The following is a 113916-nucleotide window of genomic DNA, read 5'->3' as shown; positions in this document are numbered from 1 at the left end:
TGTTTTTCACCTGCTCCCAGACCGGTACGCCAAGCGCGACACCGCTGAAATCGAGGCTGAAAACATCAAGACGAAACGCGATAAACGCCAGCACGATAAACAGGCCCAGTGGAACCAGCTTAGCCAGCGTCGCCACCAGGTTAATGCTCGCCGCCGTCTGCACGCCGCGCAGCACCAGCCAGTGAACTAACCACAGCAGCACTGACGCTCCGACGATCGATTGCCAGGTATTGCCGTCGCCGAAGAAGCGCAGTTCAGGCGTATCGGTAAAGAAACTGAGGGCCGAGAAGACGATCACCAGATAGGAGACGTTGGCGATCACCGCGCAGAGCCAGTAGCCCCAGGCCGAGCAGAAGCCGATCAGCTCGCCGAACCCTTCGCGGGCGTAGGTGAATATTCCGCCGTCCAGATCCGGGCGGATGCGCGTGAGCAATAACATGGCAAAGGCCAGCAGCAGGATCCCGACGCCGGTGATCCCCCAGCCGATGAGCAACGCCGCGGGGCTGGCGACTTCCGCCATATTCTGCGGCAAACTGAATACGCCTGCACCCAGCATGGAGCTTAAAACGAGCGCAGTTAAAGCGCTCAGGCCAAGTTTCTTTTCCATTGGCTTCCTGTTATGAAAGGTCCAAATCCAGAATAATTATTTCGCACAAGCGCATAAAAATGGTGGATCACACTAAGGCGCGGGATTTTACGGAGTGTCTTGCAGGCATGCAATGATGTGAGGCAGAAATTAGAGAAAAGTTACAAAAAAGGCGGCATTGCGCCGCCTTTTCACACCTGCTGATTTACTTGTACAGGTCTGCGCTGATGGTCACGTTGTTACCACGTTCCTGCCACTGGCGGGTGATGTGGTAATACTTCGCACCTTTCTTCGCTGCACGCTTCGCCACCTGGTAGGAGACTTCGGTCATGTTGCCGTAGTTACCGGTGAATTTGACGCTGTCGAAAGGCACCATCTGCGCGGCAGTGGCCTTGTTCAGCTCTTCAATTTTTGTGCCGTCCGGCAGGGTGACGGTGTAACGGCCGCCCTTAGTGGTCTGAGTTTCAAAGAAACGACCGACGTCAGCACTTGGAGTCGCGGTGGTTGCCACGCCCGGGATTTCCACTTTCTTCGCTTCTTCGCCGCCTTTCGCCAGCGCTGCGCGACCGGCTTCAGAATCCGCCGGGATCACATCCGGGCTTTGCAGAACGCGTTTTTTGGCATCGGCTTTGTACAGGAAAGCGGTAATACGCTGGTTGCCGCCCTGGTTAGCGTCAATCTGGCGCACGATATAGAAAGAGGCAGCCCCTTTCGCCTTCGCGGCTTTGGTGATGGCATCGTTCACTTCAGGCTGGCTGCGGTAGAAGCCCTGGACGGTCACGGTGTCATACGGCTCAAGCGCAATCGCCTGATCCTTTGGCAACTCCATCACGCCATTAATGACGCGGTTTTTCGGCGCATCCGCTTTTTTCGCATCTTGCTTGTAGAGATCGACCACGACGCGCAGGTTGCCGCCGCTACCGTAATCAGATGTATCAACGACATAAAAAGAGGCGGCACCCTCTTTATCAGCGCGAAGTGACGCTGCTCGCACTGCATCGCTAATGGCGTTAAAACGACCGGTAACCGTCACACGATCGTAAGGTTTCAACGCTGCCGCTTGCTCCGGCGTTAACTCTGTCGCGGCGTTAGCGGACAGGGCGATCGCAGAAAGGAGTGCGGACGCCAGGAGAGTGTTCTTAAGCTTCATAAAAATAATCCTTCGCCTTGCGCAAACCAGGTACTGGTGTTGTTGTTAATTTGAATTCGTCGCCGATTATGGCATTTAAAACCCGTCGCTGTCTGCGCGATTTTTCACTCCCTGTGCTCACGACAGGATCAAATTCGATAACATTTACTGATATGTCGAGTAAACAAGCGTTTGAGCAGTAAAACTGATTAAGCATATGACTTTTACAAGTTAATTTAATGTTAATGGGTTGTTCTAATACGGCGCTATATCATGTTTTACCGCTTCGCTTGAGCTATTTATCGGCCCTGGCGATGAAAATAAGGTAAATATCGCTGTCAGAGACCGCGATCACTTATTTTTCACAGATAAAGTCAGAAATAGTGTTTTCTTGCTGTAGATCACAAGCGGTATTTTCAGTAGGTTATAGAAAGTTTGTTACTGTTTTATTTTCCGTGGTTATTTACCCGTCAGGGCTCTCCCTGACGACGCTTATGCAAATCGCGGTCATTTATCGACAAACCATCATCAAGAACCGATGGAAGGGAAAACTATGCGTATTGGGGTACCAAAAGAACGGTTAGCCAATGAAACCCGCGTTGCTGCCACGCCGAAAACGGTCGAGCAGCTGCTTAAACTGGGTTTTACCGTCGCGGTTGAAAGCGGCGCGGGCAAGCTGGCGAGCTTCGATGACGAGGCATTTATTCAGGCGGGCGCTGAGGTGGTGAGCGGGTCTGAGATCTGGCAGGCACCGGTAATCCTGAAGGTGAATGCGCCAACCGAGAGCGAAATCGCCCTGTTAAATCCGGGCACCACGCTTGTGAGCTTCGTCTGGCCTGCGCAAAATCCGGAGCTGATGGAGAAACTGGCCGCGCGTGGCGTCACCGTCATGGCGATGGATTCCGTGCCGCGTATCTCCCGCGCACAGTCGCTGGATGCGTTGAGTTCCATGGCGAATATCGCCGGCTACCGTGCCATCGTTGAGGCTGCCCATGAATTTGGTCGCTTCTTTACCGGTCAAATCACGGCGGCAGGGAAAGTCCCACCGGCAAAAGTAATGGTGATTGGTGCGGGTGTCGCGGGTCTTGCGGCGATCGGTGCGGCGAACAGCCTCGGTGCGATCGTACGTGCCTTTGATACGCGCCCTGAAGTGAAAGAGCAGGTGCAGAGTATGGGCGCCGAGTTCCTTGAGCTGGACTTCAAGGAAGAGGCGGGCAGCGGAGATGGCTACGCTAAGGTGATGTCCGAAGCGTTCATCAAAGCGGAAATGGAACTCTTCGCGGCGCAGGCAAAAGAGGTCGATATCATCGTCACCACGGCGCTGATCCCTGGCAAACCGGCGCCGAAGCTGATCACCCGTGAAATGGTCGATTCCATGAAAGCCGGGAGCGTGATTGTCGATCTGGCCTCGCAGAACGGCGGTAACTGTGAATACACCGTACCGAACGAAGTGATGACCACTGCCAACGGCGTGAAAATTATCGGTTACACCGATCTGCCAGGCCGCCTGCCAACGCAGTCTTCCCAGCTGTACGGCACGAACCTTGTGAACCTGCTAAAGCTGCTGTGTAAAGAGAAAGATGGCAACGTGGTCGTTGATTTTGACGATGTGGTAGTGCGCGGCGTGACGGTGATTCGTGACGGCGAAATCACCTGGCCGGCTCCGCCAATTCAGGTTTCCGCGCAGCCTCAGGCGGCGCAGAAAGCCGCACCGGCACCCAAAGAGCCGCCGAAGCCGGTCTCTCCATGGCGTAAATACGCGCTGATGGCGCTGGTGATTATTCTGTTCGGCTGGCTCGCTGACGTGGCACCGAAAGAGTTCCTCGGCCACTTCACCGTGTTCGCGCTCTCCTGCGTTGTCGGTTACTACGTGGTGTGGAACGTCTCTCACGCACTGCACACGCCTTTAATGTCGGTAACGAACGCCATTTCAGGGATCATCGTGGTGGGGGCGTTACTGCAGATTGGTCACGGCGGCTGGATCAGCTTCCTGAGCTTCATCGCGGTGCTTATCGCCAGTATCAATATTTTCGGTGGTTTCACCGTGACTCAGCGCATGCTGAAAATGTTTCGTAAAGGCTAAGGGGTAGCATATGTCTGGAGGATTAGTAACAGCTGCATACATTGTTGCCGCAATCCTGTTTATTTGCAGTCTGGCGGGGCTTTCCAAGCACGAAACGTCGCAGCGCGGGAACCACTTCGGTATCGCGGGGATGGCGATTGCGCTGATTGCCACCATCTTCGGGCCAGATACCGGCAACGTCGCGTGGATCCTGGTGGCGATGATTATCGGTGGGGCGATTGGTATTCGCCTCGCAAAACGCGTCGAAATGACCGAAATGCCAGAGCTGGTGGCGATTCTGCACAGCTTTGTCGGTCTGGCGGCGGTGCTGGTCGGCTTTAACAGCTATCTGTACCACGAACCGGGCATGGAACCGATTCTGGTCAATATCCATCTGACCGAAGTGTTCCTCGGGATCTTCATCGGTGCGGTGACCTTTACCGGCTCAATCGTGGCCTTTGGCAAACTGCGCGGCAAAATCTCGTCTAAGCCACTGATGCTGCCAAACCGTCACAAAATGAACCTCGCGGCGCTGCTGGTCTCTTTCCTGCTGCTGGTGGTGTTCGTGCGTACCGAAAGTACCGGCATGCAGGTGCTCGCGCTGCTGGTGATGACTGTTATCGCGCTTGCGTTTGGCTGGCATCTGGTGGCCTCTATCGGCGGTGCGGATATGCCTGTCGTGGTGTCGATGCTGAACTCCTACTCCGGTTGGGCAGCGGCGGCAGCGGGCTTTATGCTCAGCAACGACCTGCTGATCGTTACCGGCGCACTGGTGGGCTCGTCGGGTGCGATTCTGTCTTACATTATGTGTAAGGCGATGAACCGTTCGTTCTTCAGCGTCATTGCCGGTGGTTTTGGTACGGACGGCGCGTCATCCAGCGGTGACGAAGAAGTGGGTGAGCACCGTGAAATCACGGCGGAAGACACCGCGGATATGCTGAAAAACTCCCATTCAGTGATCATCACCCCAGGCTACGGCATGGCGGTAGCGCAGGCGCAGTATCCGGTGGCAGAAATCACCGAGAAGCTGCGTGCGCGTGGGATCAAAGTGCGTTTCGGTATTCACCCGGTGGCAGGGCGCTTGCCTGGTCACATGAACGTGCTGCTGGCGGAAGCCAAGGTGCCATATGACGTGGTGCTGGAAATGGACGAGATCAACGATGATTTCGCCGACACCGACACGGTACTGGTGATTGGCGCCAACGATACGGTGAACCCGGCGGCGCAGGATGATCCAGGCAGCCCAATCGCCGGTATGCCGGTTCTGGAAGTGTGGAAGGCGCAGAATGTTATCGTCTTTAAACGCTCGATGAACACCGGTTACGCTGGCGTGCAAAACCCGCTGTTCTTCAAAGAGAACACCCACATGCTGTTTGGCGATGCGAAAGCCAGCGTGGATGCGATTCTGAAAGCGCTGTAGTCGCGCTATTGCCCGGCGGCGCTAGCTGCCGGGCCTTTGACGAACCTCAGTGCCGGACAAACCGGCATAAAAAAGCCGCCTAAGTTGGCGGCTTTTTCTATTTAACAATTCTCAATCGTCTTCTTCGTCATCCAGTTCCACCGGGGTTTGATACTGATCCGGTTTGATGACCAACAGATCGCAGCGCAGATGGTCGATCACCTGTTCCGCCGTATTACCGAGGAACGCTGCGGAAATACCGGTGCGCCCAACGGTGCCGAGCACCACAATCCCCGCCTGCAAATGCTCCGACAGATCCGGGATCACCTCTTCAGGCAGCCCTTTTTCTACGTGCGTCATTTTCTCGTCGATACTGAATTTCTGGCGCAGGGATTTCATGGCCAGCAGGTGCTGACCACGAATAGCGTCGTTATAGACGCTCGGGTCAAATTCAGGCAGTTCGATGGCGATATTGATAGGGGTAACCGGATACGCACCGACCAGATGGACTTCCGTATGGTTAACCTGTTCGGCAAGCTGGATTGTCTCTTTAACCAGTTTTTCGTTCAGCGCGTTGTGATAATTCTCTTCGCTGGCAAGGTTTACGGCCACCAGCGCTTTACCGCCTTCTGGCCACGGCTGGTCTTTCACCATCCACACCGGGCAAGGGCATTTACGCAGCAAGTGCCAGTCGGTTGGGGTAAAAATCACCGCTTCCAGCTTGTCGTGCTGGTGCGCCATCTTCAGCAGCAGGTCGTGTTTTTCGCTGATCACTTCCTGGATAATGGCTTCGAAAGGACGGTTATGCCACACGACTTTGATGTCGATGGGGATCCCCGCATCAATGTAATATTTAGCCTGCTCGCGGATCCACGCGGTCCGCTGGCTGATCACTCCCTGACGCATAGCAGTGCGCTCGTCAGGCGACAGAAGGGTGGTCATCTCATATGAGAAGTCATAGATCGGCAAAAACGCTTTGATTTTGCCGCCAATCCGTTGATGTAAATAGACAGCTCGCCGTAACGCCGGTTGATCGTCCTGATTAGGATCGATGGCCACCAGCATGTTTTGATACTTTGCCATACAGGTCTCCTTACTACTGTCACCACAGTCTGTAATTAAAAGAGTAACCTATATATGTTGAATGAAACAGGGGATAAGGTTTTGCCAGATCAATAAATCACGAAAATTTATCGATCCGGCAGAAGAGAAGCGAGGCTTAAGCGACGTTGCGGGAGTGACCGGCGAGAACCGCCAGTGCTTCACCGTTTTCGATGGTGATATATTTGCCTTTCACCGCCAGCATGCCACTTTTCTGGAAACGACCCAGCAGGCGGCTGATGGTTTCAACGGTCAGGCCCAGGTAGTTACCGATGTCGCCACGGGTCATGGTGAGACGGAATTCACGCGGGGAGAAACCACGCTCAGCAAAGCGACGTGACAGATTATAGATAAAGGCTGCCAGACGCTCTTCCGCATTCTTTTTGGAAAGCAGCAGGATCATGTCCTGATCGCCTTTGATCTCACCGCTCATCAGACGCATCATCTGCTGACGCAGGTTAGGCATTTTGCCTGACAGATCGTCCAGCGTTTCAAACGGGATTTCGCAAACCATCGAGGTTTCCAGCGCCTGAGCGAAGCTCGGGTGATGGCCGGTGCCGATAGCGTCAAAGCCCACTAAATCGCCCGCTAGATGGAAGCCTGTGATCTGCTCATCACCTTGCTCGGTGATGGTGTAGCTCTTAATGGTGCCAGAGCGGATCGCATAGAGCGATTTCAGTTCGTCTCCCGCTTTAAACAGCGTTTGCCCTTTCTGAATAGGCTTTTTGCGCTCGATGATATTATCAAGCTGATCGAGTTCATGCTCATTCAGGGTAAACGGGATACAGAGCTGGCTAATGCTGCAATCCTGGCAATGGATAGCACAACCGCCAGACTGAATGCGTCGTATAATTCGCTTTTCCGGGATCATAGGTCTGCTCAAGCCTTAATTGATATTGGTCAATTTTAACATCTTTTTGGAGTGTGCGTAAGCCTGGGAAACCATCAATAGCGGCAAGTGGCGACATTGTGTCGCCATCTTCTTGAAATTCCACAGCTTGATTGTGGAATAATGACCTAAATCATAGAAAATTAAGCACTAAAAGCCTGGATTTCTACAACAGCAAATAGCCTTCGTGGCGCAATAACCACTCTTTACGCTGCACACCACCGGCATAGCCGGTCATGGTGCCGTTACGGCCAATCACGCGATGGCAGGGCACCACAATGCTGACCGGGTTTGAGCCGTTGGCGGCACCGACGGCACGCGCGGCACCCGCGCGGCCTAACTGCTCGGCGAGCTGACCGTAATGCATAATCTGTCCGCAGGGAATGGTGCGCAACACCTGCCACACTTCGCGCTGGAAAGGCGTGCCTGCCGTGGCGGTCGGTAAGGTATCAATGATGCCGAGATCGCCCTCGAAGTAGTCCGCCATTTTCGCGCTCAACCCGCCGGGGTTCGTCGCGCTGATGCGCTCATAGCCGCCGCGATAGTGGATATTGAGCAGTTCCACCATCCGGTCGCTGTGCTCTTCCCACTCCACCGCGCGCAGGTTGAACTGCTCATCGGCAATGATCCACAGCGGGCCAAGCGGCGTGGCAATCTTATCTTCGAGTAATCTCAGCATCCTTTGTCCCTTAATTAAGCCGTGGGTAAATCCCCGGTCCAATTGGCAGCCCCACAAGATACCATGCGATTAACATCACCAGCCATACCCCTAAAAAGATAAGCGGATACGGCAACACCAGCGAATAGTAGGTACCCAGTTTCGCTTCGGGCTTATAGCGTTGCAGGAAGCCTAAGAACAGTGGCACAAACGGCGACACCGGTGCGAGAGGGATCACCGATGAATCGGCCACGCGGAACAGGATCTGGGCGAACGCCGGATGAAAGCCGAGCAGCATAAACATCGGCACAAAGATCGGCGCCAGAATCGACCAGATGGCAGATCCGCTGGCGATAAACATACACAGCAGAGACGACAGCAGCGCCAGCCCGACAAACGCCGGTACGCCGCTCAGTCCGGCGGACTCCAGGGCATCGGTCAGGCCAACGGCCATAAATTTTCCCATGTTGCTCCAGTTAAACATCGCCACAAACTGCGCCAGCGGGAACACCATCACGATAAAACCCGCCATCTCTTTCATCGGCTCGATCATCAGCTGGGGCAGATCGCCCTGACGGCGAATTTTGCCGGTGGCGATGCCGTAAGCGAGAGAAACGATAAAGAAGAACAGAATAATCAGCGGCACAATGCCCTGAATAAACGGCGACGGCAGGACCGTGTGTTTTACCGGATCGCGCAGGACACCGTTTTCAGGCACCACCATCAGCGCAATCGCCGCGATAAACAGCAGCGAGACGACGCCGGCGACGCGAAGGCCGTGGCGCTGTTCCTTACTCAGTGTCTCCAGCTTTTCATCACGGCTGCCTTCCCATTGACCCAGACGCGGTTCGACGATCTTATCGGTGATCAGGCCGCCCACAATCGTCAGCACAATCACTGAGCTTGCCATAAAGTACCAGTTGTCGATCACGCTGACGTGCATGGCGGTATCAATGGTTTTCGCCGCTTCGGTGCTGATCCCCGAGAGCAACACATCGGTGGTGACGATCAGCAGATTGGCGGTAAAGCCGCACCCGACGCCCGCGATGGCCGCGAGCAAACCTGCCACCGGATGACGGCCCACGGCGAGGAAAATCAGTGCACCCATCGGCGGCATAATCACCAGCGCCGCGTCAGAGGAGATGTGGCTGAAAAAGGCGATAAACAGCACCATATAGCTGGCGTAACGTGCGTTCACCACCGACGCCATTTTGACCATCAGCGCCGGTAACAGCCCCACGCGTTCAGCCAGACCCGCGCCCAGCACCAGCGCCAGAATCGCCCCCAGCGGCGCAAAACCGCTGAAGTTTTTAATCACATTCGGCAAAAACCAGTGCAGCCCTTCGACGCTGAGCAGGTTTTTCACCGCCACCATGCTGCCATCCGCCGGGCTGCGCACGCTAACGTCAAAAGCCGACAGCACGGCGGTGGCGATCATCAGAATCACAATCAAATAGATAAAAAGCAGGAAAGGGTGCGGCACTTTATTGCCGATCCTTTCAACCCAGCCATAGACCTTACCGGATGGGGAATGCGAAGGTATGGAAGACATACTCATGGGCGTTCCTCGGGACTGTTGTGTTGTTGTTTGCGTGTTTTATTATTTTAAAGGTGACGGTGTCACGTTATGTGGGATCGGACACTCGTACGGTCGTTCTTTTATCTGTTGTTCAAACTCATTCCGGCAGGATTGCAGAAGCGTCGCGTCCTGCAGCAGATTCAGCGCCGTCGCGCCCATCACTTTTCCCGCCAGCAGCATACCTTTGTGGGCAATAGAGGTGCGACCCTGCGCCACCAACTGCCAGGTGTGCAGTGGCGTGCCGACGGTAAAGCAGGGGCTGAAGCATTGCGCCACCGGCATTTTCCAGCTCACGTCGCCCACGTCAGTGGAACCCGCCAGCACATTATCGGTGATGGCGTAGGGCGCGACCTCATCCACCAGCAGCGTCTCATGATGTCGACGGGCAAAGGCTTTACCCTCGTCTGCGCCCGTAGCGGCGATATTTTTCAGGCTGTTTTGCAGATCGTTTGGCGTGAGGGTTTTACGAATTTCAGCGGCAAATTCGCGCTCTTCTTCCGTCCACGCAGGCGTGCCGTAATGCTGTAACGCGCTGTACATCGCGGCTTCAAGGGTGCGGTTCGGCAGATAACTGGAGCAGGCTTTATCAAAGCGGCGTTCGACGGTGGTTTCTGTCATCAGCGCTGCGCCCTGCGCGATCTTTTCAATACGCTCGTAGATCTGCTGGGCGTCAGCCATCTCCGGGGCGCGGATCAGATACAGCACCTCGGCCTGAGCCTGCACCACGTTTGGCGAAATCCCGCCGGTGTTAGTGATGGCGTAATGCACGCGGGCTTTTTCGATGATGTGCTCATTGAGGAAGTTCGTGCCGGTGGTCATCAGGGTAACGGCATCCAGCGCGCTGCGCCCGAGATGGGGCGAATTCGCGGCATGCGCGGCGATCCCCTGAAAGCGCCACGAGGCCTGGATATTCGCCAGCGTGCTGACGTTAAACATCCCGGCAAAGGCTTCCGGATGCCAGGTCACGGCGGCATCCACATCGTCAAACAGCCCCTCGCGCACCATAAAGGTTTTGCCGGAGCCGCCTTCCTCACCCGGGCAGCCATAAAAACGCACCGTGCCGCTGCCACCGTGTTTTTCCAGCCAGCTTTTCACGGCTACCGCGCCCGCCAGCGCCGCTGTTCCCAGCAGATTATGACCACAGCCGTGGCCGTTCTCGCCGGGTGTGTCTGATTGCGGCGTGGCGCAGTGCGCGGTCTGGCTTAAACCCGCCAGCGCGTCAAATTCGCCTAACAGGGCCACCACAGGTTTGCCGCTGCCAAAGCTGGCGATAAAGGCATTCGGAATGCCGCCCGCTTCGCGCGTCAGGGCAAAACCTTCGGCTTCGAGTGCGCTCGCCAGACGTTCGGCGGACCAGAACTCTTCAAAGCGCGTTTCCGGGTGATCCCAGATTTCATCCGCGATATCGGTGAAGGTCTGACATCGGGTTTCAATCGCATCGTCAATAAAACGGTAGATCTCCTGCATCACACACCTCGCGTCCACGGAAAATTGAGCGCAGTCCGGGCCAGCGTTTCAATCGCCACCGCCATGACCTGCTCGTCAAAATCAAACTTTTCATTGTGATGACCGGCGCTCAGATCGGTGCCAAACACCATATAAGAGGCCATCCCGCCATTCTGCTGCACCCGCGCCATCATCAGCGTGGCATCCTCTGATCCCGCCGGGGCCTTCACTTTGTCGATGGCCTGGCGCACGCCCGGCACCTGGCTTGCCTGTTCACGCAGATAGTCAACCCACGCCGGTGAAGGGGCGCTGGAGGTTGCGGCGCCCATCAGGCGCATTTCAGCTTTTACGCCGTAGAGCGCAGCCGCACCGTCGATCACAGCCTGAGCACGTTCAAACACGTACTGATTAATGGCCTCGTTTTCGCCGCGCGTTTCCACTTTTAACAGCGCGCTGGCGGGAACGACATTACGCCCGCTGCCCGCCTGCATGACGCCGACGTTCACGCGTGACGCGCCTTCGCTATGGGGCGCGATGCTGTGCAGGGCCAGTGCGGCCTGAGCGGCGGCGAGCAGGGCGTTGCGGCCATCTTCCGGTTTACCGCCCGCGTGGGCAGCCACACCCGTGAAACGCACGTCAAATTTGGTGGTCGCCATAAAATTATCGCTCCCACAGATAACGGTTCCGGTCGGGACACCGGTGCCGATGTGGATCGCGGTAAAATAATCGACGCCATCCAGCGCACCGGCGGCCACCATGGCGCGCGCGCCGCGCGTGCCTTCCTCAGCGGGCTGGAAGATCAGTTTAAGGGTGCCGTTCAGCCGGGATTCGTTCTGCTTCAGCAGATGCGCCAGCCCAAGGCCGATGGTGGTATGACCGTCGTGGCCGCAGGCGTGCATCATCCCTGGGTTGCAGGAGGCAAAACCGTCGCGGAACGGGCGATGGCTGTCGTCGAGGGCTTCGCTGAGATCGAGCGCATCCATATCCACCCGAAACGCGAGAGTCGGCCCAGGACGACCGGTGTTCAGCGTGGCGACAATGCCGGTGAAACCGCCTTCAAAGGCGCTGAGCCATTTCTCTGGCGCGCCCTGCTGGCGGGCGCGGGCAAATTCCGCTGCCAGCGTGTCCGCGTCGGGCAGTCCCATTCGGCTGTCGGCATCGACCACATCGCGGCCCATCGCCAGCGCATAGCCCAGGTTATCGAGGATCTCCGCGACTTTTGCGGCGGTGCGAAACTCCACCCAGCCGGATTCGGCATACTGGTGAAAATCACGACGCCATGTTGTCAGCTGAGGCATTAATTTTTGAAGGGATTGTGTCAATGAATCCATCTCTCTTCCTGTCATCATGAAAATATGTGAACTGCTTCACGCTGTGATAGTTTTTACTTATCACTAACCAATTTTTCACAGTTTTAACCGTTCAGGAATTACCCTCGCACATCCATTTCCATTAAAGTAGATGACAATTTCTTTACTCTGATAAACAACGGTTATCGGTCGGGCTATGTCATTTCAGGTCAAATTTCATCAGATCCGCGCGTTCGTCGAAGTGGCGCGTCAGGGCAGTATTCGTGGTGCCAGCCGGGCGATGAATCTGTCGCAACCGGCGTTAACCAAATCCATCAAAGAGCTGGAAGAGGGGATGGCGGCACAGCTGTTTGTGCGGCGCAGTAAAGGCGTGGCGCTGACGGAATGCGGCGAGAGTTTCTATCAGCACGCCAACCTGATCCTCGAAGAACTGCGCGCCGCGCAGGATGATATTCGCCAGCGTCAGGGGTTGCAGGGCGGGCAGATCAATATCGGGATGGGAGCCAGCGTGGCCCGGACGTTAATGCCTGCGGTGATCACCCGTTTTCACGAGCAGCATCCGCAGGTGAAAGTGCGAATTATGGAAGGGCAACTGGTGTCGATGATCAATGAATTACGCCAGGGAGAGCTGGATTTCACCATCAATACCTATTATCAGGGACCTTACGATCACGAATTTACCTTTGAAAAACTGTTCGAAAAACCCTTCGCCATATTTTGTCGGCAAGGTCATCCGGCGATTGGCGCAAAATCCATTAGTGAGCTTATGAATTATAACTGGACGATGCCCACGCCGCGTGGAAGTTATTACAAACAACTTGAAGACATATTCCGCCATCGCTCACAAATACCGCAAATTGGCGTGGTGTGCGAAACTTTCTCGTCCTGTATTAGCCTGGTGGCGCAAAGCGATTTTTTGAGCATTTTGCCGCAGGAGCTGGGCTGCGACCCTCTGCTGGCGCACCGTCTGGTGATGTTGCCGGTTGAAGAAATATTACCCAAAGCCGCTTATTATTTAATCCAAAGACGTGATTCCCGACAAACACCGTTGACGGCGTCATTAATAACGCAGTTCAGAAGACACGCCCGTGGAATAATGTTCAACGAAGGGAAATAAAAAAATAGAGCCTGCCGACATCGGACAGACCCTACAGTACACACAGCAGTGCATCCTTGTGCAAGTCCCGCTTATTATCCGTGTTGCAGGTTTATTTAGTTATAACAGCTTTCCTCTAAAAATAAAGTGATCGGAGTGCATGATTTAACTTATTTTTAACTTAAACTGTACACTTAATCACCTGTTAAATTTATTTTAAGGCGGCTTCACGATTATCTATTAGCTTTTTTAATACTTATCTGCGCGTTATTATTTTTTCAGGGCGCTCGGCTGATATTGAGACGCTCGCCGGGCGCAGGTATAGTACGCCTTCAGATGTAGCGGGAGGAGCACCATGAAACCTGACGACAAATCGCTTTTTCTTGACGCCATGGATGATGTCCAGCCGCTGAAGCGCAGCACCGATATTAACTGGCAACCGAGCCGCAATCCGCGTGTCCGCCAGCGTATCGACACTACCCAACTCGATAACTTCCTCACCCTCGGCTTCCTCGATGTGCTGCCGCTTTCCGAACCGCTGATGTTTCAGCGCGAAGGCGTTCAGCGAGGGGTCATTGATAAGCTACGCACCGGTAAATACCCGCGTCAGGCCAGCCTGAACTTATTACGCCAGCCGGTGGAGCAGTGCCGTCAGATGCTGTTTGCATTTATTCAGCAGGCGCAGCAGGACAGTTTACGTAATCTGATTATCATCCACGGCAAGGGCCGGGAAGAGGGCTCGCATGCCAATATCGTGCGCAGCTACCTGGCGCGCTGGCTGGCGGAATTCGACGCCGTGCAGGCCGTTTGCGTTGCGCTGCCCCATCATGGCGGCAGCGGTGCGTGCTATGTAGCCTTACAAAAATCGGACGACGCTAAGCTGGAGAACCGGGAGCGGCACGCGAAGCGCAGCCGCTAAGTGCATCAAAAAGTTTCCCAGTTGCCATCTCCGGCGGAGGCTGCTGCCGGGCGCAATACCTGCGGTGTTTTCAGGTTTGCCGCGCGCGGGGAGATCGTCTGCGTTTGCACGTTCAGACGAAATGCGGCGACGGCCTGGCGCAACTGTTCCGCCTGATCCTCCAGCGCCGCTGCCGCCGTAGCGGACTCCTGCACCAGCGCGGCGTTTTGCTGCGTCACGCTATCCATCTGCGAAACCGCCAGACTCACCTGCTCAATACCGCGACTCTGTTCATCGGACGCCGACGCGATTTCACCCATAATATCGGTTACGCGGGTGACGGCTGCGACGATCTCTTTCATGGTTTCCCCGGCTTCACTCACCTGGCCGGAGCCGGTATTCACCCGGCTGACGGAATTTTCGATCAGCGCTTTGATCTCCTTCGCCGCCTGTGCGCTGCGGCTCGCCAGGGTGCGAACTTCCCCGGCGACCACGGCAAATCCGCGCCCTTGTTCACCGGCTCGCGCCGCTTCCACCGCGGCGTTCAGCGCCAGAATATTCGTCTGGAAGGCGATGCTGTCGATCACGCTGGTAATGTGCGCAATTTGCTGGGAGCTGTCGGCAATTTCGGTCATCGTGCGAATTACGTTATCCACCACACGCCCGCCGCGATCCGCCGTTTCCGATGCGTTTTTCGCGAGCAGCGTTGCCTGCCGCGCGTTGTCTGAGTTCTGTTTTACCGTGGCCGTCAGCTCTTCCATGCTGGCCGCCGTCTCTTCCAGCGAAGAGGCCTGCTGCTCGGTACGGGCCGAGAGATCATTGCTGCCCGCGGCGATTTCGCCCGCGCCGGTGTAGATAGAATCGGTACTGCCGCGCACCGCGCTGACGGTCGTAACCAGCGACGTCTGCATCTCATGCAGCCCGGCCGCCAGCTGGCCCATCTCGTTACGGCTGTCGATGGAAATAGCTTGTGTTAAATCGCCGCTGGCGATGGTGCGAATATGATTCATCACGCTGCGCAGAGGTTTCAGCAGCAGGTGCTGTAATCCCTGCCAGAACACAATCAGTACCGCTACCACCACCAGGAAAATGGTGCCCAGCGTCCACTGCATATGGGTAAAGCTGTTCTGGTTCTCTTTGGCCGCCGCTTTCAGCAGAGTATTGTTTTCCGCCCGCCATTGGGTGTAGACGGCTTCCATCCCATCCTGCGCCTGCTGCGCGTCGAGATCGCCATACGCCTGATAGTTATCCGCGCGAAGATACTCAATCGACAGGCGCATCACCTCATGCATTTGGGTGTAGGCTTTTTGCATTTCAGCCGTGAGTTCCGGGCGCTGGCCCTTCACCGGAGGCATGGCCTGCCAGGCGCTGTAGTAGTTTTCCGCTTTAGTCAGGGAATCGCTGGCGTTACCGAGCAGCTTATTGATCGCCGCCAGAGAGGCCGGGTCGCGCTGATTTTTGAGGTAACGAATGGCGACGCGCGTGACCGTGACGCGGGTTTTGACCAGCGTGTTGACGCTGTCGCTCAGGCTCTCCTGCTGTGCATTCAGGTTGCCTGAGTTCTGGAAGTTATGACGGTCATTGCTGACAGCGGAATAAAACAATCCCCCCGTGACGACTTGCAACAGGCAGAATATAGTGAGAGCAAAGACAATCCCGGTAATAACGTGCAGATTTTTCAGCATGACGGAAGCCCATTTGATGTGCAGAAGTTGCATCATTGTTATCGACGTAGTAGGGCTAAACTTTAATTTTACTACTGCTTAATTGGCAGTCAGACAGGTAGACGCATATGACCCGTATTGAGAAAAGTGGCAGTTATACGTTAGGGACTCGCGCGGTTAACCGACTCGGCTATGGCGCGATGCAGCTTGCTGGTCCCGGTGTATTTGGTCCGCCAAAAGACAAAGCGGCTGCGCTGGCAGTGCTGCGCGAAGCGGTGGCGGCAGGGGTGAATCATATTGATACCAGTGATTTCTACGGCCCGCATGTGACCAATCAGCTGATTCGGGAAGCACTGCATCCGTACCGTGACGATCTGACGCTGGTAACGAAAATTGGCGCCCGTCGCGGAACTGACGCCTCCTGGCTGCCGGCCTTTTCGGCGCAGGAGCTGACGCAGGCGGTGCACGATAACCTGCGAAACCTGCAGCTGGACGTGCTGGATGTGGTGAATTTACGCATTATGTTTAGCGCTCACGGCCCTGCAGAGGGATCGATCGAAGAACCTTTAACTACGCTGGTGGAATTACAGCGTCAGGGGCTGGTACGACACATTGGCCTGAGCAATGTTACTGCCACGCAAATTGCGCAGGCGCAGAGCATCACGCCGATTGTCTGCGTGCAGAATCTCTACAACATCGTTAATCGTAGCGACGATGCGCTGATCGATGAGCTGGCGGAGCAGGGGATTGCCTATGTGCCGTTCTTCCCGCTGGGGGGATTCACGCCGCTGCAATCGTCCGGCCTTCAGGTGGTTGCCGATTCACTGGGTGCCACGCCAATGCAGGTTGCACTGGCATGGCTGCTGAAACGCTCGCCGAATATCCTGCTGATCCCTGGCACTTCGTCAGTGGCGCATCTGCGCGAAAACCTGGCGGCTGGCGATCTGGTGCTGCCGGATGACGCTCTGGCTGCCCTGAACGCGCTGGCGGAATAACCCGTCTGTCCAGGTAATCTGGCGGCCACACCTTTATTCCGTGGCCGCTTCCGTCATTCGGCTTCTTCTGTGCAGCTCTAGCGCCTCAGCGATAATTTCCTGCTTACTCAGCCGCGTTTCATACGCCGTGGCTCTGACATATTCGACCAGCGTGGATTCAATCCTCGCGCTCAACATTTTTAAGTTAGCATCCTTTGCTGTACCGCGTGCTACACGCTTGTCCGGGTAATCTCGGCTTGGCATTGCTCAAGTCCTCCAAACGTTGTCTTGTTAATTCGTGCTGTGAAATATGCGTGGAGAGTGATTACAAGTCAACTTTCTGAAACTGCGGTTTAATTTGTATTAAATCCGTTAAAAACGCGCCTGGTTTTTGTGCCGATTTTCATTTGAAAGGGGAAAGGCTTGAGTATGGAAAGTGGGCAAAACAGCGGAAAATAATCATCCGGTTTTGCATAGTGTGTAAACGCTTCCATTCTCGGGGTGAGGTCCTGCGTGAGAGCTTCTGGCTTAATCATAAATCTGCTCAATGAATTACAGGGATGTAAACAATTAAACATCACCTCAACGTGGGATCTTTACCTATGCAATAAAATGCTTTTTTATGCACTTAAAAATCGGAAAGTCCCATTTTTCGCCGATAGTGCGCCAGAGAGAGGGCGCGAAAGATGTAACATTTCTGCAAAGAACGGTTGCAAGAGCGGGCGTAAAAACAGCATAAAATTCTGAAAAAGTTTTATTTTAGTGAGTTTGTAGTGTCTATTTTTTATGTGAAGTGATTATTTTTATTTCTGTTAGTGTGCTATGTTTTTTATTGTAGTGTGAGTGAAGTGTATGTTGTGTCTGCAAAGGGATACTGGCAATTAACAACCCCATTATTAATCTGTGTTATCCTTTGCGGATTGGCGCTATCAGGAAGTCATCGGCATGTATCACCTTTTCTTGGAATTCGATAATCTTGAACCCGGCGTGAAGTCTGTCGAAGATCTGAAGTATGTCATCCGTGATGATAAGCACACCGCCTTTGTGATGAGTGCGGTGGTAGCCAGATTTATCAAAGATGCGTTGATCATGAACCACACTATCATCAGTCTGAAGAACTGCCGTTTCGCCTTTGCGAACGGGGCAGAGTTCGTCGAATTTGACAGCAAAGGTCGGTCAAGGCGCTTCACCGACACACCGGACTGGTTCATTACACCTGGCGCGTTTGCGCGCTCCCAGTGGCTGGTGAACCATGAGCTTCACGATCTGGTGACGCCGCAGTTTATCTCTACCTTTCTGGAAATGTTCTCCGATGTGAAAAAACGTCGGGAGCACTGCAATCTGCTGTTTGATTTGCAGCTCGAAGAAAGCCCTCAACGCGGGAGAAGCGGTGCGAAAGCGGCCAGCAAAACCCGTGGCTCCACGAAACAGAAGATTTCTGATTTAAGCTCATTTGAATTATTCAGCCAGTTCTTTAACCGGCTCAAAAAAGCGGTCGAGGCCAACCAGTTTCCCACGGTGCAGGTGCTGACGGGCATCGACGACGTCGCCAAAGTGCCCGCCACGCTGAAGAGCGCCGTGCGCACCTGGTTTAAAGCGATTTCGTCCGAGCTGCCGCCCAACAGCAAAAGAGTGGGGGCCGGTAATGCCGAGCTGTTTTGCGCACCGGTTCGCGCCCAAATCCAGCACATCGAAGCCTACGGCGTTGAGCGTTATTACAAGAAGCTGTCGAAGGCGATTGCCGAAGGCGGCGAGCGGTATATCGCTGATTTCACGTTTAAACTGTAGGGCTGAAACTGCCCATCAGAATAAAGGTTGGCGCTTTTCGCTGGTGCTGGTTAATCATCGGCACCAGCCGTCTGAAGTGTTCGCTCGCGCAATGTGCATCCAGCGCGGCGCGATCCGGCCACTCTTCGATAAAAACGAAATGCCCGGCATCTTTCTCGTCCACATATAAATCGTAGGCAATGCACAGCGGCTCCCGTTTGGTGGCCTCCACCAGCGCGCGGTAGAGCGGGAGTACGGTCTCAATGGCTTCCGGTTTAATAAAATCTTCCGCGATGACTTTCAGCATGATCTCTCCTTTTTAAATTCCGTGTGACTTCAACGGCTTCATTTTCGCGGGCCAGAATCGACTTGATCTGATCGCTAAATGCATAATACTGTATTTATATACAGTTATTATCGGGTTGGCTATCATGAATCCTGTTTTTTCATGTGAACATAAAGAAATCATCGAATTACCGCTTTTTCTGGAGCGCGTCCCGTGCGGGTTTCCCAGTCCGGCGCAGGATTATGTCGAAGATCGTCTCGACCTGAACAAACTGCTCATCGCACACCCCAGTGCGACCTATTTTGTGAAAGTGAGCGGGGATTCCATGATCGGCGCAGGGATTGGCGACGGGGATCTGCTGGTGATCGACCGATCGTTAACGGCGGAACATGGCGATATTGTGGTGGCGGCGATTGCGGGGGAGTTCACCGTGAAAGAGCTGCGCACCCGCCCGTACCTCCATCTGCTGCCGCACAACAAGCACTATTCTCCCATCGTTTTCCAGTCAGAGGACGAACTGCAGCTCTTTGGCGTGGTAACGCACACCGTGAAATCGCACAAACATGTTCGCGCTCGTTGACGTCAACAGCTTCTACACCTCCTGTGAGACGGTGTTTCGCCCCGATCTGCAGGGCAAACCGGTGGTGGTGGTGTCCAACAACGATGGATGCATAATTTCCCGCTCGGCAGAAGCCAAAAAGCTCGGCATCAAGATGGGTGCGCCTTACTTCAAGATCAAAGACGAACTGCGGCGGCAAAAAGTGGCGGTGTTTAGCTCCAACTACGCCCTGTATGCAGACCTGAGCCATCGCGTGATGACGATCCTGGCGGAGATGGCGCCTGCGATTGAAGTGTATTCCATCGATGAGGCCTTTATTAATGTCTCCGGCGTGGCAAACTGCATCGCGCTTGAGACATTTGGTCGTCAGATCCGCGAGCAGATCCTGAAAAATACCGGGCTGACCGTTGGCGTCGGTATCGCGCCGACCAAAACCCTCGCCAAGCTGGCCAACTTTGCGGCCAAAACCTGGCGTAAGACCGATGGCGTGGTGGATCTGTCCGATCCGGATCGTCAGAAAAAGCTGCTCGCGCTGGTGCCGGTGGGCGAAGTGTGGGGCGTGGGGCGGCGCATCGGCAAAAAACTCAATCAGATGGGCATTGAAAACGCGCTGCAGCTGGCGGAGTGCTCAACCTGGGTGATCCGTAAACATTTCAATGTGGTACTGGAGCGCACGGTGCGTGAGTTGCGCGGCGAGCCTTGTCTGGAAATCGATGAATTTGCGCCAGCGAAACAGCAGATCATCTGTAGCCGCTCCTTTGGGCACCGCATTACGGAGTACCGCGAGATGCAGCAGGCGGTGTGCGCTTACGCGGAACGTGCCGCCGAGAAGCTGCGGGCAGAAAAGCAGTTCTGCTGCGTGATCAGCGTGTTTATGCGCACCAGCCCGCACGCGGAAAATGAAGTGTTTTATGGCCCTCAGGCCAGCGGTCGTCTGGCGATCCCGTCGAACGACACGCGCGATATCATCCGCGTCGCCAGCCATGCGCTGGAGCGGATCTGGCAGGACGGTTTTCGCTATATGAAAGCGGGGGTGATGCTGAGCGATTTTTTCAGCCAGGGGGTCGCGCAGCTGAATTTGTTTGATGAATACCAGCCGCGAAACAACAGCCAGGCGCTGATGCAGACTATCGATCGGCTCAATCTCTCCGGGCGCGGAACGGTCTGGTTTGCCGGTCAGGGCAGCCAGAAAAGCTGGGCGATGAAACGCGAAATGCTGTCGCCGGGGTATACGACACGCTACGCCGATTTGCCTGTGGCAAAATAGTCGTTTCCCTCGTCGCGCGAGACAGTAAACTCGTGCGGTTTAACTCTGCTCGGGGCCGCTGATGAACAACGTTGCGCTAATGTATCGCCGTTTTGGTGAGCCGGAATCGGTGCTGCACCTGGAATCCTCCGTCTGCGGGCCGCTGACTCCCGGCCTGCTGCGGGTGCAGATGCTGTTCGCGCCGGTCAACGCCTCAGATCTGATCCCCATCACCGGGGCTTATCGCCATCGCACGCCACTGCCTGCCATTGCGGGTTATGAGGGGGTTGGGGTGGTGATTGACGGGCCGCCCGACTGGACCGGTAAACGGGTGCTGCCGCTGCGCGGACAGGGAACCTGGCAGCAGATAGTGGATTGTCCGGCGGATCTGGCGGTTCTTGTGCCCGACTTTATCGATTCCGTGCTTGCCGCGCGCGCGTACATCAACCCGCTGGCCGCGCAGCTGATGTTGAAACACTCTCCGCCACAGGGAAAGCGCGTGCTGCTGACGGCCGCCGGATCGGACTGTGCGCTCCTGCTAGGACAGTGGGCGCTTCAGGTGGGGGCCGAATCCGTGTACGGCATTCATCGTTCAGCGGTTCACGCCGACCGGCTGGTGGCGCGGGGGATCACGCCAATATCACACCACGACACGGCGGCGATCCACTCCATCGCCAAAGACGCGGATATTGTCTACGACGCCACGGGTGGCGAGGTGGCCGAGCAGATCCTGAATACGCTGCCTGCGGCAGGCGTGTTTGTCAGCTACGGTTTGCTGTCCGGGAAGCTGTTCCGGCAACAGCCGCAGGTGCGCTGGTTTCATATCCGTAATTACCTGGCGGGAATGAGCGTGGCCGAGTGGCAGGGGGAGTTTCGTGAAATCTGGCCGAAACTGCAGGCCAGCCACGGCGGCGACGCCACGCTGTTTTCCCTTACAGCGTGGCGTCCGGCGCTGGCGTATTACCGCGAGGCGGGCAGGATCGCGAAGCCGGTGTTTGCGATCAGCGATGGCTGACGTCGCTCAGCAAAACGGCAATACTCTGGCCACCCACCGTCTGCTCGAGGGCAATCTTCACGATAATGGTCAGCGGCACGGAGAGCAGCATCCCGACCGGGCCGAGCAGCCAGCCCCAGAAGATCAACGATAAAAAGACCACCAGCGTGGACAGCCCCAGCCCACGCCCCATCATGCGCGGTTCGAGAATATTGCCGAACACCAGATTTATCACCAGGTATCCCGCCAGCACGATCAGGGCATCGTACAGTCCGCTAAACACCAGCACCTGAGCGATAGGGGGGATGGCGGCCAGCACCGAGCCAATGTTGGGAATATAGTTGAGTGCAAAGGCCAGCAGCCCCCAGACAAACGCGAAGCGCACGTCCAGCGCGGCAAGCATGGCCCACGCCACCAGACCGGTCACAATACTGATGGCCGTTTTCAGCACCAGGTAGCGAGAAACACTGTCCAGCGCCCGCTGAATCGCCTCCATCCCCTCAACCGGGCGGGACATCATCTGCTGCAACTTCACGGGCAGCTGCGGCACTTCAATCAGCATAAACACTACCGTCAGCAGCAGCAGGAAAATCGAGGTCATCGCGCTCGAAAGCTGTGACAGCAGCGCCGTCACCAGCGTCATGGCGGCATTGGGGTCAATGTACTTCAGCAACTCTTCCACGGAGACTTCAATCCCGGCGCGCTGCAGCCAGGGTTCGAGATGCTGTAACGGCACGACCAGCGAGGAGCGGTACTGCGGCAGGGTGCGCGCCAGCTCGTTCAGGGAGGTGCCCAGATACGCCACCAGCAGCACCATGGCCAGAATAATCACCGTGATAAGCAACGTAATCGCCAGCACCCGCGGGACGCGCAGGCGCACCATACGCTGCACCAGCGGGTTGAGGATCACGGCGATAAACAGCGCCAGAATAAAGGGCACAATGATGTCGGCGGCAAAACGTACCCCCGCAAGAATGATCACCAGCATGCCGAGCATGATGACAATTTTCAGTCCGTTCAGTGTAATGATGGGCTTAGCCATGTGAGTTCCCGCGTGACGCTTTTTATTTATAATAATGATAATAACGGCAACGCGCATTTTATATGCGAACGAAAATAAAACGGGCAGGGTAAAGAATTGAAAATGTTTTGAGTAAATCCTTAGCTTATGGTACAAATCAGACGTGTTTAACTACCGAGGACAATTTTCATCCGCAATGACGAGAAGCAATACCGCGGATAATTGTAATATTATGGACAATCTGTTCAGGACGTACTTTTCAAATAACACCGCTGTATTTTCCACCTCCCTCTGCCTGCTGTCCGGTGAGCAACACTGGCGCAACGCGCTATAGTCCCGACTTCTGCCTGAGCTGACGCCATGCGTCTGGCTAACTGATTTATATCATATTTTTGGGTTTGTCGTTTTCGACAAGCTGCAGTGATTTATATTCTCATGCAGGAGAAGTACCATGTTTTACTGGATATTGTTAGCCCTGGCCATTATCGCTGAAATTACCGGAACCTTGTCGATGAAATGGGCAAGCGTCAGCGATGGCAACACCGGATTTATTTTAATGCTGGTGATGATTTCCCTTTCGTATATTTTTCTGTCGTTCGCGGTTAAAAAGATCGCCCTCGGCGTGGCGTATGCGTTGTGGGAGGGGATCGGTATTCTGTTAATCACGCTGTTCAGCGTGATGTTATTTGATGAAACCCTGTCAACGATGAAAATTGCCGGTCTGACCACCCTGGTCGCGGGCATTGTGCTGATCAAATCGGGCACCCGCAAAGGCAAAAAACAGCCACAGGAGCCAACTCATGCAACAGTTTGAGTGGGTACATGGGGCGTGGCTGGCACTGGCGATTGTGCTGGAAATTGCCGCCAACGTATTCCTGAAATTCTCTGATGGCTTCCGCCGTAAAGTCTACGGCCTGATGTCAATCGCCGCAGTGCTGGGAGCGTTCAGCGCGCTGTCCCAGGCGGTGAAAGGGATCGATCTTTCCGTGGCCTACGCCCTGTGGGGCGGTTTCGGTATCGCCGCAACGCTGGCGGCGGGCTGGATTTTGTTCGGCCAACGTCTGAACCGTAAAGGCTGGATTGGCCTGGCCCTGCTGCTCGCCGGCATGATCATGATAAAACTGGCCTGATGTGATCGCTGCCTGTATTTACGGGCAGCGAAATTCGCTACCTGTATTACTCTTAGAAAGAAGTGCTTTTGAGAGGGCGGCGAATGTATAACCCATTAAGCTGGCGCAATATTCCCACCGCGAAAACCCTGTTTGTCATGATTTTTATGGCCGGGATCGGCCTGATCGTTTCCATTATCGCGCTGCTTTACCTTTCCCTGCACCTCATCAGCAGTAAAACCAACGAAATAGATGAACACCGTTCGGCGCTCTCCGTACAAGGGGCGATCCAGACGTCGGCCAACCGCGTCTGGTCGCTGGTGATTGATAATGCCGTCTGGGATGATGCCGTTCGTGAGGTGTATCCCCCGGTGCTGAACACCCAGTGGCTGTACAATACCTGGGGGGCAGGCTTTAAAATCAATAATTTGTACGACGGCACCTTCGTGCTGGACGAGCATTTCAACGTGCTGTGGGGGTCGTTTCAGAGCAAAGCCTTCCACGAGAAAAACCTCGATTTTTTTGGCAATGGCCTGAAGGCGCTGATTCGCGATAACGCCGACGCGCTGCGCGCTGAGAAAAATATCTACGCCGGGATCACCCGCACGCGCCAGGGGGTAGCGTTTGTCGGCATTGGGCTAATCCGCCCGATGATTGGCCGCCTGCAGGTGCACAACGATGTGCGCCGTTACCTGGTGATCACCCGCCACCTGAATCCGCAAATTCTGAGCGATCTGGGCAATACCTTTCAGATTGAAGATCTCAATTTCACCGTCGATCACACCAGCATCGCCAGCGTTCCGCTGAAAAGCTCGGCGGGCGAGCTGCTGGGCTATCTCAACTGGCAGCCGCGACTGCCCGGTGCGCAGGCGGCCAGCGCCGCGTCGAACGACATCACGCAAATTGTTACCCTGGCGGCGGGACTGATCCTGCTGTTTATTCTGCTGAGCAGCGTCGGGCTGTACAAACTGGCGCGCGGAGAAAATCAGGCCCGGTGGGTGGCGCGGACGGACTGGCTGAGCCATCTGCCCAATCGGCGCGCCCTGATTGAGGAGCTGGAGCGGGTAAGTTTGCGCGGCGATATTGATGTCAAAAGCGTGGTCTTTATCGATCTCGATGGTTTTAAAGATGTGAATGATATTTACGGTCACGACGTGGGCGACGACCTGATCATCATGATGGCCGGCGCCCTGCGTGAACGGGTGCCGGAAGGGGGCATGCTGGCCCGCATGGGAGGCGATGAATTTGCGATGTTGATTGGCGGCGACCATTCACAGGCGCAGGCGGCGGCGTTTGCCGATAACGTGCTCGAATTCCTGAGTGCGCCCCTGCGCCTCGGTGAGCGCACCATTCACATCAGCGCCAGCATCGGAATTGCCAGCGGCACGCTGATCGAATGCACCAGCTCGGAGCTGTTCCGCCGGGCCGATATCGCCATGTATCACTCGAAAATTACCGGCAAGGGCCGCGTCACTCAGTATGACGCTGAACTGAACAGCGTGCGCGAGCAGCAGCTGGCGATTGAAAATGAGATCCGCAGCGGCATGGAACGCGACGAGTTCGACATCTGGTACCAGCCGATTATCGATGCGCGTAGCCAGAAAATGACCAGCGTCGAGGCGCTGCTGCGCTGGCCACGGCGTCCGGCGGGGGAGCTGGGGCCGGATGTGTTTATCAGTATCGCCGAGACCAGCGGCCTGATTTATGGTTTAGGGCAGTTTGTCCTGCGCCGTGCCTGTCAGGATCTGGAGCCTTTTGGTGATTTGAAGCTGTCGGTAAATATCTCTCCGGCGCAGTTTCGCGATCCCGAATTTGAGGACAAAGTGGCGCAGGTCATTGAAATGACGCGTTTCCCGGCTACGCGTCTGCAGCTGGAAGTGACGGAAACCTACGTGCTGGAAAACCCGGAGCGCGCCAGGGCCGCGATTTCGAATCTTAAAGCGCTGGGCATCGCCGTCGCGCTGGATGATTTCGGCACGGGGTACTCCAGCATCGGTTATTTGCGCCGTTTTAATTTTGACACCATCAAGATCGACAAATCGCTGGCCGGGCTGGTGGATAACGACGAACAGGCGGCGGCGCTGGTGAGCGGCACCGTGCGGATTGCCAGTGCACTGGGGATGGCGGTGGTGGCCGAAGGCGTGGAAAACGAAAAGCAGATGAAACTGCTGCGCCTCGCGGGCTGCGACCAGTTGCAAGGGTTCTGGTTCAGCCAGCCGATGCCCATCGAGGCGATTATGGAATTACGTGAAATCAAATATGGCTGAGCTATTCCTGCGCCAGCGCTTCAAGTTTTTCCCGAAAACCGGTCACGGATAACGCCCGGTTATCGGCGCGCCAGCGGTCTTTGGCGGCAGGCGCTGAACTTTGTACGCCAATCAACTGCCAGCCGCCGTCGGTTTTCAGCATCAGCGGAGAGCCGCTATCGCCCGGCAGCGTATCGCACTGGTGGGATAAGACGCTGTTTTGCGCCCAGCCGGTGACGATGCAGTCCGTGTGGGTGTAGAGCGAATCCAGGTGATCGACGGGATAACCCGACTGCGTGACTTTACGGTCGGCGGCTTTTAAGGCTGCCGTCAGCGCCGCTTTGTCGCCATCAAACAGCGGCAGAGGAGTGATCCCCGAGGGCGGATAGCGCAGAACAATCAGACCAAAATCCCACTCGGCTGCCGCCGGCGGCACAATCCAGCCGTCGCCGTCCGGCTTTAAGCGTTTGCCTAACGACGGGTCGACACGACCTTCGATGCCGTGGATCTCATAGCGCCAGAGACCTTTTTGGGAGATAAAACGCAGCGCAACGGCTTTGTCCGGCTTGCCTTTCGGTGGGATCAGTAAACAGTGCCCGGCGGTCAGGGCCAGATGAGGTGAGATCAGGGTTGCGGTGCACAGGTTGCCGCTGGCGGTTTCCAGCTGCCCGATGGCATCCCAGGGCGCCCCGGTCGGATCGGTGACACGCGTGCGGTCATCATGACCAAAGAACAGCGTTTTGATCTCTTTGGCAGCCATGGCGCTATCATCGCCATCGTCTGCATGTGCCAGGCCTGAAAAGAGACAGAACGTTCCCAGTAACAACACAACAGTTTTCCGCATATCACACTCTGGTGGGGTAATTATGATTATAAAAAGTTGAACCCTATGAAAATACTATAGACGGGACGGCGTTAAAGTGGGAGTAAAATCAGCGTGCTACAATCAGGAAAGATAAAACATGCTGGCGATAATCGCGCATAAAATAAGCGTGATAAGAATGAACTCAAACCGATAGCGCCGCAGCATACGCCCTCCGGATAAAAAAACGGCGCCGATAAATACAGCTCAGCGCCGGTTTAGCAACGTGCCCGCGAGGGGCACGGTTTAGCGAGTGCGATTACGCAGCAGGCTGTGCAGCTGGTTTAGCCGCTTCGTGTTTTACTGCTTTTTTGTGATGCTTTTTAGCAGCCTGAGCTTTCTGCTCTACAGCAGGTTTAGCAGCGGCTTTCTTGTGGTGTTTTTTCGCAGCCTGGGCTTTCTGCTCAGTTGGCGCAGCCGTAGTGGTGGTGGCGGCTGGTTTGGTTGCTGCTTTTTTGTGGTGCTTTTTAGCGGCCTGAGCTTTCTGCTCTACAGCGGCTTTCTTGTGTTTTTTGTGGTGTACAGTTTTTGCTGGCGCCGCTTTCGTGGTCGCAGCAGCAGCCGGAGCTGGGGTAGCAGACGTTGCAGCATCAGCAGCAAACGCAGCAGAAGACAGACCCATAGCAGCGGCAACAACCAGAGCTAATACTTTTTTCATTCTCATACCCTCGAATTTGGTTTCTCATTTAACCCCACTGCGGGGCCGTTGAAATAACTATATCCTTATGAATTCGAGGCTTCCGTGAGTCATTGGTATCGGCGTGTAACGGAATGTACAGCGCCGGGTACACGCCCCGGCGCCGGGGATTACAGATAGCGGGAGGTGAGGTGGTCACGGAAGTAGCGGCTGTTAAGATCTTCCCCCGTGGCCTGGGTAATCAGTTGCGAAGTGGTGAAGCGGCTGCCGTGCTGCCAGATGTTCTGGTTCAGCCAGTCAAACAGCGCCGAGAAATCACCCTCCGCAACAGAAGACTCCAGCCCCGGCAGCGCCGTTTTCGCCGCGCTGAACAGCTGTGCGGCATACATCGCCCCCAGCGTATATGACGGGAAGTAGCCAAAGCCGCCGTCGGTCCAGTGGATATCCTGCATACAGCCGTTGCGGTAGTTATCTTTTGTCGACAACCCAAGCCACGCCTGCATTTTCTCGTCCCACAGGGCCGGGATGTCGTCCACTTCGATTTCACCGTTGATCAGCGCGCGTTCAATTTCGTAACGCAATACCACGTGCGCCGGATAGCTCACTTCATCCGCATCAACACGGATATAGCCCGGTTTCACGCGCTGGTTCCAGGCGATGAAGTTCTCTTCACTAAACGCCGCCTGACTGCCAAAGCGGGCATGTACCGCCGGGAGCAAATGTTTCAGGAACGCATTGCTGCGGCCCAGCTGCATCTCGAAGAACAGGCTTTGGGATTCGTGGATGGCGGTGGAGCGCGCCAGAGCGACGGGCTGGCCGAGCCAGTTGCGCGGCAGATTTTGCTCATAGCGCGCATGGCCGGTTTCGTGCACCACGCCAAACAGGGCGCTCAGCAGCTCGTCTTCATCGTAACGCGTGGTGATGCGCACATCTTCCGGCACGCCGCCGCAGAACGGATGGGCGCTGACGTCGAGACGCCCGGCGTTAAAATCGAAGCCCAGCATTTTCATCGCTTCCAGCCCCAGCTCACGCTGAACGGCGGTCGGGAAAGGGCCTTGTGGCGGAACGAACGATTTTTGTGACTGCTTCTCTACCACTTGTGACAGCAGATCGGGCAGCCAGGATTTCAGATCGCCAAACAGCACGTCGAGGCGGGCGCTGGTCATGTCTGGCTCGAAGATATCAAGCAGAGCGTCGTATGGGGTGCAGCCCTTGGCTTCGGCACGCAGACGCGCCTCTTCACGGCTGAACTTCACCACCTCTTTCAGGTTGGCTGAAAAACCCTGCCAGTCATTAGCCGGACGCTGGGTGCGCCAGGCGTGTTCACATTTGCTCCCGGCGAGAGACTTGGCTTCCACCAGCGATTCCGGCAGCAGGGAGGCCTGCTGGAAATGGCGCGTCATTTCGCGCAGGTTGGCGCGTTCAACGTCATTAAGATCTTCACTTTCGGCAGCGGCCAGCCAGTCGCCCACTTTTTTATCCGTCAGAATTTGATGCTGTAACACGCTCATTTCCGCCAGTGCTTCCCCACGCGCCTGGCTCCCGCCCGGCGGCATCATGGCGAACATGTCCCAGCTGGCGATGGAGGAGAGATGGGAGAAACGGGAGAGACGCTGGAACGTGCGGGTGAGTTGTTGGTAGTTGTTGTTATTCATGAGGTCCTCGTGTCGGAATCGGGCGATGGTTCTGGCAATGTAACAGATATGCGCGTTTCTGACACGACGGTGAGGTAATCAACTATGAATATTCATCTCAGGGCGTATTCATGAATTTCAGTGCTGAATTTTGAAATATATATCCTGACGGGGGCGGAGCTTTTCGTGACCTGTAATAGGACTAAAACTCACCGCATTTTTCAGACTCAGTGCGGCGTAATAAAAAAAGGATGAGTATAAATGCCCATCCTCTCTCTTCGTGCGAGAAATTACTGCATTGCAGGATAATCCGTATATCCTTCGGCACCACCGCCATAGAACGTTGCCGGATCGGCATTGTTCAGCGGTGCCCCTGTTTTAATACGACGGGTAAAGTCTGGATTAGCCAAAATCATCTGGCCATAGGATTCCAGTTCAGCAAATCCGGACTCGACATCATCGCCGATGGCATCTCTGCTTTTGCCCGGGCGATTCAGTATCAACGATTGCGACCACAATGCCCGCAGCTCGCTAAGCAATTCCTCATTGCCCATATGCATAATATGCAGGTAGCTCAGTCCGAGTTTATTTAGCTCAGCCACCAGATAACGATAAAGCGCCGGGCCTTCTTCACCTTCATCAATACCCCAGATCTTGCTGCCCGGCGACAGACGGATTGCCGTTTTATCTGCACCAATCTCATCGGCGATGGCTGCAGTCACTTCCAGCGCAAATCGGGCTCGGTTCTCAATGGAACCGCCATATTCATCTGTGCGCTGGTTAGCGCTCGGTGCCAAAAATTGATGTATCAAATAGGCATTAGCACCGTGGATTTCCACGCCGTCTGCGCCAGCTTCCATCGCGCGTCTGGCTGCGTAACGAAAATCAGCCACGGTGCTGGCGATTTCTTCCGTTGTCAGTTCTCGTGGCACCGGAATATCCTGCATCCCGGTTGCTGTAAACATCTGTACACCGGGAGCAATGGCGGACGGCGCAACGCCCTGACGATGATGCGGGGTGTTGTCTGGATGATTCATGCGCCCGACATGCATAAGCTGAATGAACATATGTCCACCCTGATGGTGAACGGCTGAAGTGATAGTTTTCCAGCCGGCCACGTGCGCGTCGGTGTAAATACCCGGCGTCATCAAATATCCCTGTCCGTCATCGCTGGGCTGTGTCCCTTCTGCAATGATAAGACCCACACCGGCGCGCTGTGCGTAATATTCAACCGCAAGAGCACCCGGCGTGCCATCATATTCAGCACGGCTGCGAGTCATGGGGGCCATGACCAGGCGGTTGTTGAGCGTTAATTTCCCGAGTGTGAATGGGGTAAATATTTTATTCATTTTTCTTTTCCTATAGGCTGAAAAATAAAGGCGGTAAATTCCCTGAGATAATAAAAATAAACTAATTCAGCAGCTCGGCATGCTGAAGGAAAACGTAAAGGTAATAACGCTCAACGGATAAAGGGTGAGCAACAAAAAATATAAAAGTATCACGGCGCTTTCTGTGGGGATGATATACGCTGACGTATATTTCCACTGTTCATTTCACCACAGAAAGATTTTGTTGCTGGGTCAGTGGCCAACAGCGCAGTGTTTACTGGAAAGATTCCATTAATACCTGAACCAGTTTTTCACCCTGCGGTGTCGCCCAGCTTCCTGCCAGCTCAGCAATCAGCTGGTTCGTTGTGGTAAGCGTGATGCCATTCTTATCCATACGGCGCAGGGCGATGTCGTCGGCCATTTTGGTTGGAGAAGCACCGGCGTCCGCAACAACCTGCACGTCAAACCCGGCTGCAACCAGCGACAGCGCCGGGTATACCGTACAGACGTCGTTAGTTACGCCCGCAATAATCAGTTTTTTTCTGCCGGTTGCGTGAACGGCGGCGGCAAAGTTCTCATCGTCCATGGCATTCACAATGCCCATGCGTTTGATTCGTGCTTCAAATTCTTCTGGCAGAATGGATTTCAGTTCTTCAAGCAGCGGCCCCTGCGCATATTCTTCCATGCTGGAGGTAAGCACCACCGGCATATCCAGAATGGCGGCAGATTTAGCCAGCATCAGTGCATTGCGTTTAAGTTCGTCAAACGCCATCGATTTAGCCCAGCCCATCGTACCGACCTGATGGTCAATCATCAGCATGGCGGCATTGTCAGCGGTGAATTTTTCAAAGCTCATAAAGATAATCCTCTTTTGTGGTTAACTGACTGAGATAGCTAGTATTTATCAGAGTTTGTGCAGGTATCTCCTGCGAATGACTAAAGTATAGTACTGTTAATTTTTGGGATAAATAGCTAAAATCAGAATTAAATATTCCATCAATGGCACAATGAATATGGAACTTCTTAACCACATGTCCTACTTTGTCGAGGTCGTCAAAGCGCGCAGTTTTCGTGGCGCAGCTCAGGCTCTCGGCATGCCGAACTCCACGTTGTCCCGCAAAATAAATGAGCTTGAAAAGTTTATTGGCCTCAGGCTGTTACACCGGACGACGCGCAAGATTGAGCTGACTGAAGCGGGGCAGATCTATTACGAACGAAGCCGACGCATCATTGATGAAGCACGTCTGGCACATGAGCAGCTCGGTTCTCTCCTGGCTCAGCCACAGGGCATGCTGCGGGTCTCTTTGCCTGCCGATTTTGCGGTAGTTATTCTCGCACCGCTCATCAAAGCGTTTTCGGACTGCCATCCGGGGGTAAGCTTCGATTTTGATTTAACGCCAAGAAATGTCGATTTGGTTTCGGAACCCTATGATCTGGCGATTCGCATGGGTAGTTTGCCTGATTCCGGTCTTATTGCGCGAAAGCTCGGCTCGCTCCCTCGAAGCCTCTATGCCTCCCCGGCGTATTTACGTCGCAACGGCACGCCCGACAATCCTGATGAACTGACACATCATGAATGTATTGCTATGCGCCAGGATAAGCCCGGCCACTGGTTATTACAGCGTAAAGAAGACGAAATCAGCATCACGCCGACCGGGCGTTTTCAGATGAACAGCATTGGTATGATGCGTCGTTTTGCCGAGATGGGCGCTGGCATTGCAATCCTGCCGGACAAAATTGTCGAGGAAGAGGTTATCGATAATAAACTGACACGGGTTTTGCCTGACTGGCAGGCAGAAGAGGTCACCATTTATGCGCTGACTGAGACGCGTTTGTTACCTGCAAAAACTCAGGTATTCATTGAATTTCTGCGCGAGAAATTAAGCGAAAAAACGGACTGACAGAGAACAGTCTTCTTTTTTGCTTAATCTGAACCGAATGGCACAAACGGGAAGACGTCTCGCTGTACTAACCTGCACTATATTCGTCAACGTTTCATGGATCGCCAATACAGGAGCAGGTTGAATGTTGCGAGGTAAAAGAGCGGTTGTCACCGGAGGTGGCAGTGGGTTTGGTCAGGCATTGGTTGTCTGGCTGGCTCGCGAAGGGGTTGACGTGGAATTTTGCGCGCGGCGGCCAGAAGATATTCAGACAACCTGCGGTATCGTCTCAGCAGAAGGCGGGAAGGCAAGGGGCTATGTCTGTGATTTAACCCATGTGGCATCCATAGAAGAGTTCGCAGGGCTAATAACAAATTCAGATGCACCGGTCGATATCCTTATTCTCAACGCCGCACAATGGTTGTCCGGGGAATTAGAGGATCAACCCGCATCAGAATGCATTACTACCATTAGCTCTGGTCTTACAGGCTCGATTTTACTCACTCAGGCTTTACTTCCCTGCTTAAGACGTTCCAGCTCGGCAGATATTATTTCCATCATCTCAGCATGTGGTATTCCTGGCTTTACAGATTCAATTGCACATCCGGCATTTTTTGCGAGTAAGCATGGTCTGAGCGGTTTTACGCAGACGCTGTCACACCAGCTTGCGAAGGAGAATATTCGCGTCACCGGTCTGTATCCACCCGATTTTGAAATGACCGATTTAAATGAACTGCCGAATGGCACGGTTAAAATGGGTGAGGCGTTGTTGAACGGGCGTTCAATCTGGGAAGCGGTACGTTTTGTATTGATGCAGCCCCGAAGCTGCCATGTGAGTACCCTCTATTTTCAGGGACCTACGCGGGAGAATGTAGTACGCCGAAACGGATAATCCCAGGTTGTCATCTGTCTCTGCTTTTCATTCATCACTGCATGCATTTTACTTTTCACAGACCTGGCTGCGGGTGCCAGGCGCGGATATCAGCGTCATTTTGCAGCAGTAAACACAGCTGAACCTTCAAGTATTTCAATGATCAAATCGGCTGGAAAGATGATTTCAGTGGTCTGTCTCAGCTCTTCGATTGTCCACCAGTGGTGCTCGCGAATGACCTTCTTTTCATTGCTGCTCCATTCTGAGCGGTCGATATCTGATTGATCTGCATGAATAATAAAAAAACGCTCTTCGGCGAGAACAGTCTCCCCACTCGGCAGCATCATTTCGAAGGTTCTGGAGGCTATCTGCGGACCTGCTGAGTCTCTTGTCAGGCCCGTCTCTTCACGTAATTCGCGCAACGCAGCCTGCTCGAAAGATTCATTGTGCTCAAGCCCTCCGCCAGGCGTTGCCCAGTAGGTCTTTCCACGCAGAGCGTCATCGTTATGGCAGAAGCAAAAGAGCAAAACGCGATTCTCAGGCGAAAGAACGATTAACCGGGATGACGGGCGAGTGCGCACAAAGCCTCCTGAAATAACGTGTTAATCCCAACAACTCATAAAATATAGTAGCTATACATATACACTGAGTTACCAGGTAATACAGGTGGGACACTTTACAGGATAATCATTATGCACTCACATCCGTTACGTCAGATTATTGAATCTTGTGACAGAGCGATTTCCGCTAAAGACTTTGATTCTCTGATGGAGAATTACGCTGAAGATGCTGCTCTGGTGGTGAAGCCGGGATTAACCGTCACAGGTAAAGAGAATATCCGTAAAGCGTTTATTGCCATCTCTGATTATTTTCAGGATCAACTTATTGTTGAGCAGGGAGAGATGCAGGTGATCGAAGGGGGCGGCAATGCGCTCGTTATTATGGAAACCGTACTTCGCTTCCCTGATGGCAAGGGGGGAACGGTCGAAACCACACGTCGTGCGACCTATGTTTTCAGGCAGGAAACGGATGAGCGTTGGCTGTGTACAATCGATAATTCCTATGGCACCTCTCTGTTAGATCCTGAGACGGCCTGAAGAGAGGAGGGCAAAGTGAAGGGAACTCAACCCTCTCGCCCTGGCAGGTCTGCTATGAACGCCACCCGTCTGCAAAATGCGTACAGCGCGACGAATCAGAAAACCCTCGCGCTCTGGCGGGAAAACCCCGCTATCGGGGAAATCAGGAAAGAGCGTTACTACGATCCTGACAAACTGGCGCTTGCAACGGGCATACAGCCGGTATTGCCCGAGCCTGTGGTATGCCTCATTCGCGAACTGGAGCAACGCACGGAGGGCGATCGACTAGCCGATGTTCTTCCTGTCAGTAGCGTCCATTTTACTTTTCTGCCTCTGACTCTGCCGCTGTATGAGGAAAAGGAGTCGCTGCCGGAAAAAACAGGGCAGTTGACCGATATCTGGCGTGAATATCAGGGAAAGCACATTGTGATCCGGCAGCTAAGGCTGGTGGCACTGCCCAGTCAATTGCTGCTGGCTGGTATCCCCGATGATCCCGCCATTGCCCTGCGCCAGTCATTCTGCGAGAGCGTTTTAAATTCCCAATGGAAAGATGAACTGCTGCTGCGCCATACGGGCAGCCTTTTGCCCGCACCGTTCTGGCACAGCACACTGTTGCGATATAGCGCAGCGTTTTTACCCGCGGAACTGCGCGAGTTTTTTGTGCGACATCAGGCGGTTGATTTCGGTGACGTTTCGGGAGCGTTGGTATTAGCGAGAGTTAACTATAACTGGACTAAGCGCTTAATAAATAAGTTCGAATAATGTCAGTGGTTGAAAAATGTTTAACAACGAGCACTAGCAGATTGCTGATATCAGGTTATCGCATTCGTTATCTCTGGCAGCTTTAATACCAGGTGACAGGAATTTCAATGAGGATGAACGCCATGCTTCTGGAAAAACTGAAAGCACTTGAATGCACTCTTCATGGGATCAAACGGAACGACCTTGAATGGCTTGAGCACATACTTCATCCTGAGTTCAAGGAAATTACACGCTCGGGCGTCCTGGTGACTCGTGAGGAGACGATAGCGTCTCTGATGGGTGAAGAATGTGTCCCGGCCATTCTCAGCAACGACTTTCGGCTCATCAGCATTCGCGAGGATTTCGCCATCTTGCATTACAGGACGTTTCATCCGGATGGTAGTCGCGTTTCCCTTCGTTCATCGTGCTGGGCGCGTTCTGATAATGGGCAATGGAAGTTAGTTTTTCATCAGGGAACCCCGGAGCCGAAGAAAGTTTAGACGCGGAACAGTAAAGTCTGCTCTGTGCTAAGAGCAGCACTCAGGATGCTTTTTCATTTACTGTCATGATGAATGTGAGTGAACTTTCCCCCCGGTTCTCATAGAAATGTGGGACGTCGGTTCTGGCCGTTGCTGAACAGCCGGTATTCACCGAATACAGGTGCTCCTGTACGCCAAGCGTAAGCGTCCCCTGTTGTACATAAAACAGTTCAAGCGTTCCCTGCGGGTGACCGGGTGAAGCAAATTTTTCCCCCGGCTGCATTTCCCACATCCATAGCTCGGTCATATCGGGGCCGCCAGAACCTGCGAGCAGTCGTGCTCTTCCCCCTTTTTCGCCTTTCCAAAGCTCAGGGATCTCATCTTCAGCGATGAGATGCACGGTCGGTTTGGAACTGACATCAACAAAATCCGCTACTGAAACGCCCATCGCAGCAGCCAGGCGGCATAGCAGGGCGATGCTGGGATTTGCCCTGCACCCCTCAATCTCAACCAGAGCCCCCTTACTGACGCCCGCCCGGCGGGACAGCTCATCGAGTGATATTTTCTTTTGCTTACGGTAAAGCTTAATCCGCTGCGATACGGCTTCGTTAACGGTATTCACAATCGCATTTGGATCGGTCATTAAATTGACTTTTTTGGTCATTGGTCATTATCATGGAATAAATTGGTCATTACAGGATTATCACGTGTTCATTGTCTCTCCGTCAATTGCCCCAGAGGTTTATGGTATCGCCCCCGGTTTCCGGGCCCTGAGTATCTGTGTACAGGCCGCCCCGGTACGTAACCCGCGCGTTGGTGAAACCGCTCTGAAAGAAGCCTGCGAAGCCGTTCTGGCTGGAACCCCTGCCTGGGCTGAAGCACATTTGGCCGCGTGGGCAGAAGTGTTTCAGGGATTTGGTGCCAGGCCAAAACGCACGCCGTGCTCAGCTGATGCGCTGCGTAAACGCGTTCTTCGCGACGGCGCAATGCCCGCTCTTGATCCGGTCGTGGATCTCTATAACGCCGTCAGCCTGAAGTATGCCGTTCCGGTTGGGGGAGAAAATATCGCTGCCTATCAGGGGGCGCCACGGCTGGTTGTGGCAAAAGGTACAGAACCTTTTGATACCGTCAAAGAGGGTGAACCCACAGTTGAATATCCTTCTCACGGAGAAGTTATCTGGTGCGATGATGCCGGAGTGACCTGCCGCCGCTGGAACTGGCGACAGGGGATCAGAACTCGCCTGAGTGCGGACGCGCAGCAAATGTGGTTCATCCTGGAGAGTCTGCCGCAGATGCCCCTGGAGAAGCTTCATGAAGCCGGGAAGATGCTGACAGACGGTCTTGAAGAAATGATGCCGGGTGTAAGGATTGACGTGGCTTTTATAGAAGATGCTAAACAGCCCGCTCCAGGTTTATGACATCTGTTTCGCCCTGACAGCGCGACCCCGTATAATGCCGCACAACTTACCGTTATAACGACAGTGACCGCGCCTATGAATCTCAATCGCTTCTGCTACTTGCTCCTCATCGTTTCCGCGATCGGAAGCTCGTTTACCGCCCATCCTATTGTCAGCTGGCTCTTGCTCGCCAATGTGCTTACGCTGGTGATCTATGGCGTGGATAAAACGGCGGCGCGCAAGGGCTGGCGCAGAGTGCCGGAATCTACATTGCTGGTGTTTGGCCTTGTGGGAGGATGGCCCGGCGCGATGGCGGGCCAACAACTCTTCCGCCATAAAACGCAAAAGCAGCCATTCAAAACCAGGTTCATCGTCAGTGTGATTGTGAATGTCTCAGCGCTGGTGGCGGTATATCAGCTTTCCCATTTGTCGCTCGTTTGAAGCATAACCGTCAGTGCAGACGTTTATGCAGGCTCGTACCCACCAGCAGCGCGGCGCACAGCATCAACGCAATAAATCCTCCGACACCATTCCAGCCATAGTTGTGCCAGAACAGGCCGCCGAGAGTCCCGGCGATGCTTGAGCCCAGGTAGTAGCTAAACAGATACAGGGATGACGCCTGGCCTTTGGCGCGACGGGCGCGCGGGCCGATCCAGCTGCTGGCGACAGAGTGCGCGGCGAAGAAACCAGCGGAGAAGAGCAGCATTCCGGCGAAAATGACCCACAGGGAAGAGAGCAGTGTCAGCAGCAGGCCCGCGAGCATTACCCCTGTCGAGACCAGCATCACCGGCCCTCGACCGAAGCGTGCGGTCATTGCGCCTGCTTTCGGCGAGCTCCAGGTGCCGGTGAGATAGGCCACGGAGAGCAGGCCGACAAAGGCCTGGCTAAGATGCCATGGCGAGAGCATCAGGCGATAGCCAATATAGTTAAACAGGGTGACGAACGACCCCATCAGCAGGAAGCCCATCAGGAACAGACGCGGCAGACCCTGGTCGCGCCAGTGCAGGCGAAAGTTGATAAACAGCGTTTTTGGCCGCAGGGAAGTAGGGCGAAAATGGCGTGAGGCCGGCAGGATACGCCAGAACATCAGCGCTGATGCCAGGGCAAAGCAGCCAATCACCGCAAGCGCGATGCGCCAGTTAAACAGATCCGTGAACACCCCGCTCAGCAGACGTCCGCTCATGCCGCCAATCGAGTTCCCGCTGATGTACAACCCCATCGAGAAGGCGACAAAACTCGGGTGGATCTCTTCGCTGAGATAGGTCATTCCGACCGCCGCCACGCCGCTCAGGGACAGCCCAATCAGAGCGCGCATCACCAGAATCCCGTGCCAGCTGGTCATCATTGTCGAAAGCAGGGTACACACTGACGCGAGCAGCAGCGCGGTCACCATCACCGGTTTGCGTCCGATGGCGTCGGAGAGCGGGCCGGTAAACAGCAACCCGACCGCCAGCATCCCGGTTGAGATCGACAGGGAAATACTGCTGCTGGCGGGAGAGACGCCAAACTCATGAGAGAGAACCGGCAGGATCGGCTGCACGCAGTACAGCAGGGCGAAAGTCGCGAGACCGGCGGAAAACAGCGCCAGCGTGACGCGCATAAATTGGGAAGTACCACGTTTGATAAACTGGTTCGGCGCGGGTGCTGCGGGTAAATCATCAATGTCGCTTGCCGGGGCGATATCAACGGTAGATGTACGACTCACACTCATTCCTTGCTTAAACATCCCCGTGATTTCTGGTGACGGGTATGACCACAAGATCAGAGTAGGAAATTGTAAATATTCTGTCTAATATATTAATAATCTCAAATGATACGTTAAACATATGAATATCGAGCTGCGCCATTTACGCTACTTTATCGCTGTTGCTGAAGAACTCCATTTTGGCCGGGCGGCCGCGCGGCTGAACATCTCCCAGCCGCCCCTGAGCCAGCAGATCCAAATCCTTGAGCAGCAGGTTGGCGCACGTTTGCTGGCCCGCACCAACCGCAGCGTCAGCCTGACGGAGGCGGGAAGACAGTTTCTGGCCGACAGCCGACAAATACTGAGCCTGGTCGATGACGCCGCCGCGCGCGCCGAACGTCTGCATCTGGGCGAAACGGGCGAACTGCGCATCGGATTTACCTCGTCGGCGCCGTTTATCAGCGCGGTGTCGGATACCCTGTCGTCGTTTCGCCGCCATTACCCCGATGTGCACATTCAGACGCGCGAGATCAATACGCGGGAGCAGATTGTCCCGTTGAATGAAGGTTCGCTGGATCTGGGGCTGATGCGCAACACCCATCTGCCAGATACCCTGGCCTGGGAAGTGATTCTGCGCGAGCCGCTGCTGGCGATGATTCCTCGCTATCACCCGCTGGCCGAACTGGACTCGGTAACGCTTGCCCAGCTGGCGCAGGAACCCTTTGTCTTCTTCGACCCTCATGTCGGGACCGGGTTGTACGACGACATTCTGGGCCTGATGCGCCGCTACGGGCAGGCGCCGGTGATCACCCAGGAGGTGGGCGAGGCGATGACGATAATCGGTTTAGTTGCGGCGGGGCTGGGGGTATCGATTCTTCCGGCGTCATTTAAACGCGTGCAGCTTAGCGAAATGCGCTGGGTGGCGATTGCCGAAGAGGATGCCGTCTCTGAGATGTGGCTGGTATGGCCAAAACACCATGAACAGAGCCATGCGGCACAGCGTTTCAAAAACCAGCTGATTGCAGCCTCAAAGCGGCCAATAATGGCCTGAAAAAGGGCGAAAAATGTGCGGCAAATCACATGGCTAAGTTTAAATTTGACGATTGCCTGCGAAGTGCTTCACCATAGCCCAAAGTTTATTTCGAAGCGCGAAAATAAGGATGTAAGAGGTGGTTGCTGATAGTCAGCCAGGACATATTGATCAAATTAAGCAGACCAATGCGGGTGCGGTGTATCGCCTGATTGATCAGCTTGGCCCGGTCTCGCGTATCGATCTTTCCCGACTGGCGCAGTTGGCGCCAGCCAGTATTACCAAAATAGTGCGTGAAATGCTGGAAGCGCATCTGGTTCAGGAGACGGAAATCCAGGAGCCGGGCAGCCGTGGCCGTCCGGCGGTGGGGCTGGTGGTGGAAACCGAAGCCTGGCACTACCTGTCGATTCGTATCAGCCGCGCGGAAGTGATTCTCGCCCTGCGCGATCTGAGCAGCAAGCTGGTGGTGGAGGACCGTCTCGAACTGCCGCTCCAGTCAGAGCAAACCCTGCTTGAACGCATCATTGCTCATATCGATCAATTTTTTATTCGCCACCAGCAAAAGCTGGAGCGGTTGACGTCCATTGCGATCACCCTGCCGGGAATTATTGATACGGAAAATGGAATCGTCCACCGCATGCCGTTTTATGACGACGTCAAAGACATGCCGCTGGGTGAAGTGCTGGAGAATCACACCGGCGTACCGGTCTATATTCAGCATGACATCAGCGCCTGGACGATGGCCGAGGCGCTGTTTGGTGCCTCTCGCGGCGCGCGTGACGTGATTCAGGTGGTGATTGACCACAACGTCGGGGCAGGCGTGATTACCGATGGCCGCCTGTTACACGCCGGGAGCAGTAGCCTGGTGGAAATTGGTCATACGCAGGTCGATCCCTACGGCAAGCGTTGCTACTGCGGCAACCACGGCTGTCTCGAAACCATCGCCAGCGTCGAAAGCGTAATGGAGCTGGCGCAGCTGCGTCTTAGCCAGTCGATGAGCTCGTCGTTGCACGGCCAGCCGCTGACCGTCGAGTCTTTGTGCGGCGCGGCGCGGCAGGGCGATCTGCTGGCGAAGGACATCATTACCGGTGTGGGCAATAACGTCGGGCGTATTCTGGCGATTATGGTGAATCTCTTTAATCCGCAAAAAATCCTGATTGGCTCGCCCCTGAATCAGGCCGCCGAGATCCTGTTCCCGGCGATTTCTGACTGCATTCGTCAGCAATCCCTTCCGGCCTACAGTAAAAATATGGTGGTCGAGAGCACGCAGTTTTCCAATCAAGGCACCATGGCCGGTGCCGCGCTGGTGAAAGATGCCATGTATAACGGTTCGCTATTGATCCGCCTGCTGCAGGGATAACTCTTTTTCGCTGATCTCATAAAAATTGCGCTATCTCAATCTGGACCGACGGCGCATACCTTAGACTCACTCCACTGAATTATTTACTTAGTTTATATTTTCAAAGCATATGCCCAAAAGGTGGAGTGAGTGATGCTTAAGCGTTTCTTTGTAACGGGTACTGATACTTCTGTCGGTAAGACGGTGGTGTCCCGCGCTTTGCTGCAGGCCCTGGCGGCAGGCGGTAAGAGTGTGGCAGGGTATAAACCGGTCGCGAAAGGAAGTAAAGAGACGCCAGAAGGACTACGCAATAAAGATGCGCTGGTGCTGCAAAGTGTCTCAAGCCTTGAGCTGCCTTATCAGGCCATCAACCCAATCGCGCTGAGTGAAGATGAAAGTAGCGTCGCACACAGCGGTCTTATCAATTATTCCCTGTTGTCCAACGGGCTGGCGAACCTCAGTGATAGCGTCGATCACGTGGTGATCGAAGGCACCGGCGGCTGGCGCAGTCTGATGAACGATCTGCGTCCGTTATCGGAGTGGGTGGTGCAGGAACAATTGCCGGTGCTGATGGTTGTCGGTATTCAGGAAGGGTGCATTAACCACGCGTTGCTGACCGCGCAGGCCATTGCTAACGATGGTTTGCCGCTGATTGGCTGGGTCGCTAACCGCATCAACCCGGGTCTTGCCCATTACGCCGAAATCATCGACGTGTTGAGCAAAAAACTGCAGGGACCGCTGGTGGGTGAACTGCCGTATCTGCCGCGCGCTGAGCAGCGCGATCTGGCGCGTTACATCGATCTGTCGATGCTGGACAGCACCTTCTCCGTTGAGAAGGTCGTCGCGTAACGTCGAAACCGGGCAGCAGTCCTGACTGCCCGGCTATTATCCGCAGTATTTTACGTGTCGCTGTGAATATTCAGTGCACGACGGGTTCGCCCTGAACTCAGATACTCCGCAATATAATCCTGCGAAATCTCACCGTTATAACGCCCCTCTTCATCTACGATCGGCATCCAGCTGGTGTTGCTCTCATACAGACGCGACAGAACAACGCGCAGGTTGTCTTCCGCTTTGCCCGTCATTCGGAACGGATGCAGCATGTCTGCGCAAGAGCCAGTGGCGTGACGCGCTTCGCGGCGCTTCACAAAGCCCAGCGGTTTGCCGTTGCCATCCACCACGGTGATGGCGCGGATGTCGTTGTCATCCATGGTAGCAAACGCCTCCGGCAGGGGGGTGGATTCGCGCACGGTGATCGTCGGCTGTTGATCCGTAACGTCACCCGCCGATACCAGCAGCAGGCGTTTCAGGGTGCGGTCCTGGCCGACGAAAGAGCCAACAAATTCATTCGCCGGTTTTGCCAGCAGTTCATCGGGGCTGGCGCACTGCACGATACGGCCCTGACGGAACACGGCGATACGGTCACCGAGCTTCAGCGCTTCGTCAATATCGTGGCTGACCAGCATCACCGTCTTTTTCAGTTTGCGCTGCATCTCCAGGAACTGGTTCTGGATCACCTCACGGTTGATCGGGTCTACCGCACCGAAAGGTTCATCCATCAGCAGTACCGGAGGATCCGCCGCCAGGGCGCGAATCACGCCGATACGCTGCTGCTGGCCGCCGGACATTTCGCGCGGGTAGCGGTTGAGGAATTTATGCGGGTCCATCGCCACCATATCCATCAGCTCTTCAGCACGCGCTTTGCTGCGTGCCTTATCCCAGCCCAGCATGCGCGGCACCACGGTGATGTTCTCTTCGATGGTCATGTTCGGGAACAGACCAATCTGCTGGATCACGTAACCGATATTGCGGCGCAGGGTGACGGTATCCATCTCATTGGTATTTTCGCCGTTAATCAGAATAGTGCCGCTGCTCGGGGTAATCAGGCGGTTAATCATCTTCAGCGTGGTGGTTTTACCACATCCTGACGGCCCCAGCAGGACACACATTTCCCCTTCAGGAACGTTCAGGTTAACGTTGTCGACGGCCTTAAAGGTCTGGCCATTTTTCTGTGAAAATTGTTTGGTGAGGTTTTCCAGTTTTATCATTATCGAATCCCCTTCGGAGTCAGCACGACCTGCAGGCGATGGAGCAGCCAGTCGAGCACAATAGCTAAAAGACAAATCATTAAGGCACCGGCAATCAACATGCGAATGTCGCTTCCGCCGATACCGTTCAGCAACAGCAGCCCCAGACCGCCCGCGCCAATCACGGCGGCGATAGCCATGACGCCGATATTCATCACCACGGCAGTACGAATGCCGCCGAAAATCACCGGCAGGGCCATTGGGATCTCCACCCAGCGCAGGCGCTGCCAGAAGGTCATGCCGATTCCGCGTCCGGCTTCACGCAGACCAGGCGGCAGGCTGTCGAGCGCGGTGTGGGTGTTACGCACAATCGGCAGCAGCGAGTAAAGGAATACAGCGGTAACGGCGGGCAGGGCGCCAATACCCTGACCGATCAGCGAAAAGAGCGGAATCATCAGGCCGAAAAGGGCAATCGACGGAATGGTCAGAACGATGGTCGCGATGCCCAGCACCGGCGTCGCCAGCCATTTATGGCGCACGATCAAAATGCCCAGCGGCACGCCGGTCACAATCGCCAGTCCGACGGCTAATGCCACCAGCCACAGGTGCTGAAAGGTGAGGGTTAATAAATAATCCCAGTTATCAATAATGTAGTGAATGGTCTCCATAGCGCCTCCTTACAGCAGCTGCTTGCTACGCAGGAAATCACGGGCGACCTGCTGCGGTGACTGATGGTCGATATCAACCTTTTTATTCAGCTCGGTGATAACGTCGTTATTGAGCTGGCCGGAGAGGGTATTGAGCGCCTCTTCCAGACCAGGGTTGGCCGCAAGGGTGTCTTTGCGCACCACCGGCGTGACCGCATAGCTCGGGAAGAAGCCTTTATCATCTTCCAGCACTTTCAAATCGAAGCCTTTTACGCGCCCGTCGGTGGTGTAGATTAGGCCCGCATCGACAAAACCGTCGCGCACGGCGTTATACACCAGACCAGGGTCCATCTGGCGGATTTGCGGACGGTCCAGTTCCATCTGATAGGCTTCCTGCAGCGGCTTCATGCCATCGCTGCGCCCGGCGAATTCCAGGTCTAAGCCCAGTAGCCAATTGTTGTCCGGATCGGTTTTGCGGATCTGCTCAATTTTGGCCACCATCTCGGACATCGTGTTGATGTGCTCGGCTTCGGCGCGTTTACGTTGCATGGCGAACGCGTAGGTGTTGTTCATATCCGCCGGTTTAAGCCACACCAGACCGTGTTTCGCGTCCAGGCGTTTCACCGTGTCGTAGGACTCCTGCGGCGACATGCGTTTGTTGATGTGGTTAAAGATAATCAGCGACGTCCCGGTGTACTCCCACGTCATATCAATCTGCTTGTTGATCATCGCATTCCGGGAAATGACCGTCGCGATATTGGTTTGCGGCTGAACCTGAAACCCTTTCTTTTGCAGATACTGTACGGTCATGGCAGATAAAATATGCTGCTCGGTAAAGCTCTTGGTCGCCAGAATCAGCGGTGCGGCCTGGGCCTGGCTGACCAACAGCGCGGCGGTAAACAGGGCCGCCAGGCGTGAAGACAGTCTCATACTTGCTCCTTGTTATTGTTATCGTGCGATATGTGGGCTCATCAGACGGCCCAGTGCAGCCAAAAGCGTATCCAGAATCAGCGCGAAGAGCGCCGTGGCCGCCGCACCCAGAATCAGGGTCGGGAAATCGTTCAGATAGATGCCGGGGAAAATCAGCTCGCCGTAGCTGCTGGCACCGATCAGGAAGGCCAGCGGTGCGGTACCGACGTTAATCGCCGTGGCGATGCGGATGCCGGAGAGCATCACCGGCCAGGCGTTTGGGATCTCCACCTGACGAAGGCGCTGCCATTTGGTCATCCCGATACCGTTAGCGGCTTCGAGCAGTGAGGCGGGAACCGAGCACAATCCGGCATAGGTGTTACGCACAATCGGCAGCAGCGACGCCAGGAACAGGGCGATAATCGCCGGTTTGTCACCGATGCCGAGTACCACCATCGCCAGGGCCAGAACCGCCAGCGGTGGCAGGGTGTTGCCGACGTTAAAGATTTGCATCACGTATTCGGCGGTGCCACGCGCGGCCGGGCGGCTCAGTAATATTCCGCTCGGGATCCCGACTAACAGGGCAAAGAACATGGAAGAGAAAACTAAAATCAGGTGCTGCTGACCGAGATACAGCAGGTCAACCTGGCGCGCTTTGATCGTATCCAGCCCAATTCCCCAGGCGAGGAGAGCGAGAACTGCAATAATCGCGCCGATGAAAAGCAGCGTTCGTGTCAGTAATGATGAGTGCATTGCGGTGTGTCTCCCTGTGCGCATGCGTTATAGCAACCCATTGATTGCCTGTTGTTATGCCATGTTTCGGCAGGGGTACATGACCTATAGCAAGCGATTGGGAAGGGTTCCAGCGGCAGAGAAAATCAGTTCGGGGAAGATGGCAATGTAAACAGGGTGTTACGCCTTATGGAGTAAGGCCTCAGAGGATGCGGGCAGAATAGTCCTAAAGGTAAAACTTAAGAAGTGACACCGTCACAAATGAGGGGTTTCGCACGGCAGGAGAAGTGCCGTGCGAAGATACGATTAGCGATACAACGGTTTGTCGGCGACCGGGATTAACAGGGAGGATTGCCAGCTGGCCAGCGTCTGGCGGGCAAGCTGAGCAAGGCCGACGTAAAACGGATGACCGGCTTCTTCAATGAATACCGTCAAAAAGCGCTGGCTCCACGGCAGCAAATGCCATGCCAGGAGTTGATCGCGCTCGGCGTCGCGTCCATTTTCGGCAAGCCAGGCGGCCAGCATCAGCAGCGTGCCGAAATGGTCTTCCGGCTCGTTTTGCTGTACCTCAAAAGCGATGGCGTTTTCCCGCATCCACTGGCGCAGGGCCAGCGTCGAATCGCCAAACAGCACCGATTCACGATCGAGCCACACGGAACCCCACGGCGGCGCAGGCAACGCCCACGGGCCGATGAACAGACGCTGCCAGGCATCCGCCAGCGGCTCGTCGGTGGTGGTGCGCAAGGTCTCAGCAATGGGCCGTAAATCGTCCTGCGCCAGTGGCCAGTCCAGGTGCCATTCGCTGGTGGTCAGCGCTGACACCAGCGGAGCGGCCTGCTCGCTGTCGGGTGAGAAATAAAACAAGGCTCCCAACACCCGGGCACTCAGTGCGAAAGATTCGCGCGGTAACACTTCATTCATAACAACGTTCCTTTAAACCTTCTCGATCTGCACCAGGTTGGTGTGCTGCGGGTTGCCTTTCGCCAGCGGCGACGGGCGGTGTGTGGTCAGGGTGTTGATGCACGAACCGTGATCAACACGATCACCGCTCATATTTGCATCGTGCCATGCGCCCTGGCCCATCGCGCTGACGCCAGGCATGATGCGCGGCGTCACTTTTACCGGAATACGCACCTCGCCACGGGCGTTAAACACCCGCACCAGATCGCCATTTTTAATGCCACGCTGATCGGCATCAACCGGGTTAAGCCACACTTCCTGACGGCAGGCGGCCTGTAAGATATCAATATTACCGTAGCTGGAGTGGGTGCGAGCCTTAAAGTGGAAACCAAACAACTGCAGCGGGAACTTGCTGCGCTCTGGTGCGTCCCAGCCGTCAAAGGTTGAGGCGTACACCGGCAGCGGACTGATGGTTTCATCTTTTTCCAGCTCCCAGCTGCTGGCAATTTTCGCCAGCTGGCTGGAGTAGATCTCAATTTTGCCCGACGGCGTTTTCAGTGGATTGGCCTGCGGGTCGTCGCGGAATTGCTTGTACGCCACAAAGTGGCCGTTCGGATCTTTGCGCTTGTAAATGCCCATCTCTTTGAGGGCATCGTAGGAGGGCAGCTGTGGATCTTTCTCAAGCATTTTCGCGTACAGCAATTTTAACCACTCTTCCTGCGTACGCCCTTCGGTGAACTGCTGATAGACATCCGGACCCAGGCGCTTCGCCACTTCGCTCATGATCCAGTAGATCGGTTTACGTTCAAATTTCGGCGCGGTGACGGGCTGGAGGAAAATCAGATAGCCCATGTTACCCGCGTAGTCGTTAGGAATAATATCTTCCTGTTCGACGGTCATCAGATCGGGCAGCAGAATATCGGCGTATTTCGCCGACGAGGTCATAAAGTTGTCGATCACCACAATGGTTTCGCACAGGCTTTCGTCCTGCAAAATATCGTGGGTTTTGTTGATGTCGGAATGCTGGTTGGTGATGGTGTTACCGGCATAGTTCCAGATGAATTTAATCGGCACATCCAGCTTATCTTTGCCGCGCACACCGTCGCGGGTGGCGGTCATTTCCGGGCCACGCACAATGGCATCGGTCCAGCTGAAGCAGGAGATCTGGGTTTTGACCGGGTTATCCGGGAGCGGCATCCGCTCAATGGTGATGGTGTAGGTGGATTCACGGGCACCGCTGTTGCCGCCGTTGATCCCGACGTTGCCGGTTAGAATGGGCAGCATGGCGATGGCGCGGGATGTCAGTTCGCCGTTGGCCTGACGCTGTGGCCCCCATCCCTGGCAGATATACGCCGGTTTTGTGCTACCAATTTCCCGGGCGAGTTTGATGATTCTGTCGGCGGGAATACCGGTGATGCGTGACGCCCATTGCGGCGTTTTGGCCGTACCGTCTTCGCCCTGACCGAGAATATAGGCTTTGTAGTGGCCGTTTGCGGGCGCATCGGCGGGCAGCGTTTTTTCGTCGTAGCCGACGCAATAGGTATCGAGGAAGGGCTGATCGACCAGGTTTTCGTCGATTAACACCCAGGCAATACCCGCAACCAGCGCGGCGTCGGTGCCAGGGCGGATTGGAATCCACTCATCTTCGCGTCCTGCGGCGGTATCGGTGTAGCGCGGATCGATGACGATCATGCGCGCATTTGAGCGTTCACGCGCCTGTTCCAGAAAATAGGTGATCCCGCCGCCGCTCATACGCGTTTCAGCCGGATTGTTGCCAAACATCACCACCAGTTTGGTGTTTTCGATATCCGAGGTGCTGTTGCCGTCGTTGGAGCCGTAGGTGTAAGGCATGGCGCAGGCGATTTGCGCGGTGCTGTAGGTGCCGTAGTGGCTGAGAAATCCGCCGTAGCAGTTCATCAGTCGCGCCACCAGCGAGGCATACGGCGAGGAGCGGGTAATGTTGCCGCCGACGATGCCGGAGGAGTAGTTGATATACACGGCTTCGTTGCCGTATTTCTGCACCACGCCTTTCAGACTGCGGGTGATCGTATCAAGGGCTTCATCCCAGGTGATACGCTCAAACTTGCCTTCACCGCGCTTGCCGACGCGCTTCATCGGGTAGTTAAGACGGTCGGGATGGTTGATTCTGCGGCGGATCGAGCGGCCACGCAAACAGGCGCGCACCTGATGATTGCCGTAAATATCCTCGCCGGTGTTGTCGGTTTCGACCCAGTAAACTTCGTCGTCGCGGACGTGTAGTCGCAGGGCGCAGCGGCTGCCACAGTTCACTGAGCAGGCGCCCCAGACCACTTTATCCGTGGCAGGCTGTACCGCCTGTTGTACGGCAGCAGCGGCACTTTTCAGGCCGAAGGGTAGTGAAATCCCTCCGGCAGCGAGCGCCAGAGAGCCAATTGCAGTGGATTTAACGAGAGTTCGACGGCTGATCCCGCCGTGATGTTCGATATCGGACATGACTCACTCCATCTTTGTCATTGCGTAGGGTTTTACCCGTGATAAGAGCCGGGTAATGATGGAGTGAGTTTTACCTATTCAGGGGTAATAAACATTAATCCTTATCAAGCTAAGGGAATTCCCGCAGATAAATTACTGCGGTTCATTCGGCGCGTTGTCTTGCGTCCCCGCGCCACCCGCAGGGGCGCTGCTGCTGCCGGTACGGGTGTAGAGAATTTTAAAGGTATCGTTCGCGCAATGTCCCACCACCTGCGCATCCGCCTGGTCGGCCTGATCGTTTGGCACAATGTTCAGGCTAAAACCGGATTCAGGCACGCCGTTATTGATAATGCGTTGCTGAATATCACTTTTCACGCGCTCGCACGAGTCGGGGGCGGCCAGAACAGCAGGGGAAATGCCTGCTAACAGCAGCGCGGTAATCCAGGGTAACCGTTTCATGTGTGGCTCCTTCTCTCTGTGTGTGAGTCTTATTTTAGCAGGCATAATGTAAATAGTTGTATTGCCGCGAAATTTTCTGAAAAAACCGAGAGCGAATTAAATTCTGGTTAAGTGCGCGATGTGATTATTTAAGCGAGCGATGAGTAGCCTTCTAATAAATCCATTCGTTGGCCATATTCCTGTACATTATTTATTTGAATGTGGATTTTAATTTCCAGCGTCGGCAATGAAAATAAAATTGAGCGAGTGGCTTATTTAATTATGCCCGTTAGGCTTATTGGCTGACGTTTCATTTTAATTCTGTGCTTTTAAATTTTACGGAACAGGAGAAATAAAATGTTAAGCCAAAAAAGTTTGACGGAAAAAGAGCGTCAGGATGGAATGTATGTGTTAGAGCAGTGCATGGGATTTGTCTGGCAGGCTGCCCTGCGTACCGCTGCGTTATTACGGGTTGCGGATCATCTTAAAGACGAAGATAAAACCGCAGAGCAGCTCGCGCAGGAGCTGAATGTCGATGCCGGTTATCTGTATCGGGTCATGCGAACCCTGGCCTCTCGCGAGGTGTTTAGCATGACTGACGATGGTCTGTTTACCCTGACCCCCGCCGCACAGTTTTTGCGGTCTGACACCCCGTACTCCTTGCGCGAAGCCGTGCTGATGTTAACGGATAAAACCCTCTGGCAGCCCGCCGGGGAAATGACGGATATCGTAAAAGGCAGGCCGGTCTTTAACGAATTATTTGGCATGCCGTTTTATGAGTACTGGGGGACGAAAAAAACACCGTCAGGCGACGACGGTTTTCATGCCGGGATGGCCTCGATGTCGAGCGTCGAAAACGACATGCTGGCCGATAATTATCATTTCCCGGAAAATGCCACGGTGGTTGATATAGCCGGTGGGCTGGGGAATCTTTTATTGACGGTTTTGCGACGCAATCCCACTCTGCACGGTATTTTATTTGATCGCGATAACGTCGTTAGCGAAAACAGTTTGCATTTATTAGGCAATAAATCCCGCTGGGAAACCATTGCTGGGAGTTTTTTCGAAGCCTGCCCGGTGGCGGATATTTATATGCTGAAATATATTTTGATGGACTGGCCAGATGAAAAAGCCAGCCAGATATTACAAACCTGTCGCAAAGCGATGAAAGCCAGTTCCCGCTTATTAATTCTGGAGCCGCTGATCAAAGAGCAAGATAACGAGCAGGGAAGGTATGAAATTGATCTTCTCTTGCTGTCGGGTTTCGACGGCGGACGTGCTCGTACCGAGAAGGAGTATGCAGACTTGTTAGGTCACGCCGGGCTGAAGATAAACCGGGTGATCCACACACCATCCTATTTATCCATTGTGGAGGCGGTACCGGCCTGACGCGTCGCCGGGCTCACAAATGTCATCATTGCTGCTGTGTTTCGCTAAAAAGTAACCCTCTGTATTTGCTAATATGTGAGGTAATAATGTTCACGCATCGGTGAGAATGTGAAGAAACTAGCAGTAATGATTGCGCTGACAGGCGTGCTGGCGGGGTGTGATAACGCCTCCGCGCCGCTGTCGTTTACGCCGGAGATGGCCAGCTTTTCGAACGAATTTGATTTTGATCCCCTGCGAGGGCCGGTAAAAGACTTCACCCAGACGCTGTTCAATGAGAAAGGGGAAGTGAGTAAACGCGTCACAGGATCGCTCTCGCAGGAGGGGTGTTTCGATACCCTGGAGTTGCACGATCTGGACGCGAACACCGGCGTGGCGCTGGTGCTGGACGCCAATTTTTATCTGGATGCAGAAACCCAGCAGCAAAAAATTAAGCTGCAGGGGAAATGCCAGCTGGCTGAGCTGCCCTCGGCGGGCGTGACATGGGATACGGACGATAACGGATTTATTGTCACCGCACACGGCAAGGCGATGGAAGTGAAGTACCGCTACGACGCAGATGGCTATCCGCTGGGTAAAACCACGGTGTCAGGCGATCAGCATCTGTCGGTGTCGGCCACCCCGTCGAACGATAAGCGCAAAAAGCTCGACTACTCTGCGGTCAGCCTGCTTAACGACAAACCGCTAGGGTCGGTGAAACAGAGCTGTGATTACGATCGCCACAATAACCCGGTAAGTTGCGAGTTACATATTGTGGATGACAGCGTGAAACCGGCGGTGGCGCACAAGTACACCATTAAAAACAGTATTGAATATTACTGACTGGCAGGCGTTTAAGCCGGGTGGGGCGAAGCCGCTACCCGGCGTAAAAACGCGTCACTGTGCGGTGGGTTTCAGAAGCTGGCTTCCGGTCGCTCTGTGTTCTGCCAGGTAGCGATCCTGGAAAATACACATGCGAATGGTGTTGCGGTACTCGCCGTTGATAAAGAACTCATGAATCAGTTCGCCTTCAACCATAAACCCGAGTTTACGGTAAATATGGATGGCTTTTTCGTTCTCTTTATCGACGATCAGATACAGCTTATACAGGTTGAGCACCGTAAATCCGTAATCCATCGCCAGTTTCGCCGCCCGGGTGGCAAGGCCTTTCCCCTGGTATTCCGGCGAAATAATGATCTGAAACTCCGCCCGGCGGTGGACGTGGTTAATCTCAACCAGTTCGACCAGACCGGCTTTTTCTCCGTCGCACTCGACAACGAAACGGCGCTCGCTCTGGTCGTGAATATGTTTATCGTACAGATCCGACAGCTCAACAAACGCCTCGTAAGGCTCTTCGAACCAGTAACGCATAACGCTGGCGTTATTGTCGAGCTGGTGAACGAAGCGCAAATCCTCGCGCTCCAGCGGTCTGAGTTTTACCGTTAACGGGCTGGCCATAATCATCCTTTCTGGCTGTCGAAATTAAGGCGCGACCGAACGACCGGTACGACGATCCAGGCAGCGCAGGGTATTCGGTTCCCAGTAAGCATTCACGTTCGCGCTTTGCTGGCATTTATCACGCATATCAAAGGCGACATCATCTTTGTCCCACTCTTTTTCAACGCGTTTGTTAACTTTCTGGCGAAGGCTGCGGGTATCATTCCATTGTTCTTTATCCATTGCGGCATTCTGACGGCTCTGCGCGCTGTCACCCGACTCAATGATCAGTTTGCTGGTGTTGGCGGAGGCGGGGGCCGTAAAGGCGAACGCCGTCAGGGAGAGCATGGCCGCCAGACAGAAGCGTTTGCGTAATGTACTCATTGCATGTTCCTTGTAGTGGGTTTACCCAGGGTCAATTCTACACCAATCTGAATAGGTGGCATACCCACGCGGCAGGCAGGGTAATGGTCGCGCCATTATCGCGTATCATGGTTAAACCTATTCTCACTCACTCGTCAAAATGATTAAAACAACCTTACTTTTCTTTGCGACCGCGCTGTGCGAAATCCTCGGCTGCTTCCTGCCGTACCTGTGGCTGAAACGCGGGGCATCGGTATTGCTGTTACTTCCGGCGGGGATCGCGCTGGCGCTGTTTGTCTGGCTTCTGACGTTACATCCGGCGGCCAGCGGGCGCGTGTACGCCGCGTATGGCGGTGTTTATGTCTGCACGGCACTTGTCTGGCTGCGGGTGGTCGATGGCGTGAAGCTCAGCGCCTACGACTGGGCAGGCGCGCTGATTGCACTGTGTGGGATGTTGATCATCGTGGCAGGCTGGGGGCGTGCATAAGCGCCTTTGTTTTGTGATCTATGGAAGATTTTTTGATCACTATACTTGTATGGTAGTTGCGTAATTAAGTAAGTTCCTTGCATCACACTGAGCGATGTAAGGAACTGGATCATGAAAATTGTCGGGGCCGAAGTCTTTGTCACCTGCCCGGGTCGTAATTTTGTCACCCTTAAAATCACCACGGACGACGGGATCGTCGGCCTGGGTGATGCCACCTTAAATGGACGCGAGCTTTCTGTTGCCTCCTATCTGAAAGATCACCTTTGCCCGCAACTGATTGGCCGCGATGCGCACCGCATCGAAGATATCTGGCAGTTCTTCTATAAAGGCGCCTACTGGCGGCGCGGGCCAGTCACCATGTCGGCGATTTCCGCTGTCGATATGGCCCTGTGGGATATCAAAGCCAAAGCCGCCGGTATGCCGCTGTATCAGCTGCTGGGCGGTGCATCGCGCGAAGGTGTCATGGTTTATTGCCACACTACCGGGCACACCATCGATGATGTGCTGGAAGATTACGCGCGTCACAAAGAGATGGGTTTCAAGGCGATCCGCGTGCAGTGCGGCGTTCCGGGCATGAAAACCACCTACGGCATGGCGAAAGGGAAAGGACTGGCCTACGAACCGGCGACCAAAGGCGACTGGCCTGAAGAGCAGCTGTGGTCCACGGAAAAATACCTCGATTTCACCCCTAAACTGTTTGACGCCGTGCGCAACCAGTTCGGCTTTAACGAGCATTTGCTGCATGACATGCATCACCGCCTGACCCCCATCGAGGCGGCCCGTTTCGGCAAGAGCATCGAACAGTACCGCATGTTCTGGATGGAAGATCCGACGCCCGCCGAAAACCAGGAGTGCTTCCGCCTTATCCGCCAGCACACGGTCACACCGATTGCCGTCGGGGAGGTGTTCAACAGTATCTGGGACTGCAAACAGCTGATCGAAGAGCAGCTGATCGATTACATCCGCACCACCATTACCCACGCGGGCGGGATCACCGGGATGCGCCGGATTGCCGATTTCGCCTCGCTTTATCAGGTGCGCACCGGCTCGCACGGCCCGTCGGATCTGTCGCCGATTTGCCACGCCGCCGCGCTGCATTTCGACCTGTGGGTGCCGAACTTTGGCGTTCAGGAGTACATGGGCTATTCCGAGCAAATGCTGGAGGTCTTCCCGCACAGCTGGAGCTTCGATAACGGCTATATGCATCCGGGCGATAAGCCGGGTCTCGGCATTGAGTTTGATGAAAAACTGGCCGCGAAATACCCGTACGACCCGGCGTATCTGCCGGTCGCCCGCCTGGAAGATGGCACCTTGTGGAACTGGTAAATTGAGATCGGGAGTCCGTATGACAACTGAAACTATCAATACAGAAAGTTTAACCAAGCCTGCGCGGATTAAAAAAATCCAGACCCTCACTCTGGTGCTGTTATTCCTGGCAGGGATTGTCAATTTTCTGGACCGCTCCTCACTGAGTGTGGCCGGTGAAGCCATTCGCGGTGACATGGGGCTGTCGGCAACAGAATTTGGCTTTTTGCTTTCCGCATTTTCACTTTCGTACGGACTGGCGCAACTGCCTTCCGGCATATTGCTCGATCGTTACGGCCCACGACTGGTGTTGGGCGCAGGCGTAATCTTCTGGTCATTGATGCAGGCCCTCACCGGCATGGTGAACTCCTTTAGCCACTTTATCCTGCTGCGCATTGGCTTAGGGATTGGCGAAGCGCCCTTTATGCCTGCCGGGGTGAAATCCATCACCGACTGGTATGTGCAAAAAGAGCGGGGGACCGCGCTGGGGATTTTTAACTCCTCCACGGTTCTTGGGCAGGCAATCGCGCCACCGATCCTGGTGACAATGCAAATCCTGTGGGGCTGGCGGGCCATGTTCGTGATCATTGGTCTGCTGGGGGTGATAGTCGGCGTTTGCTGGTACGCCTGGTATCGCAACCGCGCGCAGTTCGCTTTCCAGCCGGAAGAACGCGAATACCTTTCCGCGCCGGTAAAACCGCGCCCAACGTTACGTTTTAGCGAATGGAGTGCGTTGTTCAAACGCCGCACCACCTGGGGAATGATTTTAGGGTTCTCTGGCGTGAACTACACCGGCTGGTTGTATATCGCCTGGCTGCCCGGCTATCTGCAGGCCCAGCAGGGCTTTAGCCTGGCAAAGACCGGCTGGGTCTCCGCGATCCCGTTCCTGGCGGCAGCCGTCGGGATGTGGGTCAACGGACTGGTGGTCGATGCACTTGCCAAAAAAGGCTATGACCTCGCCAAAACGCGCAAAACGGCGATTGTGGTGGGGTTGATCCTGTCGGCTTTAGGCACTTTGCTGGTCGTGCAATCGTCGTCCCCGGCGGAAGCCGTCACCTTTATTTCGTTAGCCCTGTTTTGCGTCCACTTTGCCGGAACCTCCGCGTGGGGCCTGGTGCAGGTGATGGTCGCTGAAAGCAAAGTCGCCTCCGTTGCCGCCATTCAGAACTTCGGCAGCTTTGTTTTTGCCTCGTTCGCGCCGGTCGTGACCGGCTGGATCGTCGATAAAACGCATTCCTTTAATCTCGCCCTGGTTGTCGCGGCCTGCGTCACCTTTGTTGGGGCGATGTGTTATCTCTTTATTGTTAAACACTGGATTGATTAATTTCTTAATAACAACGCGTTATGTAAGAAAAGGATCGGTCAGGAGCAACCATGAAAAGCATCGTTATTCAAAAACCGAATGAGCTGTTGATCGAAGAGCGTCCGTTGCCCGTTCCGGCACCGGGCGAAGTCCGCGTCAAAATCACCTTAGCCGGGATTTGCGGCTCCGACAGCCATATTTATCGCGGTCACAACCCGTTTGCGAAATACCCGCGTGTCATTGGCCACGAATTCTTTGGCGTGATTGACGTAGTCGGAGAGGGCGTGGAAAAAGCGCGTCTCGGGCAGCGCGTATCCGTGGACCCGGTGATCAGCTGCGGAGAGTGTTGGCCTTGCTCAGTCGGCAAACCGAATGTCTGCACGTCGCTGGTGGTTTTGGGTGTGCATCGTGACGGCGGGTTCAGCGAATATGCCGTGGTTCCGGCGAAAAATGCGTGGACCATTCCGGATACGATTTCCGATCGCCACGCGGTGATGGTGGAGCCTTTCACCATTGCGGCCAACGTCACCGGGCACGCTCAGCCGACGGACAAGGACATCGCGCTGATTTACGGTGCCGGTCCGATGGGACTGGTGACCGTTCAGGCGCTCAAAGGCGTCTATAACGTGAAACAGGTTATCGTCGTCGATCGCATCGATGAACGGCTTGAAATGGCTAAACGCAGCGGTGCGGACTGGGTGTTCAACAACGCGGAGCAGTCCCTGCCGGCGGCGCTGGATGAGAAGGGGATAAAACCAACGTTAATTATCGATGCCGCCTGCCATCCGACGATATTGCAGGAGGCGGTCACCCTCGCGTCACCGGGTGGTCGCATCGTGCTGATGGGCTTCTCCAGCGACCCGAGCCAGGTAACACAGCAGGGTATTACCGGCAAAGAGCTGTCGATATTCTCATCTCGCCTGAATGCCAACAAATTCCCGGTGGTCATCGACTGGCTGGAAAAGGGGCTGATCGACCCGGAAAAACTGATTACCCACACTTTTGACTATCACCACGTGACAGACGCCATCGAACTGTTTGAGAAAGACCAGCGGCAGTGCTGCAAAGTCTTGCTGACGTTCGGCCAATAACAACACACGCGGTTAAGTGGTACGCATCTTACCTACATTCAGAGATAGCCATTATGACTCAGACACAACCTCAAAGAACGACGTCGGATCTGGTGAAAGCGGCGGTGTCCGGCTGGCTTGGCACCGCGCTGGAATTCATGGATTTCCAGCTCTATTCGCTGGGTGCGGCGCTGGTCTTTCATGAAATATTCTTCCCGGAGCAGTCCGCTGCGATGGCGTTGATTCTGGCGATGGGGACCTACGGCGCGGGCTATATCGCGCGCATCGTCGGGGCGTTTATCTTCGGCAAAATGGGCGACAGGATCGGGCGTAAAAAGGTGCTGTTTATCACCATCACCATGATGGGGATCTGTACCACGCTGATTGGCGTTCTGCCAACCTACGCGCAGATCGGGATTTTTGCACCGGTTCTGCTGGTGACACTGCGTATTATCCAGGGGCTGGGTGCCGGGGCGGAAATTTCGGGTGCGGGGACAATGCTTGCGGAATACGCGCCGAAAGGGAAACGCGGGATTATCTCATCGCTGGTCGCAATGGGGACCAACTGCGGGACCTTAAGCGCCACGGCGATATGGGCGGTAATGTTCTTCGCCCTTGACCGTGAAGAGCTGGTCGCCTGGGGCTGGCGCGTACCTTTCCTTGCCAGCGTCGTGGTGATGATCTTCGCCATCTGGCTGCGAATGAACCTCAAAGAAAGCCCGGTGTTTGAGAAGGTCAACGATGAGAGCAGCCCAGTGGTGACGGCAGAAGAGACCTCTCTGGGCGCGATGTTCAAAAGCAAATCCTTTTGGCTGGCAACCGGCCTGCGCTTTGGTCAGGCGGGAAACTCCGGTCTGATTCAGACGTTCCTCGCGGGCTATCTGGTGCAGACGCTGCTGTTTAATAAAAGCATTCCGACCGACGCGCTGATGATCAGCTCCATTCTCGGGTTTATCACGATCCCGCTGCTAGGCTGGCTCTCCGATAAGGTCGGGCGTCGTCTGCCGTACATTCTGCTCAATATTTCCGCCATTATTCTGGCCTACCCGATGCTGTCGATTATCGTCGATAAAAGCTACAGCCCAGGGGTGATCATGCTGTCGATCATCATCATCCATAACTTTGCGGTGCTGGGGCTGTTTGCGCTGGAAAATATCACCATGGCGGAGATGTTTGGCTCGCGTAACCGTTTCACGCGGATGGCTATTTCGAAAGAGGCTGGGGGTCTGGTGGCGGTCGGTTTCGGCCCGGTGCTGGCGGGGATTTTCTGCAACATGACCGGCTCATGGTGGCCGATTGTGGCGATGATGGTGGTCTACTCCCTGATTGGGCTGGTGTCTGCTTTCCTGATGCCGGAAGTGCGCGACCGCGATCTGAGCCTCGCGGAAGATGCCGCCGAAAAATCGGTTTCGGCAGTGCCTCTCGGGCATACGGTGAATCAGTAATCTGATGGGGCGGGAGCGTGATCCCGCCTTTTCTTCTCTTCTTGTATGGTAGTTGATGAAAATCAAAGATGTCATACCAATTGCGTGAGATGGTCTACCTCCTCAGATTCGACGACCTCTCACCTAAATGAGCCTTCTCATGAATAATAAATTGTTGAATGCCAAAGCGACACTTCCTGCTTATGACCGTAACACACTGGTACCACGTATCGTGCACCTGGGTTTCGGTGCGTTTCACCGCGCCCATCAGGCTGTTTACACCGATATCCTGGCGGCTGAGCACCATAGCGACTGGGGCTACACCGAAGTCAACCTGATTGGCGGCGAACAGCAGATTGCCGATCTCAAAGCCCAGGATAATCTCTACACCGTGGCGGAAATGTCCGCCGATGCCTGGACCGCTCGCGTCGTCGGCGTGGTGAAAAACGCGCTTCACGCGCAGGTAGATAGTCTGGAAACCGTGCTGGCGGCTATGTGCGAGCCGCAGGTGGCGATTGTTTCACTCACTATCACCGAAAAAGGCTACTGCCACGCGCCTGCGACCGGGCAACTGATGCTCGATCACCCGCTGATTGCCGCCGATCTGCAAAACCCGCAGCAGCCAAAATCCGCGCCGGGCGTGGTGGTCGAAGCGCTGGCACGCCGCAAAGCTGCGGGCTTACCGGCTTTCAGCGTGATGTCCTGCGACAATATGCCGGAAAACGGCCATGTGATGCGTAACGTCACCTGTGCGTATGCGCGTGCCGTTAACGCTGAGCTGGCAGACTGGATTGAAGCAAACGTGACGTTCCCGTCGACGATGGTCGATCGCATTGTTCCGGCCGTAACGGCGGAGACGCTGGATAAAATCGAACAGATTACCGGCGTTCGCGATCCGGCAGGCGTGGCCTGTGAACCTTTCCGTCAGTGGGTAGTTGAAGACAACTTTGTCGCCGGGCGCCCTGAGTGGGAGAAAGCAGGCGCAGAGCTGGTGGCAGATGTGATTCCCTTCGAAGAGATGAAACTGCGTATGCTCAACGGCAGCCACTCTTTCCTTGCCTATCTCGGCTATCTGGCGGGCTACCAGCACATCAACGACTGTATGGAAGACGAGAACTATCGCCGTGCAGCCCATGCGTTGATGCTCAACGAACAGGCACCGACTCTGAAGGTAAAAGGGGTCGACCTGGCACGCTACGCTGACCTGCTGATTGCGCGCTACAGTAACCCGGCGCTGCGTCACCGCACCTGGCAAATCGCGATGGACGGCAGTCAGAAGTTACCGCAGCGTATGCTCGATTCCGTGCGCTGGCATCTGGCGCATCAGCAGAGCTTCCCGCTGCTGGCGCTGGGCGTGGCAGGCTGGATGCGTTATGTCGGCGGTGTGGATGAAAGCGGAAACACGATTGAAGTCTGCGATCCCTTGCTGACAACGATTCAGGCTGCGGTGAAGGGCAGTGCCGAAGGCGAAAGCCGCGTGAAGGCGCTGCTGGGAATTGAAGCGATTTTCGGCAATGAACTGCCGCTGGAAGCGCGTTTTGTGGATGCGGTAATGCACGCATATAAAATGTTGCTGGAGCAGGGGGCGAAAGCAACCGTGGCGCAGACTGTCTCTCAGAAATAATCTCGACTCATGCCGCCGCGTGCGGCGGCATGTCATTGCACCTGTTAGTGCATTCCCAGACGAATCAGTTCAATCGGTTCGAACTTGCCTTCACAACCTTCCACTTCTACCGTTTTGTTGCGGCGTACCTGGGTCGCATCCAGCCCCTCGGCGTGAATTGCGCGGATAACCCCAATATGGCCAGTGCCGTTAATCATTACACGGCTGCCAGTGGTAATAGCGTTGCGGTTGCGGTCGTAAGTCATCATGGTTATTTCTCCTCTTCTCAACACATCACGGCGATATACAGTTCCAGCCGCTGACGGGAGAATATAAATACGCCTCTTGCGGCAACATTTTTTTGTTTTTGATCAAGGTCACACTTTTTTGTCAGCATTTTATCCGCATAGCCCCGCTCAGACGTAAATTGACAAAACGGACAATTGTTTTCGTTTATTGATAGTTCCCTCAGTGAACGGTTTAGCCTTTGTTTCAAATAGGCATGTCACTCTGAAGACAGATAAGTAATTATTTTTATTTGGATAAGGAAGGGCTTATGTACAAGAAAATATTGATGCCTGTGGACGTATTTGAAATGAATCTGAGCGATAAAGCGGTACGCCACGCGGAGTTCCTGGCGAAGGCGGATAACGCCACCATCACGCTGCTGAACATCCTGCCCATCAGCAGCCGCTCGTTGCTGCGCGGCTTTAACTCTGACATCAAAAAATTCGAGGCTTATATGGTCAGCGAGTCAGAGAAAAAGATGAATGAATTAAAACGCTTGTTTGATATCGCGCCGGAGAATATTCACACCGAAGTACGTTTTGGCAATGTTCGCGATGAGATCATCAGTATGAGCAATAAAGACGATTATGAGGTGATTGTTATCGGCTCTAAGACGCCCGGTTTATCCAGCCATCTGCTTGGCTCGAACGCGGAATCTGTTATTCGCTACGCCAAAATACCGGTATTAGTGGTACGCTAAATCCTTAACCGCATCCCTAAATTTACCTGGGATGCGGTTATCATTAATCTTCCGTAAACCAGTCGCTGTTTTCCTGGCGAATAAGCTGAACCGACTCGCCAATTTCCTGCAAATGCACGGTCATCGCTTTGACGATGGCGTCCCCGTCGCGTTTTTCCAGTGCGGCAAAAATATCGTGATGCTGACGCAGCAGCATTTCCGGCGGGGAGACGTGATCGAGACTCATATAGCGCACGCGGTCCATCGTCGCTTTAATATTTTCAATGGTATCCCACGCCAGCTGACAGTCGGCAATTTGCGCCAGCTTCTGGTGAAATTCATCATCAAGCTGGAAAAAATCGTTGATCTGTGTGCGCTCTATCGCAATGCGCTGCTGGTGGAGGTTTTGTTCCAGAAGATAACATTGATGCTCGTCGACCAGCGATGCCGCCCGACGCACAACCGCGCACTCAATCGCCTGACGGACGAAACAGCCATTGCGCACCTGAGAGAGGGAAATCTTATTGACGTAGCTACCGCGCTGCGGGCGAATCTGAATCAACCCGTTTTCCGCAAGCTTAATAAAAGCTTCGCGAACCGGCTGGCGCGATACGTCAAAGCGTACCGATACCTCTTTTTCAGAGAGCGGAGTGCCAGGCGGAATCAGGCAATGGACGATATCTCGTCGCAAAATGCGGTAGATTTGCTGATTAACAGGTTGGGTAGGATTAAGTTGCGATTCGGCGGCCATTGGATGTGGTTTCTCAGAGAGTTAACGCTTCAATACTACCATTCTTTTGCCGCGCATCCCATACCCGACCCGCAGGCCGGGCAGGGAAGTATCAGCCGCGATGCACGCTTAAACCTGCAAAACTCTGGCTAACAGGCATCATTTCGACGGTATTGATGTTGACGTGTTTTGGCAACGTCGCGACCCACCAGACGGTTTCGGTCACATCTTCCGGCGTCAGGGCTTCGGTGTTCTCATAGGTTTTGCCGGCTTTCGCATCATCACCTTTGAAACGCACGTTGGAAAATTCCGTGCCGCCCACCAAGCCTGGCTCGATATCCGTCACGCGGATCGCCGTACCGTGCAGGTCGGTGCGAAGGTTCAGGCTGAACTGACGCACAAAAGCTTTGGTTGCACCGTACACGTTGCCGCCCGCGTAAGGCCAGCTCCCGGCAGTAGAGCCGATGTTGATCACATGCCCACGGTTGCGCTCGACCATGCCAGGCAGCACCGCGCGGGTCATATACACCAGACCTTTATTGTTGGTGTCGATCATGTTTTCCCAGTCTTCTACGCTGGCCTTGTGCGCAGGCTCCAGACCCAGCGCCAGACCGGCGTTGTTCACCAGAATATCGATGGCACGCCATTCGGCAGGCAGGTTCGCAAGCATCTCTTCAATGGCGGCGCGATTACGCACGTCCAGCTGAGCCGTCAGAATGTTATCGCCAAGCTCGTCTTTCAGCTCCTGTAAACGCTCCTGACGACGGCCTGTTGCAATCACTTTATGCCCATTGGCGACGAAGCGACGCGTGATGCTTTCACCAAAACCCGCCGTTGCCCCGGTAACTAATACGATCATCTCACTGTTCCTCAACGCTTTTTGTGTTGTACAACCATAGCACGGCATCCGGCACACCGTTAAGGCAACTTTTGTATCGCTAAATGATCGACTTTTCCGTCAACAAATGTCACGTCATCAGTAAATAACAGCGATACATTTACACCGCCTGGAATTCAAAACCGGGTCTTACTGTGCTTCTTAATCATCCCGGAAACAGAATATCTTGCAGCAAGCAGTCTGCCGTTAATGGGGATTGCAGCTCACTGCTGCCTGTCCTACTCTGGGAGGATAATTATGTGCCCAGGAGTCAACGATGTCGGTTTCCAATCCATTTTTTGAAGTCAGCGTATTGCCTTATCAGGCGCCTCGATTCGACGTAATCGAAGACAGCCACTACCGCCCGGCATTTGACGAGGCGATGCGCCAGAAGCGCGCAGATATTGATGCCATCATTGCTAACACCGCCGCACCCGATTTCACCAACACCATTCTGGCGCTGGAAAAAAGCGGCGCGATGCTTTCCCGCGTCAGCAGCGTCTTTTTCGCGATGACTTCGGCGCATACCAATGATTTTTTACAGGAACTGGACGAAGCCTTTTCCACCGAACTGGCCGGACTGTCTAACGATATCTGGCTGAATAACACGCTATTTTCACGCGTCGCGGCGGTGCGGGAAGGGGCCGCGTCGCTGGATGCCGAGTCCCGTCGCCTGGTGGAAGAGACGTATCAGCACTTTATTTTGGCCGGTGCGCAGCTAACCGACGAGCAAAAAGCCGAGTTAAAAGCGCTGAATACCGAGGCTGCGTCCCTCACCAGCCAGTTTAATCAGCATCTTCTGGCGGCGGATAAAGCCGGTGGGCTGGTGGTGGATGATGTTCATCTGCTTGAGGGGCTGAGCGCCGAGGAGATCGCGACGGCCGCGCGTGCCGCTGCGGAAAAAGGGCTGGCTGACCGCTGGCTGATTCCGTTGCTCAACACCACCCAACAACCGGCGCTTGCGGCGCTGCACGACCGTCAGACGCGGGAAAAACTGTTCAGGGCGGGCTGGACGCGTACGCAAAAAGGCGATGAAAACGACACCCGTGAGATCGTGCTGCGCCTGGCACAACTGCGCGCGCGCCGCGCACAACTGCTGGGGTTCGAGAGTTATGCCAGCTGGAGCATTGCCGATCAGATGGCGAAAACGCCTGACGCAGCGCTGAAATTTATGCGCGGGATTGTCCCTGCCGCGAGAGCGCGCGCCGAGCGTGAGCAGGCGGATATCCAGAAAGTGATCGATGGCGAGCAGGGGGATTTTAGCGCGCAGGCCTGGGACTGGGCCTATTACGCAGAGCGCGTGCGCCTTGAAAAATACGCCCTCGATGAATCGCAGATTAAACCCTATTTCGCTCTTGATAATGCCCTGCGCGATGGCGTGTTCTGGGCGGCCAGCCAGCTGTTTGGCATCCGTTTTGTCGAACGTTTCGATATTCCTGTCTATCACCCGGACGTGCGCGTGTGGGAGATCTTCGACCATACCGGCGAAGGGATGGGGCTGTTCTACGGCGATTTCTTCGCACGTGATTCCAAAGGCGGCGGGGCGTGGATGGGCAATTTCGTTGAGCAATCCCATGAATTCTCCGCTCGCCCGGTGATTTACAACGTCTGTAACTACCAGAAACCGGCCGCTGGCCAGGCGGCGCTGCTCTCCTGGGATGATGTGATCACCTTGTTCCACGAGTTCGGTCACACGCTGCACGGTCTGTTTGCCGATCAGCGTTTTGCCACGCTATCCGGTACCAACACGCCGCGCGATTTTGTGGAGTTCCCTTCGCAAATTAATGAACACTGGGCCAGCCATCCGCAGGTGTTTGCGAACTATGCCCGTCACTATCAGACCGGCGAGCCGATGCCGGATGCTTTACGCGAGAAAATGCTCAGCGCGACGCAATTCAATAAAGGCTACGACATGACCGAGCTGCTGAGTGCGGCGTTGCTGGACATGAACTGGCACGGCGTCGGGGCGCAGGAAACGGTCAGCGATGTTGAGGCGTTTGAAACCGCCGCGCTGAAAAAAGAGGGGCTGGATCTGCCCGCCGTGCCGCCGCGCTATCGCAGCAGCTATTTTGCCCATATTTTTGGCGGCGGCTACGCGGCGGGCTATTACGCCTATCTTTGGACACAAATGCTGGCAGACGATGGCTATCAGTGGTTTGTCGAGGAGGGCGGATTAACGCGTGAAAACGGGCAGAAATTCCGCGAGGCGATTTTGTCGCGGGGGAACAGCACTGATTTAGCTGGACTTTATCGTCAGTGGCGCGGGCACGATCCGAAGATTGAAGCAATGCTCCTGAATCGTGGATTGAGTGAATGAGGTTTTCGCATGACGACTTTTCATCAACTTAATGCCACCAGCCTGCAAGGCCAGCTCATCTCTATGGCCGACTATGCGGGTAAGCTGGTTCTGGTGGTAAACACTGCCAGCCATTGTGGATTCACGCCGCAGTACGCCGGCCTGGAAATGCTCTACAAAAAGTACGCGGATCAGGGGCTGGTGGTGCTTGGTTTTCCCTGCAACCAGTTTGGAAAGCAGGAGCCTGGCGGCGCTGAAGACATTACCCAGACCTGCCGCATCAACTACGGGGTGAGTTTCCCGATGTTCGAGAAAGTGGAGGTCAACGGCGACGCGGCGCACCCGGTGTTTCGTTTCCTTAAAGAAGCCTTGCCCGGCGTGCTGGGTGGGCGAATCAAGTGGAACTTCACGAAGTTCCTGATTGGGCGCGACGGCAAGCCGCTCAGGCGTTTTGCCCCCATCTCCACTCCGGAGAAAATGGAGGCCGCCATCGTTGCGGCACTTAAAGTCTAAGCATCAGGCAAAGTAGAAAACATAAATGCCCTTACGGGCATTTATGTTTTACAGGCAACTATTCTGTTATTACTGATTAAACAGCCAGTCTGTTACTCCAGTGCATTAATGGAAAAACAGCGCAATCAGAATAATGATAGGAATAGGAACGCCTAAGAAGAACAGTAATAATGAGCGCATTGTAGACCTCTCGTTTAATTAAAGATTATAAGTCACGTTGACGGCCACCGAAGGTCGCACACAGGCTGGCGACAAAGGCACCGGCCAGTAGAGAAATAAATGTCCACAGCATGAGATAGCTCGTGGTTTTGCGTGCGGTATCAGCAGCTTGCTGCGCTTTCTCCTTCGCTTCTTTTAATTTAGCCTGGGCTTTGTCATAGGTGCTCTGTACCCGCTGTTCAGCCTCTTGCTGAGTGATACCCGTGTTTTGCGCAATCAGCTGGGCGACATACTGACGATCTTCCTGAGGTAAAGCGCCGGTGGTTATGCTATTGGCAAATATGCCGGTCACTTCACCTAACTGTGCTGGAGAAACGTGTTGCTGAGAGGGCGCTGCAGGAGCAGGCGCTGCGGCAGGAGAGGCGGGATCGGCTGCACCGTTTGCTGGTGTGCCCGGATTATTCGCCCTGAACAGAGAGTTAACAAAATAGTTCATTGACGAACCCTCTACAGCCGACGATCCGTTCGCCATACTTGCTGCACCCGTCGCCGTGGCCACCGTAGCACCTCCGGCAACGGTACCCACCACTTTAGCGCCCCCGCCAACGATGGCACTCATCGTGCTCGTTAATAGTGCTGCGGAGACCAGCGCCGCCACAGCCCAGGCTAAAAACCCGTGTGCAGTGTCGCGAAAGTAAACTTCATCGGTGTGGGTATCGACCCACTTCGAGCGCAGTCGTCCGGCTAAATAGCCGCCCATACCCGACGCAACAATTTGCGTGAACGTCAGCCAGGCGATGGCAGCGATCCCCACCGTACCCGCGTCAAGCCCACGGCTTTCCCATGGCGACACGGCCGTAAGCCCCAGGCCTGCGCCCAGAATCAGCAATATCAAAGAGAGGGATGCTGCGGCTGCGGCACCGGCAAAGATGGCGCCCCATGAGACGGCGCTACTGCTCGCGGCGGGCACGGGCAGGCGCGTATCAGGATACGTCGTGTTAACGGAGGCGTGTTCGTGAATGTGAGTCATAGCTGTTGTCCTTTGATTAATCTTTGCGTTCGGAACCAGGAACTGATTGAAAAAACAGGAAACATTATCACCTTCAACATTAAGACTCTTGAGGAGCCTGGTAATGCCATAGATAAAAGGGAAAGCTGTAAAACTTAAGAAACGAAAACTTAAAAATCAGACAGGGAATGCATTCCACGAACTAAGGATAGTAGATAATTTTGCCCCTTCCGGATTTTTAACGTTATAAATCCGTTAGCAATGTAGATGACGGATTTTATAGTGAGCCGTAAATTTACCCGGCGCGGCAGGGTTAATGACACAAGAACTACTCTGCGTTGGCACTCTCGTTTGAGCCAAATAGGAGTCCGCTTTGTGCCAGGAGTGGAGTTTTTGCACTTAAGCCGCCGGGAGGGCGGCTCTCAGTCTTATCTCATTTCTCAGAATAAAAGCTCCAGTCCGCTGCTGTCGCGAGCGTCACAAACGGGCCAGCAAGGGTGGCGTTGTGATGGTTGATGATTTCATTAGCTGACAGGTAGCTGTTATCCATTGTCGTGTGCGCATCTGAAATCAGCACAGTCCTGAATCCCAACTCCGGCGCTGCACGGCAGGTAGTGTCCACACAGAATTCTGTTTTCATCCCAGCGATGACAAGTTGTTTTATTCCCCGCTTGCCGAGCTGAAGCTGCAGGCTCGTATCCCGGAAACAGCTAGGGTACTTTTTAATAAAAACGACATCTTGCTCAGCATTCACACTCATTTCGGGTATCAGCTGTGTGAAGGGACTTTGCTCAGAGAAGGGGGAATCGTCAGGACCGGTGTGACGGGCAAAAAAGACTGGCACTTGCGCTTGCCTGGCTTTTTGTAAAAGCAGGCAAATGTTTGACAAAACCGAGTCTGCGAGATGGGGTGACGAGGGGCCACGGAAAAGCCCCTGCTGCATATCGATAACTAAAAGTGCATTTTCAGATGAAATCATGGTGTATCTCCATTCAGTAAATCATGAACGGAGAGATTTTCTTCCCCGTCCGGTTTGGCGGGGAGTCAGAATCTGTTTTGTCAGGAGCCAGTCACAGATGCGCACACGCCGCCGAAGGTTTCGGTGGTGGTAACGGTTGTCGCTGGCTGAGCTGGCTTAATCATTTTCCGGCATTCTCTTATGAGTTGAGAATCAGTAAACACAACAAATCTTAAAAACGGCTCTTCATGTTTTAGCACCGGGAATTGAAGATTTCAAAGGATATGTTTCCTGATTGATGACGTTCGCGGCTGGCATATTCCGACAAAAATTTAGCTTCCGCTCCTCGCTCAGCGCGGATCACCCCAAGGGCAGGCATTAGAGAAGGGCTCAAGAGAAGAGTAATCGGTGAATCTTTTGCGCCCTTAAGGATCGAAAGAGGTGTGATTACCGGTGACTGCGTAGTGCCGCTGGGAATACCTCGGTTAGCCAGTCAATAAACACGCGTAACCGGTGCGTCATATGCCTGTTCTGGGGATAGACGACATAAAAAGGATAACTCGCGGGGCGCCATTCTTGTAGGATCTCAACCAGTGTGCCGTTGTTCAGTTCTTCTTTCGCCGCATAGCAAAAGGTCTGGATGATTCCCATTCCCGCCGAGGCCGCAGCCAAATGCGCATTACTTTCGTTAACCCCGATGTGATGCTGCGTCTTCATCTCCCGCTCTTCACCTTCTACGATAAAGCGAAAAGGAAAGGCTCTACCCGTGAGCGGAGACAAATAGCTCACCAGCTTATGTCCATTTCTTAATTCTTCCGGATACGCAGGTACACCAGCGGCTTTCAGGTATCCCGGCGTAGCGCAGGTCACCATTGGGGCATCACCAATGTGGCGGGCGATCAACGATGAGTCATTGAGCGCGCCACCGCGGATTACACAATCCACATTTCCGCTAATAAGATCCACCGGCCTATCGGAAACGCCTAAATCGATTTTGATTTCCGGATAGCGCTGCAAAAAATCCGGTAACGCCGGGATCAGGACTTCACGTGCGGTAGAGCCACCGACATCAATACGCAGATACCCTTTAGGTCTGCTCTGCAAGGCGCTAAACGACGTGTCTATCTCCTCAATGTCAATGAGCACCCGCGAGGCTTTTTCATAATAGTCCTGACCCTCTGGTGTTGCGACGACGCGCCGGGTCGTACGATGTAAAAGACGCACGCCGAGATGGGCCTCCAGTGATTTAACCAGCTTACTTAATGTGGCATTCGGCAGATTCAGTGAATCCGCTGCCCGCGTAAAACTGCCCGTTTCCACCACCCGCGTAAACGCACGCATAGCCATTAACTGATCCACGTTCTGGTTCTCCGTGAGGGAGTTGATTATTCACCTGTAGAAATAGTGTTTTCTACTTTTGCTAATTTATCAATAATTTCTCTGCGGCTAGAGTGAGTTCACAGGCTGAATGACGGCCCATTCGAACCCACAACCGAGGATATGAATAATGAGTAAACCACTTTCAGACAAAATTGCCCTGGTCACGGGCGGCAGCACAGGAATCGGTCTTGCCAGTGCGCAGGAACTGGCGGCGCAGGGGGCAAAAGTCTACATCACCGGACGACGTCAGCAGGAACTGGATGCGGCCATCGCGTTGATCGGCCCGTCGGCTAAGGGGATTAGGGCCGATATCTCCCGTCTTAGCGATCTGGATAATGTTTACGCACAAATTGCAGAAGAGTCGGGGCGTCTGGACATTCTGTTTGCTAACGCCGGTGGCGGAGATATGCTGGCGCTGGGCGAAATAACGGAAGAACATTATGACCGGATTTTCGGGACCAATGTTCGCGGAGTATTATTCACCGTCCAGAAAGCACTGCCACTGCTTGTTGCCGGTTCATCCATTATCCTCACCGCTTCCACCGTTTCGGTAAAAGGGACGGCTAATTTTAGCGTGTATAGCGCCAGTAAAGCCGCAGTGAGAAACTTTGCTCGCTCATGGGCGCTGGACTTGCAGGGGCGGGGTATTCGGGTGAATGTCGTGAGTCCGGGTCCGGTCAAAACGCCTGGATTAGAGGGGCTGGTTGCCGAGGAGCAGCGTCAGGGCCTGTTTGATGCGCTGGCGGCGCAGGTTCCGTTGGGCCGAATTGGTGAGCCAGCGGAAGTCGGCAAAGCCGTTGCGTTTCTGGCGTCTGATGCCGCCAGTTTTATCAATGCTATAGAGCTGTTTGTTGACGGCGGTATGGCGCAGATTTAAATCTGATATCACACCGTCAAATCCTCCGAGGCGACGGTTTTTCAATGGACGGCTGGTGTGTGCCAGAAGCGGACATTACAAAGACTCAGCTATGTCAGATTTTCTAGATTACTGAACTGATGTTTAGGCCAGCTCGATCTGCTGGCCGGACTTTAGATACTCCTGCAACGTCAACCTGATGTGCAAAAGCATCCTTTAATGATTTAAGAATAACTCTACCGCGCTGGAAAACCGCTCTGGCTGATCAAGCATGACAAAGTGAAAACTGTCATCGATCCGCGTGAAATGAACATCGGGAGCAGAAGCATAGGCTTGACGGTACATCGCATCCACTCTGGCTGCAGGCACCCCGAATAAGGCGTCATACGCGTAGACGATCTCAATCGGCGCTTTGATGCGGGCGAGCTCTGGACGCAGATCCGTAGTCATCAATTCATACACGGCATCCGCAACAGTTTTTCGATCAGAATTAATTCCCGCAGTCACCAAAGCTGGCCTCACCGCCTTGGTCTTAGCTAAGCGGGTTATGGATGTTTTCTGAAACTCTTTGATTTGTTCCGGCGATTGCACCAGTAGCCAATCCCGCATAGCTGTGGCTTGTCGGGCAGCAGTTTCGGTGGTCGCAGCAGGGTCAATCATCAACGTATAGAAAGGCAAGGCATCGACGATCATCAAACGACCGACCTGGTCGGGATGACGGGCCCCCAGTATCAATGCAATCTCCCCCCAAGCGAATGGCCAATGATCGCCGGTGCTTCGAGGTGCTGGGTTTGAATGTAATCAGCGATGGCGTCAACTGCCGGATCGATGACCTTTCCCTCTGGATTGGAAATGGCAGGCGTACTTGCAAAACCTGCAAGTTCAACAAGATGAATACGGTGATTCATACGTAAAGTTGATGCTAAATCGGCCCAAACTTCGCGAGACGATGCCAGCCCCGGAATCAATATGACATCCGGTCCTGAGCCTTGTGTCTGTACAGAAATACGCTGCGAGTTCGGATGCTCTGAAGGTATGGGTATAGACTGATTTGCGGACGCTGAGACTAAAGCTGACATAAATAAAATAACCCCTACGATTGTGGCTCGAATATTTGGGGTGGGCATGAGTTTAGTCCTTGTAATTTATCCTGATAAACAGGAGTAAGGTGACAGAAGGGTTTATTTTAAAAGATATTATCATTCAGGGATGGAAACAAAGGCTTTGGAAGGTACCGGTGACAGTTCCGCACTGACAGGTCGCTCCTCGCTCGCAGCGGCTCTTAAACTCAGATGGCTTGTCGCTCTGTGCCAGAAGCGCGTATTAAACATCACTGGAAATAAACACGCCTCACTTCAGAGAAAGTGACCTGTCTCCCGTGCATTTAAGATCTTCTGTGTAATAACCGGGGTACTTAATGCCCCGATTATTCAACATATCTACACCAGGTTATGTAGGCATTGAGAATGACGTGACTTTATTGGTTTGCGGGTCGATGGAAATGATACAAATAGCTAAGTTACCGCCAAAACGATCTTTGCGGTCAGATATTTTGAGGTTGTAAGTCTCAGAGAAGGAAGTGTAGCCGGATGAGTTAGTCTCATTAAGCTTAAAACCAATGAGTTGCTCGAAATAATTTCTCGTTTTCCCGATGCTATTCTTGCATTGGTCATTGGTAATAGCCCCAGCCTTATTCGCAGATGCTGTTTGCACCGAGTTTGTCGATTTAGGCGTTAATGCCTCATTCACTGCTTTCATCTGATCACCAATGTTTTTCGGGAAATCAGCACATGAAGTAGAAGCCAACACAAGTCCACACAATAACAACTTTTTCATTGTAATCCTTACAATATTTAATATCTTGTTTACTTTAATTGACATTATTAACAAATTGCTAAATATATTTCACGTATTTATCTCTGTCAACATTACCTGTCAATGAAAGGGGCAACAGGATACTACTAGAATTTGTCTTGACTTGGCCGTTTGTCTCTGTTCTTAAAAAGTCATATCACCGTGTCTGATAATTTTACTAAGTATCAGTGGAGATCAATTACCCATGTTCGCGAATTAGTAGTATTTTTCTTCGTCAAAGCCGATTCGCATTCTTTTGATTTCAGAAGCAGAGCACAGACCTGGAAAATTTACTCAATTCATGCGTCATTAATAAAAAAACAATATCTCTATAAACACGAGAGTTATTTAGAGGGATCTACATGAGCAGGCAAAAAAATGGATTCAGCTTCCGCATCTCACTCATAGCCACCATTTTCCAACTTAGTGGGTTGGTGAGTGCCAGAAACAGACACTCCTTTACTATTACCACCTTCAAAAGATGATCATTCCGACGGCTGGAAAATTTTCATAGTGATCGTGATAAACCCTGCTCCTTATCTGCGGCAGAAAGAACGAAGGCATGTGCTGATGGAGATAAGTGGCGATAGCCGATGACGAGATCGAACTCAGTTTCAGCACCTGATAAGGGATGATAACTAATCCTGTCACCTCGAAAGCCACTCATACTTTCAGGAACGACAGATACACCACCTCCCACAGACACCAATGACAAGACGGCATGCATTCCATGTGCTTCCTGAGTAATCATCGGCACAAAGCCAGCTTTAGCACAAAGGCGTATAACCTGCAGATGAAAGCTCCGCCCCTCAGGCATTGGCCACAAAATAAAGGATTCACCTGCAAGATCGGCAAGCGTAAGGTCTTGCCTATTACTAAAAGGATGATCTTTTGGGATAGCGATACACAAACGATCACTGTCGAAATTGACCTGTTCGATGTCATCAGCCTTTTCAAGAGGGGGGATCAGTATCCCGATGTCTAACGTCCCGTCGCGAAGAGCAGCAATCTGTGCAGCGGTTGTTGCTTCTCGCAATTCAAGTCGTACATTCGGATGACTTGCCCTGAATTCACGAATAATATCAGGCAACCGGCCATAAAGTGCGCTTCCTACATAACCCAAGCGTAAAAGACCCGTTCGTCCTTCAGCCACATCTATCGTAGAAACAAGGGTTTTTTCAGCCTGTCTGAGGGTTTTGCGTGCCTCACTGACAAACTTTTCTCCCGCAGGCGTCAGGCCAAGTACGCGATTACCACGCTCGATAAGAGCGACGCCGAGATCTTCCTCCAGTTTCTGTATGGCACTGGTCAGCGGAGGCTGCGACATGTTAAGGCGTTCAGCGGCCCGGTGAAAATGCAACTCCTCAGCGACGGCAATGAATTGCTCCATTCTTCGTAAAGTGATCCGTGCCCGACTCTCTGTCGTCATATCCCGCCGTTCCTCTTGTTAGTGAGTCAATCTTCCCACGATACAATTAAAGTATTAAGAAGCCATATAAATAGTATTTTATATATCAAAGGTATCACTCTATGTTGTTTTCTCAATCACTTAGTGAAAACGGCGAGGGTGGCATGGTGGATTTTAACGGTCGGGTAGTACTTATCACCGGTGCGGGGCGCGGATTGGGATTCGCCTATGCCCGGTGTATGGGTCAGCTTGGCGCAATGGTTTTGATTCAGGATATCGGTGCCAATTCTGACGGGGAGGGCGTCGATCCTCATATTGCAGAACTGGCGGCAGAGACACTTCGATTGGAAGGGCTGAATGTACACGCGATACCAGGGGAGCTGGCCTCACGCGAGGGCTGTCACAATTTGTGCAAAGACGCCCTTCAAGTCGCGGGCCGGCTGGATGCCTTAATCCATAATGCGGGTTGGGTGGCTTACGAGAATATCGAGTCGATAGAGGAAAGTTCTTTTGACCATATGATGGCCATTGCTGCCAAGGCTCCTCTCTGGTTGGCACAGGCGGCCTGGCCTGCAATGAAAGCGGCTGGCTATGGCCGCATCATTATGACGACCTCTTACCGGGCGATCTATCCGCAGTATGTTCATAACGGTCTTGCCTCCTACGCTGCAGCCAAGATGGCCGTGATAGGGCTCACGAACGTCCTTGCCAGTGAAGGCAAAAAAGATGGAATTATTGTCAATGCCATTTCTCCCGTTGCCCAGACACGTATGTGGCGGATAGAGGGGGAACCTGCCGAACTCCACCCTTCGGAAGTAGCACCGGGAGTGGCCTATCTTGCCTCAGCAGAATGCACTGATGGGGGATGGATACTTCGTGCCGCGAACGGGTAGTTCCATGCAACCAAAATGAGGGAGGCCGCAAATGTGGACTATCCGCGAAATCTTCGCGCTGTTAAGGCATCAACTGCTCAGGAGGTTGCGGAGAACTGGCAATCGATCGCTATTCCTGATGTGGAACCGCGACAGTGAATGGCATTTCGGTGGTATCTCCAGGCAAGGCTGTGCTGGGAGAGTCACCCATCTGGAGCTGGTCAAGAGCCAGGCTTTTGTGGGTTGATACCCTTGGTGCTTCTCTCAATTATTTTGATCCCAAAACGGGCCGGAATGTAGAACATGCCATGCCCGGGCCGCTGGGCTTTGTTGTGGAGAAAAATACGGGTGAGTTAATTATTGGCATAGGATGCCATGTTGAGCGAATTGACAGAGCCGGTAAGAGACGAAGGATCGGCACTGCGCCACACGTACAGGAGGGCTTTCGTCTCAACGATGCGAGCCTGGACTCCTCAGGCCGCCTGTGGGTTGGGCTGATAGATGAAGAGTTGAAAGAGGGTTCAGGCTATTTGTATCGTCTCGATCCAGACGGTAAGTGGCACACGGTCGATTCTGGTTTCACGCTTATCAATGGAATCAGCTGGAGTCCCGACTGCAAAATACTTTACGTCACTGATTCCCGGCGTGGCGTAATTTACGGATATGATAACGATCCTTGCACAGGCGAAGTCAGTCATCGAAGGGTGGTTGTCAGCATTAATCCCAAAAAAGGCAAGCCTGACGGACTGATCGTTGATAAGGACGGGTTTCTCCTGAGTGTACTCTTTGATGGCGCTGCCATTGCGCGGATATCCCCGGAAGGAGAAATCGAGCGATGGCTTAATCTCCCCGTGCAGCGACCGACAAGCTGTGCCTTTGCCGAGGATGATCGTTATCTGTATGTCACCACAGCGCGACTTGGGCTTTCGGAAACGCTTTTAGAGAAGATGCCGTATTCAGGGGCTTTGCTGAGGATCGACTATAAGCGTGCACTGGAAGTTTAAGCGTTTTGCAGACCGCCTGGTGCCAAGAGCGGACTTTTAGTCGTTCTAGAAATATCTCATGCCGTGGCCAAATTTTGTCGACCACTACATATTAAGGCGGCAATGAGATACGCTCATTTTGCGTCGGAACATTTCACCGAAGCCAGACTTTTGCCCCACTAAACAACATGGATTGGATGATGTTATGGAAAATAAATATACGCATGACTTACACGAAATTCTGTGTTTAAAAACGTTCGGTGAAGCTTTCGAAGCTTATCGCGTCGATGATTACGACAGAATGATCACCGAATGGGCAGAAAGAGAGCTACTCTCCCTCAATAGCTCTGAAACCTTATTAATTTTAGCCTCCCTCAATTTAGATAAACATCTTGAATCAGATGCGATTGAGCGCTACTTTCATGCATATATGCACGAAAAAAACATGATTGTCCCTGACATCAGCACTAGTTCAATTACGTGGCTAAGGTTTAAGGCTTGGTGTCTGATGCAAGCTGATTCTTCCACAGAAATAGAGTTACGGTTGCACCAAATCCCTGCTTTTCACCTATCTTTTGGTTCCCGTATTGTCAGCAACATCTGCTGGCAGCTTTACGGCATATACGATGAACTCTTTGATGATTGGGGGCCCGACTATCCCTCTAAGGCCTCAGCGATGAGCGAAGCAGACATTCTTGATTTTGTGAAATGCCGCGTGAAACCTTTCTATCGTGTTCTCTGTAGCAACGATTGGGCCTGGGTTTTGGCCCGAGCAGTATAAGCAATCTATTGTCCGCAAAGTGCCAGAAGCGGACTTTTAGTGGTTCTAAAAAGTCTCATGCCGCGGTCAAATTTTGTCGACCACTACACTGGCAGGTTCAACTAAACCGTATTAAGGGATAATCATGGCAACTAAACAAGACGACACCCAACCAAAAAGCGATATGGCGACCATGCCTGTAGTTCTGGCGGCAGCAGATGATTTCGCCGTTTTTAACTTTGATTCCTTGCTACCCGAATCGGCCTCTTGTGATTATCACGAGCTAAATAGTCAGTTGGAAGCATCAGCTCGTTCCTCTGATGAGACTCAAAAAAGCGTTTATGAATTGTTCAAGGCAATTTGCTCATTTCATTTTAGGGCTGATGACCCTGTCCAACCGTGGGGGCCAGTATGGAGTGGTCCAAATGGTCGTTCTTACATACCTAGCGACTTCCGAGGTGAACAAAATGACATTCTTTCAAACGTAGTTATTAAAATTGAAAACAGACTACTTCGAGCTCGGGTGGCAGATATAATATGGACTAATGATAAAAGAAAAAAAGACGCAGCTACAATGGCAATAAATACTTATTGCGAACTAATAGACACATACAGTAACCGTAGTTTGCCGGAGGGGGATTATAGCACCTTTAATCATATGGGGAAGCTCGAGCAATTCTTAAGACGTGTGTTCGATATAGCCTCGTTAACACAGAAGAAAAACTCATTCCCGCAAAATATACAATCTGCATTTGATGTTGTATATGCAAAAGCATTAGAGCTAATGTTGTATATAGTATTTGAACGAGTAGCGCGGCTTGGGGCAAATAAGAAGATAATCGATTGGAGTGTTGTTGCCAAGGATGCCAAGAGACTAGCAAGTAAGACTGATGCTAATACAAATCCGGATGTTGTCAAAAAGGTACTTTATTTAGCGGCAAGTGCATTTGAAAAAAATGGGGACAATGATTCTAAGCGAGAGTGCCAAGAGAACGCAGTAGAGCAGACACTTAAGATGAGAGAGCATGTCAGTCAGGCTTCAGCAAAAGCATACTGGACAAGCATTGCAATAGGGGAACTGCGTTCTGTAGGTGGGCACAAAGAGCGAATAGCAGCGTTGATTGCCGAGTTGCGTGACTTCCAGATGTCATCACGCGATGAATTTGCAACATTCACAATCCCCATAGATGCCGATAAGGAGAGAGAAGAAACATCTAAAATCTACTCAGAACTCTCCCTCTCAGCCTGTTTGCATGAATTTACCCTAGCTCCATTCATTATATCTAAGAGCGACTTACGTCACCACGCTGACACTGTTCGAAAGGAAAGTTTTTTTAGTAATTTCATGGGAGGGGTTCATACTGATATAGAAGGTAAGGTCTACGCCAAAACGCCTGCAGTTTCTGTCGATGGGAAACCATCGGATGAGTGGTACAAATCTCGGCATATAAGAACTCTTGATTTATTTTATCATCACTTCGTTTCAGGTTATGTAGACCCTGTCCGTTATTGTTTATCAACCCGATTTTCTATAGAAGAACGTCACTTTGAATCTATTTCCGCATTAAGCCCATTTGTTCCACGTGGTCATGAACATATATTTTCGTTAGGCTTTTCTCGCTTTTTTCAGGGTGATTATGCTTCTGCTACTTACCTTCTCGTTCCTCAACTTGAAAACTCAATACGGTTTTATATGCACACATTGAACCGTGAGACTTCTAAATTAGATAATGAACTTCTTCAGGAAGATCGTTCTCTGTCTGGAATGCTAGAAAGCCTTCGCCCTGAGTTGGAGCAGGTCTTTGGTGGGGATTTAATAAATATTATTGATTTACTTTTCAATTACAAGCCAGGCCCGTCTCTGCGCCATGAAATAGCGCACGGGAAATTGTCTGCAGGAGGGTGTTTTAGCGCTTCAGCTATTTATGCTTGTTGGTTGATTTATCGTCTTGTTTGTTGGCCTCTGTTAGATTGCTGGGTTGAACATATAGCACCGTCTATAGAGGAAAACTAAAATTTGTGAGCCTTATGACATATAACTACTGATTACCTGCAGCAGGGCCTGCATGAAGGAAAACTTCCGCTCCTCGCTCATAGCACTCATAGCAGCGCTTCAGTAAGCAAATAGATGTCTGCTTAGACAAAAGCTGACGTTAAGAGCGCTTGACCCGCTCCCCGTTCGTTAACACATAGCAACGTTAGAAATGCATTCTACGCGGTAATAACATTTGCAAGCTTCCGCTCCTCGCTCACAGCGGACCTCGCGCTACTTCAGCGGTCCGCATCTTCAGGCAGAACGAATGCTTAGAATAACAAAGATAAATATTGAGAAACTGCCCAAAACGTCCTTTTTTATCCAGCGGTATCGGGCATGATTTTTCTCCACCAGTCAGGTTTCATATCCTGAAAAGAGTGGGAGTGGGGCGAAAAAATGACGGCTTCATTGTGGTCAAAAACACCGCTGAGTAAAGCCGTCACCGGCGCGTCATCAATCGCACCTAATGAACTGCCACACCTGGTGCAGAATGCTCTGGATGAGGTTTTAGATGAGCGATATAAAGAAGGTGTGCCTCCTTCACCCGTCCATTCAACATTCGCCGAGTGGAATTCAAGCCATACTGCGGTCTGACAACCTGAATGCTTCTGGCAAATATCACAGGAGCAGGAATGAGTGGAAACTGGGTTAATCGCTGTGAATCTGATAAACCCGCACAAACATCCGCCTGACAGTTTCAAATCCATATCAGTCGATACCTTATCAACGCTCAGAGAATAACAAAGATAGCATCGTCCGTTTTTTGCTCAAAGCATCTCCATAACCTTACACATCATCCCCACCGTATCCGGTGCAGGTCATCAATACGCATTTTACGTAACCAACTCACCCAAACCAGTAGTTAACAGTGAATTCAATTGACGAGTGAAGGCGACAGGCTTATCACTATTATGCTATCTATCAAAAGGTTAGGCCTGAGAGGTTAAAAGTGATTACGTTCCGCGCAATGACGGAAGATGAATATCCCGCTTATCTTGAATATTTTGTTCAGGATTATGCCAATGAAATCGAATCAAACTATCGCGTATCGCAACCGGATTCTCTGGCAAGAGCGAAACAGGAATTAACGGCATTGCTTCCCGAGGGTGTAAATACCACAGGCCAGGTGCTGTTGTGTATTATCGTGCAGTCGGCACATGTCGGTTATCTCTGGTACAAAACTGATCCGGTTATGCGTACGGCTTTTATCTACGATTTCCATATTCTCACTGCCTGCCAGGGAATGGGATTGGGTAAACAGTCGCTGGCTGCTTTCGAAGCGTATTTACGGATTGAGGGTATTAAAGAGATCAAATTGCGTGTGGCAGGGGACAATGCTCGCGCTCAGCATATTTATGAAGCCAGCGGATTTGGGGTGACGGGTATCAATATGAGTAAATCTATTACTGACTGAGGGACTAAGAAGAACCTGATCCGCACATCTATTTGGCGGTGTTTATGCTGCGGGATTTATAGAGGCCAGGTACGCGTCAACGCCACCCGGCCTGGAACATCAGGCCACTTCGTTCTGACAGTCTTCGCCGTTTTCCAGCTGTTTCAGATTACCCAGCGTGGTTTCTGAAATGCTGATCAGCGCTTCGGCGGTCAGGAACGCCTGGTGCCCGGTAAACAGCACGTTGTGGCAGGCGGAGAGGCGGCGGAACACGTCGTCCTGGATGACATCGTTAGACTTGTCTTCGAAGAACAGATCGCGTTCGTTCTCATACACGTCCATCCCCAACGCGCCAATTTTCTGCGTTTTGAGGGCTTCGATCGCCGCCTGAGAGTCAATCAGACCGCCACGGCTGGTGTTGATAATCATCACCCCGTCTTTCATCTGGTCAAACGCGCTCTGATTGAGCAGGTGATAGTTCTCAGGGGTCAGCGGACAGTGCAGGGAGATCACGTCCGACTGAGAGAGCAGCGTCGGCAGATCGACATACTCCACGCCCAGCTCCAGTGCGGCAGCACTTGGATACGGATCGAACGCCAGCAGACGCATCCCGAAACCTTTCAGAATACGCAGCGTCGCCACGCCGATTTTACCGGTACCGATGACGCCTGCGGTTTTACCGTACATGGTAAAGCCCGTCAGACCTTCGAGAGAGAAGTTGGCATCACGGGTGCGCTGATAAGCACGGTGAATACGTCGGTTCAGAGACATCATCATACCGATGGCATGTTCAGCCACGGCTTCCGGGGAGTAGGCCGGCACGCGCACCACTTTTAACCCCAGCTCTTTCGCCGCATCCAGATCGACGTTGTTAAAGCCCGCGCAGCGCAGCGCGATGAACTTCACGCCGTGCTTTTTCAGCTCTTCCAGCACCGGGCGGCTGCCATCGTCGTTGACGAAAATACACACCGCTTCGCATCCGTTCGCCGTTTTGGCGGTTTTTTCAGTCAGCAGAAAGTCAAAAAATTCGAGTTCGAATCCGTAAGTCTCGTTAACATGTTGCAGATACTTTTTATCGTACTGTTTTGTGCTATATACCGCGAGTTTCATAAGACTTTCTCCAGTGATTTTACCATCACGTTAGCATGATTAAAATAATCTTACAATTTATAAAATATTATTGAATTCAATAAGTTCTATGAATAATTCTAGAGCAACTATCCTTAAAAATGGCGTTGACTTCAACTGACTGGCTAAACATGCCACAATGACGGGCACTGTCGGCTTATTTTTTCGCTAAATCAGGATATTAACTGCCCATGAGGGGTAAATACAAAGCCGCAATTGCGCTATTGCTGTTGTTCATTCTTCTGCCGCTGACGCTGCTGATGACGCTCGCCCAGTGGGTGCCAACCCTTGCCGGGATCTGGCTCCCCGTCGGGACGCGCATTGCATTCGAGAAAAGCCCGCGTCTGACCCGCAATCAAATTATTATCCCCGATCTTCGCTATCTGGTAGAGGACTGCGAAATCGCTCGCGTGGAAAACGCCGCGCTGTCGCACCCGAGCCGCTGGAAACTGGATATCGGCGCACTCGATCTCAATACCGCCTGCCTGAGCAAACTGCCGCAGGCGGAACAGGCTAACACCGCGCCCAAAACCCTTGCCGAATGGCAGTCGATGCTGCCGAACACCTGGCTGACGATTGATCGCTTAACGCTCTCTCCGTGGCAGCAGTGGCAGGGCAAACTCAACATCTCTTTAACCCCCTCCGTTCAGGACGTGACCTACCAGGGCGAACAGGTCAAGGTGCGCGGCAAATTTCGCGGGCAAAACCTGACCATCAGCGAGTTTGAAGTCCATCTGCCGGATTACCCGCAGCCGATCAGGCTGGCGGGGGAATTTACCCTGCCGCTGGTGCCGGACGGCGTGCCGGTGAAAGGCCATGCGGAGGCCACTCTGACGGTGCCGCCGCTGTCATCACCGGTGGACGCGGATCTCGACTGGGAAGAGAACCGTGGTCAGCTGGTGCTGACCGCCCGCGATAACCCCGATCCGCTGCTGGATTTGCCGTGGCAGCTCACCGCCGAACAGCTGATAGTCAGCGACGGACGCTGGCACTGGGATCTGGAGGGGCTACCCCTGAGCGGGCGCGTGGGCGTGAAAGTTGACAACTGGCAGCAGGGGCTGGAAAACGCCACCTTTAGCGGTCGTCTGAACGTGCTGACTCAGGGCGATGCCGGGAAAGGTAATGCCGTGCTGAGCCTCGGGCCGGGCAAACTGAGCATGGAAAACAGCGCCATGCCACTGCAGGTGACGGGCGAGGCCAAGCAGGGCGACCTGATTCTGTACGCGATTCTGCCAGCCCAACTGACGGGCAGCCTCGCCGATCCGCAGCTCGTCTTTGAGCCGGGCGCGCTGCTGCGTTCGCGCGGTCGGCTTATCGATTCGCTCAATATCGATGAAATTCGCTGGCCGCTGGCGGGCGTTAAACTCTCGCAAAAAGGGGTGGATGGCCGTCTGCAGGCGATTCTGAAAGCCCATGAAAACGACATGGGCGATTTCGTGCTGCACCTCGACGGACAGGCCAATGACTTCCTGCCGGACAGCGGCCTGTGGCAGTGGCGCTACTGGGGCGATGGGCACTTCACGCCGATGAATGCCCGCTGGGATGTGGCCGGGAAGGGCGAGTGGCGCGACAGTGCCATCGAACTGACGGCGCTCTCGACCGGTTTCGATAAACTGCAGTACGGCACCATGCTGGTGAGCAAGCCGCGTCTGGTGCTGGATCAGCCGGTGCGCTGGCTGCGTGGCGAAAACAATCCGCACTTTAGCGGCGCGCTCTCCCTGGATGCGGAGCAGACGTCGTTCTCCGGCGGCAGCGTGTTACCGCCGTCGACCCTCAAGTTCAGCGTCGACGGCACCGATCCGACGTTCTTCCAGTTTAAAGGCGATCTGCACGCCGGGGCGATTGGCCCGGTCCAGCTGAACGGTCGCTGGGACGGGGAGCGTCTGCGCGGGCAGGCCTGGTGGCCAAAACAGTCCCTGATGGTCTTCCAGCCGCTGGTGCCGCCCGACTGGAAAATGAATCTGCGCGACGGCGAACTGTACGCTCAGGTGGCGTTTTCGGCGGCCGCTGGGCAAGGATTCGAAGCGGGTGGTCATGGCGTGGTGAAAAGCGGCAGCGTCTGGATGCCCGACAACCAGATCAACGGCGTCGATTTTGTACTGCCGTTCCGCTTCAGCGAAGGCACCTGGTCTCTGGGCACGCGCGGCCCGGTCACGCTGCGCATCGCCGAAGTAATAAACCAGGTCACCGCACGCAATATTACCGCCGATTTGCAGGGCGATTACCCGTGGAGTGAATCCCACCCGCTGTTGCTGACCAACGTCAGCACCGACGTGCTGGGCGGAAAAATCACCCTGCAGCAGCTGCGGATGCCGCAGCACGATCCGGCGCTGCTGCGGGTGCAGAATATCTCCTCCAGCGAACTTATCAGTGCCGTCAATCCGAAACAGTTTACCCTGTCCGGCCCGGTGAGCGGGGCGCTGCCGTTCTGGCTTGAGAACGAGAAATGGATCATCAAAGACGGCTGGCTGACTAACCCCGGCCCGATGACGCTGCGTCTGGATAAAGACACGGCAGATGCCATCGTCAAAGACAACATGGCGGCGGGCGTGGCGATTAACTGGCTTCGCTATATGGAAATTTCTCGCTCGTGGACGAAAATCAATGTAGATAATCTGGGTGTGTTGACCATGCAGGCGGCGATCAGCGGCACCAGCCGCGTTGACGGTAAAAGCAACACCGTGAACCTCAATTACACTCACGAAGAGAATCTTTTTACCCTGTGGCGCAGCCTGCGTTATGGGGATAATTTACAGGCATGGCTTGAGCAACACGCGGCGTTACCGGATGCCCGCTGTCAGGCAGGCAAGGAATGTGAGGAACAACAATGAAAAAGCTGATAGGCGCGCTCGGCGTGGTCATGGTCGCAATGCTATCAGGCTGTACGCCCCGCATCGAAGTGGCGGCACCGAAAGAGCCGATCACCATCAATATGAACGTCAAAATCGAACATGAAATCCATATCAAAGTGGATAAAGACGTCGAAACCCTGCTGAAATCACGCAGCGATCTGTTCTGAGGATGCCATGAAACGACTTCTTGCAATCGGTCTGCTGGCGCTGGGCATGAGCGCTCAGGCGCAGGCGATCACCTTAAACGAAGCGCGCGCGCAGGGGCTGGTGGGCGAGACGCTCAGCGGCTACATCGCGCCGCTGCGTCAGGATAAACAAACGCTGGCGCTGGTGAACGAGATCAACGCGGCGCGTACCGAAAGCTACCAGAAACTGGCGGACAGCAACAATATTCCGGTGGATGAAGTGGCGAAAATGGCCGGGCAAAAGCTGGTGGCCCGCGCGCAGCCGGGCGAATACGTGAAGGGTATCAACGGAAAGTGGCTGAAGAAGTGATCAGCGGTAGCGCTTGCGATACTCGCCTGGCGACACGCCAAAGCGCTGTTTGAAGGCCGTAGAAAAATGGCTATGGTCGGCAAAGCCCCAGCTATAGCCAATGCCCGCCAGTTTTTCATCATCGCCTGTGGCGCGTAGCACCTGCGCGCACAGGTCCAGCCGCCGGTTTTTGATGTACTGCGCCACCACCAGCCCTTTATCGGCAAACATGCGATACAGGCTGCGTACCGACATCCCGCTCTCGGTGGCAATCCACTCCGGTCGCAGCGCTTCCGACTGAATATGAGAATCGATCAACGACAGCACATTCTGGAACTGACGCTCTTTACGCGGCGGCGCCGATTCGCGCTGCTGAAACGCCGGGCGCAACAAACACACCATCGCTTCCAGCGCCGCCTCGCTCTCCATATCGCTCAGCTGCGCATTATCCATACTCTCCTGCAACAGCCGATAGCTCAGCTGCACGGTGGGCAGCGTGCGCGACAGCTTATGGGCGCAGCTCACCTCCTGGAAACGGCACTGCTGTTCCAGTATCTGGCGCGGCAGTAACAGGGAAATCTGGCGCGATTTGTCGTGCCAGTAGATCGAGCAGGGGCGTGAGGCGTCAATCAGCGTAATGTCGCCCGCGTCGATCACAATCTGCTTATCATCCTGCTCCAGCGTAGCCTGACCTTCGAGCTGAAACACGGTGTAAAACCAGGCGTCGTTGCTGGTTTTGATCTCCTGACGGGTGCGAAACAGGTTAACGCCTGCGGCGGTGACGGTGCTGAGCTTCAGGCTTCTGGCGTAGCTGGTTTCCAGTTCACCGATGAACTGGCCTGGCAACGGGCGCGCGGCAAAGCTGCCACACACCTGGTTAATTTGCGCCAGCCACTGCTGATATTTTTCCTGCTCACTTGCACACGCCATCTTTCATCTCGCTGCACTGTCAATGTTTTTGCATTGTTGCATTTGTGTTGCATTTTGTCAGAGGTCAGGGCTGACTATAGGAAAGAACACTCGCTGATAACAGTGTTATAAGCCGGAATTATCATGATTTGCGGGGGCTGTCACAGGTGGCAAAACGAATGTCACAGAGATAAAAGCGCGTTTTGCAAACCCATCTTAGACTGCGATGACACCCTGCGAATAATAATGAAGGAGCACCCGATGTCTGAGTCACAGACCGCCGTCCTGCAAAGCGTGCAACAGTTTTTAGACCGTCATCATGGCCTGTGGATCGAGGGCCGCCCGTCGGCCTCTGAAAGTGAAAAGCGTCTGAACATATTTAATCCGGCGACGGGTGAAGTGATTGCCTCGACGGCAGATGCGAGTGTGGACGACGTGGATCGCGTGGTGATGTCCGGCTGGCGCGCCTTTGTTTCCCGCAGCTGGGCCGGGAAACTGCCTGCCGAGCGCGAGCGCATTTTGCTGCGTTTTGCCGATCTGGTGGAGCAGCATACGGAAGAGCTGGCGCAGCTCGAAACCCTGGAGCAGGGCAAATCGATTAACATCTCCCGCGCGTTTGAAGTGGGCTGCACCCTGAACTGGATGCGCTACACCGCCGGGCTGACCACCAAAATTGCGGGCAAAACGCTCGATCTCTCCATTCCGCTGCCGCAGGGCGCGCGCTATCAGGCGTGGACCCGTAAAGAGCCGGTCGGCGTGGTAGCCGGAATAGTCCCCTGGAACTTCCCACTGATGATTGGCATGTGGAAGGTGATGCCTGCGCTGGCTGCAGGCTGCTCCATTGTGATCAAACCGTCGGAAACCACGCCACTGACCCTGCTGCGCGTGGCCGAACTGGCAAGCGAGGCGGGCGTGCCCGATGGCGTATTTAACGTCGTCACCGGCAGCGGTGCCGTGTGCGGCGCGGCATTAACCTCGCATCCCCATATCGCCAAAGTGAGTTTTACCGGCTCAACGGCCACCGGCAAGCAGATCGCACGCACCGCCGCCGATACCTTAACGGGTGTGACCCTGGAGCTGGGCGGCAAAAACCCGGCGATCGTGCTGAAAGATGCCGACCCGGCGTGGGTGGTGGAAGGGCTGATGACCGGCAGCTTCCTCAACCAGGGGCAGGTATGTGCCGCCAGTTCGCGCATTTACATTGAAGCACCGCTGTTTGATACCCTGGTGAGCCACTTTGAGCAGGCGGTGAAATCCATGAGCGTCGGGCCAGGCATGTCGCCCACGGCACACATCAACCCGCTGGTCTCCCGCGCCCATTGCGACAAAGTGCAAACCTTCCTCAACGAGGCGCAGCTCAGCCATGCCGAGCTGATTACCGGCAACAGCGGCCCGGATAAACAGGGCTATTACGTTGCGCCAACGCTGGTGGTAAACCCCGATGCCAGCCTGCGCCTGACCCGCGAAGAGGTGTTTGGCCCGGTGGTAAATCTGGTGCGAGTGGCCGATGGGGAAGAGGCACTCCAGCTGGCGAACGACACGGAGTATGGCCTGACGGCCAGCGTCTGGACGCAAAATATCAGCAAAGCGCTGGAGTACACGGACCGTTTACAGGCGGGAACCGTGTGGGTGAACAGCCATACGCTGATCGACGCCAACCTGCCGTTTGGCGGCATGAAACAGTCCGGCACAGGCCGCGATTTTGGTCCTGACTGGCTGGATGGCTGGTGTGAAACGAAGTCGTTGTGTGTGCGGTATTAATTGCCCTTGTCGGGTGGCGGCAACGCTGCCCGACAAATCATCACTGCGACCAACGATTTCGCCCGCCTTCTTTCGCCCGATAGAGCGCCGCATCCGCCTGCGCGACAACGCCGTCTGCGGTCAACCCCGCCGACATTCCGGCGATCCCCATGCTTGCCGTCACATACTCGCTCACCTTCGACGCCTTATGCGCAATCGCGGCCTCGCGCAAATTATCCTGAATGCGTTTCGCAACCTTATCGGCCATTTCCGGTGGGCAATCGAAGAGGATCAGCAAAAACTCTTCGCCACCATAACGTGACACCAGATCGTCCGGCGAGCGAACCGACGCTTTCAGCGCCTGCGCCACCCGCACCAGACACTCATCGCCCGCCTGATGACCGTACGCATCGTTGTAAAGTTTGAAATAGTCGACATCAAGCATAATAAGCGTGAATGATTTTCCCTGACTGACCGCACGCTCCAGCACGTTTTCCATCTCCCGTCGGTTGGCCGTTTCCGTTAGCGGGTCCTGATGCGCCAGCGCGTCGAGTCGGGCAATCAGCAGCTGGTTTTGTTGATTGCGCTGCCAGGCTTCGTCAAACCAGCGCAGCAGGATAAAACGCCCGCAGATCAGGATCAGCGTAAACACCGTCCACATCGCGGCGAAGCGGACAGGCAGGCCATGATTAAGCACGACACTTGCGAGCGGCAGCGTCAACCACAGCGGCAGCACGCAGGCGAGCAATCCCACTGGATAGAAATAGAGCGCGGTAACGGCGGCCAGCAGCAGAATGGTACACAGGGGCCAGGCGTGAGGAAGCTGCCAGTCAACGATAAACCAGTAACAGCAGAGCGCCCACAGCAAGCCGGAGGTAAAGAGCACCAGGCTAATCCCGGCGATATGCCGCCAGCTCATCACCACCAGCGCCGCCGACAGGGCAATGACCCCGAACATTGCGGCATCCACCAGTAACCCGATTTGCTGCCCTGAAATAGGCGCAGGATCGAAACTGGGCACTAGCGTGTTACGTAGCAGAATCATCAGCGCAAAGCTGACGTGCACAAACGCCAGCCACGGCATATTGATTGTCAGACCGCGAGAAACCATCGCCTGGCGGGTTGGCCACGAGGTTAACTCGGGCTGCGGGGTGTGCCTCTTATCTGTCATTTACGCGTCATCGTTGATAAAGGGCGGGAATAGACAAAGCGTGGCACTTTCCGGCGAGAAATCAATGGTATCCCGTTAAAAACAGGCCGGGCATTTGCCCGGCCAGATTTGCTACTTCTCGTCTTTCTTTTTGCCGAGCGAGGGTGTCTCGTCGAAGAAGTTCCACGGTTTGAGCAGGGTATGAACCCACTCGGTCGGCATGATCGGCCACTCCTCGGCGCGCGCCACGTGCGTGGTGCCGGTGGTCATCCACACCACATCGTCCTGATTATCGATGGATTCGTTATCTTTGCTGTACTGCCCCAGACCGCTGTCGTGAATCGAACGGTTCGGGAATTTGCCTTCCGGATAGCGCTCATTCGCATGGTAGCGCGTGACCCACAGCTGCTTATCCATAAAGCTCAGGCGATGGTAGATCCACTCGTCTGGCGCGAATTTCGCGCCGCTCGCGACCGGGTGAGTGCCGCCCGCGTAAGGGATAATCTGGTACGACACCGGGTTGCCCATGCGGTTCTCTTTGCTGGTGTTGCTTAGGAGTCGAATGGTGCCAGGGTCGAACTTCTGCGCCGCCTGCTGCTCCGTATCAATATTGTACTGATTCACCTGCATGGTGCTGGTGCGCGGGCCACCGGCGGTGTTCGGTTTCACTTCCGGGTCCATCGCCACCAGACGGTTATTGGTGCCATCCACGTCCATATCCAGGCGGAAGTTGTAGATGTGCTGGTGGGTAGTTCCGACGATGTTGTGGTCGATCAGGGTGCCATATTTGGTATCGTCTTTGGCGCTCGGGTCATGCATGGTTTTAGCCTGCACACCTTTTACCGCTTCGATACCCGTTGCGCCAGCATCGATGCCGATGGTGCCGTTTTCGTGGAAGATCCAGTCAAAGATATAGTCGTAGTTACCGACGGTACTGATCCAGCGCACCACCAGTTCACGGCGCTCGGTGCTGACGTTCGGTTTGCCCATCTCCTGATGCTTATATTCCGGCCCGGCGTAGCGTTCAAACACGGCAATCGCGCGGGGGATCTCCATCGGCGTGCCGGTGTAATCCGGAATGGTTTCGTTGAGCATCACCGCGTTCGACGGCGCATCTTTGCCGCGCACCAACGGCGAGGTCAGGGTGCCCATGCCGTAATCACCGGAATCGAGATAGGCTTTAAAGTACCAGCCTACGTCCGGGTCGCCATAAGGAACAATCATTCCGCCGAGCGAACCCTGATACATCACCTGGCGTTTTTTGCCGTTGTCGTTATAGGTCACAGTCGAGATGACAGGCCCGACGCGGGAGTCGAGACTCAGGTGGAAGTCCCAGTTCTGCCAGTGGATCATATCGCCCGTAATGGTGTAGTTCTTGCCCTCTGGCTCGACGATCTCCAGCGGTTTTTTGACGGTGGCGATACGGTCACGACCATCATACGGACGCGGATTCATCGGCACCGGCACCACCGGGCCTTCTTCAATTTTAAGGATTTTTTTCTGCTCGAGATCGACCACCGCCACCAGGTTTTCAATCGGGTGCGCCCAGTAGTTACCGTCGCCGGTGTCGAGATAGCTGACCACTTTTAGCAGGCGCTCTTCCTGTTTCAGACCGTCTTTCCCGTCAAAATAGCCGACGGTCAGCGGGGTACCGATCACTTTCTGCGGATCGTCCACGCCGTGTTTTTTCAGCGCTTGCGCATATTCCGGGCTGCTCATGATGATCTGCTGTACGGCGGTGAAATCATCCAGCAGCACCATGCCGTGGGCGTCGTTGACCGGCGTCCAGCTCAGGACTTTTTTGTCCTTCAGATCAACCACGCTCTCAATGACGTGTTTACCATCCAGCATGGTGACATTCGCCTGACGCGGAGCATCGACAGCCGTGCCGTTCAGGACAAAATCCCACACTTTGGCTTTGTCGGGTTCGGCCAGCGCAATCTGGGTGAAGCGGGTATTAGGTTTGAACTCCGCCGCAGTTTTCACGATCTCGACGGCCTGTTTAATTTCGTCTGCGGTCAGTGCGTTGAGCGGATGCGGGCGTTTTTCCACCTGGAAGGTCTGATCAAGTCCCGACTGGAAAACATCGTTGATGAAGGTGTCGGAGATGAACGCCTTGTTGTCTTTCATCACCACCGGCACCTGCAGTTTAAGCGGTTTGCCGTTGACGATGGCGGTATTCGCGCCCGGTTTGACCTTCACAAAGGCACCGTCTTTGGCAATGGTAAACATCTGGGCGTAATCGTCCCATTGCACATCGGCGCCAAAATCGGCGAGGGTTTTATCCATCGGAACCATATGCGCTTCGCCGCCATGGGCGAACACGGGAGATTGCCAGGCGCATAACAACGCGACAGCCACGGCCAGTGCCGTCTTACGGGCAGAAAAAGAAGAAGGGCTTCCCATCGTTGACCTCATCATTATTGTGTTATTGGTGTTGTGCAGCGTTATCCTGACAGGCGCGGGCGCAAAGTGTTTGCCTGCACCTGCCAGGTTATTTGTCACTCTTGCCAAATTAAAAACCGGGAAGGGGCCTTCCCGGTAAAAAGACACATCAGTCGGTGAAATCGCCCTGCTGGCGAGCCACGAGGGTCAGAATGGAGTAAAGCGCGACAGGCTGCTGGTGCTGGTTAAAGACCTCGACGGCCCACTCCACCACGCCGGTTGGTTTTTCGTCTGCGGTGCGCTGTTTCTTCAGGGTTTTGCGCTTACAGGTCAGACGCACCTGAATGGTATCGCCTGGTTTGACCGGCTCGATAAAGCGCAGATTTTCCATGCCGTAGTTGGCGATGACCGGCCCGACGCCCGCATCAACGAACAGACCCGCCGCCGCAGAAATCACAAAGTAACCGTGTACCACGCGCTCGCCGAAGATAGACTCCGCCGCGCCAATTTTGTCCATGTGGGCGTAGAAATGATCGCCGCTCAGACAGGCAAAATTGACGATGTCCGTTTCGGTCAGGGTGCGGCGCGGAGTCAGCAGGCTGTCACCCGGCTGCAGCTCTTCGAAGTATTTGCGGAACGGGTGTACGCGATCTTCCTGCACCTGCGCACCGCGCACCCACTGCTGGCTGACGGCGGCGAGCATCGACGGGCTGCCCTGAATGGCAGTGCGCTGCAGATAGTGCTTCACCGCACGCAGCCCGCCCAGCTCTTCACCGCCGCCCGCGCGCCCCGGCCCGCCGTGAACCAACTGCGGCAGCGGAGAGCCGTGGCCGGTAGACTCTTTCGCTGACTCGTTGTTAAGGATCTGGATACGCCCATGCGCCCGCGCCGCGCCGGAAATAAACTGGCGGGCGATATTCGCATTCGCCGTTACCAGCGTTCCGGCAAGGCTGCCTTCACCGGCGCGGGCCAGAGTCATGGCGTGGTCTGCGTCGCGATACGGCATCAGTGTGGCGACCGGACCAAAGGCTTCCGTCGCGTGAACGGCAGGGGACTCGTCAGGCTGCGGACAGAAGAGCAGCGTCGGCGGGAAGAATGCGCCCGCAGCGTGTAGATCGGCTTTGCCGCCGAGACGGATCTGGCAGCCCGCAGACACCAACAGATCGACTTTTTCTTGCACATCGGCACGCTGTTCGGCGTTGACCAGCGCCCCCATTTTGACCCCTTCCTGCGCCGGGTCACCAACCACCACTTTTTCGAGACGGGCGATCAGCGCCTGACTGACCGCTTCAGTCTGCCCTTGCGGAACAATGATGCGGCGAATGGCGGTACATTTTTGCCCGGCTTTGGCGGTCATCTCACGCACCACTTCGCGGATAAACAGCGCAAATTCCGGCTGCTCCGGCGTCACGTCTTCCCCCAGCACGCAGCAGTTCAGCGAGTCCGCTTCCATGGTGAACGGAATGGATTTGCCGACGATATTCGGGTGCACACGCAGCATCTGGCCGGTGGTGGCGGAGCCGGTAAACGTCACTACGTCCTGGAAATCGAGATGATCCAGCAGATCGCCCGCACCGCCGCAGATCAGGCTAATCGCTCCCTCCGGGACCAGGCCGCTGTCGACGATGGATTTGACCATCGCCTGGGTGACCTGCGCGGTAGCGGTAGCCGGTTTAATGATCGCGGGCATCCCGGCAAGCCAGGTCGGCGCCAGTTTTTCCAGCATCCCCCAGCAGGGGAAGTTGAAGGCGTTGATATGCACCGCCACACCGGATTTGGACGTCAGCACATGGCGCGCGGCAAAACCGCCTTCCTTCGACAGGGGGATCAGCTCGTCTTCTGGCCACAGGGTGTCATCGGGCAGTTCACGGCTGCCGAGGCTGGCGTAGGTGAACATCGTGCCGATGCCGCCTTCGATATCCACCCAGCTGTCCGCGCGGGTCGCGCCGGTCTCTGCCGACAGGGAATAAAAATGATCTTTCTCGCTCAGCAAATGTTTGGCGACCGCTTTCAGCATCGCCGCGCGTTCGATAAAGGTCATCGCGCGAAGTGATTCACCGCCGCGTTCGATGGCAAAGCGACGCGCTGCGGCCATATCCAGACCTTCGCTGGTCACACTCCACAGGGCTTCGCCGCTGATGGCGTGATGAATGTTGCGCTCACGGCCCCGGCCAGACTGCCAGGTGCCGGACAAGAAGCTGGCTAACTGCTGCATCTCTCTTCTCCAAATGTTACGTAATTTCACTATAGATAGTTTGATTATGAATCATAAAAAGCAAGTGATGTTTTAATGATTTGTTAACAATGTGATCTTGCTGGATGAATCTTCAGGCGAACAGCGCCCGCCATAAGCGGCTTGCTGTAAAAGCCTTGCGAGCGACATCACAAAATAGACAAACACTCCTTGGGGTTATATTTAACCTTTGTGTAACTTTTAAGAAACGAAGTGATTCATCATTAAGCGATGATTGACGATTTAACGAATCATAAAGGTGACGACGTGACGGAAGAACAACGCTTTGAACAGCGCATCGCACAGGAGACAGCCATCGAGACGCAAGACTGGATGCCGGACGCCTACCGCAAAACCCTGATCCGCCAGATTGGTCAGCATGCGCACTCCGAAATTGTCGGCATGCTGCCGGAAGGAAACTGGATCACCCGCGCACCGACACTGCGCCGCAAAGCGATTCTGCTGGCGAAAGTGCAGGATGAGGCGGGGCACGGGCTGTATCTCTACAGCGCGGCGGAGACCCTGGGCTGTGCGCGGGAAGACATCTACCAGAAGATGCTCGACGGCAAGATGAAATACTCCTCGATCTTCAACTACCCAACCCTGAGCTGGGCCGACATCGGCGTGATTGGCTGGCTGGTCGATGGCGCGGCCATCGTTAACCAGGTGGCCCTGTGCCGCACCTCTTACGGGCCGTATGCCCGCGCAATGGTGAAAATTTGTAAAGAAGAGAGCTTCCACCAGCGCCAGGGGTTTGAAGCCTGTATGGCACTTGCGCAGGGCAGCGAATCTCAGCGCCAGATGCTGCAGGACGCCATCAACCGTTTCTGGTGGCCCGCACTGATGATGTTCGGACCGAACGACGACAACTCCCCCAACAGCGCCCGCAGCCTGGCCTGGAAAATCAAACGCTTCGGCAATGACGAACTGCGACAGCGCTTTGTCGACAACACTGTCGCGCAGGTCGAGATGCTGGGCATGACCGTGCCGGATGCGGATCTGCACTTCGATGAAGCGAGCGGCCACTACCGCTTTGGTGAAATCGACTGGCATGAATTTGAAGAAGTGATTAACGGACGCGGCATCTGCAACCACGAGCGCCTCGCCGCGAAACGTAAAGCCTGGGAAGAGGGGGCGTGGGTGCGCGAAGCCGCACTGGCGCACGCAGAAAAACAACACGCCCGCACCGCCGCGTAAGAGGAATTAACCATGAGCAATGTCTACTGGCCGTTATATGAAGTGTTTGTTCGCAGCAAACAGGGGTTATCCCACCGTCACGTTGGCAGCCTGCACGCCGCCGATGACCGCATGGCGCTGGAAAATGCGCGCGATGCCTACACCCGTCGCAGCGAAGGCTGTTCGATCTGGGTGGTGAAAGCCAGCGAAATCGTCGCCTCGCAGCCGGAAGAGCGCGGAGAATTTTTCGACCCCGCAGAGAGCAAGGTCTACCGTCATCCGACCTTTTACACCCTCCCTGATGGCATCGAGCACATGTGAGGATGGATATGAAAGCAACAACGCAATATGCCCTGCGCCTGGGTGATAACTGTCTGGTCCTGTCGCAGCGTCTCGGCGCGTGGTGCGGCCATGCGCCAGAGCTGGAGATCGATCTGGCGCTGGCCAATATTGGCCTGGATTTACTCGGACAGGCGCGCAATTTCTTAACCTACGCCGCCGAACTGGAAGGACAGGGCGACGAAGACACGCTGGCCTTTGGCCGCGATGAGCGCCAGTTCAGCAATCTGCTGCTGGTGGAGCAGCCGAACGGTAACTTCGCCGACACCCTGGTGCGTCAGTATTTCATCGACGCCTGGCACGTGGCGCTCTTTACCCGTCTGACCCAAAGCCGCGACGCGCAGCTGGCCGCGATTGCCGCGAAAGCGATCAAAGAGGCGCGCTACCACCTGCGCTTTAGCCGCGGCTGGCTGGAGCGTCTGGGCAACGGCACGGAGGTGTCGGCGCAAAAAATGCAGCAGGCGATCGATTCCCTGTGGCGCTTTACCGCCGAACTGTTCGAAGCCGATGCGCTGGAAGAGCAGCTTATTGCCGAGGGGATCGCCGTCGACCCGCGCGAACTCCGCGCCGAGTGGGAAGCGGAAGTGTTTGTCGGTTTCCAGCAGGCCAGCCTGAACATTCCGGAAGAGGCGGCGTATCGCACCGGCGGCAAAAAAGGGCTGCACACCGAACATCTGGGACCGATGCTGGCGGAGATGCAGTATCTCCAGCGCATGTATCCCGGTCAGCAGTGGTAAGAGGAGGTCGCTATGCAACGTCTCGCTGAGATCGCCCCGGCGGAAATCCCGCAAATCTGGTCGCTGTTAAGCCAGATCCCGGACCCGGAAGTGCCGGTGCTCACCATCACCGACTTAGGCATGGTGCGCAGCGTCTGCGCACAGGCGGGCGGCTGGGTGATTGGCTTTACGCCAACCTATTCGGGCTGTCCGGCGACGGAGCATCTGCTCGGCGCCATTCGCGAGACGATGACCGCCCACGGTTTTACGCCAGTGCATATCGTCCTGCAGCTTGACCCGGCCTGGACAACCGACTGGATGACCGACGACGCCCGCGCGCGACTGCGTGAATACGGCATCAGCCCGCCGGTAGGCCACAGCTGCCATGCGCATGCCCCTGCCGAGGTGGCCTGCCCGCGCTGCGCGAGCACCGACACGTCGGTTATCAGTGAATTTGGTTCCACGGCCTGTAAAGCGCTCTATCGCTGTAACGCCTGCCGTGAACCTTTCGACTATTTCAAATGTATCTGAGGTTGCCATGACAACGTTTCATTCCTTAACGGTGGCAAAAGTGGAACCCGAAACCCGCGATGCGGTGACCATTACTTTCGCGATCCCACAGACTTTGCAGGACGCCTACCGTTTCCGCCCCGGCCAGCATTTGACACTCAAAGCGCAGCTGGCAGGCGAAGAGCTACGCCGCTGCTACTCCATTTGTCGCAGCGTGACGCCGGGCGAAATCAGCGTGGCGGTGAAAGCCATCGACGGCGGGCGTTTTTCTCGTTATGCCCGCGATGAGATCAAACAGGGCATGGCGCTGGAGGTGATGGTCCCTCAGGGCCACTTTGGCTATCAGCCGCAGGCGGAACGCGCCGGGCGCTATCTGGCGATTGCCGCCGGTTCAGGGATCACGCCGATGCTGGCGATTATCTCCAGCACCCTGCGGGTCGAGCCGCAGAGCCATTTCACTCTGATTTACGGCAACCGCAGCAGCCAGAGCATGATGTTTCGCCAGGCGCTGGCGGATCTGAAAGACACCTGGCCGCAGCGCCTGCAGCTGGTGAATATTTTCAGTCAGGAGACCCTCGACAGTGAACTGCTCCACGGGCGTATCGACGGCGAAAAACTCCAGCAGCTGGGAAAAACGCTGATCGATTTCAGCCTGTTCGACGAAGCCTTTATCTGCGGCCCCTCGGCGATGATGGACGACGCCGAGCTGGCGCTGAAAGCGCTGGGGATGCCGGAGAAAACCATTCACCTTGAGCGCTTTAATACGCCGGGGAGCGCTGTGAAACGCGCGACGACGATTCAGGCGCAGGGGCAGAAAGTGACTGTTCGTCAGGATGGCCGCGACCGCGAAATCACGCTCACCGCTGACGACGAAAGCATTCTCGATGCGGCCCTGCGTCAGGGCGCGGATCTGCCGTACGCCTGCAAGGGTGGCGTCTGCGCCACCTGCAAATGCAAAGTGCTGCGCGGAAAAGTCGATATGGCGACCAACTACAGCCTGGAGCCGGACGAACTGGCGGCGGGATATGTCTTGAGCTGCCAGGCGCTGCCGCTGACCGCCGACGTGGTGGTCGATTTTGACGCGAAGGGGATGGCATGAGCGAATTGATTGTCACCCGTCATGGCCGCGTGCTGCAGCTGACGCTGAACCGTCCGGCGGCGCTCAACGCCCTCAACAACGCGCTGCTTTCACAACTTGCAGAAGAGCTGGAAGCCGCTGCGGTTGATGGCGAGATCTCCGCCTGTGTCATTTATGGCAACGAGCGCTGCTTTGCCGCCGGGGCCGACCTCAACGAGATGGCGGAGAAAGATCTGCCTGCCACGCTGAACGACGTTCGCCCGCAGCTCTGGGCGCGCATTAACGCTTTTAACAAACCGCTGATTGCCGCCGTAAACGGTTTTGCGCTCGGCGCAGGCTGCGAATTGGCACTGCTGTGTGACGTGGTGATCGCCGGGGATAACGCTCGTTTTGGTCTGCCGGAAATCACGCTCGGCATTATGCCGGGCGCGGGCGGCACCCAGCGCCTGATTCGCAGTGTCGGCAAATCCCTCGCCAGCAAAATGGTGCTGACGGGCGAAAGTATTAGCGCGCAGCAGGCGCAGTCGGCGGGGCTGGTGAGCGACGTATTCCCGACGGCGCTAGTGCTGGAATATGCCCTGAAGCAGGCCGCACTGATGGCGCGTCATTCTCCGCTGGCGTTGCAGGCTGCGAAACAGGCGCTGCGCCAGTCGCAGGAAGTGCCGCTACAGGCCGGTCTGGCTCAGGAGCGTCAGCTGTTTACGCTGCTGTCTGCCACGGAAGACCGCCGGGAAGGCATCGCCGCTTTCTTACAAAAACGCACCCCCGACTTTAAAGGACGCTAATTGTGGAATTTATTCTGAGTCATGTTGAGCAGGGCGTGATGACCATTACGCTGAACCGCCCGGAGCGTCTGAACAGCTTTAACGATGTCATGCATCAGCAGCTTTCCGAGTGCCTGAAGCAGGCCGAGCGGGACGACACTATCCGCTGCCTGTTGATTACCGGTGCCGGACGCGGTTTTTGCGCCGGGCAGGATCTGAATGACCGCAACGTTGACCCGAACGGCCCCGCGCCGGATCTCGGCTACTCCGTGGAAACCTTCTACAACCCGCTGGTACGCCGCCTGGCAAAACTGCCGAAACCGGTGATTGCGGCGGTGAACGGTGTGGCGGCAGGTGCAGGCGCAACGCTGGCGCTGGGCTGTGACATGGTAATCGCCGCGCGTTCCGTGAATTTCATGATGGCGTTTAGCAAGCTCGGGCTGGTGCCGGATTGCGGTGGCACCTGGCTGCTGCCGCGCGTCGCCGGACGTGCGCGGGCCATGGGTCTGGCGCTGCTGGGCGATAAGCTGAGCGCAGAGCAGGCGCACGCCTGGGGGATGATCTGGCAGGTGGTTGACGATGAAGAACTCTCATCCACCGCGCAGAAACTGGCGATCCATTTTGCCTCTCAGCCGACCTTTGGTCTGGGGCTGATCAAACAGGCGATGAACGCCGCCGAAACCAACACCCTGGACGAACAGCTCGATCTGGAGCGTGATTATCAGCGACTGGCCGGGCGCAGCGACGACTATCGCGAAGGCGTGAGCGCGTTCCTCGCCAAGCGCCCGCCGAATTTCACGGGGAAATAAGATGACGATGAGAATTCACACCGTCGCCGTGATCGGCAGCGGCACCATGGGGGCCGGGATCGCCGAAGTGGCCGCCAGCAACGGACATCAGGTACTGGTGTACGACATCGCTTCAGACGCCGTGGTTCGCGCCATCGAGGGCATCCGCACGCGGCTGGAATCCCGCGTCGCACGCGGAAAGCTCTCCTCCGAGGCCAGCGAAAAAATCGTCGCGCGTCTGCTCCCCGTTAACGATATCCAGGCGCTTGCCGCCGCCGATCTGGTGATTGAAGCGGCCTCCGAGCGCCTTGAGGTGAAAAAAGCGCTGTTCAAACAGCTGGGCGATATCTGCCCGCCGCAGACGCTGCTTACCAGTAACACCTCGTCCATTTCGATCACCGCGGTGGCTGCCGAGGTGCGCCATCCGGAACGCGTCGCCGGGCTGCATTTCTTTAACCCGGCGCCGGTGATGAAGCTGGTGGAAGTGGTAAGCGGGCTGGGGACGTCAACCGAAGTGGCGGATCTGCTGTGCGAGCTGGCACTGAACTGGGGCAAACAGCCTGTGCGCTGCCAGTCCACGCCTGGATTTATCGTCAACCGCGTGGCGCGCCCGTTCTACTCCGAAGCCTGGCGCGCGCTGGAAGAGAATGTCGCCCCGGCGCAGGACATCGACGCCGCGCTGCGCGAAGGCGGCGGTTTCCCGATGGGGCCGCTGGAGCTGACGGATTTGATCGGGCAGGACGTGAACTTTGCCGTGACCTGCTCGGTGTTTAACGCTTTCTGGCAGGAGCGCCGTTTTCTGCCGTCGCTGGTTCAGCAGGAGCTGGTGCTTGGCGGACGTTTCGGCAAGAAAACCGGGCAGGGGGTTTACGACTGGCACAGCGAGCGGCCAGCCGCCCAGTGGCTGGAACAGGTCGGCGCGACTTTTAGCCCGACGACGATCGCTAAAAGAAGTGACGGTGTCACGGAAATCGACGAAGTGCTGCTGGTGGAGACCACCGGCGAAACCGCACAAAGCCTCGCCCTGCGCCTTAATTCACCGGTGGTGGTGGTCGATCGGATGGACGGCGACGCCGTGGTGATTGCCGCAGCCGTCAGTAATCCGCACTCCGCCACGCAAAAAGCGATTTATCACCTGCAACAGCAGGGAAAACGCGTTCTGCAGAGTGCGGATTATCCCGGTCTGCTGATCTGGCGCACCGTGGCGATGATCATCAACGAAGCGCTGGATGCCCTGCAGAAAGGGGTGGCCAGCGAGCAGGATATCGACACCGCTATGCGCCTCGGCGTGAACTATTCCGTCGGGCCTATTGCCTGGGGGGAACGTCTGGGCTGGCAGCGCCTGCTGATTCTGCTGGAAAACCTGCAACGCCACTACGGCGAAGAACGTTATCGCCCCTGTTCACTGCTGCGCCAGCGTGCGCTTCTGGAGAGTAGCTATGAGTCATAACGCCTGGCACAACGCCCGCGCCATGTATGAAAACGATGCCTGCGCCCAGGCGCTTGGGATCGACATTATCGAGATGGATGAGGGCTACGCGGTGCTGACCATGACCATCACGCCGCAGATGCTCAACGGTCACAAAACCTGCCACGGTGGCCAGCTGTTCTCGCTGGCGGATACGGCGTTCGCCTACGCCTGCAACAGCCAGGGGCTGGCGGCGGTGGCCTCGGCCTGCTCCATTGATTTTCTGCGCCCTGGGTTTGCCGGAGACAAGCTGACCGCCAGCGCCCGCGTGAAACATCAGGGCAAACTGACCGGCGTGTACGACATCGAAATTACTAACCAACAACAAAAAACAGTCGCCCTGTTCCGCGGTAAATCGCACCGCATTGGCGGCAGTGTGACAGGAGAAGCCTGATGCGTGATGCATTTATCTGTGATGGTGTTCGTACCCCGGTGGGGCGTTATGGCGGTGCGTTGTCCGGCGTGCGTGCAGACGATCTGGCGGCCGTCCCGCTGCGCGCGCTGCTGGCGCGTTATCCGCAACTGGATGCAGAACGAATTGACGATGTGATTTTCGGCTGCGCAAACCAGGCCGGGGAAGATAACCGCAACGTGGCGCGCATGGCCGCGCTGCTGGCGGGCTTTCCGCAGACGGTGTCGGGCACAACCATCAACCGTCTGTGCGGTTCCGGACTGGACGCCGTGGGGTTTGCGGCACGCGCAATTAAAGCGGGCGATGCGGATCTGCTGATCGCCGGTGGCGTTGAGTCCATGTCCCGTGCGCCGTTTGTGATGGGCAAAGCCACCACGCCTTTCCAGCGTCAGGCGGAGATGTATGACACCACCATTGGCTGGCGATTTGTGAATCCGCTCATGCATCAGCAATTCGGAACTGACAGCATGCCCGAAACGGCAGAGAATGTAGCTGAATTGTTAAATATTAGCCGCGCCGATCAGGACGCGTTTGCACTGCGCAGCCAACAGCGTACCGCGCAGGCCCAGCAGAACGGCATTCTGGCGCAGGAGATCGTGCCGGTGAGCGTGGCGGGCAAAAAGGGCGTTATCACCGAAGTGCGGGTGGATGAACATCCCCGCGCCGACACCACCTTAGCGCAGCTTTCCGCCCTCAAAACCCCGTTTCGTAAAAACGGCGTCGTGACGGCCGGGAACGCATCGGGGGTGAACGACGGTGCGGCAGCGCTGATTATTGCCAGCCGTGAGATGGCGCAGCAGCAGGGGTTAACCCCGCGTGCGCGCATCGTGGCGATGGCCAGTGCCGGCGTCGAACCGCGACTGATGGGACTTGGCCCGGTTCCGGCCACACGCAAAGTGCTGGAGCGCGCGGGTCTGAGCATTAACGATATGGATGTGATTGAGCTGAACGAAGCGTTTGCATCGCAGGCTCTGGGCGTGCTGCGCCAGCTGGGGTTAGCGGATGATGCCGCGCACGTAAACCCGAACGGCGGCGCGATTGCCCTGGGCCATCCGCTGGGGATGAGCGGCGCACGACTGGTGCTGGCGGCCAGTAATGAATTGCATCGACGCAACGGGCGCTACGCGCTTTGTACGATGTGCATCGGTGTGGGCCAGGGCATTGCCCTGATCCTGGAGCGTGTTTGAGCAAAACTACCTGCGAGTACCCTACAAAATGACAACGACAACAACACAACTTGATGCCATTGAAACAGCCTCGGTGGACGAATTACAGGCGCTGCAAACTGAACGCCTGAAGTGGACGCTGAAGCATGCTTATAACAATGTACCCATGTACAAACGCAAATTCGACGCTGCGGGCGTGCATCCTGACGATTTCAAAGAGCTGTCCGATCTCAATAAATTCCCCTGCACGACCAAGCAGGATCTGCGGGATAACTACCCGTTCGATACCTTCGCGGTGCCGATGGAGCAGGTGGTGCGCATTCACGCCTCATCCGGCACCACCGGTAAACCAACGGTGGTGGGCTATACCCAAAACGATATCGACAACTGGGCCAATATCGTGGCCCGTTCCCTGCGCGCGGCTGGTGGCACCGCGAAAGACAAAATTCACGTGGCCTATGGCTACGGTTTATTTACCGGCGGGCTGGGTGCGCACTACGGCGCTGAACGGTTAGGCGCGACGGTGATCCCGATGTCCGGCGGGCAGACGGAGAAACAGGCGCAGCTGATCCGCGATTTCCAGCCGGATATGATCATGGTCACGCCGTCCTACTGCCTGAACCTGATTGAAGAGCTGGAGCGCCAGATGGGCGGCGACGCCAGCCAATGCTCCCTGCGCGTCGGCGTGTTTGGCGCAGAGCCATGGACGATGGCGATGCGCCATGAAATTGAGCGACGTCTGGGGATTACCGCGCTGGATATTTACGGCCTGTCAGAGGTGATGGGCCCGGGCGTGGCGATGGAGTGCATCGACACTGCCGACGGCCCGACCATCTGGGAAGATCATTTCTATCCGGAGATCGTCAACCCGAACGACGGCACACCTCTGGCCGACGGCGAGCAGGGCGAACTGCTGTTCACCACTCTGACCAAAGAGGCGCTGCCGGTGATCCGCTATCGCACCCGCGACCTGACGCGACTGCTGCCGGGGACGGCGCGCACCATGCGCCGCATGGATCGTATCAGCGGGCGCAGCGATGACATGCTGATTATTCGCGGGGTAAATGTCTTCCCGTCACAGCTGGAGGAGGAGATCGTCAAGTTTGAGCATCTGTCGCCGCACTACCAGCTGGAAGTGAACCGTCGCGGGCATCTTGATTCACTTTCGGTAAAAGTCGAGCTGAAAGAGAGCAGCCTGGTGCTGAGCCACGAGCAGCGCTGCCAGGTGTGTCATCAGCTGCGTCATCGCATTAAATCGATGGTCGGGATCTCCACGGACGTGACGATTGTCAACTGCGGCAGTATCCCGCGCTCCGAAGGCAAAGCCTGCCGGGTGTTTGATCTGCGCAAGGTGGCGGCTAACGGTTAACTCTCCGCCCGGCCTATAAACTATCGTAGGCCGGGCAAACGCAGCGCTGCGCGGTATCTGTATGCTATGATTCATCCAGGACAAAAATCACAACAGAATGAATCAGATGAGTAAACTCGATACTTTTATTCAGCACGCCGTCAGCTCTGTGCCCATCAGCGGAACGTCGCTGATTTCATCCTTATATGGCGATTCGCTCTCGCACCGTGGCGGTGAAATCTGGCTCGGGAGCCTGGCTGCGCTGCTGGAAGGGATGGGATTTGGCGAGCGCTTTGTGCGTACCGCGCTGTTTCGCCTGAATAAAGAGGGCTGGCTGGATGTCTCCCGAATTGGCAGGCGCAGTTTTTATCGTCTGAGCGATAAGGGGCTGCGGTTAACCCGTCGCGCAGAGAACAAAATTTACCGCGCTGAACTACCGGCGTGGGACGGAAAATGGCTGTTATTGCTCTCGGAAGGGCTGGATAAAAATACCCTCGCCGATGTGAAAAAACAGCTCATCTGGCAGGGGTTCGGAACGCTGGCCTCCAGCCTGATGGCCTCACCGTCGCAGAAAATGGCCGATGTGCAATCCCTGCTGCATGAAGCGGGCGTGGCCGAAAACGTGATCTGTTTTGAAGCGCACTCTCCGCTGGCGTTGTCGCGTGCAGCGCTGCGCTCCCGCGTGGAAGAGTGCTGGCAGCTCACGGAACAAAACGTGATGTACGAAACCTTTATCGACTCGTTCCGGCCTTTACTCCCTCTGCTGAAAGAGGCGAGAGCCGATGAGCTGACGCCGGAGCGCTGTTTCCAGATCCAGCTGTTGTTGATCCATTTTTATCGCCGCGTGGTGCTGAAAGATCCGCTGCTGCCGGAGGAGCTACTCCCCGCGCACTGGGCCGGGCAAACTGCCCGCCAGCTGTGCATTAACATCTACCAGCGCGTGGCACCGGGTGCCCTGGCGTTTGTCAGTGAAAAAGGGGAAACCTCGGTCGGGGAGCTGCCGGTACCGGGGGCGCTCTATTTCCAGCGCTTTGGCGGCCTGAATATTCCATAACGGAGGAAGAATGCCTGTATATCAAATAGATGGTCTTACACCTGTCGTGCCTGATGAGAGCTACGTTCATCCTACCGCCGTGCTGATTGGCGATGTCATTTTAGGCAAAGGCGTCTACGTCGGGCCGAATGCCAGCCTGCGCGGCGACTTTGGCCGGATTGTGGTAAAAGACGGTGCAAACATTCAGGATAACTGTGTGATGCACGGCTTCCCTGAGCAAGATACGGTGGTGGAAGAGCACGGGCATATCGGTCACAGCGCCATTTTGCACGGCTGCGTGATCCGTAAAAATGCGCTGGTCGGCATGAACGCGGTGGTGATGGACGGCGCGGTGATCGGCGAAAACAGCATCGTCGGCGCGGCGGCGTTTGTGAAAGCCAAAGCCGAAATGCCCGCCAACTATTTGATTATCGGCAGCCCGGCAAAAGCCATTCGTCAGCTGAGCGATCAGGAGCTCGAATGGAAAAAGCAGGGGACGCGCGAATATCAGGTGCTGGTCGAGCGCTGCAAAATGACCCTGCATCAGGTAGAACCGCTGCGGGAAGTGGAGCCGGGCAGAACGCGTCTGGTCTTTGATGAAAACCTGCGCCCCAAATCCTCGCAAACGAAATAAAATTTGTCTGTTTATGTCAGGGCAAAATTATTTTCGTCGGCCTTTTCAGGGGTAACGGTGATGCACGGTTAAAATAAACATTGCTTATTATGCCCTGCCGTGCATTAATGCCCAGCGTTTACGATTTAAACAAATTTGCCAGCCGAAAGGCCAGAATAAAGGAGCCTTATATGTCTGCAAAAATTATTGGTTTAGTAAAGTGGTTTAACGAAGATAAAGGCTTTGGCTTTATTTCTCCGGTAGACGGCAGCAAAGATGTTTCTGTCAATTTATCTGCGTTGCAGGGCGATAATTTCAACACACTGTTTGAAGGTCAGAAAGTGGAATTTGTGATGGGCGCTGGCGCGAAAGGCCCGGCTGCCGCTAACGTGGTTCTGCGCGACTAACCTGTTTTGATCTCTGCGAGTCTGCAACCACGATGACGGCGAAAGCCTCAGTAGTCAGAATCGCAGAGGATCAACAAATCAGACTTTTTGGTTGGATTTGAACATTGTGCTGCAGTAAGGGCAAACGAGCAGTGACCCTTTTTGAACGCGCGTATAGCTGTGTTCAGAGTCTTTAGTGCAGTTTGGGCAAGGGCATTTAATCAGAAAGTTACGGCGGGCTTTTCCATCTTTGCGATCGGACATAGGCATTTCCTGTGTAATTGGCCTGCTACCATACACGTATCATCCTCAAATAGCTCGCATTCATTTCTGCTGTAAAAAATTATCTTCTCTTCGCATCCAAATCCTGCCGAAAATATTTCAGAATAATTCCGTATTATTATTTGCGGGCGCGTCATGGCGTGGTGGAAATAGGGTGCGGATAAAGCGAGAGGAAAAACCCTCCCACCAGGCGGTGAGAGGGGGAAAATCTTATGCAGCGACCAGGCTGTCGATAGCGGATTTCGCGTCGGTCTGTGCTTTGGTTGCCACTTCTGGCCCGTAAGCGATGCCTTCAGCGAAGACAAAGTTCACGTCGGTGATACCGATGAAGCCCAGGAACAGGGTCAGGTACGGTGCAACCAGGTCAGTTGGGGTATCTTTGTGGATACCGCCACGGCTGGAGAGTACGATTGCGCGTTTGCCTTTCACCAGACCTTCCGGACCGTTTTCGGTGTAACGGAAGGTTACGCCAGCACGCGCCACCAGATCGAAGTAGTTTTTCAGCTGCGTCGGGATGTTGAAGTTGTACATCGGGGCGTTGATCACGATCACGTCGTGCGCCTGCAGCTCGGCAATCAGCTCGTCAGACAGCGCCAGCGCTTCCTGCTGACGTGGGGTCAGTGGGGCATCGCTCGGACGCAGCGCGCCAACCAGCTCACCATCCAGTACCGGAATCGGGTTTGCAGCCAGATCGCGAACGGTGATTTCGTCAGCGCTGTGCTGTTCACGCCACTGTTCAACGAAATAATCAGACAGCTGACCAGACTGAGAGTACCCTGCCAGAATACTGGATTTGAGAACTAATACTTTGCTCATGGGTGATTCCTTAAATTGTATTGGATTGGGGGTTTCCCCGTTGCTTGCTGACACTTTATTCACAATCCTGTCGCAGAGATAGCGCAATATATCGAAGTCTATGTTCGATTTTTTTGAATAAGGCAGTCAAAGCGGCGGTGTGGTACTCTATAGCAATCATTCAAGTGAGATTTAGCCTGGCAGAGCACTGCCCCCTAACACTATGACAGAACAACTAAAATTAACCTTCCCGATGCTGATGCAACAGCTTGATACGCTGATGCTGCGAGATAAGCAGCGCTTTGCGCGTCGCCTGCACGGCGTTAAAAAGGTTAAAAATCCTGATGCACAACAGGCCATTTACCAGGAGATGGCGAAAGAGATTGAACAGGCAGCAGGGAAAGTCGTGCTGCGCGAAGCGGCGCGACCATCGATTGAATACCCGGAAAACCTGCCTGTCAGTCAGAAAAAACAGGAAATTCTTGAAGCCGTGCGCGATCACCAGGTGGTGATTGTCGCCGGGGAGACTGGCTCCGGCAAAACCACTCAGCTGCCAAAAATCTGTATGGAGCTGGGCCGTGGGATCAAGGGCCTGATCGGTCATACCCAGCCGCGTCGTCTGGCGGCGCGCACGGTGGCGAACCGCATCGCCGAAGAGCTGCAAACCGAGCCGGGTGGCTGCATCGGGTACAAGGTGCGCTTCAGCGATCACGTCAGTGACAACACCATGGTCAAACTGATGACCGACGGTATTCTGCTGGCTGAAATCCAGCAGGACCGGCTGTTGATGCAGTACGACACCATCATTATCGATGAAGCCCACGAGCGCAGTCTGAATATTGATTTCCTGCTCGGGTATCTGCGCGAGCTGCTGCCGCGCCGCCCGGACCTGAAAATCATCATTACCTCCGCGACGATCGATCCGGAGCGCTTCTCGCGCCACTTCAACAACGCGCCAATCATTGAAGTCTCTGGCCGCACCTATCCGGTGGAAGTGCGCTATCGCCCGATCGTGGAAGAGGCGGACGACACGGATCGCGACCAGCTGCAGGCCATTTTTGATGCCGTTGATGAGCTGGGCCGCGAAAGCCCCGGCGATATTCTGATCTTTATGAGCGGTGAACGCGAAATCCGCGACACTGCCGATGCGCTGAGCAAGCGCGATCTGCGCCACACGGAGATCCTTCCGCTGTATGCCCGCCTGTCTAACAGCGAGCAGAACCGCGTGTTTCAGGCCCACAGCGGCCGCCGGATTGTGCTGGCGACCAACGTTGCTGAAACCTCACTCACCGTGCCGGGCATTAAGTATGTGATCGATCCGGGTACGGCGCGCATCAGCCGCTACAGCTATCGCACCAAGGTGCAGCGCCTGCCGATTGAGCCGGTTTCACAGGCGTCGGCGAATCAGCGTAAAGGCCGCTGCGGACGTGTGTCGGAAGGGATCTGTATTCGCCTCTATTCCGAAGACGATTTCCTGTCGCGCCCGGAATTTACCGATCCCGAAATTCTGCGAACCAACCTTGCGTCCGTCATCCTGCAAATGACCGCCCTCGGGCTTGGCGATATCGCGGCGTTCCCGTTTGTCGAAGCGCCGGATAAACGCAATATTCAGGACGGCGTGCGCCTGCTCGAAGAGCTGGGGGCGATCACCACCGACGAACAGGCGAACGCCTATAAGCTGACGCCGCTGGGCCGCCAGCTCAGCCAACTGCCGGTGGACCCGCGTCTGGCGCGCATGGTGCTCGAAGCGCAGAAACATGGCTGCGTGCGCGAGGCGATGATCATTACCTCGGCGCTGTCGATTCAGGACCCGCGCGAGCGGCCAATGGACAAAAAACAGGCGTCCGATGAAAAGCATCAGCGTTTCCACGATAAAGAGTCTGATTTCCTCGCTTTTGTGAATCTGTGGAATTATCTCGGTGAGCAGCAAAAAGCGCTGTCGTCGAACCAGTTCCGCCGCCAGTGTAAGGTCGAGTATCTGAACTACCTGCGCGTACGCGAATGGCAGGATATCTACACCCAGCTGCGGCAGGTGGTGAAAGAGCTGGGCATTCCGGTGAACAGTGAGCCGGCGGAGTATCGCGAGATTCACATGGCGCTGCTGACCGGGCTGCTGTCGCACATCGGCATGAAAGATGCCGATAAGCAGGAATATACCGGCGCGCGCAACGCTCGCTTTTCGATTTTCCCAGGTTCCGGTTTGTTCAAGAAACCGCCGAAATGGACTATCGTGGCGGAGTTGGTCGAAACCAGCCGTCTGTGGGGACGCATTGCGGCGCGTATCGATCCTGAGTGGGTCGAACCTGTCGCGCAGCACCTGCTGAAACGCTCGTACAGTGAACCGCACTGGGAGCGCGCGCAGGGCGCGGTAATGGCGACGGAAAAAGTGACTGTTTACGGCCTGCCGGTCGTGGCGGCGCGTAAGGTGAACTACAGCCTGATCGATCCGGCGCTCTCCCGCGAGCTGTTTATCCGCCATGCGCTGGTGGAAGGCGACTGGCAGACTCGCCACGTCTTCTTCCGCGAAAACCTCAAGCTGCGCGCCGAAGTGGAAGAGCTGGAGCACAAATCTCGTCGTCGCGACATCCTCGTGGACGACGAAGCGCTGTTTGAGTTCTACGACCAGCGCATCAGCCATGACGTGGTGTCTGCGCGTCACTTCGACAGCTGGTGGAAAAAGGCCAGCAAAGAGTCGCCGGACCTGCTCAACTTTGAAAAGAGCATGCTGATTAAAGAGGGCGCGGAGCAAGTCAGCAAGCTGGACTATCCGAACTTCTGGCATCAGGGCAACCTCAAGCTGCGTCTGACCTACCAGTTTGAACCGGGGGCAGACGCCGACGGCGTGACGGTGCACATTCCGCTGCCGCTGCTGAATCAGGTGGATGAGAGTGGCTTTGAGTGGCAAATCCCCGGCCTGCGCCGCGAACTGGTGATTGCGCTGATCAAATCCTTGCCGAAACCGGTGCGCCGTAATTTTGTTCCGGCCCCGAACTACGCGGAAGCTTTTTTAGGCCGCGTCACGCCGCTGGAATTGCCGCTGCTGGATGCGCTTGAGAAAGAGCTTAGACGCATGACAGGTGTGACCATTGACCGCGAATCCTGGCACTGGGATCAGGTACCCGATCACCTGAAAATCACCTTCCGGGTGGTGGATGATAAAAACAAAAAGCTCAACGAAGGCCGTTCGCTGACGGAGTTGAAAGAGGCGCTGAAAGGCAAAGTGCAGGAGACGCTCTCGGCGGTCGCCGATGACGGTATCGAGCAAAGCGGGCTGCATATCTGGAGTTTTGGCAATCTGCCGAATCACTACGAGCAGAAGCGCGGCAACTACAGAGTGAAGGCGTGGCCTGCGCTGGTGGATGAGCGTGACAGCGTGGCGATCAAGCTGTTTGATAACCCGCTGGAACAACAGCAGGCCATGTGGCGCGGTCTGCGCCGCCTTCTGCTGCTGAACATTCCGTCGCCGATCAAATATCTGCATGAAAAACTGCCGAACAAAGCCAAGCTCGGACTGTACTTCAACCCGTACGGCAAGGTGCTGGATCTGATCGACGACTGCATCTCCTGTGGGGTCGATAAGCTGATAGACGAGGCGGGCGGTCCGGTCTGGACGGAAGAGGGCTTTGCGGCCCTGCACGACAAAGTGCGCGCCGGGCTGAACGACACCGTGGTGACCATCGCCAAACAGGTCGAGCAGATCCTGACGGCGGTGTTTAATATCAACAAACGCCTGAAAGGGCGCGTGGATATGACCATGGCGCTGGCGCTGTCGGACGTGAAAGCGCAGATGGGCGGGCTGGTGTATCGCGGGTTTGTCACCGGCAACGGTTTCAAGCGCCTCGGCGACACCCTGCGTTATCTGAATGCGATTGAAAAACGCCTTGAGAAGCTGGCCGTCGATCCGCATCGCGATCGTGCGCAAATGCTGAAAGTGGAGAGTGTTCAGCAGGCATGGCAGCAGTGGTTAAACAAACTGCCGCCGGCGCGTCGTGAGGACGAGGATGTGCGGGAGATCCGCTGGATGATCGAGGAGCTGCGCGTAAGTTTCTTCGCGCAGCAGCTCGGCACGCCGTATCCGATCTCCGATAAGCGTATTTTGCAGGCGATGGAGCAGATTACGGCGTAGTTTGCAGGCCGGGTTAGGCGTCGCCGCCACCCGGCGGGTCGTAAGACGTGTGTGTTTTTCGCCCGGTGGCGCAATGCTTACCGGGCGCTAAACACGGTTCAGCTATTCACCATTGCCAGGGTAAATCCATCCCAACCCTTTACCCCCACGGTTTGCAGCGCGGTGGCCGTGAGGCGAGAGTTTTCCCCGATCATATCGATAAAACGCCGTACGCCCTGTACGCGCTCATCCTCGCTTTGCTCATTGATCACCTCGCCGTCACGCACCACGTTATCCCCGATGATCACGGTGCCAGGGCGGGAGTAGCGCAGCGCCCACTCCAGATAGCCCGGATTATTCGGCTTATCGGCATCGATGAAGATCAGGTCAAAAGGAGGGATGTCGCCGAAACCTTCCAGCGATTGCAATCCAGGTCCCTCGATAAGCTCAATCTGCGCCTGCAACCCGGTAAGGCGGATATTCTGCCTGGCGGTTTCGGCATGCACAGGATCGGCCTCAAGGGTAATAATTTTGCCGCCAGGCTGTAACGCGCGCGCCATCCAGATCGTACTGTAAGCGCCCAGAGTGCCGATCTCCAGGATGCGCTTTGCCTGCGTCATCTGGACAAATAAAGCCAGTAATTGCCCCTGATTTGCCGCGACGTCATGCTCCGGCAGTCCGGCTCGTTTGTTATTTTCCAGCACGCTTTGCAGCACGGTATCCTGGGGAATAAGAGAAGAAATCATATAGTTATCTACTGCAGACCACGTTTGTTGCATAGACTGACCCCTTAGTTTTTCTCAGACCACCCGCCGCCCAGCGCCTTATACAAATCAATCTGCGCCAGCAGCAGGTTATTTTTCACCTGTACCACATTCGTTTGCACCGAGAACAGCGTTCGCTGGGCGTCCAGTACGTCCAGATAGGAGGAGTAGCCGTTGCGATAACGGTTTTGCGCGATGCGCAGCGTCTCCTGGGCCACATCCTGCTGCGCCATTAACTCCGTCAACTGCTCCTGATAGCGCGTGATGGCATCCAGACTGTCGTTCACTTCACGGAACGCATTGCGCACGGTCTTTTCATAGCCGTACAGCGCCTGATTACGCTGGGACTGAGAGATATCCACCTGCGCGTTCAGCGCCTGGCGGTTCAGCAGCGGTGCCAGAATGCTGCCGCCGAGACTCCAGAGCTGCAGCGGGTTGTCGAGCAAACCGGGCAGCGTGCGATCCTGTATCGATCCTGTGGCGGTGAGGTTGATCGACGGCAGCAGGCTGGCGCGTGAGGCGGCGAGCGTGGCATCGGCGGCGATCAACTGGCGTTCCGCCTGCACAATGTCAGGGCGGCGATTGAGTAGCGTCGACGGCAGCTGCGACGGCAATGGCAACGGCGTGAGCGTGCTGAAACTGTCGCTGCGCGCCACTGCACCGGGATTCGCACCCAGAAGCTGGCTGAGCGCGTTTTCCTGCATGGCGATCTGATGCTGGAGCAGCGGCATCTGCGCGCGCGTCGAACGCAGCTCGGAATCCGACTGCATAAGCTCCAGGCGCGAGCTGTAGCCTGTTTCGAACTGGCGTTTGGCCAGCGCCAGCGCATCTTCCCGTGATTTCACGGTGGACTGAGTGACGCGCAACTGCTCATCAAGAGAAAGCAGGGTGACATAGCCCGAGGCCACCGACGAGGCGACCGTCAGATCCGCCGCGGCAGCCGCCGCTTTTTGCGCTTCCAGCGTCGCTTCGGCGGCATTCGCGGTGCTGCGATTGACGCCCCAGATATCCACATCGTAGCTAGCAGTGAGACTTCCCTTATACAAAGTGCTGTAGACAGGCAGGCCGGTCGCAGCCGACTGGGCACGGGCGCGGGTGCCGCTCACACCCGCATCCAGGGAGGGGAACAGGCTGCTGTCGGCGGCATAGACCTGCGCCTGATACTCGTTGATCCGCTCGCGGGCGATCAGCACGTCGCTGTTATTTTGCAGCGCCTGATCCACGTAGCGATTGAGATGATTATCGTGAAAATTGCGCCACCACAGCTGCTCCGCTGGGCTGGTAGGGCCACGGCTTTCGCGCCACTCGGCGGGGATGTGCAGCGTGCTTTTGGCCGGCGCGACATCCACCGACTGACAGCCTGCCAGCCACAGCGCACCCAGCATGCAGACGACGGGACGAAGCGTCATTGTTTCGCCTCCCGCGTGTCGATGTTAACCTGAACGGACATGCCGGGGCGCAGCAGGGCGGACTCTTCGGGCTTGCCGAGCACTTCGATGCGCACCGGGATACGCTGGGCAATTTTCACAAAGTTACCCGTGGCGTTATCCGGCGTGATGGCGCTGAACTCGACGCCGGTCGCTGGAGAGATACTTTGCACGCGGCCCTGATAGCGTTTGCCGTTCAGGGCGTCGACGGTAAAGGTGACGGGCTGTCCGACGCGCAGATCCGCCAGCTGCGTCTCTTTAATATTGGCGATCACCCAGTGCTGCGGCGGCACCAGGGTAGTGAGATGGGTTCCGGCGGTGACGTAGGCGCCGAGTCGCACGGCAATTTGCCCGAGCTGACCGTCGCGCGGGGCGACAATCCGCGTGTTCTGCAAATCAATTTGCGCCAGTTCCAGCGCGGCTTTTGCGCTCTCGACGTCGGCCTCCAGCGAGCCGCGATTGACGATGACCGTCTGCAGGTCCTGACGCGACATCTCAAGCGTCGCGTTGGCCTGCTCAATATCGGCGCTGCCCTGAGCAGCGCTGGCGAGCGCCGCATCGCGTTCGCGAATCGACAGGGAGCCGTCGGCGGTCAGATCTTTAACGCGCTTTAAATCCGCCTGCGTTTTCACACTCTGGGCGCGCGCGTTTTTTAGCGCCGCATCGTTACGAGCAATCACCGCTTCGGCGCTTTTGCGCTGTTGCAGATTATTGTTCAGCGCTGCCATTTTCATTGCCAGCTGCGCCTGCGCCTGATGTACGCGCTGGCGATAGATGCGGTCATCAATTTGCAGCAGCAGATCGCCTTTTTTGACCTGCACGAAATCCTGCACCTTTACCTCGGTGATATAGCCGTTAACCTGCGGGCTGATAAAGGTGGTCTGCCCGCGCACATAGGCGTTATCCGTGAACTGACTGTGGCGGGTAAAGGGCGGCAGTTGCCAGGCGTAGAGGATCACCAGCACCCCGACAATCCCTATCGCCGCTGCGGTAAAAATGGAAACAATGCGCAAATTATTGCGGGTAGTGGCCTGCTCTTTGGCGGCATCCTGCTGACTCATAATCTCTCCGGAGGTAATGCGCTGTTCATTCTCGGTTTTCTTCCATTATTTGGTGCCCGTGGCGTGTTTTAAGGCCAGACGGGCGGTGATTCTCAGGCGCAGCAGGCGCCACAAAATCCACACCAGCGTGGCGGTGGCAATGCCTGCGGTCAGCAGATAAGTGTCGTTATAGGCCAGAATATTGGCTTCAAGCGTCGTGACAGTTTGCAGCTGCGTGACGGCCTGGGTGTTAAGCAGGGCGCTGTCGCCAATCAGGTTCTGATACATCTGGGTGTAAATCTGTAGCCGCTCGTTGACCAGCGGATTGAGCGTGGTGAGTTGATCGGCCAGTAGGTTCGAATGGTATTTCTCGCGCCAGGTCTGAAAGGTGCCGAGGATGGCGGAACCCAGCAGGCCGCCGACGTTCTGGCTCATGCCAAACAGCACCGAGAAGCTGACCAGATTGCGCGGATCGGCAATCACACCGCCAATACCCGCCAGCATCGCCGGGGCGAGGAAAAATGCGCTGCCAAAGCCGAGCAAAAACTGGCTCAGCATCAGCTGGTCCGGACGTGTCAGGTTGTTCGACTGGCTGTCCAGCAGCGACGCGACAATCATCAGCACCAGCGAGGTGACTATCGGCCAGGCCAGTCTGGTGGGTTTGATGGTCAGGCAGCTGGCGACTATGCCGCAGACAATCCCGGCGAGGATCGACCAGGCCAGATGCGTCATCTGTTCATTCTGCAGGCCGACGTACTGTAGCCAGCCGATCACCCCGGTGTTTTGCTCCGCCAGCACGATGCGGATGAGCAGCATAATCAACCCCAGGCGCAGAATACTGCCGCTGGAGAGCCAGCGGGTATTGAGCAGGGGGTTGCTGCGGTTATGCTCGAAAACGATGGCCGAGAGGATCAGCACCAGCGACAGAGCCAGCGACCAGCCAATCCACGGCGCTTCAAACCACCAGTCGAGCCTCCCGAGCGAGAGCACCGCGCACAGCAGTGCCATGCCGGGTGCCAGCAGGAAGAAGGTGATGAAATCTTTCTTTTCGAACACTTTACGGCGGTCGCCCGGCGGGAGTTTCAGCGCAATCACGCAGCCGAGCGAAATCAGCGCCAGACCGAGTTCAAAGAAGTACAGCCCGCGCCATTCGTCGAGCTGGAGTAACTCCGTCGAGAAGAGTCGTGCAATGGGGATCGCCAGCGACGACCCGGTGATGCCGATGGTCAGCGCTTTCAGGCGATGTTTCGCCGGCCAGGCCTGAATCTGATAGTAAATCCCCAGTGAACTCAAGGCGGCGGCCACCATGCCGTGGGCGGCGCGCACCATCAGTGCCGAGCTAAGATCGTTAACGAACAGGTGGAAAAATGTCACCAGCACATACAGCACCAGAAACCCTTCCGTAAACGCGCGCAGACCGTACTGCTGGCGAAACTTCACCAGCAGCAGGTTAATCGAGACGTTGGTCATCACGTAAACGGCAGGGAGCCAGGCGATCTCCGTCGACCAGACGGCGAATGTCCCCTGCAGATTTTGCAGGTTGGCGGCAACCATCGCGTTGCCAAGCGCTCCCGTCAGGCAAACCAGTAAACCGACTACGCCGTAGGCCACTCTTTTCGGAGTGCTGTGCAGCGGTGTGGAAGGGGACCCCAGCAGGGCGGGTTTTTCATGTGGCTGCCACTCGCGAGGAGCATAAGGATCGCGTTGAGGCAGGCGCATAACGTCGGTTACCTTTGGAATAGTTGAATAGTTAGTGGGCTAAGGATTCTACCTGTGGCAGAAATCATAATTCAAGTGAATATGAAATAGTTCATTAAATCAAATATGATTGCCCTCAACTGCGGTATCGTGCGGGCGGCTTTCGGAGAGATCCTCTGTTTCACAACCTCATACGCGCTACCCTGAAAGTAACCTGATGTAAGGAGGTAACGATGACGCTGACACTTTTTCCCTGTCTGCCCGAGACCACGCTGGCGGCGGTCAACACGGTGGGCAACTGGCTGGCGCAGGACGATAACCCGCGCGACCAGCCCTTTGACGCAGTGATCCTTGCCGGGAATGCGGTGATCCCGACCATTGACGCCGCCTGTCGGGTCGCGTCTGAACAGGCGATCCCATTGCTAATTAGCGGCGGTATCGGCCACTCGACGACGTTTCTGTATGCGGCGACGGCGCGCCACCCGCGCTATAACACGGTGCCGACCACCGGACGCGCCGAGGCGGCGATTCTGGCGGATATCGCGCGTCAGTTCTGGCACATTCCTGACGACCGTATTCTGATTGACGACCAGTCCACCAACTGCGGTGAAAATGCGCGCTTTAGCTGGAACCTGCTGAAGCAGCACGC

Annotated in this window: 110 protein-coding genes (2 of these 110 running past the window's edge); 59 read left to right on the top strand and 51 right to left on the bottom strand. The window is 55.1% G+C overall.

Annotation, left to right across the window (positions count from 1 at the left end; translation table 11 throughout):
- Positions 1-607: the start of an amino acid permease gene (locus DAI21_RS16575; protein WP_100780351.1), read on the bottom strand. The gene continues 776 nt to the left of window position 1, outside the view; the window shows 607 of its 1383 coding nt (coding positions 1-607); its start codon is at positions 605-607; its stop codon lies off the left edge, out of view.
- A 184-nt stretch (positions 608-791) separates the two neighbouring features.
- Positions 792-1736, bottom strand: a complete 945-nt coding sequence (gene ydgH / locus DAI21_RS16565) for a DUF1471 family protein YdgH (RefSeq protein ID WP_100780349.1) — start codon at positions 1734-1736, stop codon at positions 792-794.
- A 532-nt stretch (positions 1737-2268) separates the two neighbouring features.
- On the opposite strand from ydgH, the gene pntA reads away from it, so the two are divergent.
- Positions 2269-3798 (top strand): Re/Si-specific NAD(P)(+) transhydrogenase subunit alpha, encoded by a 1530-nt coding sequence (gene pntA / locus DAI21_RS16560; protein ID WP_107703673.1) that lies wholly within the window; start codon positions 2269-2271, stop codon positions 3796-3798.
- Between the two features lie 10 nt (positions 3799-3808).
- Positions 3809-5197 carry a Re/Si-specific NAD(P)(+) transhydrogenase subunit beta gene (gene pntB, locus DAI21_RS16555; protein WP_107703672.1) on the top strand — a complete coding sequence of 463 codons (1389 nt, stop codon included), beginning with the start codon at positions 3809-3811 and terminating at the stop codon, positions 5195-5197.
- Positions 5198-5308: 111 nt separating this feature from the next.
- Here the strand turns inward: pntB and uspE are convergent, their stop codons facing one another.
- The 6 genes from uspE to DAI21_RS16525 form a co-directional block, all read right to left on the bottom strand.
- Complete coding sequence (gene uspE, locus DAI21_RS16550) at positions 5309-6259, bottom strand: universal stress protein UspE (protein WP_100780346.1); 951 nt, start codon at positions 6257-6259, stop codon at positions 5309-5311.
- Between the two features lie 136 nt (positions 6260-6395).
- Complete coding sequence (fnr, locus tag DAI21_RS16545; RefSeq protein ID WP_014070017.1) at positions 6396-7148, bottom strand: fumarate/nitrate reduction transcriptional regulator Fnr; 753 nt, start codon at positions 7146-7148, stop codon at positions 6396-6398.
- Positions 7149-7332: 184 nt separating this feature from the next.
- On the bottom strand, positions 7333-7845 hold the full coding sequence (ogt, locus tag DAI21_RS16540; RefSeq protein ID WP_107703671.1) for a methylated-DNA--[protein]-cysteine S-methyltransferase: 513 nt from the start codon (positions 7843-7845) through the stop codon (positions 7333-7335).
- Between the two features lie 10 nt (positions 7846-7855).
- A complete protein-coding gene (abgT, locus tag DAI21_RS16535; RefSeq protein ID WP_100780344.1) occupies positions 7856-9382 on the bottom strand; it encodes a p-aminobenzoyl-glutamate transporter in 1527 nt (508 codons plus the stop codon).
- Between the two features lie 42 nt (positions 9383-9424).
- A complete protein-coding gene (locus DAI21_RS16530; RefSeq protein WP_107703670.1) occupies positions 9425-10870 on the bottom strand; it encodes a M20 family metallopeptidase in 1446 nt (481 codons plus the stop codon).
- Positions 10870-12180, bottom strand: coding sequence for a M20 family metallo-hydrolase (locus DAI21_RS16525; protein WP_107703669.1), 1311 nt, complete (start codon positions 12178-12180; stop codon positions 10870-10872). Before DAI21_RS16525 ends, DAI21_RS16530 begins: the two co-directional genes overlap by 1 nt.
- A gap of 175 nt (positions 12181-12355) precedes the next feature.
- Here DAI21_RS16525 and DAI21_RS16520 point away from each other — a divergent pair, with 175 nt between their 5' ends.
- Together DAI21_RS16520 and smrA are read left to right on the top strand one after the other, a co-directional pair.
- Positions 12356-13276, top strand: a complete 921-nt coding sequence (locus DAI21_RS16520) for a LysR family transcriptional regulator (protein ID WP_107703668.1) — start codon at positions 12356-12358, stop codon at positions 13274-13276.
- A 334-nt stretch (positions 13277-13610) separates the two neighbouring features.
- Positions 13611-14174: a DNA endonuclease SmrA gene (gene smrA / locus DAI21_RS16515; RefSeq protein WP_107703667.1), complete on the top strand. Its 564-nt coding sequence runs from the start codon at positions 13611-13613 to the stop codon at positions 14172-14174.
- Positions 14175-14179: 5 nt separating this feature from the next.
- On the opposite strand, the gene DAI21_RS16510 is transcribed toward smrA, so the two are convergent.
- Positions 14180-15838: a methyl-accepting chemotaxis protein gene (locus DAI21_RS16510; RefSeq protein WP_100780339.1), complete on the bottom strand. Its 1659-nt coding sequence runs from the start codon at positions 15836-15838 to the stop codon at positions 14180-14182.
- Positions 15839-15945: 107 nt separating this feature from the next.
- On the opposite strand from DAI21_RS16510, the gene DAI21_RS16505 reads away from it, so the two are divergent.
- On the top strand, positions 15946-16812 hold the full coding sequence (locus tag DAI21_RS16505; protein ID WP_107703666.1) for an aldo/keto reductase family oxidoreductase: 867 nt from the start codon (positions 15946-15948) through the stop codon (positions 16810-16812).
- A 33-nt stretch (positions 16813-16845) separates the two neighbouring features.
- Here DAI21_RS16505 and DAI21_RS16500 read toward each other — a convergent pair whose 3' ends face one another.
- Complete coding sequence (locus DAI21_RS16500) at positions 16846-16989, bottom strand: hypothetical protein (RefSeq protein WP_228483593.1); 144 nt, start codon at positions 16987-16989, stop codon at positions 16846-16848.
- 747 nt (positions 16990-17736) lie between these two features.
- On the opposite strand from DAI21_RS16500, the gene DAI21_RS16495 reads away from it, so the two are divergent.
- Positions 17737-18579: a hypothetical protein gene (locus tag DAI21_RS16495; protein ID WP_107703665.1), complete on the top strand. Its 843-nt coding sequence runs from the start codon at positions 17737-17739 to the stop codon at positions 18577-18579.
- On the opposite strand, the gene DAI21_RS16490 is transcribed toward DAI21_RS16495, so the two are convergent.
- The gene (locus DAI21_RS16490) at positions 18569-18865 is read right to left on the bottom strand and encodes a putative quinol monooxygenase (RefSeq protein ID WP_107703664.1); all 297 of its coding nucleotides are present in this window, start codon (positions 18863-18865) and stop codon (positions 18569-18571) included. The two genes, DAI21_RS16495 and DAI21_RS16490, sit on opposite strands and share 11 nt — an antisense overlap.
- A gap of 124 nt (positions 18866-18989) precedes the next feature.
- Between DAI21_RS16490 and umuD the strand changes: the two genes are divergently transcribed.
- From umuD to DAI21_RS16475, 3 genes are all read left to right on the top strand, one after another.
- Positions 18990-19424: a translesion error-prone DNA polymerase V autoproteolytic subunit gene (gene umuD, locus DAI21_RS16485; RefSeq protein WP_100780333.1), complete on the top strand. Its 435-nt coding sequence runs from the start codon at positions 18990-18992 to the stop codon at positions 19422-19424.
- Positions 19408-20670: a translesion error-prone DNA polymerase V subunit UmuC gene (gene umuC, locus DAI21_RS16480; RefSeq protein WP_107703663.1), complete on the top strand. Its 1263-nt coding sequence runs from the start codon at positions 19408-19410 to the stop codon at positions 20668-20670. The genes umuD and umuC overlap by 17 nt, the downstream gene beginning before the upstream one ends.
- Before the next feature lie 61 nt (positions 20671-20731).
- Complete coding sequence (locus tag DAI21_RS16475) at positions 20732-21664, top strand: zinc-dependent alcohol dehydrogenase family protein (protein ID WP_107703662.1); 933 nt, start codon at positions 20732-20734, stop codon at positions 21662-21664.
- Here DAI21_RS16475 and DAI21_RS16470 read toward each other — a convergent pair.
- Complete coding sequence (locus tag DAI21_RS16470; RefSeq protein ID WP_100780330.1) at positions 21651-22685, bottom strand: AI-2E family transporter; 1035 nt, start codon at positions 22683-22685, stop codon at positions 21651-21653. The genes DAI21_RS16475 and DAI21_RS16470 overlap by 14 nt on opposite strands.
- A gap of 430 nt (positions 22686-23115) precedes the next feature.
- On the opposite strand from DAI21_RS16470, the gene mdtJ reads away from it, so the two are divergent.
- The 3 genes from mdtJ to DAI21_RS16450 all read left to right on the top strand — a co-directional run bounded on the left by mdtJ (position 23116) and on the right by DAI21_RS16450 (position 26040).
- A complete protein-coding gene (mdtJ, locus tag DAI21_RS16460) occupies positions 23116-23478 on the top strand; it encodes a multidrug/spermidine efflux SMR transporter subunit MdtJ (protein WP_100780329.1) in 363 nt (120 codons plus the stop codon).
- A complete protein-coding gene (gene mdtI / locus DAI21_RS16455; RefSeq protein WP_107703661.1) occupies positions 23465-23794 on the top strand; it encodes a multidrug/spermidine efflux SMR transporter subunit MdtI in 330 nt (109 codons plus the stop codon). Before mdtJ ends, mdtI begins: the two co-directional genes overlap by 14 nt.
- A gap of 83 nt (positions 23795-23877) precedes the next feature.
- On the top strand, positions 23878-26040 hold the full coding sequence (locus DAI21_RS16450) for an EAL domain-containing protein (protein ID WP_107703660.1): 2163 nt from the start codon (positions 23878-23880) through the stop codon (positions 26038-26040).
- A gap of 1 nt (position 26041) precedes the next feature.
- Here DAI21_RS16450 and DAI21_RS16445 read toward each other — a convergent pair whose 3' ends face one another.
- The 5 genes from DAI21_RS16445 to DAI21_RS16425 form a co-directional block, all read right to left on the bottom strand.
- Entirely contained in the window at positions 26042-26863 is an 822-nt protein-coding gene (locus DAI21_RS16445; protein WP_100780326.1) for a serine protease, read from the bottom strand.
- A 277-nt stretch (positions 26864-27140) separates the two neighbouring features.
- A complete protein-coding gene (gene asr, locus DAI21_RS16440) occupies positions 27141-27539 on the bottom strand; it encodes an acid resistance repetitive basic protein Asr (protein WP_095281884.1) in 399 nt (132 codons plus the stop codon).
- Between the two features lie 149 nt (positions 27540-27688).
- A complete protein-coding gene (locus DAI21_RS16435; RefSeq protein ID WP_100780324.1) occupies positions 27689-29173 on the bottom strand; it encodes a carboxypeptidase M32 in 1485 nt (494 codons plus the stop codon).
- A gap of 269 nt (positions 29174-29442) precedes the next feature.
- On the bottom strand, positions 29443-30501 hold the full coding sequence (locus tag DAI21_RS16430; protein WP_107703659.1) for an alkene reductase: 1059 nt from the start codon (positions 30499-30501) through the stop codon (positions 29443-29445).
- A 253-nt stretch (positions 30502-30754) separates the two neighbouring features.
- Entirely contained in the window at positions 30755-31336 is a 582-nt protein-coding gene (locus DAI21_RS16425) for an isochorismatase family protein (protein WP_107703658.1), read from the bottom strand.
- Positions 31337-31493: 157 nt separating this feature from the next.
- On the opposite strand from DAI21_RS16425, the gene DAI21_RS16420 reads away from it, so the two are divergent.
- Positions 31494-32381, top strand: a complete 888-nt coding sequence (locus tag DAI21_RS16420) for a LysR family transcriptional regulator (protein ID WP_107703657.1) — start codon at positions 31494-31496, stop codon at positions 32379-32381.
- 124 nt (positions 32382-32505) lie between these two features.
- Positions 32506-33252, top strand: a complete 747-nt coding sequence (locus DAI21_RS16415) for an SDR family oxidoreductase (RefSeq protein WP_107703656.1) — start codon at positions 32506-32508, stop codon at positions 33250-33252.
- 95 nt (positions 33253-33347) lie between these two features.
- Here the strand turns inward: DAI21_RS16415 and DAI21_RS16410 are convergent, their stop codons facing one another.
- On the bottom strand, positions 33348-33812 hold the full coding sequence (locus DAI21_RS16410) for an NUDIX hydrolase (RefSeq protein WP_107703655.1): 465 nt from the start codon (positions 33810-33812) through the stop codon (positions 33348-33350).
- A 111-nt stretch (positions 33813-33923) separates the two neighbouring features.
- Between DAI21_RS16410 and DAI21_RS16405 the strand changes: the two genes are divergently transcribed.
- The 3 genes from DAI21_RS16405 (at position 33924) to DAI21_RS16395 (ending at position 35548) form a co-directional block, all read left to right on the top strand.
- On the top strand, positions 33924-34328 hold the full coding sequence (locus DAI21_RS16405; protein WP_107703654.1) for an SgcJ/EcaC family oxidoreductase: 405 nt from the start codon (positions 33924-33926) through the stop codon (positions 34326-34328).
- A 54-nt stretch (positions 34329-34382) separates the two neighbouring features.
- On the top strand, positions 34383-35069 hold the full coding sequence (locus DAI21_RS16400) for a hypothetical protein (RefSeq protein WP_107703653.1): 687 nt from the start codon (positions 34383-34385) through the stop codon (positions 35067-35069).
- Positions 35070-35182: 113 nt separating this feature from the next.
- The gene (locus DAI21_RS16395; RefSeq protein ID WP_370447033.1) at positions 35183-35548 is read left to right on the top strand and encodes a DUF4440 domain-containing protein; all 366 of its coding nucleotides are present in this window, start codon (positions 35183-35185) and stop codon (positions 35546-35548) included.
- 40 nt (positions 35549-35588) lie between these two features.
- Here DAI21_RS16395 and DAI21_RS16390 read toward each other — a convergent pair whose 3' ends face one another.
- Positions 35589-36191, bottom strand: coding sequence for a helix-turn-helix domain-containing protein (locus DAI21_RS16390; protein WP_107703652.1), 603 nt, complete (start codon positions 36189-36191; stop codon positions 35589-35591).
- A 43-nt stretch (positions 36192-36234) separates the two neighbouring features.
- Here DAI21_RS16390 and DAI21_RS16385 point away from each other — a divergent pair, with 43 nt between their 5' ends.
- Together DAI21_RS16385 and DAI21_RS16380 are read left to right on the top strand one after the other, a co-directional pair.
- Positions 36235-36945: a B3/4 domain-containing protein gene (locus tag DAI21_RS16385; RefSeq protein ID WP_107703651.1), complete on the top strand. Its 711-nt coding sequence runs from the start codon at positions 36235-36237 to the stop codon at positions 36943-36945.
- Positions 36946-37020: 75 nt separating this feature from the next.
- A complete protein-coding gene (locus DAI21_RS16380) occupies positions 37021-37365 on the top strand; it encodes a DUF1294 domain-containing protein (protein WP_107703650.1) in 345 nt (114 codons plus the stop codon).
- Between the two features lie 10 nt (positions 37366-37375).
- Here DAI21_RS16380 and DAI21_RS16375 read toward each other — a convergent pair whose 3' ends face one another.
- Positions 37376-38629 (bottom strand): MFS transporter, encoded by a 1254-nt coding sequence (locus tag DAI21_RS16375; RefSeq protein ID WP_107703649.1) that lies wholly within the window; start codon positions 38627-38629, stop codon positions 37376-37378.
- A gap of 121 nt (positions 38630-38750) precedes the next feature.
- Here DAI21_RS16375 and DAI21_RS16370 point away from each other — a divergent pair, with 121 nt between their 5' ends.
- From DAI21_RS16370 to bioD, 3 genes are all read left to right on the top strand, one after another.
- Complete coding sequence (locus DAI21_RS16370; RefSeq protein WP_107703648.1) at positions 38751-39659, top strand: LysR family transcriptional regulator; 909 nt, start codon at positions 38751-38753, stop codon at positions 39657-39659.
- A 118-nt stretch (positions 39660-39777) separates the two neighbouring features.
- Positions 39778-40998: a sugar metabolism global transcriptional regulator Mlc gene (mlc, locus tag DAI21_RS16365; protein WP_100780286.1), complete on the top strand. Its 1221-nt coding sequence runs from the start codon at positions 39778-39780 to the stop codon at positions 40996-40998.
- A gap of 132 nt (positions 40999-41130) precedes the next feature.
- Positions 41131-41826 (top strand): dethiobiotin synthase, encoded by a 696-nt coding sequence (gene bioD / locus DAI21_RS16360; protein WP_100780285.1) that lies wholly within the window; start codon positions 41131-41133, stop codon positions 41824-41826.
- 50 nt (positions 41827-41876) lie between these two features.
- On the opposite strand, the gene osmV is transcribed toward bioD, so the two are convergent.
- The 7 genes from osmV to DAI21_RS16325 form a co-directional block, all read right to left on the bottom strand.
- Complete coding sequence (gene osmV, locus DAI21_RS16355) at positions 41877-43025, bottom strand: osmoprotectant ABC transporter ATP-binding protein OsmV (protein ID WP_102103638.1); 1149 nt, start codon at positions 43023-43025, stop codon at positions 41877-41879.
- Positions 43025-43672: an osmoprotectant ABC transporter permease OsmW gene (osmW, locus tag DAI21_RS16350; protein WP_100780283.1), complete on the bottom strand. Its 648-nt coding sequence runs from the start codon at positions 43670-43672 to the stop codon at positions 43025-43027. The genes osmV and osmW overlap by 1 nt, the downstream gene beginning before the upstream one ends.
- Before the next feature lie 9 nt (positions 43673-43681).
- Positions 43682-44581 carry an osmoprotectant ABC transporter substrate-binding protein OsmX gene (osmX, locus tag DAI21_RS16345; RefSeq protein WP_102103640.1) on the bottom strand — a complete coding sequence of 300 codons (900 nt, stop codon included), beginning with the start codon at positions 44579-44581 and terminating at the stop codon, positions 43682-43684.
- A gap of 18 nt (positions 44582-44599) precedes the next feature.
- Positions 44600-45313 (bottom strand): osmoprotectant ABC transporter permease OsmY, encoded by a 714-nt coding sequence (osmY, locus tag DAI21_RS16340; protein ID WP_100780281.1) that lies wholly within the window; start codon positions 45311-45313, stop codon positions 44600-44602.
- A 285-nt stretch (positions 45314-45598) separates the two neighbouring features.
- Positions 45599-46213 (bottom strand): Tat proofreading chaperone DmsD, encoded by a 615-nt coding sequence (gene dmsD, locus DAI21_RS16335; RefSeq protein WP_107703647.1) that lies wholly within the window; start codon positions 46211-46213, stop codon positions 45599-45601.
- A gap of 12 nt (positions 46214-46225) precedes the next feature.
- Positions 46226-48664: a selenate/tellurate reductase subunit YnfE gene (ynfE, locus tag DAI21_RS16330; RefSeq protein ID WP_107703646.1), complete on the bottom strand. Its 2439-nt coding sequence runs from the start codon at positions 48662-48664 to the stop codon at positions 46226-46228.
- Positions 48665-48796: 132 nt separating this feature from the next.
- Positions 48797-49102, bottom strand: coding sequence for a DUF1161 domain-containing protein (locus DAI21_RS16325; RefSeq protein ID WP_100780278.1), 306 nt, complete (start codon positions 49100-49102; stop codon positions 48797-48799).
- A 336-nt stretch (positions 49103-49438) separates the two neighbouring features.
- On the opposite strand from DAI21_RS16325, the gene DAI21_RS16320 reads away from it, so the two are divergent.
- Both DAI21_RS16320 and DAI21_RS16315 read left to right on the top strand, forming a co-directional pair.
- A complete protein-coding gene (locus tag DAI21_RS16320; protein ID WP_107703645.1) occupies positions 49439-50470 on the top strand; it encodes a methyltransferase in 1032 nt (343 codons plus the stop codon).
- Positions 50471-50578: 108 nt separating this feature from the next.
- Entirely contained in the window at positions 50579-51289 is a 711-nt protein-coding gene (locus DAI21_RS16315) for a YnfC family lipoprotein (protein WP_100780276.1), read from the top strand.
- Positions 51290-51343: 54 nt separating this feature from the next.
- Here the strand turns inward: DAI21_RS16315 and speG are convergent, their stop codons facing one another.
- The gene (speG, locus tag DAI21_RS16310) at positions 51344-51904 is read right to left on the bottom strand and encodes a spermidine N1-acetyltransferase (RefSeq protein ID WP_100780275.1); all 561 of its coding nucleotides are present in this window, start codon (positions 51902-51904) and stop codon (positions 51344-51346) included.
- A gap of 24 nt (positions 51905-51928) precedes the next feature.
- Positions 51929-52267, bottom strand: a complete 339-nt coding sequence (locus DAI21_RS16305; RefSeq protein ID WP_100780274.1) for a DUF1283 family protein — start codon at positions 52265-52267, stop codon at positions 51929-51931.
- A gap of 139 nt (positions 52268-52406) precedes the next feature.
- On the opposite strand from DAI21_RS16305, the gene DAI21_RS16300 reads away from it, so the two are divergent.
- The 6 genes from DAI21_RS16300 to DAI21_RS16275 all read left to right on the top strand — a co-directional run bounded on the left by DAI21_RS16300 (position 52407) and on the right by DAI21_RS16275 (position 59459).
- Positions 52407-52733 (top strand): YnfA family protein, encoded by a 327-nt coding sequence (locus tag DAI21_RS16300; protein WP_100780273.1) that lies wholly within the window; start codon positions 52407-52409, stop codon positions 52731-52733.
- 111 nt (positions 52734-52844) lie between these two features.
- The gene (gene rspA, locus DAI21_RS16295; protein ID WP_102103644.1) at positions 52845-54059 is read left to right on the top strand and encodes a starvation-sensing protein RspA; all 1215 of its coding nucleotides are present in this window, start codon (positions 52845-52847) and stop codon (positions 54057-54059) included.
- 19 nt (positions 54060-54078) lie between these two features.
- Positions 54079-55362, top strand: a complete 1284-nt coding sequence (locus DAI21_RS16290) for an MFS transporter (protein WP_107703644.1) — start codon at positions 54079-54081, stop codon at positions 55360-55362.
- A 50-nt stretch (positions 55363-55412) separates the two neighbouring features.
- Positions 55413-56432 carry a Zn-dependent oxidoreductase gene (locus tag DAI21_RS16285; protein WP_107703643.1) on the top strand — a complete coding sequence of 340 codons (1020 nt, stop codon included), beginning with the start codon at positions 55413-55415 and terminating at the stop codon, positions 56430-56432.
- 53 nt (positions 56433-56485) lie between these two features.
- The gene (locus DAI21_RS16280; RefSeq protein ID WP_100780269.1) at positions 56486-57856 is read left to right on the top strand and encodes an MFS transporter; all 1371 of its coding nucleotides are present in this window, start codon (positions 56486-56488) and stop codon (positions 57854-57856) included.
- Between the two features lie 139 nt (positions 57857-57995).
- Positions 57996-59459 (top strand): mannitol dehydrogenase family protein, encoded by a 1464-nt coding sequence (locus tag DAI21_RS16275; protein ID WP_107703642.1) that lies wholly within the window; start codon positions 57996-57998, stop codon positions 59457-59459.
- Between the two features lie 44 nt (positions 59460-59503).
- On the opposite strand, the gene ydfZ is transcribed toward DAI21_RS16275, so the two are convergent.
- Positions 59504-59707 carry a putative selenium delivery protein YdfZ gene (gene ydfZ / locus DAI21_RS16270; protein WP_100780267.1) on the bottom strand — a complete coding sequence of 68 codons (204 nt, stop codon included), beginning with the start codon at positions 59705-59707 and terminating at the stop codon, positions 59504-59506.
- Positions 59708-59994: 287 nt separating this feature from the next.
- Between ydfZ and DAI21_RS16265 the strand changes: the two genes are divergently transcribed.
- A complete protein-coding gene (locus DAI21_RS16265; RefSeq protein WP_100780266.1) occupies positions 59995-60426 on the top strand; it encodes a universal stress protein in 432 nt (143 codons plus the stop codon).
- Positions 60427-60469: 43 nt separating this feature from the next.
- Here DAI21_RS16265 and DAI21_RS16260 read toward each other — a convergent pair whose 3' ends face one another.
- Both DAI21_RS16260 and ydfG read right to left on the bottom strand, forming a co-directional pair.
- Positions 60470-61156 (bottom strand): GntR family transcriptional regulator, encoded by a 687-nt coding sequence (locus tag DAI21_RS16260; RefSeq protein ID WP_100780265.1) that lies wholly within the window; start codon positions 61154-61156, stop codon positions 60470-60472.
- A gap of 91 nt (positions 61157-61247) precedes the next feature.
- Positions 61248-61994, bottom strand: a complete 747-nt coding sequence (gene ydfG, locus DAI21_RS16255; protein WP_107703641.1) for a bifunctional NADP-dependent 3-hydroxy acid dehydrogenase/3-hydroxypropionate dehydrogenase YdfG — start codon at positions 61992-61994, stop codon at positions 61248-61250.
- 295 nt (positions 61995-62289) lie between these two features.
- On the opposite strand from ydfG, the gene dcp reads away from it, so the two are divergent.
- Together dcp and DAI21_RS16245 are read left to right on the top strand one after the other, a co-directional pair.
- Complete coding sequence (dcp, locus tag DAI21_RS16250; protein WP_107703640.1) at positions 62290-64329, top strand: peptidyl-dipeptidase Dcp; 2040 nt, start codon at positions 62290-62292, stop codon at positions 64327-64329.
- A 9-nt stretch (positions 64330-64338) separates the two neighbouring features.
- Positions 64339-64821: a glutathione peroxidase gene (locus tag DAI21_RS16245; RefSeq protein WP_107703639.1), complete on the top strand. Its 483-nt coding sequence runs from the start codon at positions 64339-64341 to the stop codon at positions 64819-64821.
- 205 nt (positions 64822-65026) lie between these two features.
- Here the strand turns inward: DAI21_RS16245 and DAI21_RS16240 are convergent, their stop codons facing one another.
- The 3 genes from DAI21_RS16240 to DAI21_RS16230 form a co-directional block, all read right to left on the bottom strand.
- Complete coding sequence (locus DAI21_RS16240) at positions 65027-66010, bottom strand: hypothetical protein (protein WP_107703638.1); 984 nt, start codon at positions 66008-66010, stop codon at positions 65027-65029.
- A gap of 412 nt (positions 66011-66422) precedes the next feature.
- Positions 66423-66968: a cysteine hydrolase family protein gene (locus DAI21_RS16235; protein ID WP_107703637.1), complete on the bottom strand. Its 546-nt coding sequence runs from the start codon at positions 66966-66968 to the stop codon at positions 66423-66425.
- Between the two features lie 426 nt (positions 66969-67394).
- Entirely contained in the window at positions 67395-68306 is a 912-nt protein-coding gene (locus tag DAI21_RS16230) for a LysR family transcriptional regulator (protein WP_107703636.1), read from the bottom strand.
- Between the two features lie 148 nt (positions 68307-68454).
- On the opposite strand from DAI21_RS16230, the gene DAI21_RS16225 reads away from it, so the two are divergent.
- Positions 68455-69204 (top strand): SDR family NAD(P)-dependent oxidoreductase, encoded by a 750-nt coding sequence (locus tag DAI21_RS16225; RefSeq protein WP_107703635.1) that lies wholly within the window; start codon positions 68455-68457, stop codon positions 69202-69204.
- A 195-nt stretch (positions 69205-69399) separates the two neighbouring features.
- Here DAI21_RS16225 and DAI21_RS23285 read toward each other — a convergent pair whose 3' ends face one another.
- The 4 genes from DAI21_RS23285 to DAI21_RS16210 all read right to left on the bottom strand — a co-directional run bounded on the left by DAI21_RS23285 (position 69400) and on the right by DAI21_RS16210 (position 72466).
- Positions 69400-69879 carry an alpha/beta fold hydrolase gene (locus DAI21_RS23285; protein WP_234419487.1) on the bottom strand — a complete coding sequence of 160 codons (480 nt, stop codon included), beginning with the start codon at positions 69877-69879 and terminating at the stop codon, positions 69400-69402.
- A 35-nt stretch (positions 69880-69914) separates the two neighbouring features.
- Entirely contained in the window at positions 69915-70310 is a 396-nt protein-coding gene (locus tag DAI21_RS23280) for an alpha/beta fold hydrolase (protein ID WP_234419486.1), read from the bottom strand.
- A 322-nt stretch (positions 70311-70632) separates the two neighbouring features.
- Complete coding sequence (locus DAI21_RS16215) at positions 70633-71019, bottom strand: hypothetical protein (RefSeq protein ID WP_107703634.1); 387 nt, start codon at positions 71017-71019, stop codon at positions 70633-70635.
- 526 nt (positions 71020-71545) lie between these two features.
- Positions 71546-72466, bottom strand: a complete 921-nt coding sequence (locus tag DAI21_RS16210) for a LysR substrate-binding domain-containing protein (protein WP_107703633.1) — start codon at positions 72464-72466, stop codon at positions 71546-71548.
- A gap of 101 nt (positions 72467-72567) precedes the next feature.
- Between DAI21_RS16210 and DAI21_RS16205 the strand changes: the two genes are divergently transcribed.
- The 4 genes from DAI21_RS16205 (at position 72568) to DAI21_RS16190 (ending at position 77074) form a co-directional block, all read left to right on the top strand.
- On the top strand, positions 72568-73338 hold the full coding sequence (locus DAI21_RS16205) for an SDR family NAD(P)-dependent oxidoreductase (protein WP_234419485.1): 771 nt from the start codon (positions 72568-72570) through the stop codon (positions 73336-73338).
- Between the two features lie 134 nt (positions 73339-73472).
- Positions 73473-74321: an SMP-30/gluconolactonase/LRE family protein gene (locus tag DAI21_RS16200; protein WP_199908229.1), complete on the top strand. Its 849-nt coding sequence runs from the start codon at positions 73473-73475 to the stop codon at positions 74319-74321.
- Between the two features lie 184 nt (positions 74322-74505).
- Positions 74506-75081, top strand: a complete 576-nt coding sequence (locus tag DAI21_RS16195; protein WP_107703632.1) for a hypothetical protein — start codon at positions 74506-74508, stop codon at positions 75079-75081.
- A gap of 124 nt (positions 75082-75205) precedes the next feature.
- Positions 75206-77074, top strand: coding sequence for a DUF4209 domain-containing protein (locus DAI21_RS16190; RefSeq protein ID WP_107703631.1), 1869 nt, complete (start codon positions 75206-75208; stop codon positions 77072-77074).
- 338 nt (positions 77075-77412) lie between these two features.
- Here the strand turns inward: DAI21_RS16190 and DAI21_RS16185 are convergent, their stop codons facing one another.
- On the bottom strand, positions 77413-77802 hold the full coding sequence (locus DAI21_RS16185) for a GFA family protein (RefSeq protein WP_107703630.1): 390 nt from the start codon (positions 77800-77802) through the stop codon (positions 77413-77415).
- Positions 77803-78044: 242 nt separating this feature from the next.
- Between DAI21_RS16185 and DAI21_RS16180 the strand changes: the two genes are divergently transcribed.
- A complete protein-coding gene (locus DAI21_RS16180; protein ID WP_107703629.1) occupies positions 78045-78509 on the top strand; it encodes an N-acetyltransferase in 465 nt (154 codons plus the stop codon).
- A gap of 99 nt (positions 78510-78608) precedes the next feature.
- Here DAI21_RS16180 and DAI21_RS16175 read toward each other — a convergent pair whose 3' ends face one another.
- A complete protein-coding gene (locus DAI21_RS16175) occupies positions 78609-79598 on the bottom strand; it encodes a 2-hydroxyacid dehydrogenase (RefSeq protein ID WP_107703628.1) in 990 nt (329 codons plus the stop codon).
- 209 nt (positions 79599-79807) lie between these two features.
- On the opposite strand from DAI21_RS16175, the gene DAI21_RS16170 reads away from it, so the two are divergent.
- Genes DAI21_RS16170 through DAI21_RS16160 form a run of 3 tightly spaced genes read left to right on the top strand, consistent with a single transcriptional unit; the run spans position 79808 to position 82963 of the window.
- Entirely contained in the window at positions 79808-82447 is a 2640-nt protein-coding gene (locus tag DAI21_RS16170) for a YdbH family protein (protein ID WP_107703627.1), read from the top strand.
- A complete protein-coding gene (locus DAI21_RS16165) occupies positions 82444-82635 on the top strand; it encodes a YnbE family lipoprotein (RefSeq protein WP_107703626.1) in 192 nt (63 codons plus the stop codon). Before DAI21_RS16170 ends, DAI21_RS16165 begins: the two co-directional genes overlap by 4 nt.
- A gap of 7 nt (positions 82636-82642) precedes the next feature.
- On the top strand, positions 82643-82963 hold the full coding sequence (locus DAI21_RS16160) for a YdbL family protein (protein ID WP_107703625.1): 321 nt from the start codon (positions 82643-82645) through the stop codon (positions 82961-82963).
- Here DAI21_RS16160 and feaR read toward each other — a convergent pair whose 3' ends face one another.
- Complete coding sequence (gene feaR / locus DAI21_RS16155; protein ID WP_102103662.1) at positions 82964-83872, bottom strand: transcriptional regulator FeaR; 909 nt, start codon at positions 83870-83872, stop codon at positions 82964-82966.
- Between the two features lie 240 nt (positions 83873-84112).
- On the opposite strand from feaR, the gene DAI21_RS16150 reads away from it, so the two are divergent.
- Positions 84113-85612 (top strand): aldehyde dehydrogenase family protein, encoded by a 1500-nt coding sequence (locus DAI21_RS16150; RefSeq protein ID WP_107703624.1) that lies wholly within the window; start codon positions 84113-84115, stop codon positions 85610-85612.
- A 40-nt stretch (positions 85613-85652) separates the two neighbouring features.
- Here the strand turns inward: DAI21_RS16150 and DAI21_RS16145 are convergent, their stop codons facing one another.
- The 3 genes from DAI21_RS16145 to paaZ form a co-directional block, all read right to left on the bottom strand.
- Positions 85653-86762 (bottom strand): GGDEF domain-containing protein, encoded by a 1110-nt coding sequence (locus DAI21_RS16145; protein WP_234419484.1) that lies wholly within the window; start codon positions 86760-86762, stop codon positions 85653-85655.
- A gap of 111 nt (positions 86763-86873) precedes the next feature.
- Complete coding sequence (gene tynA / locus DAI21_RS16140; RefSeq protein WP_107703622.1) at positions 86874-89147, bottom strand: primary-amine oxidase; 2274 nt, start codon at positions 89145-89147, stop codon at positions 86874-86876.
- A 148-nt stretch (positions 89148-89295) separates the two neighbouring features.
- On the bottom strand, positions 89296-91341 hold the full coding sequence (gene paaZ / locus DAI21_RS16135) for a phenylacetic acid degradation bifunctional protein PaaZ (protein WP_107703621.1): 2046 nt from the start codon (positions 91339-91341) through the stop codon (positions 89296-89298).
- A 285-nt stretch (positions 91342-91626) separates the two neighbouring features.
- On the opposite strand from paaZ, the gene paaA reads away from it, so the two are divergent.
- From paaA to DAI21_RS16065, 14 genes are all read left to right on the top strand, one after another.
- Entirely contained in the window at positions 91627-92556 is a 930-nt protein-coding gene (gene paaA / locus DAI21_RS16130) for a 1,2-phenylacetyl-CoA epoxidase subunit PaaA (protein ID WP_107704275.1), read from the top strand.
- 12 nt (positions 92557-92568) lie between these two features.
- Positions 92569-92856, top strand: a complete 288-nt coding sequence (paaB, locus tag DAI21_RS16125) for a 1,2-phenylacetyl-CoA epoxidase subunit PaaB (protein ID WP_100780238.1) — start codon at positions 92569-92571, stop codon at positions 92854-92856.
- A gap of 8 nt (positions 92857-92864) precedes the next feature.
- Entirely contained in the window at positions 92865-93611 is a 747-nt protein-coding gene (paaC, locus tag DAI21_RS16120; RefSeq protein ID WP_107704274.1) for a 1,2-phenylacetyl-CoA epoxidase subunit PaaC, read from the top strand.
- Between the two features lie 12 nt (positions 93612-93623).
- Positions 93624-94121: a 1,2-phenylacetyl-CoA epoxidase subunit PaaD gene (gene paaD / locus DAI21_RS16115; RefSeq protein ID WP_107703620.1), complete on the top strand. Its 498-nt coding sequence runs from the start codon at positions 93624-93626 to the stop codon at positions 94119-94121.
- A gap of 7 nt (positions 94122-94128) precedes the next feature.
- On the top strand, positions 94129-95199 hold the full coding sequence (gene paaE / locus DAI21_RS16110; protein ID WP_107703619.1) for a 1,2-phenylacetyl-CoA epoxidase subunit PaaE: 1071 nt from the start codon (positions 94129-94131) through the stop codon (positions 95197-95199).
- On the top strand, positions 95196-95963 hold the full coding sequence (gene paaF, locus DAI21_RS16105) for a 2,3-dehydroadipyl-CoA hydratase PaaF (RefSeq protein ID WP_107703618.1): 768 nt from the start codon (positions 95196-95198) through the stop codon (positions 95961-95963). The genes paaE and paaF overlap by 4 nt, the downstream gene beginning before the upstream one ends.
- Complete coding sequence (gene paaG, locus DAI21_RS16100) at positions 95963-96751, top strand: 2-(1,2-epoxy-1,2-dihydrophenyl)acetyl-CoA isomerase PaaG (protein ID WP_107703617.1); 789 nt, start codon at positions 95963-95965, stop codon at positions 96749-96751. Before paaF ends, paaG begins: the two co-directional genes overlap by 1 nt.
- A gap of 1 nt (position 96752) precedes the next feature.
- Positions 96753-98180: a 3-hydroxyacyl-CoA dehydrogenase PaaH gene (gene paaH / locus DAI21_RS16095; RefSeq protein ID WP_107703616.1), complete on the top strand. Its 1428-nt coding sequence runs from the start codon at positions 96753-96755 to the stop codon at positions 98178-98180.
- Positions 98170-98592, top strand: coding sequence for a hydroxyphenylacetyl-CoA thioesterase PaaI (gene paaI / locus DAI21_RS16090; protein ID WP_100780232.1), 423 nt, complete (start codon positions 98170-98172; stop codon positions 98590-98592). The genes paaH and paaI overlap by 11 nt, the downstream gene beginning before the upstream one ends.
- Positions 98592-99797, top strand: coding sequence for a 3-oxoadipyl-CoA thiolase (gene pcaF / locus DAI21_RS16085; RefSeq protein ID WP_107703615.1), 1206 nt, complete (start codon positions 98592-98594; stop codon positions 99795-99797). Before paaI ends, pcaF begins: the two co-directional genes overlap by 1 nt.
- Before the next feature lie 28 nt (positions 99798-99825).
- Positions 99826-101145 carry a phenylacetate--CoA ligase PaaK gene (gene paaK, locus DAI21_RS16080; protein WP_100780884.1) on the top strand — a complete coding sequence of 440 codons (1320 nt, stop codon included), beginning with the start codon at positions 99826-99828 and terminating at the stop codon, positions 101143-101145.
- Between the two features lie 97 nt (positions 101146-101242).
- Positions 101243-102178, top strand: a complete 936-nt coding sequence (paaX, locus tag DAI21_RS16075; RefSeq protein WP_100780230.1) for a phenylacetic acid degradation operon negative regulatory protein PaaX — start codon at positions 101243-101245, stop codon at positions 102176-102178.
- A gap of 10 nt (positions 102179-102188) precedes the next feature.
- Positions 102189-102791 carry a phenylacetic acid degradation protein PaaY gene (gene paaY, locus DAI21_RS16070; protein ID WP_100780229.1) on the top strand — a complete coding sequence of 201 codons (603 nt, stop codon included), beginning with the start codon at positions 102189-102191 and terminating at the stop codon, positions 102789-102791.
- A 170-nt stretch (positions 102792-102961) separates the two neighbouring features.
- On the top strand, positions 102962-103177 hold the full coding sequence (locus tag DAI21_RS16065; RefSeq protein ID WP_100780228.1) for a cold shock domain-containing protein: 216 nt from the start codon (positions 102962-102964) through the stop codon (positions 103175-103177).
- Between the two features lie 78 nt (positions 103178-103255).
- Here the strand turns inward: DAI21_RS16065 and DAI21_RS23275 are convergent, their stop codons facing one another.
- Positions 103256-103420, bottom strand: a complete 165-nt coding sequence (locus tag DAI21_RS23275; RefSeq protein ID WP_215628781.1) for a YnfU family zinc-binding protein — start codon at positions 103418-103420, stop codon at positions 103256-103258.
- Between the two features lie 228 nt (positions 103421-103648).
- A complete protein-coding gene (gene azoR / locus DAI21_RS16060; protein ID WP_095281956.1) occupies positions 103649-104254 on the bottom strand; it encodes an FMN-dependent NADH-azoreductase in 606 nt (201 codons plus the stop codon).
- Positions 104255-104456: 202 nt separating this feature from the next.
- Here azoR and hrpA point away from each other — a divergent pair, with 202 nt between their 5' ends.
- On the top strand, positions 104457-108359 hold the full coding sequence (gene hrpA / locus DAI21_RS16055) for an ATP-dependent RNA helicase HrpA (protein ID WP_107703614.1): 3903 nt from the start codon (positions 104457-104459) through the stop codon (positions 108357-108359).
- A gap of 98 nt (positions 108360-108457) precedes the next feature.
- On the opposite strand, the gene DAI21_RS16050 is transcribed toward hrpA, so the two are convergent.
- Genes DAI21_RS16050 through DAI21_RS16035 form a run of 4 tightly spaced genes read right to left on the bottom strand, consistent with a single transcriptional unit; the run spans position 108458 to position 113288 of the window.
- A complete protein-coding gene (locus DAI21_RS16050) occupies positions 108458-109117 on the bottom strand; it encodes an O-methyltransferase (protein ID WP_107703613.1) in 660 nt (219 codons plus the stop codon).
- Positions 109118-109128: 11 nt separating this feature from the next.
- Entirely contained in the window at positions 109129-110511 is a 1383-nt protein-coding gene (locus DAI21_RS16045; protein WP_107703612.1) for an efflux transporter outer membrane subunit, read from the bottom strand.
- Positions 110508-111590 carry an HlyD family secretion protein gene (locus DAI21_RS16040; RefSeq protein ID WP_107703611.1) on the bottom strand — a complete coding sequence of 361 codons (1083 nt, stop codon included), beginning with the start codon at positions 111588-111590 and terminating at the stop codon, positions 110508-110510. Before DAI21_RS16040 ends, DAI21_RS16045 begins: the two co-directional genes overlap by 4 nt.
- Before the next feature lie 45 nt (positions 111591-111635).
- Positions 111636-113288, bottom strand: a complete 1653-nt coding sequence (locus tag DAI21_RS16035) for an MFS transporter (protein WP_164971766.1) — start codon at positions 113286-113288, stop codon at positions 111636-111638.
- A gap of 212 nt (positions 113289-113500) precedes the next feature.
- Here DAI21_RS16035 and DAI21_RS16030 point away from each other — a divergent pair, with 212 nt between their 5' ends.
- On the top strand, positions 113501-113916 hold the 5' portion of the coding sequence (locus tag DAI21_RS16030; RefSeq protein ID WP_107703610.1) for a YdcF family protein. 379 nt of this gene lie beyond the right edge of the window; 416 of the gene's 795 nt are visible here — the first part of the coding sequence; its start codon is at positions 113501-113503; its stop codon lies off the right edge, out of view.

Origin of the sequence: Lelliottia sp. WB101, assembly GCF_003051885.1 — a bacterium.
In the GTDB taxonomy this organism is placed as follows: domain Bacteria; phylum Pseudomonadota; class Gammaproteobacteria; order Enterobacterales; family Enterobacteriaceae; genus Enterobacter; species Enterobacter nimipressuralis.
The sequence above is the reverse complement of the archived record's forward strand: the minus strand, read 5'-3'. Positions and strand labels throughout refer to the sequence as shown.

What these genes read in the sequence shown, in the direction of transcription:
- DAI21_RS16265 (WP_100780266.1), top strand. Translation starts at nt 59,995, where the DNA reads ATGTACAAGAAAATATTGATGCCTGTGGACGTATTTGAAATGAATCTG.
- azoR (WP_095281956.1), bottom strand. Translation starts at nt 104,254, where the DNA reads ATGAGCAAAGTATTAGTTCTCAAATCCAGTATTCTGGCAGGGTACTCT.
- paaC (WP_107704274.1), top strand. Translation starts at nt 92,865, where the DNA reads ATGAAAGCAACAACGCAATATGCCCTGCGCCTGGGTGATAACTGTCTG.
- DAI21_RS16190 (WP_107703631.1), top strand. Translation starts at nt 75,206, where the DNA reads ATGGCAACTAAACAAGACGACACCCAACCAAAAAGCGATATGGCGACC.
- paaZ (WP_107703621.1), bottom strand. Translation starts at nt 91,341, where the DNA reads ATGCAGCAGTTAGCCAGCTTCTTGTCCGGCACCTGGCAGTCTGGCCGG.
- ynfE (WP_107703646.1), bottom strand. Translation starts at nt 48,664, where the DNA reads ATGTCCGATATCGAACATCACGGCGGGATCAGCCGTCGAACTCTCGTT.
- paaH (WP_107703616.1), top strand. Translation starts at nt 96,753, where the DNA reads ATGACGATGAGAATTCACACCGTCGCCGTGATCGGCAGCGGCACCATG.
- speG (WP_100780275.1), bottom strand. Translation starts at nt 51,904, where the DNA reads ATGGCCAGCCCGTTAACGGTAAAACTCAGACCGCTGGAGCGCGAGGAT.
- fnr (WP_014070017.1), bottom strand. Translation starts at nt 7,148, where the DNA reads ATGATCCCGGAAAAGCGAATTATACGACGCATTCAGTCTGGCGGTTGT.
- DAI21_RS16260 (WP_100780265.1), bottom strand. Translation starts at nt 61,156, where the DNA reads ATGGCCGCCGAATCGCAACTTAATCCTACCCAACCTGTTAATCAGCAA.
- paaY (WP_100780229.1), top strand. Translation starts at nt 102,189, where the DNA reads ATGCCTGTATATCAAATAGATGGTCTTACACCTGTCGTGCCTGATGAG.
- DAI21_RS16520 (WP_107703668.1), top strand. Translation starts at nt 12,356, where the DNA reads ATGTCATTTCAGGTCAAATTTCATCAGATCCGCGCGTTCGTCGAAGTG.
- DAI21_RS16215 (WP_107703634.1), bottom strand. Translation starts at nt 71,019, where the DNA reads ATGAAAAAGTTGTTATTGTGTGGACTTGTGTTGGCTTCTACTTCATGT.
- DAI21_RS16320 (WP_107703645.1), top strand. Translation starts at nt 49,439, where the DNA reads ATGTTAAGCCAAAAAAGTTTGACGGAAAAAGAGCGTCAGGATGGAATG.
- DAI21_RS16160 (WP_107703625.1), top strand. Translation starts at nt 82,643, where the DNA reads ATGAAACGACTTCTTGCAATCGGTCTGCTGGCGCTGGGCATGAGCGCT.
- DAI21_RS16420 (WP_107703657.1), top strand. Translation starts at nt 31,494, where the DNA reads ATGGAACTTCTTAACCACATGTCCTACTTTGTCGAGGTCGTCAAAGCG.
- DAI21_RS23275 (WP_215628781.1), bottom strand. Translation starts at nt 103,420, where the DNA reads ATGTCCGATCGCAAAGATGGAAAAGCCCGCCGTAACTTTCTGATTAAA.
- DAI21_RS16050 (WP_107703613.1), bottom strand. Translation starts at nt 109,117, where the DNA reads ATGCAACAAACGTGGTCTGCAGTAGATAACTATATGATTTCTTCTCTT.
- DAI21_RS16500 (WP_228483593.1), bottom strand. Translation starts at nt 16,989, where the DNA reads ATGTTGAGCGCGAGGATTGAATCCACGCTGGTCGAATATGTCAGAGCC.
- ogt (WP_107703671.1), bottom strand. Translation starts at nt 7,845, where the DNA reads ATGCTGAGATTACTCGAAGATAAGATTGCCACGCCGCTTGGCCCGCTG.
- DAI21_RS16495 (WP_107703665.1), top strand. Translation starts at nt 17,737, where the DNA reads ATGTATCACCTTTTCTTGGAATTCGATAATCTTGAACCCGGCGTGAAG.
- pcaF (WP_107703615.1), top strand. Translation starts at nt 98,592, where the DNA reads ATGCGTGATGCATTTATCTGTGATGGTGTTCGTACCCCGGTGGGGCGT.
- osmY (WP_100780281.1), bottom strand. Translation starts at nt 45,313, where the DNA reads ATGCACTCATCATTACTGACACGAACGCTGCTTTTCATCGGCGCGATT.
- hrpA (WP_107703614.1), top strand. Translation starts at nt 104,457, where the DNA reads ATGACAGAACAACTAAAATTAACCTTCCCGATGCTGATGCAACAGCTT.
- asr (WP_095281884.1), bottom strand. Translation starts at nt 27,539, where the DNA reads ATGAAAAAAGTATTAGCTCTGGTTGTTGCCGCTGCTATGGGTCTGTCT.
- DAI21_RS16280 (WP_100780269.1), top strand. Translation starts at nt 56,486, where the DNA reads ATGACTCAGACACAACCTCAAAGAACGACGTCGGATCTGGTGAAAGCG.
- dcp (WP_107703640.1), top strand. Translation starts at nt 62,290, where the DNA reads ATGTCGGTTTCCAATCCATTTTTTGAAGTCAGCGTATTGCCTTATCAG.
- DAI21_RS16430 (WP_107703659.1), bottom strand. Translation starts at nt 30,501, where the DNA reads ATGAATAAAATATTTACCCCATTCACACTCGGGAAATTAACGCTCAAC.
- DAI21_RS16400 (WP_107703653.1), top strand. Translation starts at nt 34,383, where the DNA reads ATGAACGCCACCCGTCTGCAAAATGCGTACAGCGCGACGAATCAGAAA.
- DAI21_RS16185 (WP_107703630.1), bottom strand. Translation starts at nt 77,802, where the DNA reads ATGGATTTGAAACTGTCAGGCGGATGTTTGTGCGGGTTTATCAGATTC.
- bioD (WP_100780285.1), top strand. Translation starts at nt 41,131, where the DNA reads ATGCTTAAGCGTTTCTTTGTAACGGGTACTGATACTTCTGTCGGTAAG.
- DAI21_RS16275 (WP_107703642.1), top strand. Translation starts at nt 57,996, where the DNA reads ATGAATAATAAATTGTTGAATGCCAAAGCGACACTTCCTGCTTATGAC.
- ydgH (WP_100780349.1), bottom strand. Translation starts at nt 1,736, where the DNA reads ATGAAGCTTAAGAACACTCTCCTGGCGTCCGCACTCCTTTCTGCGATC.
- DAI21_RS16475 (WP_107703662.1), top strand. Translation starts at nt 20,732, where the DNA reads ATGAACAACGTTGCGCTAATGTATCGCCGTTTTGGTGAGCCGGAATCG.
- DAI21_RS16415 (WP_107703656.1), top strand. Translation starts at nt 32,506, where the DNA reads ATGTTGCGAGGTAAAAGAGCGGTTGTCACCGGAGGTGGCAGTGGGTTT.
- DAI21_RS16165 (WP_107703626.1), top strand. Translation starts at nt 82,444, where the DNA reads ATGAAAAAGCTGATAGGCGCGCTCGGCGTGGTCATGGTCGCAATGCTA.
- paaX (WP_100780230.1), top strand. Translation starts at nt 101,243, where the DNA reads ATGAATCAGATGAGTAAACTCGATACTTTTATTCAGCACGCCGTCAGC.
- dmsD (WP_107703647.1), bottom strand. Translation starts at nt 46,213, where the DNA reads ATGAATGAAGTGTTACCGCGCGAATCTTTCGCACTGAGTGCCCGGGTG.
- DAI21_RS16405 (WP_107703654.1), top strand. Translation starts at nt 33,924, where the DNA reads ATGCACTCACATCCGTTACGTCAGATTATTGAATCTTGTGACAGAGCG.
- DAI21_RS16290 (WP_107703644.1), top strand. Translation starts at nt 54,079, where the DNA reads ATGACAACTGAAACTATCAATACAGAAAGTTTAACCAAGCCTGCGCGG.
- DAI21_RS16370 (WP_107703648.1), top strand. Translation starts at nt 38,751, where the DNA reads ATGAATATCGAGCTGCGCCATTTACGCTACTTTATCGCTGTTGCTGAA.
- DAI21_RS16470 (WP_100780330.1), bottom strand. Translation starts at nt 22,685, where the DNA reads ATGGCTAAGCCCATCATTACACTGAACGGACTGAAAATTGTCATCATG.
- DAI21_RS23280 (WP_234419486.1), bottom strand. Translation starts at nt 70,310, where the DNA reads ATGCCCACCCCAAATATTCGAGCCACAATCGTAGGGGTTATTTTATTT.
- DAI21_RS16225 (WP_107703635.1), top strand. Translation starts at nt 68,455, where the DNA reads ATGAGTAAACCACTTTCAGACAAAATTGCCCTGGTCACGGGCGGCAGC.
- ydfG (WP_107703641.1), bottom strand. Translation starts at nt 61,994, where the DNA reads ATGATCGTATTAGTTACCGGGGCAACGGCGGGTTTTGGTGAAAGCATC.
- DAI21_RS16530 (WP_107703670.1), bottom strand. Translation starts at nt 10,870, where the DNA reads ATGCAGGAGATCTACCGTTTTATTGACGATGCGATTGAAACCCGATGT.
- DAI21_RS16425 (WP_107703658.1), bottom strand. Translation starts at nt 31,336, where the DNA reads ATGAGCTTTGAAAAATTCACCGCTGACAATGCCGCCATGCTGATGATT.
- DAI21_RS16395 (WP_370447033.1), top strand. Translation starts at nt 35,183, where the DNA reads ATGAACGCCATGCTTCTGGAAAAACTGAAAGCACTTGAATGCACTCTT.
- DAI21_RS16490 (WP_107703664.1), bottom strand. Translation starts at nt 18,865, where the DNA reads ATGCTGAAAGTCATCGCGGAAGATTTTATTAAACCGGAAGCCATTGAG.
- DAI21_RS16300 (WP_100780273.1), top strand. Translation starts at nt 52,407, where the DNA reads ATGATTAAAACAACCTTACTTTTCTTTGCGACCGCGCTGTGCGAAATC.
- DAI21_RS16235 (WP_107703637.1), bottom strand. Translation starts at nt 66,968, where the DNA reads ATGATTTCATCTGAAAATGCACTTTTAGTTATCGATATGCAGCAGGGG.
- DAI21_RS16450 (WP_107703660.1), top strand. Translation starts at nt 23,878, where the DNA reads ATGTATAACCCATTAAGCTGGCGCAATATTCCCACCGCGAAAACCCTG.
- osmX (WP_102103640.1), bottom strand. Translation starts at nt 44,581, where the DNA reads ATGAGACTGTCTTCACGCCTGGCGGCCCTGTTTACCGCCGCGCTGTTG.
- DAI21_RS16285 (WP_107703643.1), top strand. Translation starts at nt 55,413, where the DNA reads ATGAAAAGCATCGTTATTCAAAAACCGAATGAGCTGTTGATCGAAGAG.
- umuD (WP_100780333.1), top strand. Translation starts at nt 18,990, where the DNA reads ATGAATCCTGTTTTTTCATGTGAACATAAAGAAATCATCGAATTACCG.
- DAI21_RS16195 (WP_107703632.1), top strand. Translation starts at nt 74,506, where the DNA reads ATGGAAAATAAATATACGCATGACTTACACGAAATTCTGTGTTTAAAA.
- abgT (WP_100780344.1), bottom strand. Translation starts at nt 9,382, where the DNA reads ATGAGTATGTCTTCCATACCTTCGCATTCCCCATCCGGTAAGGTCTAT.
- DAI21_RS16205 (WP_234419485.1), top strand. Translation starts at nt 72,568, where the DNA reads ATGTTGTTTTCTCAATCACTTAGTGAAAACGGCGAGGGTGGCATGGTG.
- tynA (WP_107703622.1), bottom strand. Translation starts at nt 89,147, where the DNA reads ATGGGAAGCCCTTCTTCTTTTTCTGCCCGTAAGACGGCACTGGCCGTG.
- DAI21_RS16245 (WP_107703639.1), top strand. Translation starts at nt 64,339, where the DNA reads ATGACGACTTTTCATCAACTTAATGCCACCAGCCTGCAAGGCCAGCTC.
- paaB (WP_100780238.1), top strand. Translation starts at nt 92,569, where the DNA reads ATGAGCAATGTCTACTGGCCGTTATATGAAGTGTTTGTTCGCAGCAAA.
- uspE (WP_100780346.1), bottom strand. Translation starts at nt 6,259, where the DNA reads ATGGCAAAGTATCAAAACATGCTGGTGGCCATCGATCCTAATCAGGAC.
- DAI21_RS16305 (WP_100780274.1), bottom strand. Translation starts at nt 52,267, where the DNA reads ATGAGTACATTACGCAAACGCTTCTGTCTGGCGGCCATGCTCTCCCTG.
- pntA (WP_107703673.1), top strand. Translation starts at nt 2,269, where the DNA reads ATGCGTATTGGGGTACCAAAAGAACGGTTAGCCAATGAAACCCGCGTT.
- DAI21_RS16040 (WP_107703611.1), bottom strand. Translation starts at nt 111,590, where the DNA reads ATGAGTCAGCAGGATGCCGCCAAAGAGCAGGCCACTACCCGCAATAAT.
- DAI21_RS16390 (WP_107703652.1), bottom strand. Translation starts at nt 36,191, where the DNA reads ATGACCAAAAAAGTCAATTTAATGACCGATCCAAATGCGATTGTGAAT.
- mdtJ (WP_100780329.1), top strand. Translation starts at nt 23,116, where the DNA reads ATGTTTTACTGGATATTGTTAGCCCTGGCCATTATCGCTGAAATTACC.
- DAI21_RS16210 (WP_107703633.1), bottom strand. Translation starts at nt 72,466, where the DNA reads ATGACGACAGAGAGTCGGGCACGGATCACTTTACGAAGAATGGAGCAA.
- paaE (WP_107703619.1), top strand. Translation starts at nt 94,129, where the DNA reads ATGACAACGTTTCATTCCTTAACGGTGGCAAAAGTGGAACCCGAAACC.
- DAI21_RS16325 (WP_100780278.1), bottom strand. Translation starts at nt 49,102, where the DNA reads ATGAAACGGTTACCCTGGATTACCGCGCTGCTGTTAGCAGGCATTTCC.
- pntB (WP_107703672.1), top strand. Translation starts at nt 3,809, where the DNA reads ATGTCTGGAGGATTAGTAACAGCTGCATACATTGTTGCCGCAATCCTG.
- ydfZ (WP_100780267.1), bottom strand. Translation starts at nt 59,707, where the DNA reads ATGATGACTTACGACCGCAACCGCAACGCTATTACCACTGGCAGCCGT.
- DAI21_RS16510 (WP_100780339.1), bottom strand. Translation starts at nt 15,838, where the DNA reads ATGCTGAAAAATCTGCACGTTATTACCGGGATTGTCTTTGCTCTCACT.
- DAI21_RS16145 (WP_234419484.1), bottom strand. Translation starts at nt 86,762, where the DNA reads ATGACAGATAAGAGGCACACCCCGCAGCCCGAGTTAACCTCGTGGCCA.
- osmV (WP_102103638.1), bottom strand. Translation starts at nt 43,025, where the DNA reads ATGATAAAACTGGAAAACCTCACCAAACAATTTTCACAGAAAAATGGC.
- umuC (WP_107703663.1), top strand. Translation starts at nt 19,408, where the DNA reads ATGTTCGCGCTCGTTGACGTCAACAGCTTCTACACCTCCTGTGAGACG.
- DAI21_RS16380 (WP_107703650.1), top strand. Translation starts at nt 37,021, where the DNA reads ATGAATCTCAATCGCTTCTGCTACTTGCTCCTCATCGTTTCCGCGATC.
- DAI21_RS16170 (WP_107703627.1), top strand. Translation starts at nt 79,808, where the DNA reads ATGAGGGGTAAATACAAAGCCGCAATTGCGCTATTGCTGTTGTTCATT.
- DAI21_RS16175 (WP_107703628.1), bottom strand. Translation starts at nt 79,598, where the DNA reads ATGAAACTCGCGGTATATAGCACAAAACAGTACGATAAAAAGTATCTG.
- DAI21_RS16065 (WP_100780228.1), top strand. Translation starts at nt 102,962, where the DNA reads ATGTCTGCAAAAATTATTGGTTTAGTAAAGTGGTTTAACGAAGATAAA.
- rspA (WP_102103644.1), top strand. Translation starts at nt 52,845, where the DNA reads ATGAAAATTGTCGGGGCCGAAGTCTTTGTCACCTGCCCGGGTCGTAAT.
- osmW (WP_100780283.1), bottom strand. Translation starts at nt 43,672, where the DNA reads ATGGAGACCATTCACTACATTATTGATAACTGGGATTATTTATTAACC.
- DAI21_RS16445 (WP_100780326.1), bottom strand. Translation starts at nt 26,863, where the DNA reads ATGCGGAAAACTGTTGTGTTGTTACTGGGAACGTTCTGTCTCTTTTCA.
- DAI21_RS16525 (WP_107703669.1), bottom strand. Translation starts at nt 12,180, where the DNA reads ATGGATTCATTGACACAATCCCTTCAAAAATTAATGCCTCAGCTGACA.
- DAI21_RS16150 (WP_107703624.1), top strand. Translation starts at nt 84,113, where the DNA reads ATGTCTGAGTCACAGACCGCCGTCCTGCAAAGCGTGCAACAGTTTTTA.
- DAI21_RS16045 (WP_107703612.1), bottom strand. Translation starts at nt 110,511, where the DNA reads ATGACGCTTCGTCCCGTCGTCTGCATGCTGGGTGCGCTGTGGCTGGCA.
- DAI21_RS16505 (WP_107703666.1), top strand. Translation starts at nt 15,946, where the DNA reads ATGACCCGTATTGAGAAAAGTGGCAGTTATACGTTAGGGACTCGCGCG.
- paaF (WP_107703618.1), top strand. Translation starts at nt 95,196, where the DNA reads ATGAGCGAATTGATTGTCACCCGTCATGGCCGCGTGCTGCAGCTGACG.
- paaI (WP_100780232.1), top strand. Translation starts at nt 98,170, where the DNA reads ATGAGTCATAACGCCTGGCACAACGCCCGCGCCATGTATGAAAACGAT.
- paaK (WP_100780884.1), top strand. Translation starts at nt 99,826, where the DNA reads ATGACAACGACAACAACACAACTTGATGCCATTGAAACAGCCTCGGTG.
- smrA (WP_107703667.1), top strand. Translation starts at nt 13,611, where the DNA reads ATGAAACCTGACGACAAATCGCTTTTTCTTGACGCCATGGATGATGTC.
- feaR (WP_102103662.1), bottom strand. Translation starts at nt 83,872, where the DNA reads ATGGCGTGTGCAAGTGAGCAGGAAAAATATCAGCAGTGGCTGGCGCAA.
- mdtI (WP_107703661.1), top strand. Translation starts at nt 23,465, where the DNA reads ATGCAACAGTTTGAGTGGGTACATGGGGCGTGGCTGGCACTGGCGATT.
- DAI21_RS16240 (WP_107703638.1), bottom strand. Translation starts at nt 66,010, where the DNA reads ATGACTCACATTCACGAACACGCCTCCGTTAACACGACGTATCCTGAT.
- DAI21_RS16435 (WP_100780324.1), bottom strand. Translation starts at nt 29,173, where the DNA reads ATGAATAACAACAACTACCAACAACTCACCCGCACGTTCCAGCGTCTC.
- paaD (WP_107703620.1), top strand. Translation starts at nt 93,624, where the DNA reads ATGCAACGTCTCGCTGAGATCGCCCCGGCGGAAATCCCGCAAATCTGG.
- DAI21_RS16035 (WP_164971766.1), bottom strand. Translation starts at nt 113,288, where the DNA reads ATGCGCCTGCCTCAACGCGATCCTTATGCTCCTCGCGAGTGGCAGCCA.